The organism is Streptomyces sp. NPDC102283, assembly GCF_044766265.1.
GTDB lineage: Bacteria > Actinomycetota > Actinomycetes > Streptomycetales > Streptomycetaceae > Streptomyces.
Window position 1 is genome coordinate 339,722 of the sequence record NZ_JBIWLQ010000004.1, and the last position, 111,835, is coordinate 451,556.

At 72.2% G+C, this 111,835-nt stretch carries 101 protein-coding genes and 1 tRNA gene (2 of these 102 cut by a window edge); 40 read left to right on the plus strand and 62 right to left on the minus strand.

What is annotated here, in order from left to right:
* From ACIRJT_RS10800 to ACIRJT_RS10810, 3 genes are all read left to right on the plus strand, one after another.
* Positions 1-810, plus strand: the 3' portion of a protein-coding gene (locus ACIRJT_RS10800; protein WP_403907224.1) for an FAD-dependent oxidoreductase. It extends 801 nt beyond the left edge of the window; the window shows 810 of its 1,611 coding nt (coding positions 802-1,611); its start codon lies beyond the left edge, outside the window; the stop codon is at positions 808-810.
* Between the two features lie 148 nt (positions 811-958).
* Positions 959-2,017 carry an LLM class flavin-dependent oxidoreductase gene (locus ACIRJT_RS10805; protein ID WP_403907226.1) on the plus strand — a complete coding sequence of 353 codons (1,059 nt, stop codon included), beginning with the start codon at positions 959-961 and terminating at the stop codon, positions 2,015-2,017.
* A gap of 191 nt (positions 2,018-2,208) precedes the next feature.
* Positions 2,209-3,261, plus strand: a complete 1,053-nt coding sequence (locus tag ACIRJT_RS10810; RefSeq protein WP_403907229.1) for a PAC2 family protein — start codon at positions 2,209-2,211, stop codon at positions 3,259-3,261.
* An 87-nt stretch (positions 3,262-3,348) separates the two neighbouring features.
* On the opposite strand, the gene mshC is transcribed toward ACIRJT_RS10810, so the two are convergent.
* The 4 genes from mshC to ACIRJT_RS10830 all read right to left on the minus strand — a co-directional run bounded on the left by mshC (position 3,349) and on the right by ACIRJT_RS10830 (position 6,887).
* A complete protein-coding gene (gene mshC, locus ACIRJT_RS10815; RefSeq protein ID WP_403907232.1) occupies positions 3,349-4,578 on the minus strand; it encodes a cysteine--1-D-myo-inosityl 2-amino-2-deoxy-alpha-D-glucopyranoside ligase in 1,230 nt (409 codons plus the stop codon).
* A 121-nt stretch (positions 4,579-4,699) separates the two neighbouring features.
* A complete protein-coding gene (locus tag ACIRJT_RS10820) occupies positions 4,700-5,539 on the minus strand; it encodes an SCO1664 family protein (RefSeq protein WP_403907235.1) in 840 nt (279 codons plus the stop codon).
* Positions 5,503-6,093, minus strand: a complete 591-nt coding sequence (locus ACIRJT_RS10825; protein ID WP_360783400.1) for a DUF3090 domain-containing protein — start codon at positions 6,091-6,093, stop codon at positions 5,503-5,505. The genes ACIRJT_RS10820 and ACIRJT_RS10825 overlap by 37 nt, the downstream gene beginning before the upstream one ends.
* 71 nt (positions 6,094-6,164) lie before the next feature.
* Entirely contained in the window at positions 6,165-6,887 is a 723-nt protein-coding gene (locus tag ACIRJT_RS10830) for a histidine phosphatase family protein (protein WP_403907238.1), read from the minus strand.
* 54 nt (positions 6,888-6,941) lie between these two features.
* Here ACIRJT_RS10830 and corA point away from each other — a divergent pair, with 54 nt between their 5' ends.
* Complete coding sequence (gene corA, locus ACIRJT_RS10835) at positions 6,942-7,934, plus strand: magnesium/cobalt transporter CorA (RefSeq protein WP_403907241.1); 993 nt, start codon at positions 6,942-6,944, stop codon at positions 7,932-7,934.
* A 56-nt stretch (positions 7,935-7,990) separates the two neighbouring features.
* Here the strand turns inward: corA and ACIRJT_RS10840 are convergent, their stop codons facing one another.
* A complete protein-coding gene (locus ACIRJT_RS10840; protein ID WP_403907244.1) occupies positions 7,991-8,779 on the minus strand; it encodes a ferritin-like domain-containing protein in 789 nt (262 codons plus the stop codon).
* 225 nt (positions 8,780-9,004) lie between these two features.
* Positions 9,005-10,054, minus strand: coding sequence for an LLM class F420-dependent oxidoreductase (locus tag ACIRJT_RS10845; RefSeq protein WP_403907246.1), 1,050 nt, complete (start codon positions 10,052-10,054; stop codon positions 9,005-9,007).
* Positions 10,055-10,192: 138 nt separating this feature from the next.
* Here ACIRJT_RS10845 and ACIRJT_RS10850 point away from each other — a divergent pair, with 138 nt between their 5' ends.
* Both ACIRJT_RS10850 and ACIRJT_RS10855 read left to right on the plus strand, forming a co-directional pair.
* Positions 10,193-11,176, plus strand: a complete 984-nt coding sequence (locus ACIRJT_RS10850) for an aldo/keto reductase (protein WP_403907249.1) — start codon at positions 10,193-10,195, stop codon at positions 11,174-11,176.
* Positions 11,173-13,497 carry a helix-hairpin-helix domain-containing protein gene (locus ACIRJT_RS10855; protein WP_403907251.1) on the plus strand — a complete coding sequence of 775 codons (2,325 nt, stop codon included), beginning with the start codon at positions 11,173-11,175 and terminating at the stop codon, positions 13,495-13,497. The genes ACIRJT_RS10850 and ACIRJT_RS10855 overlap by 4 nt, the downstream gene beginning before the upstream one ends.
* A 90-nt stretch (positions 13,498-13,587) precedes the next feature.
* On the opposite strand, the gene ACIRJT_RS10860 is transcribed toward ACIRJT_RS10855, so the two are convergent.
* Positions 13,588-14,253: a hypothetical protein gene (locus ACIRJT_RS10860; RefSeq protein ID WP_403907254.1), complete on the minus strand. Its 666-nt coding sequence runs from the start codon at positions 14,251-14,253 to the stop codon at positions 13,588-13,590.
* Between the two features lie 47 nt (positions 14,254-14,300).
* On the opposite strand from ACIRJT_RS10860, the gene ACIRJT_RS10865 reads away from it, so the two are divergent.
* On the plus strand, positions 14,301-14,489 hold the full coding sequence (locus tag ACIRJT_RS10865; protein WP_003970138.1) for a DUF5703 family protein: 189 nt from the start codon (positions 14,301-14,303) through the stop codon (positions 14,487-14,489).
* A gap of 71 nt (positions 14,490-14,560) precedes the next feature.
* Here ACIRJT_RS10865 and ACIRJT_RS10870 read toward each other — a convergent pair whose 3' ends face one another.
* The 3 genes from ACIRJT_RS10870 to ACIRJT_RS10880 all read right to left on the minus strand — a co-directional run bounded on the left by ACIRJT_RS10870 (position 14,561) and on the right by ACIRJT_RS10880 (position 17,234).
* Positions 14,561-15,373: a chaplin family protein gene (locus ACIRJT_RS10870; protein ID WP_403907257.1), complete on the minus strand. Its 813-nt coding sequence runs from the start codon at positions 15,371-15,373 to the stop codon at positions 14,561-14,563.
* Positions 15,374-15,512: 139 nt separating this feature from the next.
* Positions 15,513-15,746, minus strand: coding sequence for a chaplin (locus ACIRJT_RS10875; RefSeq protein ID WP_398616285.1), 234 nt, complete (start codon positions 15,744-15,746; stop codon positions 15,513-15,515).
* A gap of 153 nt (positions 15,747-15,899) precedes the next feature.
* On the minus strand, positions 15,900-17,234 hold the full coding sequence (locus tag ACIRJT_RS10880; protein ID WP_056703072.1) for a M20/M25/M40 family metallo-hydrolase: 1,335 nt from the start codon (positions 17,232-17,234) through the stop codon (positions 15,900-15,902).
* A gap of 183 nt (positions 17,235-17,417) precedes the next feature.
* Between ACIRJT_RS10880 and ACIRJT_RS10885 the strand changes: the two genes are divergently transcribed.
* Positions 17,418-17,505, plus strand: a tRNA-Leu gene (locus tag ACIRJT_RS10885).
* A gap of 61 nt (positions 17,506-17,566) precedes the next feature.
* Positions 17,567-18,505 (plus strand): RluA family pseudouridine synthase, encoded by a 939-nt coding sequence (locus tag ACIRJT_RS10890; RefSeq protein ID WP_403907261.1) that lies wholly within the window; start codon positions 17,567-17,569, stop codon positions 18,503-18,505.
* Positions 18,506-18,517: 12 nt separating this feature from the next.
* Here ACIRJT_RS10890 and ACIRJT_RS10895 read toward each other — a convergent pair whose 3' ends face one another.
* The 3 genes from ACIRJT_RS10895 to ACIRJT_RS10905 all read right to left on the minus strand — a co-directional run bounded on the left by ACIRJT_RS10895 (position 18,518) and on the right by ACIRJT_RS10905 (position 21,004).
* Positions 18,518-19,147, minus strand: coding sequence for an MBL fold metallo-hydrolase (locus ACIRJT_RS10895; RefSeq protein WP_403907264.1), 630 nt, complete (start codon positions 19,145-19,147; stop codon positions 18,518-18,520).
* A complete protein-coding gene (locus tag ACIRJT_RS10900; protein WP_403907267.1) occupies positions 19,147-20,232 on the minus strand; it encodes an S-(hydroxymethyl)mycothiol dehydrogenase in 1,086 nt (361 codons plus the stop codon). The genes ACIRJT_RS10895 and ACIRJT_RS10900 overlap by 1 nt, the downstream gene beginning before the upstream one ends.
* Before the next feature lie 70 nt (positions 20,233-20,302).
* Positions 20,303-21,004 carry a FadR/GntR family transcriptional regulator gene (locus tag ACIRJT_RS10905; RefSeq protein WP_403907270.1) on the minus strand — a complete coding sequence of 234 codons (702 nt, stop codon included), beginning with the start codon at positions 21,002-21,004 and terminating at the stop codon, positions 20,303-20,305.
* 150 nt (positions 21,005-21,154) lie between these two features.
* On the opposite strand from ACIRJT_RS10905, the gene ACIRJT_RS10910 reads away from it, so the two are divergent.
* Positions 21,155-21,664 (plus strand): gluconokinase, encoded by a 510-nt coding sequence (locus ACIRJT_RS10910; RefSeq protein ID WP_403907273.1) that lies wholly within the window; start codon positions 21,155-21,157, stop codon positions 21,662-21,664.
* Positions 21,665-21,675: 11 nt separating this feature from the next.
* A complete protein-coding gene (locus tag ACIRJT_RS10915) occupies positions 21,676-23,073 on the plus strand; it encodes a GntP family permease (RefSeq protein WP_402016750.1) in 1,398 nt (465 codons plus the stop codon).
* 80 nt (positions 23,074-23,153) lie between these two features.
* Here ACIRJT_RS10915 and ACIRJT_RS10920 read toward each other — a convergent pair whose 3' ends face one another.
* Both ACIRJT_RS10920 and ACIRJT_RS10925 read right to left on the minus strand, forming a co-directional pair.
* The gene (locus ACIRJT_RS10920; protein WP_403907276.1) at positions 23,154-24,725 is read right to left on the minus strand and encodes an APC family permease; all 1,572 of its coding nucleotides are present in this window, start codon (positions 24,723-24,725) and stop codon (positions 23,154-23,156) included.
* 58 nt (positions 24,726-24,783) lie between these two features.
* Positions 24,784-25,755: a hypothetical protein gene (locus ACIRJT_RS10925; protein ID WP_403907279.1), complete on the minus strand. Its 972-nt coding sequence runs from the start codon at positions 25,753-25,755 to the stop codon at positions 24,784-24,786.
* 203 nt (positions 25,756-25,958) lie between these two features.
* Between ACIRJT_RS10925 and ACIRJT_RS10930 the strand changes: the two genes are divergently transcribed.
* Positions 25,959-26,384, plus strand: a complete 426-nt coding sequence (locus ACIRJT_RS10930; protein WP_403907281.1) for an ASCH domain-containing protein — start codon at positions 25,959-25,961, stop codon at positions 26,382-26,384.
* A gap of 67 nt (positions 26,385-26,451) precedes the next feature.
* Here the strand turns inward: ACIRJT_RS10930 and ACIRJT_RS10935 are convergent, their stop codons facing one another.
* The gene (locus ACIRJT_RS10935) at positions 26,452-28,107 is read right to left on the minus strand and encodes an FAD-binding dehydrogenase (protein ID WP_403907283.1); all 1,656 of its coding nucleotides are present in this window, start codon (positions 28,105-28,107) and stop codon (positions 26,452-26,454) included.
* Positions 28,108-28,251: 144 nt separating this feature from the next.
* Between ACIRJT_RS10935 and ACIRJT_RS10940 the strand changes: the two genes are divergently transcribed.
* The 3 genes from ACIRJT_RS10940 (at position 28,252) to ACIRJT_RS10950 (ending at position 29,619) form a co-directional block, all read left to right on the plus strand.
* Entirely contained in the window at positions 28,252-28,767 is a 516-nt protein-coding gene (locus ACIRJT_RS10940) for an NUDIX domain-containing protein (protein WP_403907286.1), read from the plus strand.
* Positions 28,768-28,912: 145 nt separating this feature from the next.
* Complete coding sequence (locus tag ACIRJT_RS10945; RefSeq protein ID WP_403907288.1) at positions 28,913-29,308, plus strand: YidH family protein; 396 nt, start codon at positions 28,913-28,915, stop codon at positions 29,306-29,308.
* Complete coding sequence (locus ACIRJT_RS10950) at positions 29,305-29,619, plus strand: DUF202 domain-containing protein (RefSeq protein ID WP_403907290.1); 315 nt, start codon at positions 29,305-29,307, stop codon at positions 29,617-29,619. Before ACIRJT_RS10945 ends, ACIRJT_RS10950 begins: the two co-directional genes overlap by 4 nt.
* A gap of 26 nt (positions 29,620-29,645) precedes the next feature.
* On the opposite strand, the gene ACIRJT_RS10955 is transcribed toward ACIRJT_RS10950, so the two are convergent.
* Positions 29,646-30,581 carry an NADP-dependent oxidoreductase gene (locus ACIRJT_RS10955; RefSeq protein ID WP_403907292.1) on the minus strand — a complete coding sequence of 312 codons (936 nt, stop codon included), beginning with the start codon at positions 30,579-30,581 and terminating at the stop codon, positions 29,646-29,648.
* Positions 30,582-30,646: 65 nt separating this feature from the next.
* On the minus strand, positions 30,647-31,936 hold the full coding sequence (locus ACIRJT_RS10960) for an enolase C-terminal domain-like protein (protein WP_403907294.1): 1,290 nt from the start codon (positions 31,934-31,936) through the stop codon (positions 30,647-30,649).
* A 155-nt stretch (positions 31,937-32,091) separates the two neighbouring features.
* Between ACIRJT_RS10960 and ACIRJT_RS10965 the strand changes: the two genes are divergently transcribed.
* Together ACIRJT_RS10965 and ACIRJT_RS10970 are read left to right on the plus strand one after the other, a co-directional pair.
* Positions 32,092-33,114, plus strand: a complete 1,023-nt coding sequence (locus ACIRJT_RS10965; protein WP_403907297.1) for a phosphotransferase family protein — start codon at positions 32,092-32,094, stop codon at positions 33,112-33,114.
* Positions 33,115-33,119: 5 nt separating this feature from the next.
* A complete protein-coding gene (locus tag ACIRJT_RS10970; RefSeq protein ID WP_403907299.1) occupies positions 33,120-34,334 on the plus strand; it encodes an acyl-CoA dehydrogenase family protein in 1,215 nt (404 codons plus the stop codon).
* A 71-nt stretch (positions 34,335-34,405) separates the two neighbouring features.
* Here the strand turns inward: ACIRJT_RS10970 and ACIRJT_RS10975 are convergent, their stop codons facing one another.
* From ACIRJT_RS10975 to ACIRJT_RS10990, 4 genes are all read right to left on the minus strand, one after another.
* Positions 34,406-35,740: a M28 family metallopeptidase gene (locus tag ACIRJT_RS10975; protein WP_403907302.1), complete on the minus strand. Its 1,335-nt coding sequence runs from the start codon at positions 35,738-35,740 to the stop codon at positions 34,406-34,408.
* 320 nt (positions 35,741-36,060) lie between these two features.
* Complete coding sequence (locus ACIRJT_RS10980) at positions 36,061-36,654, minus strand: TetR/AcrR family transcriptional regulator (RefSeq protein WP_103511748.1); 594 nt, start codon at positions 36,652-36,654, stop codon at positions 36,061-36,063.
* Positions 36,655-36,703: 49 nt separating this feature from the next.
* Entirely contained in the window at positions 36,704-38,401 is a 1,698-nt protein-coding gene (locus tag ACIRJT_RS10985; protein ID WP_403907305.1) for an AMP-binding protein, read from the minus strand.
* Positions 38,398-39,168, minus strand: coding sequence for an SDR family oxidoreductase (locus tag ACIRJT_RS10990; protein ID WP_403907308.1), 771 nt, complete (start codon positions 39,166-39,168; stop codon positions 38,398-38,400). Before ACIRJT_RS10990 ends, ACIRJT_RS10985 begins: the two co-directional genes overlap by 4 nt.
* A 200-nt stretch (positions 39,169-39,368) precedes the next feature.
* On the opposite strand from ACIRJT_RS10990, the gene ACIRJT_RS10995 reads away from it, so the two are divergent.
* Positions 39,369-40,646, plus strand: a complete 1,278-nt coding sequence (locus ACIRJT_RS10995) for an exo-beta-N-acetylmuramidase NamZ domain-containing protein (RefSeq protein WP_403907311.1) — start codon at positions 39,369-39,371, stop codon at positions 40,644-40,646.
* Positions 40,647-40,660: 14 nt separating this feature from the next.
* Here ACIRJT_RS10995 and ACIRJT_RS11000 read toward each other — a convergent pair whose 3' ends face one another.
* Entirely contained in the window at positions 40,661-41,143 is a 483-nt protein-coding gene (locus ACIRJT_RS11000) for a GNAT family N-acetyltransferase (protein WP_403907314.1), read from the minus strand.
* 234 nt (positions 41,144-41,377) lie between these two features.
* On the opposite strand from ACIRJT_RS11000, the gene ACIRJT_RS11005 reads away from it, so the two are divergent.
* Positions 41,378-41,992, plus strand: coding sequence for a hypothetical protein (locus ACIRJT_RS11005; protein WP_403907317.1), 615 nt, complete (start codon positions 41,378-41,380; stop codon positions 41,990-41,992).
* 24 nt (positions 41,993-42,016) lie between these two features.
* Here ACIRJT_RS11005 and soxR read toward each other — a convergent pair whose 3' ends face one another.
* Positions 42,017-42,493, minus strand: a complete 477-nt coding sequence (soxR, locus tag ACIRJT_RS11010) for a redox-sensitive transcriptional activator SoxR (protein WP_361868925.1) — start codon at positions 42,491-42,493, stop codon at positions 42,017-42,019.
* A gap of 113 nt (positions 42,494-42,606) precedes the next feature.
* On the opposite strand from soxR, the gene ACIRJT_RS11015 reads away from it, so the two are divergent.
* On the plus strand, positions 42,607-43,068 hold the full coding sequence (locus ACIRJT_RS11015; protein ID WP_403907320.1) for a MaoC family dehydratase: 462 nt from the start codon (positions 42,607-42,609) through the stop codon (positions 43,066-43,068).
* A 30-nt stretch (positions 43,069-43,098) separates the two neighbouring features.
* On the opposite strand, the gene ACIRJT_RS11020 is transcribed toward ACIRJT_RS11015, so the two are convergent.
* The 3 genes from ACIRJT_RS11020 to ACIRJT_RS11030 form a co-directional block, all read right to left on the minus strand.
* Positions 43,099-43,731: a TetR/AcrR family transcriptional regulator gene (locus ACIRJT_RS11020; protein ID WP_403907322.1), complete on the minus strand. Its 633-nt coding sequence runs from the start codon at positions 43,729-43,731 to the stop codon at positions 43,099-43,101.
* Positions 43,732-43,818: 87 nt separating this feature from the next.
* Entirely contained in the window at positions 43,819-44,109 is a 291-nt protein-coding gene (locus ACIRJT_RS11025; protein WP_030583825.1) for a YiaA/YiaB family inner membrane protein, read from the minus strand.
* 106 nt (positions 44,110-44,215) lie between these two features.
* Entirely contained in the window at positions 44,216-45,367 is a 1,152-nt protein-coding gene (locus ACIRJT_RS11030; RefSeq protein WP_403907511.1) for an acyl-CoA dehydrogenase family protein, read from the minus strand.
* A gap of 91 nt (positions 45,368-45,458) precedes the next feature.
* On the opposite strand from ACIRJT_RS11030, the gene ACIRJT_RS11035 reads away from it, so the two are divergent.
* The 3 genes from ACIRJT_RS11035 to ppk2 all read left to right on the plus strand — a co-directional run bounded on the left by ACIRJT_RS11035 (position 45,459) and on the right by ppk2 (position 48,233).
* Positions 45,459-46,136 carry a TetR/AcrR family transcriptional regulator gene (locus ACIRJT_RS11035; RefSeq protein ID WP_403907325.1) on the plus strand — a complete coding sequence of 226 codons (678 nt, stop codon included), beginning with the start codon at positions 45,459-45,461 and terminating at the stop codon, positions 46,134-46,136.
* A gap of 98 nt (positions 46,137-46,234) precedes the next feature.
* Positions 46,235-47,215: a DMT family transporter gene (locus ACIRJT_RS11040; RefSeq protein WP_403907327.1), complete on the plus strand. Its 981-nt coding sequence runs from the start codon at positions 46,235-46,237 to the stop codon at positions 47,213-47,215.
* On the plus strand, positions 47,184-48,233 hold the full coding sequence (gene ppk2, locus ACIRJT_RS11045; RefSeq protein ID WP_403907330.1) for a polyphosphate kinase 2: 1,050 nt from the start codon (positions 47,184-47,186) through the stop codon (positions 48,231-48,233). The genes ACIRJT_RS11040 and ppk2 overlap by 32 nt, the downstream gene beginning before the upstream one ends.
* 15 nt (positions 48,234-48,248) lie before the next feature.
* Here ppk2 and ACIRJT_RS11050 read toward each other — a convergent pair whose 3' ends face one another.
* Together ACIRJT_RS11050 and ACIRJT_RS11055 are read right to left on the minus strand one after the other, a co-directional pair.
* A complete protein-coding gene (locus ACIRJT_RS11050) occupies positions 48,249-49,337 on the minus strand; it encodes a Zn-dependent alcohol dehydrogenase (RefSeq protein WP_403907333.1) in 1,089 nt (362 codons plus the stop codon).
* A 34-nt stretch (positions 49,338-49,371) separates the two neighbouring features.
* A complete protein-coding gene (locus ACIRJT_RS11055) occupies positions 49,372-50,766 on the minus strand; it encodes an aldehyde dehydrogenase family protein (protein WP_403907335.1) in 1,395 nt (464 codons plus the stop codon).
* Between the two features lie 536 nt (positions 50,767-51,302).
* Between ACIRJT_RS11055 and ACIRJT_RS11060 the strand changes: the two genes are divergently transcribed.
* The gene (locus ACIRJT_RS11060; protein ID WP_403907338.1) at positions 51,303-54,182 is read left to right on the plus strand and encodes a TIR domain-containing protein; all 2,880 of its coding nucleotides are present in this window, start codon (positions 51,303-51,305) and stop codon (positions 54,180-54,182) included.
* A 23-nt stretch (positions 54,183-54,205) separates the two neighbouring features.
* Entirely contained in the window at positions 54,206-54,886 is a 681-nt protein-coding gene (locus tag ACIRJT_RS11065) for a hypothetical protein (RefSeq protein WP_403907341.1), read from the plus strand.
* Between the two features lie 70 nt (positions 54,887-54,956).
* Here ACIRJT_RS11065 and ACIRJT_RS11070 read toward each other — a convergent pair whose 3' ends face one another.
* The 4 genes from ACIRJT_RS11070 to ACIRJT_RS11085 form a co-directional block, all read right to left on the minus strand.
* Positions 54,957-56,288 (minus strand): MFS transporter, encoded by a 1,332-nt coding sequence (locus tag ACIRJT_RS11070; RefSeq protein ID WP_403907344.1) that lies wholly within the window; start codon positions 56,286-56,288, stop codon positions 54,957-54,959.
* Positions 56,288-57,733, minus strand: a complete 1,446-nt coding sequence (locus tag ACIRJT_RS11075) for a CitMHS family transporter (RefSeq protein ID WP_403907346.1) — start codon at positions 57,731-57,733, stop codon at positions 56,288-56,290. The genes ACIRJT_RS11070 and ACIRJT_RS11075 overlap by 1 nt, the downstream gene beginning before the upstream one ends.
* A gap of 135 nt (positions 57,734-57,868) precedes the next feature.
* Positions 57,869-60,052: a molybdopterin oxidoreductase family protein gene (locus tag ACIRJT_RS11080; protein ID WP_403907348.1), complete on the minus strand. Its 2,184-nt coding sequence runs from the start codon at positions 60,050-60,052 to the stop codon at positions 57,869-57,871.
* 227 nt (positions 60,053-60,279) lie between these two features.
* Complete coding sequence (locus ACIRJT_RS11085; RefSeq protein ID WP_403907350.1) at positions 60,280-60,900, minus strand: TetR family transcriptional regulator; 621 nt, start codon at positions 60,898-60,900, stop codon at positions 60,280-60,282.
* A gap of 265 nt (positions 60,901-61,165) precedes the next feature.
* Between ACIRJT_RS11085 and hmgA the strand changes: the two genes are divergently transcribed.
* From hmgA to ACIRJT_RS11105, 4 genes are all read left to right on the plus strand, one after another.
* Complete coding sequence (gene hmgA / locus ACIRJT_RS11090) at positions 61,166-62,485, plus strand: homogentisate 1,2-dioxygenase (RefSeq protein WP_403907352.1); 1,320 nt, start codon at positions 61,166-61,168, stop codon at positions 62,483-62,485.
* A gap of 46 nt (positions 62,486-62,531) precedes the next feature.
* Complete coding sequence (locus ACIRJT_RS11095; RefSeq protein ID WP_403907354.1) at positions 62,532-63,452, plus strand: GntR family transcriptional regulator; 921 nt, start codon at positions 62,532-62,534, stop codon at positions 63,450-63,452.
* A gap of 71 nt (positions 63,453-63,523) precedes the next feature.
* Positions 63,524-64,867 carry a type ISP restriction/modification enzyme gene (locus ACIRJT_RS11100; RefSeq protein ID WP_403907356.1) on the plus strand — a complete coding sequence of 448 codons (1,344 nt, stop codon included), beginning with the start codon at positions 63,524-63,526 and terminating at the stop codon, positions 64,865-64,867.
* A gap of 132 nt (positions 64,868-64,999) precedes the next feature.
* A complete protein-coding gene (locus ACIRJT_RS11105; RefSeq protein ID WP_403907358.1) occupies positions 65,000-66,196 on the plus strand; it encodes a CaiB/BaiF CoA transferase family protein in 1,197 nt (398 codons plus the stop codon).
* Between the two features lie 44 nt (positions 66,197-66,240).
* Here the strand turns inward: ACIRJT_RS11105 and ACIRJT_RS11110 are convergent, their stop codons facing one another.
* Positions 66,241-66,504, minus strand: a complete 264-nt coding sequence (locus ACIRJT_RS11110) for a hypothetical protein (protein WP_003970092.1) — start codon at positions 66,502-66,504, stop codon at positions 66,241-66,243.
* 279 nt (positions 66,505-66,783) lie between these two features.
* On the minus strand, positions 66,784-67,587 hold the full coding sequence (locus ACIRJT_RS11115) for an SGNH/GDSL hydrolase family protein (protein WP_403907360.1): 804 nt from the start codon (positions 67,585-67,587) through the stop codon (positions 66,784-66,786).
* A gap of 236 nt (positions 67,588-67,823) precedes the next feature.
* On the opposite strand from ACIRJT_RS11115, the gene ACIRJT_RS11120 reads away from it, so the two are divergent.
* Entirely contained in the window at positions 67,824-68,918 is a 1,095-nt protein-coding gene (locus ACIRJT_RS11120; protein ID WP_403907363.1) for a DUF5925 domain-containing protein, read from the plus strand.
* 54 nt (positions 68,919-68,972) lie between these two features.
* On the opposite strand, the gene ACIRJT_RS11125 is transcribed toward ACIRJT_RS11120, so the two are convergent.
* Complete coding sequence (locus ACIRJT_RS11125; protein ID WP_403907365.1) at positions 68,973-69,347, minus strand: GntR family transcriptional regulator; 375 nt, start codon at positions 69,345-69,347, stop codon at positions 68,973-68,975.
* A 70-nt stretch (positions 69,348-69,417) separates the two neighbouring features.
* Here ACIRJT_RS11125 and ACIRJT_RS11130 point away from each other — a divergent pair, with 70 nt between their 5' ends.
* Together ACIRJT_RS11130 and ACIRJT_RS11135 are read left to right on the plus strand one after the other, a co-directional pair.
* Positions 69,418-70,335: a GNAT family N-acetyltransferase gene (locus ACIRJT_RS11130; RefSeq protein ID WP_403907367.1), complete on the plus strand. Its 918-nt coding sequence runs from the start codon at positions 69,418-69,420 to the stop codon at positions 70,333-70,335.
* Positions 70,319-70,828, plus strand: a complete 510-nt coding sequence (locus ACIRJT_RS11135; RefSeq protein ID WP_403907369.1) for a DUF402 domain-containing protein — start codon at positions 70,319-70,321, stop codon at positions 70,826-70,828. The genes ACIRJT_RS11130 and ACIRJT_RS11135 overlap by 17 nt, the downstream gene beginning before the upstream one ends.
* 53 nt (positions 70,829-70,881) lie before the next feature.
* Here ACIRJT_RS11135 and ACIRJT_RS11140 read toward each other — a convergent pair whose 3' ends face one another.
* Genes ACIRJT_RS11140 through ACIRJT_RS11155 form a run of 4 tightly spaced genes read right to left on the minus strand, consistent with a single transcriptional unit; the run spans position 70,882 to position 75,507 of the window.
* A complete protein-coding gene (locus tag ACIRJT_RS11140; protein WP_403907371.1) occupies positions 70,882-72,375 on the minus strand; it encodes a trifunctional class I SAM-dependent methyltransferase/NUDIX hydrolase/VOC family protein in 1,494 nt (497 codons plus the stop codon).
* 13 nt (positions 72,376-72,388) lie between these two features.
* Positions 72,389-73,918, minus strand: coding sequence for a tripartite tricarboxylate transporter permease (locus ACIRJT_RS11145; protein WP_403907373.1), 1,530 nt, complete (start codon positions 73,916-73,918; stop codon positions 72,389-72,391).
* Positions 73,919-73,921: 3 nt separating this feature from the next.
* Positions 73,922-74,527, minus strand: coding sequence for a tripartite tricarboxylate transporter TctB family protein (locus tag ACIRJT_RS11150; RefSeq protein WP_403907375.1), 606 nt, complete (start codon positions 74,525-74,527; stop codon positions 73,922-73,924).
* On the minus strand, positions 74,524-75,507 hold the full coding sequence (locus ACIRJT_RS11155; protein WP_371622650.1) for a Bug family tripartite tricarboxylate transporter substrate binding protein: 984 nt from the start codon (positions 75,505-75,507) through the stop codon (positions 74,524-74,526). Before ACIRJT_RS11155 ends, ACIRJT_RS11150 begins: the two co-directional genes overlap by 4 nt.
* Positions 75,508-75,632: 125 nt before the next feature.
* On the opposite strand from ACIRJT_RS11155, the gene ACIRJT_RS11160 reads away from it, so the two are divergent.
* Positions 75,633-76,310 (plus strand): response regulator, encoded by a 678-nt coding sequence (locus tag ACIRJT_RS11160; protein ID WP_403907513.1) that lies wholly within the window; start codon positions 75,633-75,635, stop codon positions 76,308-76,310.
* A 163-nt stretch (positions 76,311-76,473) separates the two neighbouring features.
* Positions 76,474-77,514 carry a lytic polysaccharide monooxygenase gene (locus ACIRJT_RS11165; RefSeq protein ID WP_403907377.1) on the plus strand — a complete coding sequence of 347 codons (1,041 nt, stop codon included), beginning with the start codon at positions 76,474-76,476 and terminating at the stop codon, positions 77,512-77,514.
* Between the two features lie 129 nt (positions 77,515-77,643).
* Here the strand turns inward: ACIRJT_RS11165 and ACIRJT_RS11170 are convergent, their stop codons facing one another.
* From ACIRJT_RS11170 to ACIRJT_RS11180, 3 genes are all read right to left on the minus strand, one after another.
* A complete protein-coding gene (locus tag ACIRJT_RS11170) occupies positions 77,644-78,537 on the minus strand; it encodes an esterase/lipase family protein (protein ID WP_403907379.1) in 894 nt (297 codons plus the stop codon).
* A 226-nt stretch (positions 78,538-78,763) separates the two neighbouring features.
* Entirely contained in the window at positions 78,764-80,287 is a 1,524-nt protein-coding gene (locus ACIRJT_RS11175; RefSeq protein ID WP_403907515.1) for an MFS transporter, read from the minus strand.
* A gap of 303 nt (positions 80,288-80,590) precedes the next feature.
* Positions 80,591-80,944, minus strand: a complete 354-nt coding sequence (locus ACIRJT_RS11180; protein WP_403907381.1) for a winged helix-turn-helix transcriptional regulator — start codon at positions 80,942-80,944, stop codon at positions 80,591-80,593.
* Positions 80,945-81,131: 187 nt separating this feature from the next.
* Between ACIRJT_RS11180 and ACIRJT_RS11185 the strand changes: the two genes are divergently transcribed.
* Together ACIRJT_RS11185 and ACIRJT_RS11190 are read left to right on the plus strand one after the other, a co-directional pair.
* Positions 81,132-82,184: a DUF3533 domain-containing protein gene (locus ACIRJT_RS11185; protein ID WP_403907383.1), complete on the plus strand. Its 1,053-nt coding sequence runs from the start codon at positions 81,132-81,134 to the stop codon at positions 82,182-82,184.
* A 252-nt stretch (positions 82,185-82,436) separates the two neighbouring features.
* Positions 82,437-82,934, plus strand: a complete 498-nt coding sequence (locus ACIRJT_RS11190; protein ID WP_403907385.1) for a phospholipase — start codon at positions 82,437-82,439, stop codon at positions 82,932-82,934.
* Positions 82,935-83,057: 123 nt separating this feature from the next.
* Here the strand turns inward: ACIRJT_RS11190 and ACIRJT_RS11195 are convergent, their stop codons facing one another.
* Positions 83,058-84,236: an alpha-lytic protease prodomain-containing protein gene (locus ACIRJT_RS11195; RefSeq protein ID WP_403907517.1), complete on the minus strand. Its 1,179-nt coding sequence runs from the start codon at positions 84,234-84,236 to the stop codon at positions 83,058-83,060.
* Positions 84,237-84,585: 349 nt separating this feature from the next.
* On the opposite strand from ACIRJT_RS11195, the gene ACIRJT_RS11200 reads away from it, so the two are divergent.
* Positions 84,586-85,497, plus strand: coding sequence for an alpha/beta fold hydrolase (locus ACIRJT_RS11200; RefSeq protein WP_403907387.1), 912 nt, complete (start codon positions 84,586-84,588; stop codon positions 85,495-85,497).
* 18 nt (positions 85,498-85,515) lie between these two features.
* Here the strand turns inward: ACIRJT_RS11200 and fxsT are convergent, their stop codons facing one another.
* The 5 genes from fxsT to ACIRJT_RS11225 all read right to left on the minus strand — a co-directional run bounded on the left by fxsT (position 85,516) and on the right by ACIRJT_RS11225 (position 94,507).
* A complete protein-coding gene (gene fxsT / locus ACIRJT_RS11205; RefSeq protein ID WP_403907389.1) occupies positions 85,516-89,445 on the minus strand; it encodes an FxSxx-COOH system tetratricopeptide repeat protein in 3,930 nt (1,309 codons plus the stop codon).
* Entirely contained in the window at positions 89,442-90,782 is a 1,341-nt protein-coding gene (gene fsxC / locus ACIRJT_RS11210) for an FxsC protein (protein ID WP_403907391.1), read from the minus strand. The genes fxsT and fsxC overlap by 4 nt, the downstream gene beginning before the upstream one ends.
* A gap of 74 nt (positions 90,783-90,856) precedes the next feature.
* Positions 90,857-93,190, minus strand: coding sequence for a radical SAM/SPASM protein FxsBH, inactivated beta-hydroxylase extension form (gene fxsBH / locus ACIRJT_RS11215; protein WP_403907393.1), 2,334 nt, complete (start codon positions 93,188-93,190; stop codon positions 90,857-90,859).
* 30 nt (positions 93,191-93,220) lie between these two features.
* Positions 93,221-93,385, minus strand: a complete 165-nt coding sequence (locus tag ACIRJT_RS11220; RefSeq protein WP_403907395.1) for an FXSXX-COOH protein — start codon at positions 93,383-93,385, stop codon at positions 93,221-93,223.
* Positions 93,386-93,742: 357 nt separating this feature from the next.
* Positions 93,743-94,507 carry a hypothetical protein gene (locus ACIRJT_RS11225; protein WP_403907397.1) on the minus strand — a complete coding sequence of 255 codons (765 nt, stop codon included), beginning with the start codon at positions 94,505-94,507 and terminating at the stop codon, positions 93,743-93,745.
* Between the two features lie 235 nt (positions 94,508-94,742).
* Between ACIRJT_RS11225 and ACIRJT_RS11230 the strand changes: the two genes are divergently transcribed.
* Positions 94,743-95,669, plus strand: a complete 927-nt coding sequence (locus ACIRJT_RS11230; RefSeq protein WP_403907399.1) for a DUF4231 domain-containing protein — start codon at positions 94,743-94,745, stop codon at positions 95,667-95,669.
* Positions 95,670-95,759: 90 nt separating this feature from the next.
* Here the strand turns inward: ACIRJT_RS11230 and ACIRJT_RS11235 are convergent, their stop codons facing one another.
* The 10 genes from ACIRJT_RS11235 to ACIRJT_RS11280 form a co-directional block, all read right to left on the minus strand.
* The gene (locus ACIRJT_RS11235) at positions 95,760-96,239 is read right to left on the minus strand and encodes a hypothetical protein (RefSeq protein ID WP_403907401.1); all 480 of its coding nucleotides are present in this window, start codon (positions 96,237-96,239) and stop codon (positions 95,760-95,762) included.
* Between the two features lie 200 nt (positions 96,240-96,439).
* Positions 96,440-97,339, minus strand: coding sequence for a S1 family peptidase (locus ACIRJT_RS11240; RefSeq protein WP_403907403.1), 900 nt, complete (start codon positions 97,337-97,339; stop codon positions 96,440-96,442).
* Positions 97,340-97,569: 230 nt separating this feature from the next.
* Positions 97,570-98,391, minus strand: coding sequence for a DUF1684 domain-containing protein (locus ACIRJT_RS11245; RefSeq protein WP_403907404.1), 822 nt, complete (start codon positions 98,389-98,391; stop codon positions 97,570-97,572).
* A 4-nt stretch (positions 98,392-98,395) separates the two neighbouring features.
* Entirely contained in the window at positions 98,396-99,676 is a 1,281-nt protein-coding gene (locus ACIRJT_RS11250) for an NtaA/DmoA family FMN-dependent monooxygenase (protein WP_403907519.1), read from the minus strand.
* A gap of 14 nt (positions 99,677-99,690) precedes the next feature.
* Positions 99,691-100,767 (minus strand): LLM class flavin-dependent oxidoreductase, encoded by a 1,077-nt coding sequence (locus ACIRJT_RS11255; RefSeq protein ID WP_403907406.1) that lies wholly within the window; start codon positions 100,765-100,767, stop codon positions 99,691-99,693.
* Between the two features lie 127 nt (positions 100,768-100,894).
* Positions 100,895-101,869 (minus strand): ABC transporter substrate-binding protein, encoded by a 975-nt coding sequence (locus ACIRJT_RS11260; RefSeq protein WP_403907408.1) that lies wholly within the window; start codon positions 101,867-101,869, stop codon positions 100,895-100,897.
* Between the two features lie 40 nt (positions 101,870-101,909).
* The gene (locus ACIRJT_RS11265; RefSeq protein ID WP_403907521.1) at positions 101,910-102,662 is read right to left on the minus strand and encodes an amino acid ABC transporter ATP-binding protein; all 753 of its coding nucleotides are present in this window, start codon (positions 102,660-102,662) and stop codon (positions 101,910-101,912) included.
* Between the two features lie 17 nt (positions 102,663-102,679).
* Complete coding sequence (locus ACIRJT_RS11270; RefSeq protein WP_403907410.1) at positions 102,680-103,597, minus strand: amino acid ABC transporter permease; 918 nt, start codon at positions 103,595-103,597, stop codon at positions 102,680-102,682.
* A 57-nt stretch (positions 103,598-103,654) separates the two neighbouring features.
* Positions 103,655-105,496, minus strand: a complete 1,842-nt coding sequence (locus ACIRJT_RS11275; RefSeq protein ID WP_403907412.1) for an FAD/NAD(P)-binding protein — start codon at positions 105,494-105,496, stop codon at positions 103,655-103,657.
* Positions 105,493-106,359, minus strand: coding sequence for an amino acid ABC transporter permease (locus ACIRJT_RS11280; RefSeq protein WP_403907414.1), 867 nt, complete (start codon positions 106,357-106,359; stop codon positions 105,493-105,495). Before ACIRJT_RS11280 ends, ACIRJT_RS11275 begins: the two co-directional genes overlap by 4 nt.
* 557 nt (positions 106,360-106,916) lie before the next feature.
* On the opposite strand from ACIRJT_RS11280, the gene ACIRJT_RS11285 reads away from it, so the two are divergent.
* Entirely contained in the window at positions 106,917-107,855 is a 939-nt protein-coding gene (locus ACIRJT_RS11285; protein WP_403907416.1) for an ABC transporter substrate-binding protein, read from the plus strand.
* 30 nt (positions 107,856-107,885) lie between these two features.
* Here ACIRJT_RS11285 and ACIRJT_RS11290 read toward each other — a convergent pair whose 3' ends face one another.
* Positions 107,886-109,121 carry a DUF5685 family protein gene (locus tag ACIRJT_RS11290; RefSeq protein WP_403907418.1) on the minus strand — a complete coding sequence of 412 codons (1,236 nt, stop codon included), beginning with the start codon at positions 109,119-109,121 and terminating at the stop codon, positions 107,886-107,888.
* A gap of 308 nt (positions 109,122-109,429) precedes the next feature.
* Here ACIRJT_RS11290 and ACIRJT_RS11295 point away from each other — a divergent pair, with 308 nt between their 5' ends.
* Complete coding sequence (locus tag ACIRJT_RS11295; RefSeq protein WP_403907420.1) at positions 109,430-109,873, plus strand: cell division protein SepF; 444 nt, start codon at positions 109,430-109,432, stop codon at positions 109,871-109,873.
* A gap of 67 nt (positions 109,874-109,940) precedes the next feature.
* On the opposite strand, the gene ACIRJT_RS11300 is transcribed toward ACIRJT_RS11295, so the two are convergent.
* Positions 109,941-111,161 carry an acyl-CoA dehydrogenase family protein gene (locus tag ACIRJT_RS11300; protein WP_403907422.1) on the minus strand — a complete coding sequence of 407 codons (1,221 nt, stop codon included), beginning with the start codon at positions 111,159-111,161 and terminating at the stop codon, positions 109,941-109,943.
* A 102-nt stretch (positions 111,162-111,263) separates the two neighbouring features.
* Positions 111,264-111,835: the end of an MFS transporter gene (locus ACIRJT_RS11305; RefSeq protein WP_403907424.1), read on the minus strand. The gene runs 1,123 nt beyond the window's last position; 572 of the gene's 1,695 nt are visible here — the last part of the coding sequence; its start codon lies off the right edge, out of view — the gene reads right to left on this strand; its stop codon occupies positions 111,264-111,266.

Here is a 111,835-nt window from a genome sequence, read left to right on the forward strand (position 1 = left end):
GCGCACCTGGTCCTCAAGCGGACCCGGCCGTGGCGGGCGGCGCTGGCCACCCCGATCGACAAGTACCGGATCACGTTCGCCCTGCCGTGGGAGGACATGCTGCTGCTCGGCACGACGGACGAGGAGTACGAGGGCGACCCGGCGGACGTCGCGGTGACCGAGGCGGACACCGCGCAGATCCTTGACGAGGCGGCGTTCTCGATCAAGGACCAGCAACTGTCGCGCGATCTGATCACGTACTCCTTCGCGGGTCTGCGGGTGCTGCCCGGCGGTCCCGGTGACACGTCCAAGGCCAAGCGCGAGACGGTCGTCACGGAGGGCCGCGGCGGGATGCTGTCGGTCGCCGGCGGCAAGTGGACGACCTTCCGCCACATCGGCCGCACCGTCATGAACAAGCTGGCCGCCCTGCCGGGGCACCCGCTGACCGAGGACATGGAGCCGATGAACCGGCTGCCGAGGAAGCTGCCGCTGCCCGGCATCGCCAACCCGAACGCGGTGGCGCACCGCCTGCTGATCGACGGCGGGACGCCCGGCCCCCGGATGGCGCCGGACACCGCCCGGCACCTGGCCACGCACTACGGTTCGCTCGCCTTCGACATCGCCCGCCTGGCGAACGAGAGCCCGGAGCTGGCCGAGCGCGTCCACCCGGACGCCCCGGAGATCTGGGCCCAGGTGGCCTACGCCCGGGACCACGAGTGGGCCGAGACGGCGGACGACGTGCTGCGCCGCCGGACCACGCTGACGATCCGGGGCCTGGCGACGGACGACGTCCGCGCCGGCGTCGAGAAGCTGCTGGCCGAGAAGGACTGACCTGTTTCCCCCGTCCCGCGTGGACGGGGGACGGGGGACGGGGGCGGCTTCCCGCGGGAACCGCCCCCGTCGGCGTGCGCGCCCACCCCGGCGCACGCGCCACACTCCCGCCATACGCTCGCAACGTGCCCCGGGGACAGTGGAGTTCATGAGATTCTCCGTGCTCTCCCTGATCGGCCACGAGCCGCACCCGCTCACCGGTGAACTCCGTCCGGCCGCCGACCGGTTCGAGGAGGTGATCGACACGGCAGCGGTGGCGGAGCGGCTCGGCTTCGACGCGTACTCCGTGGGCGAACGGCACGCCGGGGCCTTCCTCTCCTCCAGTCCGAACGTGGTGCTGGGCGCGATCGCGGCCCGTACGAGCACCATCCGGCTGCTCACCGGGGTGACCGTCGTCGCGATCCTCGACCCGGTCCGGGTGGCGGAGGACTTCGCGACGCTCGACCAGATATCCCGGGGCCGGGTCGAACTCGTCGTCGGCAAGGGCGCGGAGGCGGGCCACTTCGACCTGTTCGGGCTCGACGAGGCACGGCAGTGGGACCTCCAGAAGGAGAAGTACGAGCTGCTGCGGCGGCTGTGGAGCGAGGAGGGCGTCGACTGGGAGGGCGAGTTCCGGCCGCCCCTGAAGAACGTGACGACGGTGCCGCGCCCGTACGCGGGCGTGCCGCGCGTCTGGCACGGCTCGGCGACGAGCCTCAACTCCCCCGAGCTGGCGGCCAAGCACGGGGATCCGCTGTTCACGGCCAACGCCATCCAGCCCCGTGAGGCGTACGCGAAGCTCATCGCCCACTACCGGGAGCGGTTCGAGGCGTATGGACACGATCCGGCGGACGCCGAGGTGGCGGCGGGATCGGGCGGACTCCTCATCGCCGACAGCTCGCAGGCGGCCGTCGACCGGTACAAGGAACTGTACGAGGCGCGGGTGCGGCAGACCTTCAAGCCGCATCTGGAGGGCAAGGCCGGCTACAACACGCCGTTCCGCACGATCGAGGAGGCGATCGCGGGCGGCCCGCAGCTGATCGGCAGTCCGCAGCAGATCATCGACAAGGTCCTCGGCTGGCACGAGGTCTACCGCCACGACCTCCAGTCGATCACCGTGGACGGTTTCGGGCTGGACCGGCCGGAGCAGTTGGAGACGCTCCAGCGGTTCGCGGAGGAGATCGCCCCGGTGGTGCGGCGGGAGGCGCCGTCCTCGCCCCGGCGCTGACGCCGAGCCGACTCGCCGGCGTACCGGCGCGGCGGCCGGCCGCCGTGCCGCGAGGGCCATGATGCACCGATCCGCCCGATGATCCACTCCTGGTGGCAGGGTTCACCCGGCCGTGCAGGAGGGCTGCGGTGGGGACCCCCGGAAGCCGTAAGGTTGCTCCGTACGTATGGAGACATCGGAAGGAGGCCCGGGTGATCGAGCTCGAGTCGGTGCCCGAGCTGATCGACCCGGTCATGGTGGCCGCGTTCGAAGGCTGGAACGACGCCGGGGACGCCGCCTCCACAGCGGTCGGTCATCTGGACCGGGAGTGGAAGGGCGAGGTGTTCGCGGCGCTGGACGCCGAGGACTACTACGACTTCCAGGTCAACCGGCCCACGGTGTGGCTGGACGGCGGTACGCGGAAGATCACCTGGCCGACGACGCGGCTGTCCGTGGTGCGCGTGGGCGGGGACAAGCCCCGGGACCTGGTCCTGGTGCGCGGCATCGAACCATCCATGCGCTGGCGGTCGTTCTGCAACGAGATCCTCGGCTTCGCCCATGAGCTGGGCGTCGAAATGGTCGTCATCCTGGGCGCGTTGCTCGGCGACACCCCGCACACCCGGCCGGTGCCGGTGAGCGGGGTCACCTCGGACGCGGACCTGGCCCGGACGATGGACCTGGAGGAGACGCGGTACGAGGGCCCCACGGGCATCGTCGGGGTCCTCCAGGAGGCGTGCACGCACGCCGGGGTGCCCGCGGTCAGCCTGTGGGCGGCGGTCCCGCACTATGTGTCGCAGCCGCCGAACCCGAAGGCGACGCTGGCCCTGCTGAACCGCCTGGAGGACCTGATCGGGCTGCGCATCCCGCTGGGCGAACTGCCCGAGGACGCACGCGCCTGGCAGCTCGGGGTGGACCAGCTGGCCTCGGAGGACAGCGAGGTCGCCGAGTACGTGCAGACGCTGGAGGAGGCGCGGGACACCGCGGAGCTTCCCGAGGCGTCCGGTGAGGCCATCGCCCGGGAGTTCGAGCGCTATCTGCGACGGCGGGACGGTGGCCCCGGGCAGGGGCCGGGCGGCCATGCGACGGAGTCCGGGGACGTGCCCTATCTGCGCGACTCCGCCGGCGGCCGCACCCGCCCGCCGAAGCCGCCACGTCCGGAGACGGGGCGCGGTAAGGCCCCCGACGACAAGGGCGCCAAGGGGCCCGACGCGACGCCGGGGGACGACCTCGGCGAAGGCTCCGGGGACACCTCGGACGAGGACTGACCGCAGGGCGGTGGCGAACAGCGGGGCGCCGCACGGGAGACGATCCCGTGCGGCGCCCCGTTCGTGTGTCCGAAGCCGCGCTCCGTCCTACAGCGCGACCCCCAGCAGGGCGTCGACCGTACGCGAGACGACACCGGGCGCGCCCTCGTCCGTGCCGCCCTCCGCGCCCTGGAGCGCGGCCCAGCGGTCCACGGCCGCGAGCGCCGAAGGACTGTCCAGGTCGTCCGCGAGAGCCTCGCGGACCTCTTCGACCAGCGCGTCGGCGGACGGCCCGTCGGGGCGCGAGACGGCGGCCCGCCAGCGCGCGAGGCGCTCGACGGCGTCGGCCAGCACCTGGTCGGTCCACTCCCAGTCGGAGCGGTAGTGGCGGGAGAGCAGGGCGAGCCGGAGGGCCGCCGGATCCACGCCGTCGCGGCGCAGCGTCGAGACGAAGACCAGGTTGCCGCGCGACTTGGACATCTTCTCGCCGTCCAGGCCGACCATTCCGGCGTGGACGTACGCCTTGGCGAACGGGTGCTCGCCGGTCAGCGCCTGGGCGTGGGAGGCGCCCATCTCGTGGTGCGGGAAGGCGAGGTCGGAGCCGCCGCCCTGGATGTCGAAGCCCATGCCGAGGTGGTCGAGCGCGATGGCGACGCACTCGATGTGCCAGCCCGGGCGGCCCTCGCCCAGGGAGGCCCCGTCCCAGCTCGGCTCGCCCGGGCGGGCGGCCATCCAGAGCATCGGGTCGAGGGGGTTCTTCTTGCCGGGGCGCTCCGGGTCGCCGCCGCGCTCGGCGGAGAGCAGCCGCATCGCCTCGGCGTCGAGGCCGGAGACCTCGCCGAAGTGCGGGTCGACGTCGACGGAGAAGTAGACGTCGCCGTCCAGGTCGTAGGCGGCGCCCGCGTCCCGGAGGCGTTCGACGAGGGGCACGATGCCCGGTATCGCCTCGACCGCTCCGATGTAGTGCCGCGGGGGCAGCATCCGCAGGGCGGTCATGTCCTCGCGGAAGAGCGCCGTCTCGCGCTCCGCGAGCTCGGTCCAGTCCTGACCGTCGCGCACGGCCCGCTCCAGCAGCGGATCGTCCACGTCGGTCACGTTCTGGACGTAGTGGACCTGCCGCTTGGTGTCGAGCCACACGCGCTGAACGAGGTCGAACGCGTTGTAGGTCGCCGCATGACCCATATGGGTCGCGTCGTACGGCGTGATGCCGCAGACATAGATGCGGGCGACGGGACCGGGGTCAAGGGTGATCCGTCCGCCGGTCGCGGTGTCGTGGATCCGAAGGTCGCGGCCCTTGCCAGGCAGGGCGGGGACCTCAGAAGCGGGCCAGGCATGCATGTCATGAGCGTAACCGGACGATGCTTCCGGATACGAACCGGCTCCGGAAACCTGTCCGAAGAGGCCCTCTTGCGTGAAACCTCTGGCAGGCGGTAAAGCCTGGCGCGGGCGCCAGGGGCTTCTACACCGGAGGCCAGGGAATGGGCGGCCACTGGCCGCTCGGCTGCGGGTGCACGGCGCTCCTGACCAGCCCGGCGACCCGCTGCCGCAGGGCCTCCAGCTCGGCCGGTGTGATGAGTTCGGCCATCCGGGTGGCGAGGGCGGTGCCCGGCGCCAGCTCACCGTCGAGGCGGCCCAGCACCGCCAGCGCCTCCTCGGTCAGCGGATCGCCGGCCCAGCCCCAGAGCAGGGTCCGCAGCTTGTCGTCCGCGTTGAAGGTGACGCCGTGGTCGATGCCGAAGAGCCGCCCACCGGGAGCGGGCAGCAGGTGTCCGCCCTTGCGGTCACCATTGTTGATCACCGCGTCCAGGACGGCGAGGCGCCGCAGCCGGGCGTCGTCGGCGTGCACCAGCAGCGCGGTCCTCCCCTCCCCCACGTCCGCGAAGCCCACGGCCTTCCAGCCGTCACCGGGCTCCTCGCCCTCGACGAGCGCCAGCAGCGAGGGCGCGTCCTCCTCGGATGCGGGGCCGTCGATCCACAGCTGGCACATGCCCTGCCCGTACGGCCCCTCCCGCAGCACGGTCGGCGGCACGAGGTCCCAGCCGGTGGCCCGGGAGATCTCGTACGCGGCGACCTCCCGCTGGGCGAGGGTCCCGTCGGGGAAGTCCCACAGCGGCTGCTCCCCGGCGACCGGCTTGTAGGCACAGGTGCGCTCCTCGCCGTCGTACGCCACCGTGCAGTGCAGCACCGCGTTGGACGCACCGCCGACCTGCCCGAGGACGGTGATCGCGCCCTCGGCGAGCAGGGTGAGCAGCTCGGTGTCCGTCAGGCTCCGCGACGGTATCCGTTCTGGCGCGGGCATACGTGTCCTTCCGGATCGAGCGGCAGGCTGCACAGCGGGCACGGCGGGCGGCCGGCGTTGACGACGTCCAGCGCCCGCTTGGCGAAGGCGCGGGCCTGGGCGCCGCTGAGCCGGACGCGGAGCATCGGCGGGCCGTTCTCCTCGTCCTGGAGGAGCTTCTCCTCGGCCTCCGCGAGGTCGTCCTCGGACTCGGCGTCCAGCTCGACGAGGGCCTGCGCCTCGACGATCATGCGCTGTTCCTCGCCGTCCCAGGCAAGGGCCATGGTGCCGACCCGGAACTCCTCCTCGACGGGCACGTCGAGCGGCGCGGTGTCGGAGACGTCGGTGGGGGCCACCGCGGGCACCGGGGAGTTGCCCCCGGTGCGGCGCACGACCTCGTCGAGCAGTTCGTCGATCCGCTCGGCGAGAGCGGTGACCTGGGTCTTCTCCAGGGCGACGCTGGTGACCCGGCCCTGCGAGGACGCCTGCAGGAAAAACGTACGGCGGCCAGGCAACCCGACCGTACCGGCCACGAATCGGTCCGGTGGGTCGTAGAGGAACACCTGACGGGACACGTCCTGCTCCCTTGAGCTTCGATGGTGGTTTGGGCGGCGCTACGGCGCGTCCACCCTACTGCCCGGAGCGATCACGGCGCGCCCGCGCCGCCCCCGACCGTCGCGTCCCCCGCCGCGTCGTCCGCGGGGGACGCGGCGGCGTCCGCCCCGACGGACTGTTCGCGGGGGGCCAGGGAGTCGAGGTCGCCGGTGTCGCCGAGCCTCAGGACGAAGGGGCGCAGCCGGGTGTAGCGGATCGCGGTGACCGAGCAGGGGTCGACGTGGACACGCTGGAAGAGGTCCAGGTGCATGCCCAGCGCGTCGGCGACGAGGGATTTGATGATGTCGCCGTGCGAGCACATGACGTAGGTCGCGTCCTCACCGTGCTCCGCCTCGACCCGGTCGTTCCAGTCGCGTACGGCGTCGACGGCGCGGGCCTGCATCGCGCGCATCGACTCGCCGCCCGGGAAGGCCGCCGCGGAGGGGTGCTGCTGGACGACGGACATCAGCGGCTCGTCGGCCAGTTCGGCCAGCTTCCGTCCCGACCAGTGGCCGTAGTCGCACTCGCTGATGCGGTCCTCGGTGTGCAGGGGCAGGCCGGGGCGGGCGTCGAGGAGCGGCTGGAGCGTCTGCCGGCAGCGCTCCAGGGGGCTGCTGACCGCGAGGACCGGGACCACCGCGGAAAGCCGCGCGGGGAGGGCCGCGGCCTGTTCGGCGCCGCGTTCGTCGAGGGAGACGCCGGGGGTGCGGCCCGCGAGCACTCCGGCGGTGTTGGCGGTGGAGCGTCCGTGGCGTACGAGGATCAGGGTGGGCATACTCGCCAGCGTAGAGGGGCGGCGAAGGTGCGCGGGAGCCGGTCACGAGGAAGAATGCCCGCCGTGATCGTGGACTGTGCCATCTACCGGGACGGGCGCCGCACCGAACGGCCCGACGACTTCTCCGATGCCCTGGACGAGGCGCGGGACTCACATGACGCGTTCCTGTGGATCGGGCTGCACGAGCCGACGGAGGAGGAGTTCGACCTCGTACGGGACGAGTTCGGGCTGCACCCGCTGGCCGTGGAGGACGCTCTGCGGGCGCATCAGCGGCCCAAGCTGGAGGTGTACGACGACTCCTTGTTCGCGGTCCTCAAGCCGATCGTCTACGAGCCCGAGAGCGACACGGTCAGCGCCGACGAGCTGATGGTCTTCATAGGCGACTCGTTCGTGGTGACGGTCCGGCACGGCGAGGGCGCCCCGCTGGCGGCCGTGCGCCGCCGCCTGGAGGCCGAGCCCGAGGTGCTGAAGCACGGCCCGACCGCAGTGCTGTACGCGGTCAGCGACGCGGTGGTGGACCACTACATGGACGTGGCGGGCGAGCTCCAGGTCGACCTGGAGGAGCTGGAGACGCAGGTCTTCGCCCCGAGCGGCGGCGATTCGAAGAACACCGCCGCCCGGATCTACACCTTCAAGCGGCAGGTGCTGGAGTTCCGCCGGGCCGCCGGGCCGCTGACGGGCCCGATGGCCCGGCTCGCGGGGGCGGGCGTGCCGTTCGTTCACGAGCACGCGCAGCCGTTCTTCCGGGACGTGGCCGACCATCTGACGCGCGCCAACGAGCAAGTGGAGGGGTTGGACCGGCTACTTTCGGACATCCTGTCGGCGCATCTGGCCCAGATGGGCGTCCGGCAGAACGACGACATGCGCAAGATCTCCGCCTGGGCGGCCATGGCCGCCGTCCCGACGATGGTCGCGGGCGTCTACGGCATGAACTTCGACCACATGCCGGAGCTGCACTGGGTGTGGACCTATCCGACGGTGGTCGCGTCGATGGGCTGCGCGGTGTTCGGTCTCTACCGGCTGTTCAAGCGGCGCGGCTGGCTCTGAAACGCCCGGCGTCCGCGAGCCGTGTGCGCTCGGACGTATGCGCGAGCCGTCCGCGCTCAGGCGTACTCGCGTTCCGGTGTGGCGGGGCTGCCCAGCGCGTCGCGGCGCCGCGGCATCTCCAGGCTCACCATGCGCCGCCAGCCGACGAGGCGCTCGTACGCGTACACCGCGTGGATGCCCGCGGCGAGAACGGCGGCCTTGGGCCGCGACCAGCCGAGCAGGCGACCCATGTTGGCCATCACGGCGAGGCTGACGTCGCGGTAGACCCGGATCTCGGCCAGGGCGCACTCGCGCATGATCCGCTGGATGGTCCGGCCGTGCCCGGCGCGGGCGAGGCGCAGGAGTTCCTCGTGGCAGTAGGCGAGGTGGTTGTCCTCGTCGTGGGAGATCATCTTCACCGCGCGGCCGACGTCGGGGTGGTCGGCGAAGTACCGGCGCAGCAGCCGCATCTGCTCGGAGGCGCGCTGCTCGGTGACACGGCTGTGGGCCAGATAGGTGATGATGTCGCGCTCGGTGAGCCGCTCCTCGCCGCGCAGCCGGGAGTGCGCGAGGCCGATGCCCTGCTGTTCCAGCAGCATCGTGTAGTCGGTCTCCGGCGGGACCTCGACGGGCGGCAGTCCGCGCTTCTTCAGGAGCGCGTTGAAGATCCGGCCGTGCTTGTCCTCGTCGGCGCCGTGCCGGACGATCCTGGGGGCCAGTTCGCGGCCGCTCTCCGGGACGAGGGCGGCGATACGGGCGTTCTCCCAGCCCCCCTGGGCCTCACCGCTCGCGGCGATGGAACAGAAGAGCCGGTAGGACTCGTCGTTGTCCAGGATCTCCTGAAACAGGGTCTGCGCTGAGAGCATGACGGCCACCTCCGTACCCGTTGCCCGCGGAATCGAGGTCCGCGGAGCAGTAGTGCGCAGGGAGAGTCAAATGCGCCGCGGGGCGGTCGGCAACCGGAGCGGCCGGGGGCGGCGCCCGGCGCGGCGGCGTAACCCTTGGGCGCGCGGCGCGTTGTTCCGGGTGACGGCCGTGGCGGGGAAGACCCCCGAGCCCCCACCACGGCCGTAGTGCTGTCCCGGGATCCGTCAGGCGAGTCCGGAGCGCTCCAGGGCGTCCGTGCCGGCGCGCAGGGCGGTGAGCCGCTCCTCCAGCGTGAAGCCGGCCGGGGCGAGGTTGAGCGTGGTGACCCCGGCGGCGGCGTAGGCCTGCATCCGCTCGGCGATCCGCTCGACGGGGCCGAGCAGCGCGGTCTGGTCGATCAGCTGGTGCGGCACGGACGCGGCGGCCCCCGCCTTGTCCCCGCCGAGGTACTTGTCCTGGATCTCGGCGGCCTCCTTCTCGTATCCCATGCGCTGGGCGAGCTGGTTGTAGAAGTTCTGCTTCCGGCTGCCCATGCCGCCGACGTACAGCGCGGTGTACGGGCGGAACATGTCGGCGAGGCCGGCCACGTCGTCGCCGACGGCGAGCGGCAGGGTCGGGCTGACGTCGAAGCCCTCCATCGTCTTCCCGGCCTTCTCCCGGCCCGCGCGCAGCGGCTGGATCGCGGTCTCCTCCAGGTGCTCGGCGGAGGGGAAGATCAGCAGCGCGCCGTCGGCGATCTCGCCGGTCTGCTCCAGGTTCTTGGGGCCGATCGCGGCGATGTAGAGCGGGATGTGCTCGCGCTGGGGGTGCACGGTGAGCTTGATCGGCTTGCCCGGACCGTCGGGGAGCGGCAGCGTCCAGTGCGCTCCCTCGTACGACACGCGCTCGCGGGTCATCGCCTTGCGGACGATCTCCACGTACTCCCGGGTGCGGGCCAGCGGCCTGTCGAACTTCACGCCGTACCAGCCCTCCGAGACCTGCGGGCCGGAGACGCCGAGGCCGAGGCGGAAACGGCCGCCGGAGAGCGAGTCGAGAGTGGCGGCGGTCATCGCCGTCATGGTGGGCTGGCGGGCCGGGATCTGCATGATCGCGGAGCCGACGTCGATCGACTCGGTCCGGGCCGCGACCCAGGACAGCACGGTCGGGGCGTCGGAGCCGTACGCCTCGGCCGCCCAGCAGACGTCGTAGCCGAGCCGATCGGCCTCCTGCGCGACGGCGAGGTTGTCGCCGTCCATGCCGGCGCCCCAGTAACCGAGATTGATGCCGAGCCGCATAGCCGCTCCCCTTACTGATCAGTAACGTCCCTTCCCGGCGACTCTAGCGCGGCCGGCGGCGATCCGGCAGGCCCACGCGACCTCCCGTTGTCCACAGGCCTGCACCCCGTGGGGTCATGGCCAGTAATCTCAGCGCCCATGGAGCAGAGGCATCTCGGCCGTACCGGCCTTCGCGTGTCCCGGATCGGGCTCGGCACCCTCACCTGGGGCCGGGACACGGACGAGCACGACGCCGCCGACCAGCTCAAGGTCTTCTGGGACGCGGGCGGCACGCTGGTGGACACCGCCGATGTGTACGGGGGCGGCGAGGCCGAATATCTGCTCGGGCGGCTCGTCGGGAGCCTGGTCCCCCGTCAGGATCTGGTCCTCGCCACGAAGGCGGGCAACGTCCCGGACCCCTATCGCCGCTTCAACGGTTCGCGCGGCCACCTCCTGGCCGCGCTGGACGCCTCCCTGGAGCGGCTCGGCACGGATTACGTGGATCTGTGGCAGGTCCACGCCTTCGACCCGGCGACGCCGTTGGAGGAGACCCTCCAGGCGGTGGACCTCGCCGTGTCCTCCGGCCGCGTCCGGTACGCGGGCGTGTCGAACTTCTGCGGCTGGCAGCTGGCGAAGGCCGCCACCTGGCAGCTCGCCGCGCCCGGGGTGCGCACGCGGCTGGCCAGTACGCAGATGGAGTACTCGCTGCTCCAGCGGGGCATCGAGCGCGAGGTGCTGCCCGCCGCGCTGGACCTCGGGATCGGGCTGCTGCCGTCCTCGCCGCTGGGGCGCGGCGTGCTCACCGGTAAGTACCGCGAGGGCACCCCGTCCGGCTCCCGCGGCGCGTCGACACGGCTCGCCCCGTTCGTCGAGCCGTATCTCGACGACGCGGCGGCCCGTATCACCGACGCGGTGGTGACGGCGGCGGACGGACTGGCGACGAGTCCGCTCCAGGTGGCGCTGGCCTGGGTCCGGGACCGGCCCGGGGTGGCCGCGCCGATTCTCGGTGCGCGCAACGCCGGGCAGCTCGCGGAGGCTTTGTCAGTGGAGGCGCTTAGTCTTCCCTACGAGATCTGCCAGGCGCTCGACGATGTGTCGGCGCCCGTGCACCGCTATCCCGACCAGGACTGGAGCACGCTGTGACTGCGCTTCCCGGGGAGACCCCCGGCACCGTCGGCACGGACACACCACAGGACGCCGTGTCCCCGCCGGAGGCCGGTGCCGAAGGCCCCGAGCACGCCGAAGCGCCCGATGGGCCCGATGCGACTGAGGCAGACGAATCGTCCGATGTGCCTGGAGGCGCCGAGCCGTCGGGCGCTCCGACGGAGACGGAGGCGGAGGCCGACACCGAGGGCGATGCGGAGGGCGGGGAGGCCGGGGCCACCGCTGACGCCGCGCCCGCGGAAGCCGCGCCCGCCGCCGAGCTGTCGGAGGCGCAGGCCGAGCTGGCCGCCCAGCGCGAGCTGCGGGAGCGGATCGAGAAGCGCAAGGCGGAGAAGGCCTCGCCCATCGCCGCCGGTACGGGGCTGAGCGGCACGGCAGCCGATCTGCTCGCGGCCGTCCGGGCCGTGGAGAGCGGCGAGAAGGCGGGCACCGCGTTCTTCGACCGGCCCGCCGCGCCCCCGGCCTCCCGGCGCCCCGCACCGGCCGCCGCCCAGCCGTCCCGTGCCCCCGACCCCGCGGCCGCCCCCGCGGCGCAGGCCGCCACGCCGGAGGTCCTGGACGCGGTGCGCTCGGTGCTCACGGAGGGCGGGGCCCCCGAGTCCCTGGCTCGCCCGGCCGTCGCCGCCCTCGGCGAACAGGCGGCCGAGCTGCTGCGCGCCGACCCCTGGCAGCTGCTGGCCGTGCCCGGCGTGCGGCCGGAACAGGCCGACGGCTTCGCACGGGCTCTGCTGGGCGCCGACTGCGGCCCGGACGACGGCCGCAGGACGGCGGCCCTGGTCGGCTGGGTGCTGGAGCGCGCCGCGCTCCAGGGCCACACGGCACTGGACGCCGAGGCCGTACGGGCGGCGCTCGCCGAGCGCGCGGTCGGCGACCCGGAGGCGGCGGTGCGGGACGCCGTCGAGGAGGGCGTCGCGCTGCTCTTCCAGGAGGGCGACGAACCGGCGCCGGAGGACACCGGGGCCGAGGACGGCGAAGCGGACGGGGCGGGCCTGGCGGAGGAGGCCGCCGTGGCCCGGGAGCCGGTCCAGGTGCTGCTGGGCCTGGACCGCTACGCCCTGGCCGAGGAGAGCCTCGCCGATGGCCTGGCCCGGCTGGCCAACGCCTGCGAGAAGGCCGCCGACTGGACGGAGGCGGCCGCCGCGGCCCCCGGCCCGTCTGCCGCCGAGCTGATCCGTACGGCCGCGGCGGCCGGACTGGTCGCGCACAGCGGCGGGGAGGCGGCGCGGGCCGAGCCCGCCGCCCTGATCGCGGCGGCGCGCGGCCTGGGTCTGCGGGCACTGGGCGCCACCCACAGCGAGGACGGCCGCCGGAGGCTCGCGGCGGCCACCGGCGATCCGGACACGGCGGTCACGCTGGCCGGCCTGCTCTCCGGCGCGCAGGGCCCCGGCCGGGACGAGGACGGGGCGCTCGCCCTGGACCTGCTGGTCGTGCTGGACGCCCCGCAGCTGGACGTTGAGGGTGCGGCCGTCCTGGTCGAGGCGCTGGCCGACGGCGCCCGGCTGGTGCTGAGCGGCGATCCGGGCGTGCTGGGCTCCGCGGGCGCCGGGCGGGTGTTCGCCGATGTGCTGGCCTCCCACGCCTGCCCGCAGGTCGTCTCCCGCACCCCGGACCCCGGGCCGATCGGCGAGCTGGTCTCCGGCATCGGCATCGGCGAGCTGCATCAGGTCGACGCCCCGGGCAAGGAAGTGGTGATCGTCCCGGTCCGCGACGCGGGCGAGGCCGTCCACCGCACCGTGCAGCTGGTCGCGGACTCGGTGCCCCGGGCCTTCGGCATCCCCGCCGAGGAGACCCAGGTGATCACCGTGGGCCATGGCGGGGCCGCCGGGACCAGGGCGCTGAACGAGGCGCTGAAGCAGCGGCTCAACCCGGGCCCCGGCCGGTTCGGCGGTTTCGACCCGGGCGACCGCGTCGTCCATGTGCCCGCGCCCGGCCGGGCGGTGCCCGGGGTGGTGCGCTCGGCCGACGCCGAGGGGCTGCGGCTGGACTGCGGAGGCGTCCCCGTCGTCGTACCGCAGGAGCGGGTGGAGTCGTCGGTGCGGCACGGCTGGGCCCTCAGCGCCCATCAGGCGGCCGGGATGCGCTGGCCCGCCGCGGTCGTGGTGCTGCCGGGCGACGCCGCGCAGGGGCTCAACAGACCGTGGGTGTACACCGCGTTCGGCCGCGGCGAGCGGCATCTTTCCGTGGTGCACGGGGTGGACCAGGCGCTCCCGCACGCGGTGGCGCAGGTTCCGGCCCAGGAGCGGACGACACGGCTGCGCGCGTTGCTGGAGGCGCTCCCGACGCCCGACGCCTCGTCCTGAGCGGTCGAGCCGATCCGGACAGCGGTGGGGCCCCGGCGCGCTCGCGCCGGGGCCCCACCGTCACGTCCGGTGCGGGAGGAGGGGGAAGGGTCAGAGGCCGCCCGCCGAAGGCCCGGCGAAGTCCTCGTCCGACTCGTCCTCCTCGTCGAAGACGGCGCTGACGTCGAAGCGGCAGACCACCAGCTCGGGGTCGGCGTCCTCGAACGGGGCACCGAGCCACTCCCCCGGCTCGGGCGGCGCTTCCCCGGCCGAGACCCAGAGGGTGGAGTCGCCCTCCTCCAGACCGAATTCCTTGTGCCGGGAGGCGATCTCGTCCGGTTCGTACTCACCGAAGAGCACGCCGAGCGCGGCGTGGACGCTGGTGCCGACCACCGGGGCGGTGTCCTGTCCGCCGCCCGGACCCGCGTCGAGGTCGGCGAGGCGCTGAGCCTGTGCGAGCAGCCGCGGGGGCTCCACGACCACGTAGTCGCGCCGGATCAGAACGCTGAGCGCACTGGGCTCGGCGGGACCGGCGTAGGGAGGCAGGGAGTCGTCCGCGCCGGGGATCTCGAAGGGGGTGACTTCGTCGTAGCGCTCGTAGAGGAGTTCGTCGTAGACCTCGGCGGCAGCGGCAAGGGCGTTGAACGCGTCGTAGACGGCGGGGTCGTCGTCCCCGGTGCGGCGTTCGACCGCGTCGAGGTGACGGTCGATCGCGGCTTTGACCGCCTCGGCGGCGGCACGTACCTCGGCAGCGGTGGGCTGCGCAGCATCAGACATAGTGCAGACGCTATCCGTACAGGGGCTCTGCCCGCACAATAGATGCGATGCCGGAATACGAATTCGTCGACGTGTACGTGCCGCGCGGGGTCTCCCGCAAGGAAGCGGCCCGACTCCTGACCGACCACGCCGAGTACGGACACTGGGAACTGGACCGCCTGACGCTCCGCAGGGACGGCAGCCGCAGGGTGCGGCTGCGCAGACGGATCATCCGTCAGCTACGGGCCACCTGGTGACGGGAGAGCGGGCCCCGCGGTCGCGGGGCCCGCTCTCCCGTCCGGGCTGTGCCGTGCTGCGCGCGCCCGGATCAGGCGGCGCTGCGCGAGCGGCGGTAGAGAACCGATCCCGCGCCGGCGAGCAGCAGTCCGGCACTGGCCGGGATGAGCAGTTCGAGCCCGCCGCCACCGGTCTGCGCGAGCTGCTCCCCGGGGATGTGCTGGGTCTCGGGAGCGTTCGGCTCGGGCGGCTGGTTGGCCGGCGGGACGACCGGCTTCTCCGGCGTGACCGGGGGCTTCCCCGGCTGCTCGAGCGGCGGGGGCGGAACCTCGGCGTCGTTGGAGCAGCTGTTGCCGAAGACGGGGTTCAGCAGACCGACGACGGTGACGCTGTTCCCGCAGAGGTTCACGGGGATGTCGATCGGCGCCTGGATCAGGTTGCCGGAGAGGATGCCGGGCGAGCCCTGGGCGATCCCCTCGGCCGTGGCGCCGCCGCCCGTGGCGCGGTGACGGCCGGTGCCGGGCGCGGAGTGCCGGTCCGACGCGTCGGAGTGCCCGTCCGAGGCGGTGGTGTCACCGGCCCGGGCGCCGTTTCCGGTGCCGCCCGGGACCGAGCGCTCCTGGGGAGCCGCCGAGCGGTTCCCGGAGTGGTCGGATTCTGCTGATCCGTTTCCGCAGTCGTTGCCGAAGACGGGGTTCAGCAGACCGCCGACACTGATGGAGTTGCCGCAGACGTTGACCGGGACGTCGATCGGGACGCTGACCGAGTTGCCGGACAGCACGCCCGGTGAGCCGGAGGCGGTACCGGCCGCCCCGGAGTCGGCGTGGGCGTATCCGCCACTCAGCGCGAGCACTCCGCCCGCAGCCGCCATGGTGATCAGGCCTTTACGAGTGACCTGTCGCATAGGTTCGTTTCCTGCCTTCTGGCTTCCGAAAGACCCCCGGACATGACCGTGCGGGAGCCGAATGCCGAACGGTCCCGGAGTGCATGGAGTGCACTCCGGGACCGGTCGAACTCAAACCCTTACGGGTTGACGTTCAACGTCAGGCGTTGACGCAGGTGTTGCCGAAGCTCGGGTTCAGCAGACCGATCACGGAGACCGTGTTGCCGCACAGGTTGATCGGCACGTGGACCGGAACCTGGACGACGTTGCCGGAGAGCACGCCGGGGCTGCCGATGGCAGCACCCTGGGCGCCCGCGTCGGCGGAAGCCATGCCCGCACCCGCGAGAACGAGGCCACCCGTAGCAGCCGCAACTGCGACGACCTTCTTGATCATGATTCCTCCTAGTTGGAAAATGCGGTCCCAGCCGCGGACCGCAAACCTTGTAACGAGGAGGATGTGACGGGGCTACGTGTGAACGGCTCGTTTCACTCGTTCGGACATGTCCGCACAGGTGGGCGAATCGACGGTGAATCGGTCGGGGAGCGGTCAGGAGTGGTCGATGAACCGGTCGAGCACCCGCACGCCGAACTGCAGACCGTCGACCGGGACCCGCTCGTCGACGCCGTGGAACATCCCGGCGAAGTCCAGCTCCGGCGGCAGCTTCAGCGGGGCGAAGCCGAACCCCCGGATGCCCAGGTCGTCGAAGGACTTGGCGTCGGTGCCGGCCGAGAGCATGTACGGCACGGCACGGGCGATGGGGTCCTCGGCGACCAGCGCGGTCTGCATGGCGTCGACCAGCGCGCCGTCGAACGTGGTCTCCAGGGCCTTGTCCGCGTGCACGTCCTCGCGCCGGACGTTGGGCCCGAGGATGCGGTCCAGGTCCGCCAGGAACTCTTCCTCGTAGCCGGGCAGGTACCGGCCGTCGACGTGGGCGGTCGCCTGCCCCGGGATGACGTTGACCTTGTAGCCGGCGCCGAGCTGCGTGGGGTTGGCGGTGTTCTGGAGGGAGGCGCCGATGAGCTTGGCGATGCCGCCCAGCTTGGCGAGCGTCTCGTCCATGTTCTCCGGGTCCAGCTCGGTGCCCAGCGCGTCGGAGAGTTCGTCCAGGAAGTGCCGCAGCGTCTTGGTGACCCGCACCGGGAACTTGTGCCGGCCCAGTCGGCCGACCGCCTCGGACAGCTCCGTGATGGCGTTGTCCTTGTGGATCATCGATCCGTGTCCGGCGGTGCCGTCCACGGTCAGCTTCATCCAGTGCATGCCCTTCTGGGCCGTCTCCACCAGATACAGCCGCAGGTTCTCGTTGACGGTGAAGGAGAAGCCGCCGACCTCGCTGATCGCCTCGGTGACGCCCTCGAAGAGCCCGGGGTGGTTGTCGACGAGGTAGCGCGCCCCGTAGGTCCCGCCGGCCTCCTCGTCCGCGAGGAAGGCGAGCACGATGTCGCGCGGGGGCTTGCGGCCGGTCCGCATGCGCTCGCGGACGACCGCGAGGGTCATCGCGTCCATGTCCTTCATGTCGACCGCGCCCCGGCCCCAGACGCAGCCGTCCGCGATCTCCCCGGAGAACGGGTCGTGCGTCCAGTCCGCCGCGTTGGCCGGGACGACGTCGGTATGCCCGTGGATGAGGAGCGCGGGGCGGGAGGGGTCCTCGCCCTCGATCCGGGCGACCGTGGAGGCCCGTCCCTTGTGCGACTCGAAGATCTGCGGCTCCAGGCCGACCTCCGCGAGCTTCTCCGCGACGTACTCGGCCGCGAGCCGCTCACCGGGGCCGGAGTGGTCGCCGTAGTTGCTGGTGTCGATCCGGATCAGGTCACGGCAGAGGTCGACGACCTCCCTCTCGGCGTTGCCACCGGTGACGGCCTTGCCCGTGCTGCTCTCGCTCACGCTGATTCCTTCCGCTGTCGCTGTGGTGCTCCTTCTCATCCTCCCGCGCCCTCGGCCCGCACCCAAGGCCGCGCACCCTCCGTCACGCACCGTTCACAGCCATCGGGGCGTGATCGAGCACCCTCGAATGTTTGCTATGGTTTTCCACGTCGGAACGGGCACGGCCCGCGAGACAGACACCTTGTCCGGGTGGCGGAATGGCAGACGCGCTAGCTTGAGGTGCTAGTGCCCTTTATCGGGCGTGGGGGTTCAAGTCCCCCCTCGGACACCAGCAGGAGCCCCACTTCGGTGGGGCTCTTTTGCGTCACCGGGCGACCACGGAGGGACCGACGATGCGAGGGCGCAGGAAGCCGCCTCCCGCGCCGCTCCCCCAGCGGAGCGGGATCGACGCGGTGCGGGTGCGGTTGCCCGAGGATCCCGAAGGGCTCTGGGGTTGTGTCGGGGACCATCTGGTCGGGCGGTTCGGCGGGGCGATCGGGGCGGCCCGGGTGGCAAGGATGCTGGAGGCCGGGCGGTTCGTGGGGGCCGACGGGGTCGCCGTGCGGGGCGACGAGCCGTATGCCGCGGGGCGGTGTCTCTGGTTCCACCGGGACTTCGCGCCGGAGGAGACGGTGCCGTTCCCGGTCGGCGTCGTTCACCGGGACGATCGGCTCGTCGTCGCCGACAAGCCGCACTTCCTGGCGACCATGCCCCGGGGGCGGCACATCACCGAGACCGCGGTGGCCCGGCTGCGGCGGGAACTGGACCTGCCCACGTTGCAGCCCGCGCACCGGCTGGACCGGCTGACAGCGGGGCTCGTGCTGTTCGTGGTGCGGCCCGAGGACCGGGGCGCGTACCAGACGCTGTTCCGGGACCGACTGGTGCGCAAGGAGTACGAGGCGGTGGCCCCCTACGATCCGGAGCTCGTCCTCCCCCGGACCGTGAGGAGCCGGATCGTGAAGGAGCGCGGGGTGCTCGCCGCCCGTGAGGAGCCGGGCGAGGCGAACAGCGAGAGCCGGGTGGAGCTGGTGGAGCACCGGGGCGGGGTCGGGCGCTACCGGCTGCTGCCCGCTACCGGGCGGACGCATCAGCTGCGGGTCCATATGAACGCGCTGGGGCTGCCGATCGTCCACGATCCGCTGTATCCGGTGGTGGAGGAGGAAGGGGCCGCTGACGCCTTCTCGCGGCCGTTGCAGCTGCTGGCCCGCGTGCTGGAGTTCACCGATCCGGTCGGCGGGGAGCCGCGCCGCTTCGTGAGCGGGCTGCGGCTCTCCGCCTGGCCGAAGGGGTGAGGCGCGCGGCGCTCAGTGGCCGCGCTTGATCCACTCGTCGAGCTGCGGGGCCTCCGCGCCGATGGAGGTGGGGTCTCCGTGGCCGGTGCGGACGGCGGTGTCGCCGGGCAACACGAGCAGCCGGTCCCGGATCGAGTCGATGATCGTCGGGAACGACGAGAAGGACCGGCCGGTGGCGCCGGGGCCGCCCTGGAAGAGGGTGTCGCCGGTGAAGACCGTTCCCAGCTCGGGGGCGTACAGGCAGACCGCGCCGGGGGCGTGGCCCGGGGTGTGGAGAACCTTGAGGGTGGTGCCCGCCACCTCCATCTCCTGGCCGTCGGCCAGGGCGCCGTCGGGGGCCCGGTCCGGGTGGGTCTGCTGCCAGAGCGGCAGATCGTCCGGGTGGAGCAGGATCGGGGCGCCGGTGGCTGCCGCGAGGGCGGGGGCGGCGTCGATGTGGTCGTTGTGCGCGTGGGTGCAGACGATGGCGCGCAGCGTCCGGCCGCCGAGCGCGGCCTCGATGGCGGCGGCGTCGTGGGCGGCGTCGATGACGATCGCCTCGGTGTCGTCGCCGACGATCCAGACGTTGTTGTCGACGTCCCACTCCCCGCCGTCGAGGGCGAAGGTGCCGGAGGTGACCAGGTGGTCGATGCGGGCGGTCATCAGAAGACCACCACCGAGCGGAGGACGTCGCCGTCGTGCATCCGGGCGAAGGCCTGTTCGACGTCGCCCAGGCCGATGGTCTCGGTGACGAAGGCGGCGAGGTCGAGGCGGCCCTGCTGGTGGAGGTCGACGAGCATCGGGAAGTCGCGGGAGGGCAGGCAGTCGCCGTACCAGGAGGACTTGAGCGAGCCGCCGCGGCCGAAGACGTCCAGGAGCGGCAGTTCGAGCTTCATGTCCGGGGTGGGGACGCCGACGAGGACGACCGTTCCGGCGAGGTCGCGGGCGTAGAAGGCCTGCTGGTAGGTCTCCGGGCGGCCGACGGCCTCGATGACGACGTCGGCGCCGTTGCCGTCGGTGAGGGCGCGGATGGCCTCGACCGGGTCGGTGGAACGGGAGTTGACGGTGTGGGTGGCGCCCATCTTCTTCGCCGTCTCCAGCTTGCGGTCGTCGATGTCGACCGCGATGATCTTCGCCGCGCCGGCCAGCCGGGACCCGGCGATCGCCGCGTCGCCGACGCCGCCGCAGCCGATGACGGCGACGGAGTCGCCGCGGCCGACCTGGCCGGTGTTGATGGCGGCGCCGATGCCCGCCATGACACCGCAGCCGAGCAGCCCGGCGACGGCCGGGGAGACCTCGGGGTCGACCTTGGTGCACTGGCCGGAGGCGACGAGGGTCTTCTCGGCGAACGCGCCGATGCCGAGCGCGGGCGACAGCTCCGTGCCGTCGAGCAGGGTCATCTTCTGCTTGGCGTTGTGGGTGTCGAAGCAGTACCAGGGGCGGCCGCGCAGACAGGCGCGGCACTGGCCGCACACGGCACGCCAGTTGAGGACGACGAAGTCGCCGGGGGCGACGTCCGTGACTCCCTCGCCGACCGACTCCACGACGCCCGCGGCCTCGTGGCCGAGGAGGAAGGGGAACTCGTCGTTGATGCCGCCCTGCTTGTAGTGCAGGTCGGTGTGGCAGACGCCGCACGCCTGGATCTTCACGACCGCCTCGCCGGGGCCGGGGTCCGGGATCAGAATCGTCTCGACCCTGACCGGCTCGTTCTTCCCCGGTGCGATGACCGCTTGCACCTGCTGTGCCATAGCCCTGCTCTCCCTGCTCCCGCGCTTCGCGAAGATCGATCGCGGACCACGGTACGCCTTGGGAGACCTCCTACGGAGCGAGGACGTCCAGTTCGTGCAGGGCGCCGACCGCGATCTCCTTGGTGATCCGTTCGGCGGCCTGCGGGTCGCCCTCGCGGACCGCCTCGGCGAGCCGGACGTGCAGGGTGACGGCGGCCGGGTCGGGGTCCTCGAACATCACCTGGTGGTGGGTACGGCCCGCGAGCACCTCGGCGACGACGTCCCCGAGCCGGGCGAACATCTCGTTGCCGGAGGCGTTGAGGACGATCCGGTGGAAGGCGATGTCGTGTTCGAGGTAGCCCTCCAGTTGCTGGCCGCGCGAGGTGGCGACCATGCCGAGGGCGCGTTCGGTGAGCTCGGCGCACTGCTCGGCGGTGGCGTGGCGGGCGGCGAGGCCCGCCGCGACCGGTTCGATCGCGGAGCGCAGCACGGTGAGGGAGCGCAGCTGGCGGGGGCGGTCGGCGCCGGCCAGGCGCCAGCGGATGACCTGGGGGTCGTAGACGTTCCAGGTCTCGGTGGGGCGGACCGTCACACCGACGCGGCGGCGGGATTCGACCAGGTGCATCGATTCCAGGACCCGGACCACTTCGCGGACAACCGTACGGGAGACGTCGAAGCGCTGGGCCAGCTCGTCGGTGCGTAGGACGCTGCCGGGCGGGCACTGGCCGGAGGAGATCTCCAGACCCAGGGTGTCCAGCACATGTGTATGCAGCCCCTGGCTCTGTGTGGTCATGGGTCAAGCCTACGGGGAGACCCCCGGGAACAATAAGTACGACGTTTACGTCACAGACTCTTGAATAAGTCGTACCTAATAGGTTTCAGTAGCGCGACGGACCGATGTCGAAGAAGACAGCGAGACACCTCCATGAACACGGCACCCCCCATGAGCACCGCCCACGTCGTCGTGGTGATGGGCGTAGCAGGAACCGGCAAGACCACGATCGGTCCCCTGCTCGCCGCCGAACTCGGCGTTCCGTACGCCGAGGGCGACGACTTCCATCCGCCGGCGAACATCGCCAAGATGTCGGCCGGCACCCCCCTGGACGACGACGACCGGTGGCCCTGGCTGGACGCCATCGGCGCGTGGGCGCACGGGCGGGCCGGGGCCGGCGGGGTCGTCTCCAGCTCCGCGCTCAAGCGCGTCTACCGGGACCGGCTGCGGGACGGGGCGCCCGACGCCGTCTTCCTGCATCTGACCGGTGACCGGGCGCTGATCGAGGAGCGGATGGCGGACCGCAAGGGCCACTTCATGCCCACCGCGCTGCTCGACTCGCAGTTCGCGACGCTGCAGCCGCTCCAGGCCGACGAGGCCGGGGTGAGCGTCGACGTGTCCGGCACTCCCGAGGAAATCACCCGCCGAGCCGTCGCCGCGCTGCGCCGGCTCGATAGTTAAGGACCATCACCGTGACCAGTCTCAGCGTCGAGATGCTGGCAGCGGAAGCCGCCGAACCGATCACCTCGGCAGGCAACGCTCAGTTGGGCATCGCCGTCCTGGCGGGCATCGCCGTCATCGTTCTCCTCATCACCAAGCTCAAGATGCACGCGTTCCTGGCGCTGACCATCGGTTCGCTGGCGCTCGGCTCCTTCGCGGGAGCCGCCCCGGCCGACACGATCCTCAGCTTCACCGCGGGCCTCGGCTCCACCGTCGCGGGCGTGGGCGTCCTGATCGCGCTCGGCGCGATCCTCGGCAAGCTGCTCGCCGACTCGGGCGGGGCCGACCAGGTCGTCGACACCATCCTCGCGAAGGCCAGCGGCCGGGTCATGCCCTGGGCGATGGTGCTGATCGCCTCGATCATCGGTCTGCCGCTGTTCTTCGAGGTCGGGATCGTGCTGATGATCCCGGTCGTCCTGCTCGTCGCCAAGCGCGGCAACTACTCGCTGATGCGGATCGGCATCCCCGCGCTGGCCGGACTCTCCGTCATGCACGGACTGATCCCGCCGCACCCCGGCCCGCTGGTCGCGATCGACGCCCTGGACGCCAACCTCGGCGTGACGCTGGCGCTCGGCGTGCTGGTCGCCATCCCGACGGTGATCATCGCCGGTCCGGTGTTCTCCCGCTACGCCGCGCGCTGGGTGGACATCAAGCCGCCGGAGAACATGATCCCGCAGCGCCCCTCCGAGGACCTGGACCGCCGTCCGAGCTTCGGCGCGACCCTGGCGACCATCCTGCTGCCGGTCGTCCTGATGCTGCTGAACGCGCTCGTCGAGATCGTGGTCGACAACCCCGAGAACGGTCTCCAGAAGGTCACCGCGGTCATCGGCTCGCCGCTGATCGCCCTGCTCGCGGCCGTCCTCGTCGGGATGTTCACGCTGGGCCGGGCCGCCGGGTTCACCAAGGACCGGCTCGCCGGCACCGTGGAGAAGTCCCTCGCCCCGATCGCCGGAATCCTGCTGATCGTCGGCGCGGGCGGCGGCTTCAAGCAGACGCTGATCGACGCCGGGGTGGGCCAGATGATCCTGGAGTTCTCCGAGAACTGGTCGATCCCGGCCCTGCTGCTCGGCTGGCTGATCGCCGTCGCGATCCGCCTGGCCACCGGCTCGGCCACCGTCGCCACCATCTCGGCCGCCGGTCTGGTCGCCCCGCTGGCCGCCGATATGTCGACCTCGCACGCGGCCCTGCTGGTGCTGGCCGTCGGCGCCGGTTCGCTCTTCTTCAGCCATGTCAACGACGCCGGATTCTGGCTGGTGAAGGAGTACTTCGGCATGGACGTCGGCCAGACCGTGAAGACCTGGTCGGTGATGGAGACGATCATCTCCGTGGTGGCCATGGCCTTCATCCTGCTGCTGTCGCTGCTGCTGTAGCGGGCCCCGTCCTCGTACACACGTCTGCGCCCGACCCCGGACCGCCAGGGGTCGGGCGCAGACATGTGCGTACGGAGGTGTCAGCTGCGGGCCGACTCGCTCTCGGCCGCCTTCTCCAGCTGGAACGCCTCGTTGCCGAGGCCGATGCGGGCGTGCACCTCGGGCTTGACCGAGCGGAGCACCGCCCCGTACACGAGGCCTCCGACGAGCGCGAGGATGATCACGCCCGGCAGCAGCCAGTTGAGGGCCGAGCCGGAGCCGGAGCCGACGAGGACGTCGAAGTCGCGGACGGTGAAGACGGCGATCGACAGGAGCGCGAGGCCGGCGAGCCCGGAGGCGACCAGGCGCGGGGCCTGCGCGCGGCCGGCTCCACGCTTGACGAAGAAGGCGATGACGGCGAAGGAGGCCGCGGCCATCAGCAGGATGACGCCGAGCGCGCCGACGTTGCCCATCCAGGTGAACAGCCGCAGGACGGGCGCGGTGGGGTCACCGACCGGGTTGTCGTCGGTGAACGCGAACGCCAGGATGATCACCACGGAGACGGCGGTCTGGAGCAGGGAGCCGGTGCCGGGGGCGCCGCTCGCCCGGTTGGTGCGGCCGAAGCGGGCGGGCAGCAGGCCCTCGCGGCCCATCGCGAACGCGTAGCGGGCGACGACGTTGTGGAAGCTGAGGAGCGCGGCGAACATCCCGGTGACGAAGAGGATGTGCAGGACGTCGGTGAAGGTGGAGCCGAGCCGCGCCTCGGTGAGGCCGAACAGCATGCCGGGGCCCTCCTTGAGGGAGGTGTCGGCGATGGATCCGGGTCCGGCGGCGACGGTGAGGGCCCAGGAGCTGATCGCCAGGAACAGCGCGGCGTAGCCCACCGCGAGGAACATCACCCGGGACACCACGATCTGCGGGCGGCTGGTCTCCTCCGCGTACACCGGGGCCTGCTCGAAGCCGACGAACGCGGCGATGCAGAAGCAGAGCGCGGTGCCGAGCCCGGCGCCGGTGAGAGTCTCGGGGTTGAAGGCGTGCAGCGACAGGCCCTCCGGGCCGGGCTTGCTCACGGCGGCGATGTCGAAGATCACGACGAGAGCGCACTCGATGACCAGCAGGACGCCGAGCACCTTGGCGTTGAGGTCGATCTTCAGCCAGCCGAGGACGCCGACGACGGCCGCCGCGACCAGGGCCGGGATCCACCACGCCAGCTCGACGTCGAGATACGTGGCGAAGATGCCGGAGACCTCGAAGCCGAGGATTCCGTAGATGCCGACCTGCATCGCGCTGTACGCCACCAGCGCCACGAGCGAGGCGCCGGCGCCGGCGGTCGGGCCGAGCCCCCGGGCGATGTACGCGTAGAAGGCGCCGGCGTTGTGGACGTGCCGGCTCATCTCCGCGTAGCCGACGCTGAACAGCATCAGGACGACACCCAGGATGATGTAGAGCAGCGGCTGGCCTACGATGCCCATCACGCCGAAGACCGTGGGCATCACTCCGGCGACCACCATCAGGGGGGCGCTGGCCGCGACGACCGACAGCAGGAGGCCGGGGGTGCCGAGCCGGTTCGCCCGCAGGGCGCGTTCCTCGCCCTTGTAGGTGTTGATCCCGCCGGTATCGGCCCTCCCTGACGTGGTGCCGGCCTCGCTGATGGATGAACTGCCCCTCGACATGGCGGGATGGGTCCCTTCTTCGTGGTGGGGTGGTGCCTTTCGTGCTTCACGGGGTGCTTCACGGGGTGCCGAGCGCGTAGGCGCGCGCGGCGACGAACGCGGCGTGCGGCTCCCGGCCCGAGTACGACCAGGGCGCGGCGGTGGCGTACGGGCCGATGCGGTGGAAGAGGGCGGCGGCCTCGGCGGGCCGTCCCTCGCAGACCTTGGCGTGCGCCAGGAAGTTCAGGTCGAGGCGGTGGCGCGGGTGGTCCTCGCGCTCCCACTCCAGCCACCAGTCGAAGGCGGCCTTCATCACTTGGCGGGCCCGGCGTCCGGACCAGTGCCCGGAGGCCGCCGGGTCCTCGGACTCGATGCCGGCGGCGACCAGGACGCGGTAGCGCTCGGCGTGGGCGATGACCGGGAGAACGGCCAACGGGGAGTCCGCGGGGGCCAGTTCGGCGGCCCAGGCGGCGAAGTCGTACACCTCGTGGAGAGGGTCGTGGCCGCTGGCGGGGTTGCTCTCGGCCAGCAGGGCGGCCATCACGTGGTGGGCGTGATGGTGGTCGGGATGACGGGAGCGCACCTCCTCGAAGAGCCTGCCGGTCTCGTCCGCCCCGTCGTCGCGGCCCCGGTCCAGGAGGAGCAGTGCGAGCCAGGGGGTGGGGTCGTCGGGGATGAGGCGGGCGGCGGCCAGGCAGGCCTCGCGGGCACGGGCGGCGTCGTTCGCCTTGGCCTTGGGCCGCAGCGCGCGGGCGACCCGGGCGCAGCCGAGAAGGGTGGCGGCGTCGGCGCTCTCGGGTTCGACGAGCAGCCAGTCACCGGCCCAGTCCACGGCGGAGGAGGTCTCGGCGAGGGCCAGGAAGCGGTGTGCGCGGCGGTCCCAGTCCCGTCCGGTGCCCACCAGCAGGGTGCGGGCCTCGGACCATCTGCCCTGGACGAACCGGCCGCGTGCGGCGATGAGTTCATCGTCGTCGAGGGCCGGGTCGAAGACGTGGTCCGAGCGGCCGCCCCGACGACGGGAGCGGCCCAGGGGCGGCGGAGGCGGGGGCATGCCGCGGGCTTCTTTCGATGCGGTGTGCGAGCGGATGATCGCGCACAGCAAAGCGGCAGGCCATGCTCCACGTCAAGGGGCGCTTTGTGTCAACTCTGTTCACTTTTCGGCTACTTGGCTGGAACTCAGCCCGTCGGGTGCGGTGTTCCCACAGCGTGCGGCGGGGTCGGTGGGCGCGGAGTGGCGCCTGACACACTGAGGAGATGGAACCTCGCGAACCTCTCAGCCCCTTCCTTCTCGCCTTTCCCGGGCCGTTGCGCGACCGGTTGGTGGCGGCGGTCCTCTCCGGCGAAAAGGTGTCCACCTCAGGGCTGTTGGCCGAGTACGAACAGGAGCGGGAGGAGCTTCCCCCCGTGGGCGAACGGTCCGCGCTGATCGACTCGGAGGGGCGGGAGGTGGCGGTGCTGGAGCTGACCGACGTACGGGTGCTGCCTCTCGGGGAGGTGGATCTCCAGCATGCGCTCGACGAGGGTGAGGGATATCGGTCGGTGGCCGAATGGCGGGCGGGGCACGAGCGGTTCTGGCACAGCGAGGAGATGCGGGAGGCGCTGGGAAATCCGGGGTTCACGGTGGACGACGGGACGCTGATCGTCGCGGAGCGGTTCCTGGTGGTCGAGCGGTTGGGATGACGTCGGGGCTCCGCCCCGGACCCCACTCCTCGATCGCCGGACGGGATCGAGACACGGGCGGGCCCGCCTACAGGGCCTGCGCCGCCGCCCTCCCCGCCGCCCTGCCGGAGAAGATGCAGCCGCCCAGGAACGTGCCCTCCAGGGATCGGTAGCCGTGGACTCCGCCGCCGCCGAAGCCCGCCGCCTCGCCCGCCGCGTACAGGCCGGGCAGCGGGGTGCCCGCTGCGGTCAGGACGCGGGAGGACAGGTCCGTCTCCAGGCCGCCCAGGGACTTGCGGGTGAGGATGTTGAGGCGGACGGCGATCAGCGGGCCCGCCGCCGGGTCCAGGACGCGGTGCGGCTTCGCGGTGCGGATGAGGCGGTCGCCGAGGTAGGCGCGGGCCCCGTGGACCGCGGTGACCTGGAGGTCCTTGGTGAAGGGGTTGGCGATCTCGCGGTCACGGGCGGTGATCTCGCGGCGCAGGCTCTCCTCGTCGATGAGGTCGTCGCCGGTGACCGCGTTCATGCCCCGGACCAGCGCGCCGAGGTCCTTCTCGACGACGAAGTCGACGCCGTGGTCCATGAACGCCTTGACCGGTGCGGGCACGTCCGCACGGGCCCGGCCGATCACGTCGCGGACCGACTTGCCGGTCAGGTCGGGGTTCTGCTCGGAGCCGGAGAGCGCGAACTCCTTGCCGATGATGCGCCGGTTGAGCACGAACCAGGTGTAGCCGTGGCCGGATCCCATGATGTGTTCGAGGGTGCCGAGCGTGTCGAAGCCGGGGAAGAGCGGGACGGGCAGCCGCTTGCCGCGCGCGTCCAGCCAGAGGGACGAGGGACCGGGCAGGATCCTGATGCCGTGCCTGGCCCAGATCGGGTTCCAGTTCTCGATGCCCTCGGTGTAGTGCCACATCCGGTCGCGGTTGATGTGGTGCGCGCCCGCCTTCTCGGCGATGCCGAGCATCAGCCCGTCCACGTGCGCGGGCACCCCGGAGAGCATCTTCTCGGGGGGTGTGCCCAGGCGCTCGGGCCACTGGGAGCGGACCAGGTCGTGGTTGCCGCCGATGCCGCCGGAGGTGACGATCACCGCCTGGGCCCTCAGCTCGAAGGCGCCCGTGACCTCCCGGCCGCTCGCGGTGCCGCGCCCGGCCGCGCTGGGCTCCAGGATCTCGCCGGTTACCGTGTCGAGCGCCCCCGCGGTACGGGCGAGGCCGGTGACCCGGTGGCGGAACCTCAGCTGGACGAGCCCCTTGGCGACGCCCGCGCGGACCCGGCGCTCGAAGGGGGCGACGACGCCGGGACCGGTGCCCCAGGTGATGTGGAAGCGGGGTACGGAGTTGCCGTGGCCCATCGCGTCGTAGCCGCCGCGTTCCGCCCAGCCGACGACCGGGAAGATGCGCAGCCCCTGCTGGTGCAGCCAGGAGCGCTTCTCGCCGGCGGCGAAGTCGACGTACGCCTCGGCCCACTTCCGCGGCCAGCGGTCCTCGGTCTCCCGGTCGAAGCCCGCCGTGCCGTACCAGTCCTGGAGGGCCAGCTCCCGGCTGTCCTTGATCCGCAGCCGGCGCTGTTCGGGCGAGTCCACGAGGAAGAGGCCGCCGAAGGACCAGTGCGCCTGGCCGCCGATGGACTGCTCGGGCTCCTGGTCGAGGAGGATCACGGAACGGCCGGCGTCGACCAGCTCCGCGGTGGCCACGAGCCCGGCGAGTCCCGCCCCGATCACGATCACATCAGCGTCGTACGCCATGGGTTCCATCCTGTCGGGGTGGCTCGGGGGCGGGCGGGGAAGGTCGGTCCACCCGGTCGGCGAAACGTTCAAGTTACTCGTGCGTCAGATCTTGGATACCCGCCGGGTCCACGTCAACCGTCCGGGTGCTGTTGGATGAAACGCATGACGCCCTCTGACGAGATCCTGGACATCGTCGACGAGAACGACGAGGTCATCGGGCAGGCTCCGCGCGGTGAGGCGACCGCACGGAGGCTGCGGCACCGCTGTGTCTTCATCGAGGCGCGCGACGCCGACGGGCGGGTCTTCGTCCATCGGCGTACGCCCACGAAGCTGGTCTTCCCCTCGCACTACGCCATGTTCGTCGGCGGGGTGGTGGGAGCGGGCGAGTCGTACGACGAGGCGGCACTGCGCGAGGCGGAGGAGGAGCTGGGAGTCTCGGGGCTGCCGCGGCCCGAGCCGCTGTTCCGGTTCCTCTACGCCGACGCGGACACCGGGTACACCTGGTGGTCCGCCGTCTACCGGGTGCGGTGCGAGCTGCCGGTGGCCCCGCAGGTGGAGGAGGTCGCCTGGCACACGTTCCTGGACGACGCGGAGCTGGAGCGGCGGCTCGACGAGTGGCCCTGGGTGCCCGACGGGGTGGAGGCGTACCGGCGGCTGCGGGAGCTCCGGGCTGCCTGACCGGGCTCGGACGCCCGAACGGATCCGCACGCCCCGAACGGATCCGAGAAAGACGGAGCAGGACAGAGCGGGACCGGCCGAGGCCGACCGAGGCCGACGAGGGCCGACCGGGCCCGATCGGTGAGCAGCCTCTAGGGTTCCAGGTGTGGACAAGATCGTGCAGAGCGTACGGCTGTGGTTCGCGCCGCAGCGGATCCGGGACGAGGGGGACACCCCCGACTACCGGTTCTCGCTGGCCAACGAGCGAACGTTCCTCGCCTGGATCCGGACGGCTCTGGCCCTGATCGGCGGAGGTTTCGCCGTCGATCAGTTCCTGCCGGAGCTGGTGTGGGGCGTGCGGGCCGGGCTCGCGCTCGGGCTGCTGGCCGCCGGGGTGCTCTGCGCGTTGCGGGCGGTCAACCACTGGGTGCGGTGCGAGCGGGCGATGCGGCGGGGCGAGGACCTGCCGGTGTCCCGGTTCCCGACGCTGCTGAGTCTGGTGGTCGCCGTCGTCGCCGTGGCGATGGTGGTGGTGGTCCTCTTCGGCTGGGAGGGCGTGTGACGGCGACGGCGGACCGGGATCCCGGGCTGCAGCCCGAGCGGACGCGGCTGGCCTGGCGGCGCACGACACTGTCCGCCACGGTCGTCGCGCTGCTCGCGGTGCGGCAGGCGCTGCACGGCGGGGCGACGCCGGCCGCGCTGATCGCGGTGGCGCTGAGCGCGCTGGCCTGGCTGGGATTCCTCGTGGTGGCCCACCGCCGGATGCTGCGGATGGAGGCAGCGCGGCCGGAGCCGCTCGCCCCGCGCGGGGCACTGGCGGCGACGCTGTGCACGGTGGCGCTGGCGGTGTTCGCGGCGGCGATGCTGTTCTGAGCGCGCGCCCACTCCCGCGGAGGTCCTCAGGCGTCCCAGTCCACCGTCACCACGATCTTGCCGCGGGTCCGCCCCTCCTCGTTGAGCCGGTACGCGTCGGCGGCCTGCGCCAGCGGGAACACCCGGTCCACATGGACGGTGAGGATGCCCCGTTCGGCCAGCTCCGCGACCTGGGCCAGGTCGTCGGCGTCGGGGCGCACGAAGGCGTAGCGGCCGCCGTAGGAGAAGACCTCGCCGTCCGCGATGGAGGCGAGCCGGCCGTCCGGGGCGAGGGTGTCGGCGGATGCGCGCAGCGCGTCGCCGCCCACCGTGTCGAAGGAGGCGTCGAAGCCGTCCGGGACCAGTGCGCGCAGCCGGTCGACGAGGCCCTCGCCGTACTCCACGGGCTCCGCGCCGAGGCTGCGGAGGTGCTCGTGGTTGCGGGGGCTCGCGGTGCCGATCACCCGGCAGCCGGTGTGCCGGGCGATCTGGACGGCGAGCGATCCGACGCCGCCGGCCGCCGCGTGGACCAGGACGGTGTCGCCGTCGCGGATCTTCAGGGTGCGGTGCAGCACCTGGTAGGCGGTCAGCCCGGCCAGCGGCAGGCCCGCGGCCTCCTCGAAGCTCAGGCTCAGGGGCTTGCGGGCGAGGGTGCGCACGGGGGCGGCCACGTACTCGGCGAACGTACCGCGCGAGAGGAAGTCCTCGCGTACGTAGCCGATGACCTCGTCGCCGACCGCGAACTCGTCGACCGCGACGCCCGGTTGCACGACGACCCCGGAGACGTCCCAGCCGGGGATCACCGGGAACACGGCTTCGAGGCCACCCTGGAGGTAGCCCTCGCGGGCCTTCCAGTCGACCGGGTTGACGGCGGCGGCCCGGATCTTCACCAGGACCGTGTCGGGGCCGACCTTGGGGTCGGGCCGCTCGCCGTACTCCATGACGTCGGCGGAGCCGTACGCGCTGTAGCTGATCGCCTTCATCCCTCGACCTTCCGCGCAGGTCGGGGCCGACGCAACTCAGGGGGTACGGCCGGGGCCCGCCGCCCTCACCAGCGCGGTACCGACGGCGTCGTCCACTCCGGGTCGGCTGCGCGCATCGCCGCCGCGTCGTCGCGCTCGCGGTGGGTCTCGTCCGCCAGCCAGCGCCGGTGCAGGGCGGACAGGCGCTCGCGGTCCAGTTCGACGCCGAGGCCGGGGGCGTCGGAGACGGTGAGCCGGCCGCCGGTGAAGGTGTGGCGCTCGGTGATGACGTCCTCCGTCTGCCAGGGGTAGTGGCTGTCGCAGGCGTGTGCGAGGTCCGGCACCGTGGCGGCGACGTGGGTCATCGCGGCGAGGCTGATGCCGAGGTGGGTGTTGGAGTGCATGGAGAGTCCGACGCCGAACGTGCGGCAGATGCCCGCCAGTTCCCGGGTGCGGTGCAGTCCGCCCCAGTAGTGGTGGTCGCTCAGGACGATCTGGACGGCGTCGCGGGCGAAGGCCTCGGGGACCTCGGCGAGGGTGGTGACGCACATGTTGGTGGCGAGCGGGACGTCGGTTCCGGCCGAGACCGCGGCCATGCCGTCCGTGCCGCTGGTGGGGTCCTCCAGGTATTCGAGGACGCCCTTCAGCCGCTCGGCGACGTACAGCGAGGTGGGGACGGACCAGGCGCCGTTCGGGTCCAGGCGCAGCGGACGGCCCGGGAACGCCTCGGCCAGGGCGTGGATCGCGGCGATCTCCCGGTCGGGCTCGAAGACGCCGCCCTTGAGCTTGAAGGAGCCGAAGCCGTAGGTGTCGGCGAAGCGCCGGGCCTGGGCGACGACGCCGGCCGGATCGAGCGCGGCGCCCCAGTCGTCACTCTCGCCGGGGCCGGGGTGGGCGGCCCAGCGGTAGAAGAGGTAGGCGCTGTACTCGACGGTGTCGCGGACCTTGCCGCCGAGCAGCGCGTGCACGGGCAGGCCCCGGGCCTTGCCGAGCGCGTCCAGGCAGGCGACCTCGAAGGCGGAGACGACCGAGAGCCGGATCTTCGCCGCGTTCCTGACTCCGCGCAGTCCCCCGGCGTCGACCCGGTCGTCGGCGCCGCGCGATGCGCCGCACACCTCGTCGGCCAGGGCGAACAGTCCGTTCAGATCTGTGACCGACCGGCCGGGAAGCGCCTCCGCGAGGGAACGCGCTGGCCCCAGGTAGCCGCCGTCTCCGTAGGTCTCCCCCACGCCGGTCGTTCCGCCCCGGGTGACGACCTCCACGATCAGGCGCGGGGTGTACGGCTGGTGGACGCCCTGGGTGTTCAGCAGAGGTGGATCGGACACGAGGATCGGGGTGAGCCGGACGTCTTCGATCACCAGACCATCTGTATTCATACATGAACTGTATTCAGGGACGCGATTCTCCGCCAGAGTCGGGCCGACTTCCGCGCACCCGGATCACGGGAGGGCACTGGACGACATACCGACTGGTCGGCATCATGGTTCCCGATCGTCCAGTCGCCTCGTTCCGCCGCCCGGAGGTACGCACCATGAGCCCAGTCCCCCCACCAGGTCTCGACCCGGAGCTGCTGCGCGGCCATCTCGACCGCGAGCGGCCGGGGCTGGTGAGCGGGCCCCTCGAAGCGCGGCTGATCGAGGGCGGTCGCTCGAACCTGACGTACGTCGTCGGCGACGGGACCGGGCAGTGGGTGGTGCGCAGGCCCCCGCTCGGCCATGTGCTGGCCACCGCGCACGACATGGCGCGCGAACACCGCGTGATCAGCGGCCTGTACCCCACCGCCGTCCCGGTGCCGGAGCCGCTGCTGCTCTGCGAGGACGACAGCGTGATCGGCGCCCCGTTCTACGTGATGGAGTACGTCGAGGGCACCCCGTACCGCACCGCCGAGCAACTCGCCCCGCTGGGCCCCGAGCGCACCCGGGCGGCGGTCCTCGGGCTCGTCGACACCCTGGTCGACCTGCACGGCGTGGACCCGGGGGCGGTGGGGCTCGGGGACTTCGGGCGGCCGGACGGCTTCCTGGACCGGCAGTTGCGGCGCTGGGGCAAGCAGCTGGACGCCTCCCGCAACCGCGATCTGGCGGGCATCGACGAGCTGCACACCTCCCTCGGCCGGGGGCTGCCCTCCTCCCCCGCGCCCACCGTCGTCCACGGCGACTACCGCCTGGACAACGTGCTGCTCGGCTCCGACGACCGGATCAAGGCCGTCCTCGACTGGGAGATGTCGACGCTCGGCGATCCGCTGACCGACCTCGGGCTGCTGGTGATGTACAGCTCCGACCTCGACCTGCCGGAGTCTCCCGTCTCCACCACCAGCGGCGCGGCCGGGCATCCGTCCCCCGCCGAGCTGATCGAGCGCTACGCGGCCCGCTCGGGCCGGGACACCTCCGCCATCTCCTGGTACACCGCGTTCGCGTGGTTCAAGCTCGCCGTGATCCTGGAGGGCATCCACTACCGCTACACCCTCGGCCAGACCGTCGGCGCGGGCTTCGACCGGATCGGCGATCTGGTCCCCGTCTTCATCGAGCACGGCCTCACCACCCTCCAGGAAGGCTGAACCCCATGGACTTCGCATTCGACGCCCGTACCGAGGAGCTGCGGAGCAGGCTGCTCGCGTTCATGGACGAGCACGTGTATCCGGCCGAGGAGGTCGCCGAGGAGCAGCGGGCGCGGCTCGCCTCCCCGTGGGACACCCCGGCGGTGGTGGGCGAGCTGAAGGCCGAGGCGCGGCGGCAGGGACTGTGGAACCTCTTCCTGCCCGACGCCGAGTACGGGGCCGGGCTGACCAACCTCCAGTACGCCCCGCTCGCGGAGATCACCGGACGCTCCCCGCACCTCGCGCCGACCGCGCTGAACTGCGCGGCCCCGGACACCGGGAACATGGAGGTGCTCTTCCAGTTCGCCACCGACGAGCAGAAGAAGCAGTGGCTGGAGCCGCTGCTCGCCGGGGAGATCCGCTCCGCGTTCGCGATGACGGAGCCGGACGTGGCGTCCTCGGACGCGACGAACATCGAGACGCGGATCACCCGGGACGGCGGGGACTACGTCGTCAACGGGCGCAAGTGGTACATCTCCGGGGCGATGAACCCGGACTGCGCGGTCTTCATCGTGATGGGCAAGACCGACCCGGACGGCGCGGACATCCGCCGCCAGCAGTCGATGATCCTGGTGCCGCGCGACGCCCCGGGCCTCGAAGTGCGGCGCGCGATGCGCGTGTACGGGTACGAGGACCACTCGCACGGCGGTCACGCAGAAGTGGTCTTCCACGATGTGCGGGTGCCCGCGGCGAATCTGATCGGTGAGGAGGGCGGCGGCTTCGCCATCGCGCAGGCGCGGTTGGGCCCGGGGCGGATCCACCACTGCATGCGGCTGATCGGGATGGCGGAGCGGGCCATCGAGCTGATGTGCCGGCGGGCGGTGGCACGTACGGCGTTCGGCAAGCCGCTCGCCCAGCAGGGCGTCGTGCAGAACTGGATCGCGGACGCCCGGGTCACGGTGGAGCAGGTGCGGCTGCTGGTGCTGAAGACGGCCTGGCTGATGGACACCGTGGGCAACAGGGGCGCGCACACCGAGATCCAGGCCATCAAGATCGCCACCCCGCGCGCGGTGGTGGACATCCTCGACTCGGCGGTGCAGCTGTACGGCGCGGGCGGGGTGAGCCAGGACTTCCCGCTGGCGGAGCTGTGGGCCTCGGCGCGGACGCTGCGGCTGGCGGACGGGCCGGACGAGGTGCACCAGCGGTCGCTGGCCCGGCGGGAGATCAAGCGGTACGTGTGAGGGACAGCGGTGCGGCCCCCTCCCGAGGTGCTCGTCGGGAGGGGGCCGCGGCCGTAGGCGTACGGCGGGACTCAGAAGGTGAGCTTCCAGCTGTCGATGTAGCCGGTGTCCTGACGGGCGACGTCCTGGACGCGGAGCTTCCAGGAGCCGTTGGCCACCTCGGCGGAGGCGTTGACCGTGTACGTCGTGATGACGTTGTCGGCCGAGTCGCCGCTGCTGGAGTTCTTCAGCCGGTACGCGGTGCCGTCCGGGGCCACCAGGTCGACGACCAGGTCGCCGCGCCAGGTGTGCTTGATGTCGACGCCGACCTGGAGGGCGGCCGGGGCGTTGCCGGTCCGTCCGGTGACCGAGACCGGCGAGGTCACGGCCGCTCCCCCGTCCGGGATGGCGACGTCGGCGATGTTGCTGAACACACCCTCGCCGGTGGGCGGTTCGCCGGCGGCGGAGGACAGGGTCCAGATGGCGTGGGCCGCGGCGTCGCTGTTGCGGTCCAGGGCGGTGTCGTTGATGTTGCTCGTGGTGTCGCAGGACGAGTGGTAGCAGCGGTCGAAGGCCTGCCCCGCGGTCCCGCCCCATTTCTGCGCCTGGGCGGCGGACTTGGTGTAGCCGGCACCGGTGAAGAGTCCGCCGACGGGGACGCCGACGTTCTTGAACGGGGCGTGGTCGGAGCGGCCGTCGCCCTCGGTCTCGATCTCGGTGGGGACGTTCAGGCCCGCGAAGTAGTCCTTGAAGGTCTTCTCGATGACCGGGTCGTCGTCGTAGACGAAGTAGCCGGCGTTGGGCGAGCCGATCATGTCGAAGTTGAGATAGCCGGAGAGCTTGGAACGCTCGGTGGACGGCAGGTTGTTGACGTAGTACTTCGAGCCGATCAGGCCCAGCTCCTCGGCGCCCCACCAGGCGAACCGCAGGTGCTTGTCGGGCTGGTACTGGGCGCGGGAGACGGCGAGGGCGGTCTCCAGGACGCCGGCCGAGCCGGATCCGTTGTCGTTGATCCCGGCACCGGAGGAGACGGAGTCGAGGTGGGCCCCGGCCATCAGGACCTTGTTCGGGTCGCCGCCGGGCCAGTCGGCTATCAGGTTGTAGCCGGTGGCCCCGTTGGAGGTGAACTGCTGGAGCGTGGTGGTGTATCCGGCGGCGTCGAGCTTGGCCTTCACGTAGTCGACGGACGCCTTGTAGCCGGGGCGGCCGTGGGCGCGGTTGCCGCCGTTGTTCGCGGCGATCGTCGAGAGCTGCGTGAGGTGGGCCTTGACGCCTGCCAGGGGAATGTCGGGGGCGGCGACGGCGGCTGTCGGCGACGGCGCTCCGGCGGCCTGGGCTGCCGGGGCTCCGGCGCCGAGGACGGCGGCGAGGGCGACGGCCAGGGCGGCCGCCGGGGATCTGCGCAGGGTGAAACGATTCGGCTTCATTCACGGGCTCCGGATTCCGTTGGGGACTGACGGAACGTGCGGGGGGTCCCCGGCCGCGTGGTGATCCGGCCGGGTCCTGGAGCGTGGGCCGGACAAGCGGCCCGGAGGTGCGCAATGCGTGACCGATGCTCAAGGAAGTGACCGTGCTCCGTCAAGAGCGGAAACCGGACAGGACCGTTCTATTAACGGACAGTGCTGCGCCCGTGAACCCCGGCGCCCCATCGGGAGGCAGGACATACGTCATACATCCAGACTCACCCCGACCGGCGGAGCGGGCCAGTGGGTAGCGCGACCCGTGGGCCGGCGACCCCGTACCGCGCTTACGGCCGCAGGGCCCGCAGCAGCAGGTCCGCGAGGTGGTCGGCGACCTCCTGGCGGCTGAGCGGGCCGTCCGGGCGGTACCAGGTGGAGAGGTGGTGGACCGAGCCGAAGTGGTAGTCGACGACCAGGTCGGCGGGGGTGGCCGAGGAGAACACGCCGCCGCGCTGGCCCTCCTCGATCAGGGCCCGGAAGCGCTCGTGGTAGCGGCGGCGCTCGACGCGCACCTGCTTGTTCTTCTCGGGGCTCAGGTGGTGCATGGAGCGGAAGAAGATCGCCGCGTCGTCCAGGTTGTCGATGGTCGTGACGACCACGTCGGCCGCCGCGTCGCGCAGCCGCTGCTCGACGGGCGCCTCGGCGTCCGCGAAGGCGTCCAGCCGCTCCTGCTGGAGCCGCAGCACCCGGGCGTAGACCTCCTGGAGCAGGTCCTCCTTGGAGCCGAAGTAGTGGTAGAGCGCCCCCTTGGTGACGCCCGCCGCCTCGACGATCTCCTGGACCGAGGTGCGGTCGTACCCGCGCTCGGCGAAGAGCCGGGTGGCGGCGGCCAGCAGCCTCTGAGGGACGGGAGTGCCGTTCTGATCCGTCGCCTTGGCCATGAGCCGCCACCTTCCTTTCGTACCACGCGTGCGCTGTTTCGACGCTGTTCTAACGGGGGGAACGCAGTTCCCGCCTGAGGATCTTCCCACTCGCCGTCTTCGGCAGCTCGGCCAGGATCTCCACCTCGCGCGGATACTTGTACGCGGCGAGCCGTTCCTCGCAGTACGCGCTCAGCTCGCCCGGCTCCACGACGGCCCCCGGACGCAGGCTGACGTACGCCCGGACCGTCTCCCCCCGGTACGCGTCGGGCACGCCCACGACGGCCGCCTCGCGCACCGCCGGGTGGGTGTGGAGGACGTCCTCCACCTCGCGCGGCCACACCTTGAACCCGGCGGCGTTGATCATGTCCTTCTTGCGGTCGACGACGTACAGCCAGCCCGCCGCGTCCATGAAGCCGATGTCGCCGGTGCGAAGCTCGCCGTCCGGGAAGGCGGCGGCCGTGGCCTCGGGGAGGTTCCAGTAGCCGGAGACGACCTGCGGCCCGCGCACCGCGATCTCGCCCTGCTCCCCGAAGGGAACCTCCCTGCCCGTCTCGTCGAGGATCCGTACGAAGGTGTCGGGGCCCGGCACGCCGACGGAGAGGGTGCCCGAGACCGGGTCCACCGGGGCCTCGTGCTCGGGCGGGACCGAGGCGCAGGGGGCGGTGCACTCGGTGAGTCCGTAGCCGTTGCGGATGTACGGGCCGAAGCCCGCGCGGAACTTCTCCACGAGCGCGGGCGGCAGGGGCGCGCCGCCGGAGGAGATCACCCGGAACGAGGCGAAGTGGTCCGGGGTGGCGTCCGGATGCGCGGCCAGCGCCATGAAGGCGGTGGACGGGCCGACGGTGTAGGCGGGGCGGTGGACGGCGAAGGCCTCCAGGACGACGCCCGCCTCGAAGCGGTAGGCCAGGACGAGGGTGCCCGCGTTGGTGACGCAGGCGGCGAACTGGCAGACCATGCCGGTGATGTGGAAGAGCGGAGCGAGCGCGAAGTAGGCGGAGCCCTCGGGGATCGGGTGGCCCGCGCGCTGGCGTTCGGCGTTGACCATGATGTTGCCGTGGGTGTTCAACGCGCCCTTGGGGGTGCCGCTGGTCCCGGAGGTGTAGCTGATCAGTGCCGTGTCGGCGGCGGTGAGCTCCCGGCCTTCCGGGGCCGGGTTCCCGGCGCGGGCCGCGGTGAGCAGGTCGTCGGCGAGGTCGTCCGGGCCGGGCGCCGGGAGCCGTTCGAAGCCGAGGACGCGGGGGTCGTTCACGGTCTGGAGGTCCAGCTCGCAGGCGGTGAGCGCGACGGTGAGGTCCGGGGCCGCCGCCGCGGTGTCCCGCAGATACGCCTCCCACGCCCGGTCCGAGCAGATCAGCGCGGTGACCCCGGCGTCCGCGAGGACGTGGCCGACCTCGCCGGACTTGTACATAGGGTTGAGCGGGACGACGGTCGCGCCCGCCTTCCAGGCACCGAGCAGCGCGAGGACGAAGTGGGGGCTGTTCTGGAGCATGATCGCGACCCGGTCGCCCCGGCGCAGGCCCCGGGCGGCGAGGTGCCCTGCCACCGAGTCGGACAGCCCGTCGGCCTCGCGGTAGCTCAGGCGGCCGTCGAAGTAGGCCAGGGCCGGGTGCCCGGGTGCGCGCCCGACCGCGGCTCGGAAGGCGTGCAGCACGGTCGCGGGCGGGGCGACGGGGGCGCGCTGGGCGTCGCTGAGCAGCGCGAGCCACGGCTGGGCCGCGTAGATCGAGCCGCCGGGGGCCGGGGTGGCCGGGGTCGGGGCACTCATGCCTCGCTCGCCTCCCACTTCTGCTGGAGTCGGTTCATACCGCGCATCCACCGGTCGGGATCGGCGGCGCGGGCCTGGTAGTAGCGACCGACCTCGGGGTGCGGCAGGACCAGGAAGCGGTCGGCGTCCATCGCATCGAACAGCGCGTCGGCGACGGCTTCCGGCTCGACGGCCCCGGGGGCGAGGACCAGCTCGCCGGCCGAACCGGCGGCGGTGAGCATGTCGGTGCGCACGCCCTGCGGGCAGATCGCGTGGACCTTGATCCCGCGGTGGCGGTAGGTGAGCGAGAGCCACTCGGCGAAGGCGACCGCCCCGTGCTTGGTGACGCTGTACGGGGCCGCGCCGATCATCGTCAGCAGCCCGGCGGCGGAGGCGGTGGTGACGAAACGGCCGCTGCCGCGCTCCAGCCAGTCGGGCAGGAGGGCCTTGGCCGCGCGGACGTGGGCCATCACGTTGACGTCCCAGGCGGCGGACCAGACCTCCTCGTCGGCGAACACGTCGCCGGGCGAGGCCAGGCCCGCGTTGGCGCAGTAGACGTCCACCGTGCCGTCCAGCGCCTCCCGGGCCTCGTCCACGATGCCCGAGGCGTCCCCGGCGACGGCGAAGCCGCCGATCTCCTTCGCGAGCGGTTCGATCCGGGCGAGGTCGAGGTCGTTGACGACGACCCGAGCGCCCCCTGCGGCGAACCTGCGGGCCAGAGCGGCGCCGATGCCGCCTCCGGCCCCTGTGACCACTACGCCGGCGTCCTGCACCGTACCCATCGTCATCCCGCCCTTCCTGTCCGGCTGCAACGGCAGACTAACCGGTCGGTATGTGATCCGGGAAGGGTCGGGAGCGGGTCGGGCGGGCCCGTACGGATCTCCGGGACCGGCTGGGGGAATCGGCGCGGTCCAGGTCGTTCCGTGCGGCCCCGGCCCGCGCTAGCGTGCGTGGCCATGACAGTCGGCGCGATCATGGAGGTAGCGGAATGAGCCTGTCCCGACGTGGTGTGCTGGCCGCGGGAGGCGCTGCGGGAGCGCTCGCGGCGACGGCGGGCACCGGTCCCGCCGCGGCGTCGGCCGCCCCCGGAAGCGGCCCCGTTCACGGGCGCGGCCGGGTGCTCACCGGCTTCGACCGGCTGGCGGCCGACGGCTACCGGCTGCTGCGGGGCCAGAAGGTCGGGATCGTCACCAACCCGACCGGCGTCACGGCCGACGTCCGGCACATCGTCGACGTGATGCACCCGGACGCACGGGTGGACCTGACCGCCGTCTTCGGGCCCGAGCACGGATTCCGGGGCACCGCGCAGGCGGGCGGCTCCGAGGGGCGCTACGACGACCCGGCGACCGGGCTGCCCGTCTACGACACGTACCTCAAGAGCGGGCAGCCGCTCGCGGACGTCTTCACGGCCTCGGGCGTGGACACGGTCCTCTTCGACATCCAGGACGCGGGCGCGCGCTTCTACACGTACATCTGGACGCTGTACGACTGCATGGAGGCGGCGGCGCTCGCGGGCAAGCGCCTCGTCGTGCTGGACCGGCCGAACCCGGTGACCGGGCGGGCGGCGCTGGGCCCGGTGCTGGACCCGGCGTTCGGCACGTTCGTCGGCCGCCGGGAGATCGCCCAGGCGCACGGGATGACGGTGGCGGAGCTGGCGCTGTTCTTCAACGCGGAGTTCCTGCACGGGAACCCGGCGCGGCTGGACGTGGTGACGATGTCGGGGTGGCGACGCTCGGACTTCTTCGACGAGACCGGGCTGCCGTGGGTGCCGCAGAGCCCGAACATGCCGACACCCGAGACGGCTCTCGTCTACTCCGGCACCTGCCTCTTCGAGGGCACGAACCTCTCCGAGGGCCGCGGCACCACGCGCCCCTTCGAGCTGCTGGGCGCGGAGGGCGTCGACCACCGCTGGGCGGCCGCCGCGAACGCCCTGGAGCTGCCGGGGGTGGCCTTCCGCGAGGCGTACTTCGCGCCGACCTTCTCCAAGTTCGCGGGGAAGACGGTGGGCGGGGTGCAGGTGCACGTCCGGGACCGGGAGGTCTTCGACCCGGTCCGCACCGGGATCGCCCTGCTGGTGACGGCGAAGCAGACGTGGAGCGGCTTCGCCTGGCGGCCGGACAACTGGATCGACAAGCTCACCGGGAACACCCGCGTCCGCACGATGATCGACGCGGGCGCGGACACCGACACGGTGGTACGCGCGTGGCAGCGGGACCTGTCGGCGTTCCGGGCGAAGCGGCGGAGGTATCTGCGGTACGGAGGGTAGGCCCCCGCGTCCGATCAGGCCGTGAGGTCCAGGTCGCCGAGGTGTTCGCCGTCGTCCGTGAGGCCCCGCTTGCGGTAGCCGAGGCGGAGGTAGAACTCCTCGGGGCCGCCCTCGCCGGGCTTCCAGGTCACGGTCGAGACCGTCCCGCCCCGTCGGCGGATCTCCTCGTTCACCGCCCCCACGGCGAACCGGCCGTAGCCGCGGCCCTGCTCGTCGGCGGCGACGGCGAGCCGCCAGAGCCCGGAGCGGGGCGGGGCGTCCGGCACCTCGGCGTCGAAGTCGAACGGCAGGTCGAAGTAGGCCATCACGAAGCCGACGAGGCGATCGCCGTCGCGGATGAGCCGGGGCCAGGCCAGGTCGGGATGCACATAGGCCTCGGCCAGGGACCGCGCGACGGGGGCGACGAACCGGCGCTGTTCGGGCGCGACTTCCAGCCGACAGGCGGCGAGCACGTTGTCGGGGGTGACCTTTTCCAGGCACGGGCGAGCTGTCGTCATGAGGGAACCCAACCGCAGGGGGCCGTGGTGCCGCCATCGGTTTTCGCCACCCGCGCGAGGACCGCGCGCCCTCGCACCACCCGTCCGCACGCCGCTCCGCTTCCGCCCGCGGCACCCCTCTCCACATGGGGAGTCTCGGCCAATGGACGGATTTCATCTTTCGATGGAGCCGAAACGGGCAGGCGTACGTCCATTCCATGACGTCCATGGACGAGCGACGGAGGTGGCGGTGTCATGGCCGGTTTCCGGAGTCTGGCGAGACAGGTCCGCGATCCGATGGGGGATCTGGCCCTGCGGCGGTATTCGCTGCGCAAGTGTTTGGAGAGGTTCGCCCCGTACGGGCACCGGGCGACCTGGGACCATCTGTGCGCCCGGCACGGGATCGGCCCCGAGGACCGGGCGCCCGATCCGGCGCGCCTGCTGTGCGCGCTGGACGAGCTGGAGGAGGCGCGGGCGGTCTGGCTCGCGTACGAGGCGGGTTTCGCCGAGCGGCGGCGGCGGGAGAAGCATGCGGGGCTGCGGCGGCCCGGCGCGTTCGACGACTGGCACCGCCGCACCTGGGGCGGCCACGGGGTGGCCCGCTGCACCGACCCGGGCATCCACCCCACCGAGCCGCTCGCCGAGGTCCTGCGCCGCCTGATCACCGCTCTGGGAGCCGGCCCCGGCTCCGCCTGCCCGGTCTGCGCGGGCACCGGCATCGAGTGGCGGCAGGAGCGGGGCGAGGAGCCGTGGGCGGGGCCGGTGTGCACGGGCTGCGGGATCGCGGTGCCGCAGCCCGCCCTGACCGACCGCACGCTGGCCAGGGCCAGGCTGCCACGGCACCGGAGGCCGGCCGCGGCGGCGGCGTGAGGCCTCGCGCCGCCACCCCGCGAACTACGCGCGCCGGGGCGGCTTCCGGCGCTCGGGCATCAGACGGGAACCGGTGATCCGCTCCCCGACGACATCGTCGGGGTTGGACAGCACACAGGTCTCCAGCGACAGACAACCGCATCCGATGCAGTCGGCCAGATGGTCGCGCAGCCGGTGCAACTGCCCGATGCGCTCGTCCAGTTCCTTGCGCCAGACCTCGGAGAGGCGGGCCCAGTCCTCGCGGTTGGGCGTGCGCTCCTCGGGCAGTTCGGCAAGCGCCTCCCGGATCGTGGCCAGGGGAATGCCGACGCGCTGGGCCGCCCGCACGAAGGCGACCCGGCGCAGCGCGTCCCGCGAGTAGCGGCGCTGGTTGCCGCTGGTGCGGCTGCTGCTGATCAGGCCTTTGGACTCGTAGAAGTGCAGGGCCGAGACGGCCGCGCCGCTGCGCGCCGAGAGCTGGCCGACCGAGAGTTCGTGGAGTGTCTGTGGGATCTGGGGCACCCCTCGAATCTACTGCCATGTCGTTGACAGGAACGCGCCGCACAACGATGCTGAGCAAGCGCTTAGACATCGCGCCTGATGGTGCGCCGAGCCGGAAGGCAGGAACCGGGAACATGACAGAGCCGAGGATCTTCACGTCCGCACAGGAGCTGCGGGACGGAGTGGGCGAGCAGCTGGGACACAGCGACTGGCTGGAGATCGAGCAGGAGAGGGTCGACCGGTTCGCCGAGGCGACCGGCGACCACCAGTGGATCCACGTGGACCCGGAGCGGGCGAAGGACGGGCCGTTCGGCACGACCATCGCGCACGGCTATCTGACGCTCTCGCTGCTGCCCGCGCTGGTGCCTCAGGTGATGCGGGTCGAGGGCATGAAGATGGGCATCAACTACGGGACCAACAAGGTCCGCTTCCCCTCGACCGTCCCGGTCGGCTCGCGGCTGCGGGCGACGGCGGTGCTCCGCGACGTCGAGGAGACGGGCGGAGGCGTGCAGGTCACGGCGGTCGTCACGGTCGAGCGCGAGGGCAGCGAGAAGCCGGCCTGCGTCGCCGAGTCGGTGTCCCGCTACTACTTCTGAACCCGCCGGGCCGCCGCGGGGAGCGCCGGGCTACTTCTGCGCCTGCCGGGCGCCGACCATCCGCAGGACGAGGCCGGCGTACAGCTCGCCGACCTCGTCGGGGGTGCGACTGCCCCGGGCGTTGAACCAGCGGGCCACGTCGATGCAGAGGGAGAGCACCGCGAGCGCGGTGCCGGGGACGTCGGGGACGTCGAACTCGCCGTCCCGCACCCCTTCGCCGATGATCCGGCGCACCACCGCGTCACTCCGGCGCCGCAGCGCGACGATCTCGGTGCGGTGCTCCTCGCCCAGCGCGTCGAGCTCGTACTGCACGACCCGGGCGGTGGTGTGCCGTTCCGCGTGCCAGCGGACGAAGGAGCGGACGGCCCCGGCGAGCCGTTCGGCGGCCGTGCCGTCCCGGTCCGCCTCGGCGTCGAGCACGTGCAGCGCCCGCTCGTGGCCGATCTTGCTGATCCGGTGAAGCAGCTCTTCCTTGGTCTTGTAGTGGATGTAGAGCGCGGCCGGGCTCATCCCGGCCCGGCCGGCGATGTCACGGGTGGTGGTCGCGTGGTACCCGCGCTCGGCGAAGGCGTCCACGGCTGCGACGAGGAGCCGCCTGGCCGCCTCGGGAGTGACCTCGCCCCACGGCGTGTCCTCGTCGCTCGTCTCCTCCGCCGCACACATCGCCCAGGGCCCCTCTCCGTCAGCAGGACGAACACCATACCCCGAACCTGAGCAAGCGCTTAGGGGTTGCCCGGTCGATCCTGCCCGTCAGAGCTTCTGGAAGGGGTCGTGCTCGGCGAGGATCTTCTCCAGCCGGGCCTGGTCCACCCGGCTGACGATCTGCCCGGCCTCCTGGCGGTCCCTGATCACCTTGGCGAGCGTGAAGCAGGAGGTGACCAGGTAGAGCACGCCGATGGCGAGGAAGCCGCGCACCCAGGCGTCGGCGTCGAGGAAGAAGATACCCAGGGCCACCGCGCCGATCGCCACCATGAAGGAGGCGACGGCCTGGCCGTAGAAGGCGGCGGTGCTCTGCTGCTTGACCGATGTCGTGTCACTCATGGGTTCAGCATCCGCCGACGTGGCGCACGCCACATCCGCGCCCGTACTCAGGCCCGCGCGCGTACTCAGGCCCGTACTCAGACACCCGTACGAATCCGTGCGCCGGTCAGAAGGCGGAGACCCCGGTCAGCGCGCGGCCGATGATCAGCTTCTGGATCTGGCTGGTGCCCTCGTAGAGCGTCATCACGCGGGCGTCCCGCAGCAGCTTGCCGACCGGGTACTCGTCGATGTAGCCGTAGCCGCCGAAGACCTGGAGGGCGTTGTTGGCGCAGCGCACGGCGGCCTCGGAGGCGTACAGCTTGGCCTTGGACGCGGCGGTGGCGAACTCCTGGCCCCGGTCGATCAGGTCGGCGACCCGCCAGGTCAGCAGCCGGGCGGCGTCCACGTCGACGGCGATGTCGCTGAGCAGCTCCTGGACGAGCTGGTGGCGGGCGATGGCCTTGCCGAACTGTTCGCGCTCGCCGGCGTAGCGCACGGCCGCGTCCAGGGCGGCCTGCGCGATGCCCACGCAGCCCGCCGCGACGGACATCCGCCCCTTGGCCAGGGCGGACATGGCGACGGAGAAGCCCTTGCCCTCGGGGCCGAGGAGGGACCCGGCCGGTATCCGGACGTCCTCCAGGACCAGTTCGGCGGTGGCCTGGCCGCGCAGGCCGAGCTTGCCGTGAAGGGTGCGGCGGGTGAGGCCGGGGGTGTCGGCGGGGACGAGGAAGGCGGAGACGCCCCGGTGGCCGGGGGCGTCGTTCGTCCGCGCGAAGAGCAGCACGACATCGGCCCAGGTGCCGTTGGTGATGAACATCTTGGTGCCGTTGACGACGTAGTCACCGCCGTCGCGCACGGCCCTGGTCGCGAGGTTCCCCGCGTCCGATCCGGTGCCGGGCTCGGTGAGGCCGAAGCAGCCGATCGCCTCGCCCGCCGTCAGCCGGGGCAGCCACTGCCGCTTCTGCTCCTCGCTCCCCCAGGACGCGACGGTCTTGGCCACGAGGCCGAGGGACACGGAGACGATGCCGCGCACCGAGGAGTCACCGCGCCCCAGCTCCTCGGTGACCAGGCAGTAGGACAGGTGGTCGCCGCCGGAGCCGCCGTACTCCTCGGGGACGGTCAGGCCGAGGAAGCCGAGGTTCCCGAGCTTCTTCACGATCGACTTGTCGACGTTCTCGGCGCGGTCCCACGCGGCGGCATGGGGGGCGACCTCACGGGCGACGAAATCCTCGGCCAGCTTCCGGACGGCTTCCTGCTCCTCGCTGAGCGCCAGGTCCATCGTGCCCACCCACTGCCTCTCACCGGCGCCGCTCGGGCGCACTTTAATTAGCACTGCTAGTTTCTGGTTCGCAGGCCCTACTATGAGCCGCATGGCCCGACCGCGCAAGCCCCTCCTCAGCAGAGACCGCATCGTGGGGGCGGCGAGCGCGCTCGTGGACTCCGAAGGGCTCGACGCCGTCTCCACGCGCCGGCTGGCGGCCGTCCTGGGGGTCAGCGGGCCCTCGCTCTACAACCACTTCCGCAACAAGGAGGAGATCCTCGACGCCGTCGCCGACGCGGTCTCCGTACAGGTCGATCTGTCGATGTTCGAGGAGTCGGATCCGCGCGACTGGCGCGAGGCCCTGCACGACTGGGCGCTGTCCTACCGGGCCGCCCTCGCCGCGCACCCGCACATCGTCCCGGTCCTCGCCCGGGGCCCCGGGCGGCGCCCGGCGGGGCTGCGGGTCGCCGACGCGGTGTTCGGGGCGATGACCGGCGCGGGCTGGCCGCCCGCCCAGGCCACCCGGATCGGGGCCCTGATGCGCTACTTCATCACCGGTTCCGCGCTGGGCTCCTTCGCCGGGGGATTCGTCGACGACGAGACCGCCTACGACCCCGCCGACTATCCGCACCTCGGCCAGGCCCACCTGCTGGCCGACCACCGCCGCCAGGTCGACGAAGGCGCCTTCGAGACCGGGTTGCGGGCCCTTCTGGACGGGCTGACGATCCAGTACGCCCCGTACGCGCCGCCCACGGGCGAGCGGCTGTCCAGCCCGTCCGGCGCTTGAGGACGGGCTGAGCAGGAGGAGGCCCCGCTGAGGCCGCCGATTGACGGTCCTCGACAATTCGGTGGGGGCCGCGTCGTTCCGGGTCTACGGTCGTGGCCATGACGACGACCCCGACACCCCTTCCGGTCTCCCCGCCGGCCCACCGCTGGCGCGCCACCGCCGCCGCCTGCACCACCGTCGTGCTGTGGGCCTCCGCCTTCGTGTCCATCCGCAGTGCGGGCGAGTCCTACTCCCCCGGCGCGCTCGCCCTCGGGCGGCTGGCGACGGGCGCGCTGGTGCTCGGGGCGATCCTCCTCGTACGGCGGGAGGGGCTGCCCGGGCGCGGCGCCTGGCGCGGAATCATCACCTCCGGAGTGCTGTGGTTCGGGCTGTACATGGTGGCGCTCAACTGGGGCGAGCAGGAGGTCGACGCCGGGACGGCGGCCATGCTGGTGAACATCGGGCCGATCCTGATGGCCCTGATGGGCGCCCGCATGCTCGGCGAGGGGCTGCCGCGCCGCCTGCTGCTGGGGATGGGCATCTCGTTCTCGGGCGCCGTCGTCGTCGGCCTCGCGATGTCCGGGCACGGCGGCTCGTCCGTGCTGGGCGTGGCACTCTGCCTCCTGGCCGCAGTGGTCTACGCGCTGGGTGTGGTCAGCCAGAAGCCGGCGCTCGCCTACGGCTCCTCGCTGCAGATCAACACCTTCGGCTGCGTGATCGGCGCCGTCGCCTGCCTGCCGTTCACCGGGGTGCTGGTCTCCGAGGTGGCCGACGCCCCCATGTCCGCCACGCTGAACATGATCTATCTGGGCGTCTTCCCGACCGCACTGGCCTTCACCACCTGGGGCTACGCCCTGGCCCGGACCACCGCGGGCCGGATGGGCGCCACCACGTACGCGGTCCCGGCGATCGTCGTGCTCATGGCGTGGGTGCTGCTGGACGAGGTGCCGACCCTGCTCGGGGTCCTCGGCGGGCTGCTCTGCCTGGTCGGGGTGGCGGTCTCCCGGAGCCGTCAGCAGACTGGGGCCACACGCGGAAATCCGGCCCGGCCGGTGGAGGGATCCCGTCATGACGAGGAGCGCCAAGCGGAACGGACGTAGCGGGGCCGGAGGCAAAGCACGCGGCGGGGCCCGGGGCGCGGCGGGACGGGACGAGCCCTCCGCCCCCGGGGCGAACGAGCGGGCGGCCCGCCACGGCGGCCCGTATCTGGACGGGTTCGGCGTGGTCGACAGCGGGGACGACGACCCGGTCCTCGTGACGCCCGAGGGCCACGCCCGCGACGCCTGGCGCGAGGACTACCCCTACGACCGCAAGCTGCGCCGCCGCGACTACGACAAGGCCAAGCGGGCGCTCCAGATCGAGCTGCTGAAGCTCCAGCACTGGGTGAAGGAGCGCGACCAGCGGCTGGTGATCCTCTTCGAGGGGCGGGACGCGGCGGGCAAGGGCGGCACGATCAAGCGGTTCACCGAGCACCTCAATCCGCGTGGTGCCCGGGTGGTGGCCCTGGAGAAGCCGACCGAACGCGAGCGCACCCAGTGGTACTTCCAGCGCTACACGGCGCATCTGCCGAGCGCCGGGGAGATCGTGCTGTTCGACCGCTCCTGGTACAACCGGGCCGGGGTCGAGCGGGTGATGGGGTTCTGCACGACCCGTGAGTACCTGGAGTTCATGCACCAGGCGCCGGGCTTCGAGCGGATGCTCGCCCGGGACGGCATCCACCTGGTGAAGTTCTGGTTCTCCGTCTCCCGCGACGAGCAGCGCAACCGGTTCATGATCCGGCAGATCGACCCCGTACGGCAGTGGAAGCTGAGCCCCGTCGACCTGGCGTCGCTGGACAAGTGGGACGCGTACACGGAGGCGAAGGAGCTGATGCTCTTCCACACCGACACGGCGGACGCGCCCTGGACGGTGGTGAAGAGCAACGACAAGAAGCGGGCCCGGCTGGAGGCGATGCGGCATGTGCTGGACCGCTTCGACTACCCCGGCAAGGACCTGGAGGTGGTCGGGAAGCCGGACCCGCTGATCGTGGGCCCGGCCTCCCGGCTGTTCGAGGAGGGCGAGATGGACGCCCGGCTGCTGGGCCCGGTGACGTCGACGTCCCGGACCACGGACCTCTAGGGCCTTCGGCCGGAGCTAGGGACCCTGGAAGACGACCAGCGCCCGGCCGCCCTTGCCCGCGATCATGTTGTCGAAGGCCGTGGGGATGGAGTCCAGGGCGATGTGCTCGGTGACCATCATCGACAGGTCGAAGCGGCCCGCGCGGATGTGGGCGGCGAGGACGGGCAGGTCGCGGGCCGGGTCGCTGTTGCCGTAGACGCAGCCCGTCAGGGTCCTGCCCCAGTGGAAGATCTCCAGGGCGTTGAAGGTGACTTCCTGGTCCTTGCCGCCGATCCCGACGACCGTGGTGCGCCCGCCGCGCCGGGTGGACTCCCAGGCGGCCCGGATGGTCGCGGGCCGGCCGACGCACTCGACGGCCACGTCCGTGCCCTGACCGCCGGTCAGCTTGCGGATCTCGCGCGGGGTGGTGGCGGAGGCGATGACGTAGTCGGTGGCCCCTGCCTGCCGGGCCAGCTCCTCCTTGGCCGGGGAGACGTCGACCGCGATGATCCGGGAGGCGCCCGCGATCCGGGCGGCCTGGAGCACGGCGAGGCCGACGCCGCCGATCCCGAAGACGACGACGCTCTCGCCCTCGCGGACCTCGGCGCTGTGGTGGATCGCCCCGTAGCCGGTCAGGACCGCGCAGCCGAGGAGGGCGGCGTCGATGAGCGGGATGCCGTCGGGGGCGGGGAGCACGCAGTTCGCGGCGACGACGGTCTCCTCCGCGAAGGCCGCGACGTTGAGGCCGGGGTGGAGGTCGGTGCCGTCGGCCGTACGGGCGTGGAGGTTGGCGGTCCCCTTCAGGGCGTCGGCGCAGAGCCACACCTCGCCGATCCCGCAGTGGAAGCAGGCCCCGCAGGAGGGGGCCCAGTTGAGGACCACGCCGTCGCCGGGGGCCACGTGCGTGACCCCTTCGCCGACCGCCAGGACCGTGCCGGCGCCCTCGTGGCCGAGGACGGCGGGCACGGGGACGCGCATGGTGCCGTTGGACAGGGACAGGTCGGAGTGGCAGACGCCGGCGGCGGCGAGGGAGACGCGCACCTGGCCGGGGCCGGGCTCCGGCAGGACGATGTCGGTGATCTCCAGCGGAGCTCCGACGGCGGGCAGTACGGCGGCGCGGACCACGAACAGACTCCTTGTACGGAAGGGGTTACGGGGTTCAGAACTGGAGCGACTTGGTCTGGAGGTACTCCGCCAGACCGTGCGGTCCCAGCTCGCGCCCCACCCCCGACTGCTTGTAGCCGCCGAACGGGGCCAGCGGGTTGAACCGTCCGCCGTTGATGTCGACCTGCCCGGTGTCCATCCGGCGGGCGAAGGCCGCCGCATCCTCGTCGTCGGCTGCCCACACGGCGCCGGCGAGGCCGTACACGGTGTCGTTGGCGATCCGCAGGGCGTCGTCCACGTCCTCGTACCGCAGGATCGAGACCACCGGGCCGAAGATCTCCTCGCGGGCGATCGTCATGTCCGGGGTGACGTCGGCGAAGACGGTGGGGCTGACGTAGTAGCCGGTCTCCAGGGGCGCGTCCGGGCCGCCCGCGACCAGCCGGGCGCCCTCCTCGACGCCCTTGGCGATGTATCCGCGCACCCGGGCCTGCTGCTTGGCGTTGACGAGGGGACCGACCCGCTCGCCTGCCACGTACTTGGTGACGGCGTTGGCCGCGAGCTCCACGGCCTCCTCGTAACGGTCGGCGTCCACCAGCATCCGGGTCCAGGCGCTGCACGTCTGGCCGGAGTTGGTCATCACGTTGGCGATGCCGACGTTGACGGCCTTGGCCAGGTCCGCGCCGGGCAGGATGACGTTGGCGGACTTGCCGCCCAGCTCCAGGGCGACCCGCTTGACGGCGGCTCCGGCGGTGGCGCCGATCTGCCGGCCCACGGCGGTGGAGCCGGTGAACGAGACCAGGTCGACGCCCTCGTGGGCGGCGAGCGCCTGTCCCGCGATCGGTCCGAGGCCGGTGACGAGGTTGAAGACGCCGGGCGGCAGACCGGCAGCCTCGGTGGCCTCCGCGAAGAGCTGGGCGGTGAGCGGGGTGTCCTCGGCGGGTTTGAGGACGACGGTGCAGCCCGCGGCGAGCGCGGGGGCGACCTTGGCGACGATCTGGTGGAGCGGGTAGTTCCAGGGGGTGATCGCGCCGACCACGCCGACCGGCTCCAGCAGTACGGTGGAGTTGCCGATCCGCTCCTCGAAGGCGTGGCGGCCGGCCAGTTCGGCGTACGAGGCGGCGACCAGCACCGGCAGGCCCGCGTGGACCGTCCGGGACAGCGGCAGCGGCGAGCCCAGTTCGGCCGTGATGGTCTCGGCCAGCTCGTCCTTGCGGGCGGTCAGGGCGTCGGCCAGCGCGGTGAGCCGGGCGGCGCGCTCGGCGGGCGGGGTCGCGGCCCAGGCGGGGAAGGCGGCGCGCGCGGCCCGTACCGCCGCGTCGACGTCCTCGGCCGTCCCCGCCGGCACGTGGGCGATGACCTGCTCGTCGGCCGGGTTCACGACCGCGATCGTGTCCTGGCCGGCGGAGGGCCGCCACGCACCGTCGATGTACATCTGGTCATGGGCCTTCATGGCTGTTTCCTCCCGGACGTGCGGTGCGGAGCCGTGCTGTGCGGAGCCGTGCTGAGCGGAGCGCCGGAACGGCGCGGGCGCGGGGCAGCCCGTCGCACCCGCCCAAACTAGCGCCGTTAGTTTTCTGACGCCAGGGAGCTTCCGGAGACGCCCGTCACGCCCGGCCCGCACGCCCCCGGCGCGTGCGCCCCCCGCCCCGACGCCGCGGGCAGTGGGCGGAGACCGTCTGTCTCGATCGCCGGGGTGGCGCTATGTTCTTCGGGCATCACCCGGGAGGAATTCGGCAGGCGGCGCGTGACCGGCGGTCCCGTGCCCGTACGCACGACGGGGGCGGACGAGCGGATGAGCTTATCTTTGGGGCGTCCCGGCACACGGCAGGACCGCCGGTGGCGGCGCGTGGGCGGGTCGGCCGCCCGCTTCGCCGGTGCCGGTGCCTGTGCCGGTGAGGCCGAAGTCCTCGTCGGGCAGGTGCCCGCCCCTCGTGGCCCCGACGTCCGAACCGGGAGGAGCAGCACCACGCCGCCCGGCGAGGACCGTTGGACCGCGCGGTGATCCTCGCGGCGATGCGCGGGGGACGCCTGCGCGGGCATCGTGCGGGCGGCGCCCCTCGCGGCGAGCCGGGCGCATACGACGCGTTCATCTCGTACAGCCACGCCTGGGACAGGGACGTGGCGAAGGCCTTCCAGGACGCGTTGCAGGGTTTCGATCGCCCCTGGTACCGGCCGAGGAGCCTGAGGCTGTTCCGTGACGAGACCCATCTCGCGGCAAGTCCCCACCTGTGGCGGGAGATCGAGCAGGGGCTGGCCCGGTCACGGTGGCTCGTGATCATGGCGAGTCCGTTGGCCGCCGGGTCCCCATGGGTGCGGCGGGAGATCCGCTGGTGGCTCACCCACCGGTCCGCGGACACCTTGCTCATCGGCTGGACCGACGGCACCTTGCTCTGGGACTCCGAACGGGCGGGGTTCGACTGGTCGCACACCAACGCCCTGCCGAAGCAGGAGATGGAGCGGGCGTTCGAGGAGGAGCCCCGTTGGGTGGACCTGCGCTGGCTGCGCAGTCCGGAGCAGGCCAGTACGGCCGACCCCCGGCTGGTCGGATGCGTCGCGGAGTTCTTCGCACCGCTGACGGGCAGGTCCAAGGACGATGTGCTCGGCGACCACGTACGTCGGCGCCGCCAGACCCGCCGTGTGGTGCGGGCCACGCTCGCGGCGCTCACCGTACTGTTCCTCCTGGCCGTCGCCGGCGGGATCACCGCCTACACCCAGCGCAACGAGGCCCGGGCCCAGACCCTGGTCGCACAGTCGAGGCAGCTGGTCGCCGAGGCCTCGTCGATCAGGGACGCCCAGCCGGACCTGGCACGCCAGTTGATGGCGCAGGCATACCGGCTCGCGCCGACGGCCGAGGCGGTCGGCGCGCTCGTCGACAGCTACGCGATTCCCCGGGTCGTCCGCGGCCGCGGACCGGTGCGCGCGGCCGCGTACAGCAGCCGGGGCCTGCTGGCCCTGGCCGACGACGGGCTACGGCTGTTCGACCCCGCGAGCGGAACGCGGCCGGTTTTCACGGAGTCCGTGAAACGCCGGGCGACCGCGCTCGCCTTCAGCCCGGACGGCAGACGGCTGGCTCTCGGCGGTGCGAACGGCACCGTGCGGTTGCTGGACGTGACGGATGCCGACAGCCCGAGGGTCCTGGTGGAGACGGCAGGGGTGAGTGACCGCAGGGAGGTCGCGGTGCTCGTCCTCACCTCCGACGAGCGGCTGATCGCCATGACGTGGAGGACCGGTGCCGTCCTCGACGTCTCGGATCCCGCCCGGCCCAAGCCTCTCGGTCCGTTGCCCGACTATCCGGTAGCGGCAAGTCCGGACGGCACTCTGCTCGTCACCGAGGGACGAGCCGCGGACGGAGGGTACTTGGGACACCTGCGGCTGTGGACCCTGTCCGGCTCCGCCGGGCCGCGCCAGTTCACCACCATCGCCTCGCCCCCTGTCGACAACTCCGCATCCCCGCAGCGCGCGGTGTTCAGCCCCACCGGCCCGCTGCTCGCCATCGCCGCCGAGGACAGCAGGGTGAAGCTCTGGGACGTCGCGGACCCCGCCCGGCCGGTCGCCCGGGCGGACCTGTACACACGGAGCAGGTTCGGCATCTACTCGGTGGCCTTCTCCCCCGACGCGGGGACCCTCGCCACCGGGGACAGCGACGGCACCGTCGCCCTCTGGGACGTGTCCGACCCCTTGCGCCCCCGTTCCGGCGCCCGGTTGAACGGCCACACGAGGACGGTGGGCAGGCTCTCCTTCAGCCCGGACGGGCACACCGTGGCCTCGGCCGACGCCCACGAGACGCTGCTCGACGACAGAGCGGGCCCCCACGCCGTCCGGCTGTGGGCGGTGTCGGGAAGCGAGCGGACCTCCACGTTCACGACCCTGCCGACCGAGGGGGTCTTTCCGCCCTCGTTCGATCCGGACAGCCGCATACTGGCCGCCGGCGGCGAACCCACGACCGTATGGAGCGTGGACGGCGCCGACTCGCCCCGGCTCCTCTCGACGGTGGAGACGGTCAATCCCGGCGGCCAGGCCGCGGCCTTCGGCACGGACGGGCGCACCCTGATCTCCGGCACGCCCCTGAAGGCGTGGGACATGACCGACCCGTCCCGTCCACGGCTCTCGACCCGGGGTGCGGCCCGCGCGGTCGGAGCGAAGAGCCTGGCCGTCAACCCCGTCCTGCCGGTGGCGGCTTCGCGGGGCGGTCCTGGTGACCGGGCGCAGGTGTGGGACATCGGTGACCCGGCCGAACCCGCCCTGCTCGGCGCGTTCGACAGCGCGGACTCCGGTCACCAGGATCTCGCCTTCAGCCCGGACGGTGCGCTGCTGGCGGCGCCGACCCGGACGGGAGGCGTACGGCTCTGGTGGGCAGCCCGGCGGGCCCCGCCCAGGCCGGCGGGTGACCTCCCGATGACGAAGGGCGTGCGCGCGCTGGCATTCGGCCCGCGGGGCCGCAGCCTGCTCGTCGGGGACGAGACGGGAACGATCAGCACCTGGGACGTGTCGCGACCCGGTCATCCGGTGCGCCGGGGGGTCTCCGCCCGGCACACGGACGCCATCTCCGGGCTCGCCTTCCATCCCGACGGGGAACTCGTGGCCACCGCGGGCCTGGACGGCCGTATCCGCCTCTGGGACTTCAGGAACCCGGCCCGGCCCGTCGAAGTGACCACGCTGAGTACCGCTGCCCTGTACCACCACGCGACCGTGGGCTTCAGCCCGGACGGGCGCCTGCTGGCGGTGACCGACGGCTCCGGCACGCGGCTGTGGACGGTGGACCGGACCGGCATCCTGCAGCGGCTGTGCGCCGAGTCCCCACGCATCACCCCCGATCAGTGGGCCCAGTACCTCCCGGACCGGCCCTACGACCCGCCCTGTTCCTGACACGAGACGAGACGGAGAACACTGTGGCAAACGGCTTACGGCGCGTCATCACGCTCACCGCGTTCCTGACGGTCCTACTGACGACCGGCGCGTGCGACGCCTCGGACCCCGCGCCCCGGATCACGCCTTCGACCCGGGGGCCGGACTCTTCGGCCCCCGCCTCGCCGCCGGAATCCCCACGGGAGACCCCCTCGGTCGTCGGACCCGCGCCGGCGGACCTGCGCGACGTGGACTGGTCCGAGATCCCTGTCCCGGGAGAGTTCTGCGGCGTGCCGGGGCTGGTGCGCGTCGACGCCGCGGGCGAGGCCCTGGCCACCTCGCGGACCTGGGGAACGGTCCGCGTCAGGCAGACGCGGAACGTCCTCTACGGCGATTCCGACGGCGACCGCCGCGACGAGGCCGCCGTCTTCGTCGGGTGCGACGACAACGGCCTCACGCAGAACGCGGACATCGCCGTCGCGTACGTGGTGTACGGGCATGCGGGGAAGAACCTCGCCGCTATCGGCTCGATCACCCCGCGCCAGAAGTCCACCACGAACCACACCGCGCTCGCGGGAGTGGAGTTCGCACCGGGCCGGATCGTCGTGAGCGAGAAGTGGTACCGCCCCAACGACGCGCGCTGCTGCCCGAGCGGGGACGCGACCACCGTCTGGACCCGTGAGGGCGACCGGCTGACTCCCGGCGCCCCTCGCGTCACCTCGTGAGGGGGCCCCGCGAGGGAAGCGGTGTGACGCGAGCGGTGTCGGGCGGCGGCGCGCGGGGAGGGCGGAGGGGTCAGGCTTCCGGGCCCTTGAGAGCCTGCCCCGGCCCGGTACGCCCGGTTCGTACGGCGCGCCCGTCAGCGATGCTCCGGTGAGGTTCCGGGGCCGGGGCGGGGGCCGGCGGTGCTGGGGCGGGGGCCGGGGGTGCCGGGGCGGGGTCCGGGCGCCCCTCGCCGCGCAGCCCGAGTCCCGCCGCCCCGATCAGGAACACACCGAGCAGCGCGAACGGGGCCGCCACTCCCACCGCGCCCGCGATCAGCCCGGCAGCGGCGGGGGCGGCGACCTGGCCGAGCCGGTTTCCGGTCAGCCGGAGGGCGAGCGCGGTGGACCGGGCCCGGTCGGGGGCGGCCCGGACCACGGTGGTCATGGACAGCGGCTGGCCGACGCCGAGGCAGAAGCCGAGCACGGCGAGCATGACGGCGAGGACCGGGACGGACACGGGGAGGGCGACGCCCGCGCAGAGAAGTCCGGCGAGCAGGCAGCTGGTGGTCAGCAGGGCCCTGCGACCCAGCAGCCGCAGCAACGGCGACATGACCAGCCGGCAGGTGATCGTGGCGGCGGCGCGCAGACTCAGCAGCAGCCCCACGGTGGCCGGCGCGATGGAGCGGTGTTCGCCGACGACCGGCAGGTAGGCGGTGAGGATGTCGGTTGCGGACAGCACCGCCATGCTGATGAAGATGCCGGCGGGAACGCCCCGCGCGCCCAGGATCGCGCGGACCGGGACCTTGTGGCCGGGCTCGGCACCGGAGCCCTTCGCCCGGCGGTGCTCGATGCGCCAGAGCGAGGTGAGGGCGACGGCGGCGACCGCGGCCGACACGAGGAGGGCCAGCGCGCTCGTACGGCCCAGGGTTCCGCCCTGCCCGGAGATGAGCGCGCCCGCGGCGACCGGGCCGATGAGCTGGCCGAGCGAGGCCCCGATGGTGAAGTGCCCGAAGTTGCGGTCCTGTTCGTCGGGCGCGGACTGCCGGGCCACGATCGACTGCGCGCCGATCACGAAGCACAGGTGGCCGAGGCCCATCACGCCGCTCCAGGCGGCCATCGCGGGCAGCGAGGAGGCGATGCCGCTGAGCGCGCAGCCGCCGGAGACGAGGAGCACGCCGAGCGGCAGCAGGGGCGCGCAGCGGCCGTGGTCGGTGCGGCGGCCGAGCGGCACGGCGACGAACAGCGGGAGCAGGGCGTAGACCCCGGCGATGACGCCGACGGCCGCCTCGTCGGCACCGAGCGCGAGGGCCCGGTAGGAGACGGCGGGCCGCGCCATCGACACCGCCCCCTGCGCGAAGGCGAAGGCGATGACGAGGCGCAGCAGCCAGCCCCTGCCGGGCCCGGTTCGCGGGGTGCGTGTCATCACATGATGCCGAAGAGGACGCCCGCCGCGAGCACCACGAGCGAGGTGAGGACGGCCCACTTGACGGTGAAGCGGGTGTGGTCGCCGAACTCGACCTTCGCCATGCCGACGAGGACGTACACGGCGGGCACGAGCGGCGAGGACATGTGCAGGGCCTGGCCGGCCAGGGAGGCGCGCGCGATCTCCAGCGGCGAGACCCCGTGGGCCGCGCCGGCCTCGGCGAGGACGGGGAGGACGCCGAAGTAGAAGCCGTCGTTGGACATGAAGTAGGTGAGCGGCAGGCTGAGCAGACCGGTGACGATGGCCATGTGCGGGCCCATCGCGTCGGGGACCGCGCCGACGACCCAGTCGGCCATGTTCTCGACCATGCCGGTGCCGGTGAGGACTCCGGTGAAGACGGCGGCGGCGAAGACCATGCCGGAGACGTTGAGGACGTTGTCGGCGTGCGCGGCGATCCGGGCCCGCTGGTCGGGCATGTGGGGGAAGTTGACGGTGAGCGCGAGGGCAGCGCCGAGCAGGAAGAGCACCGGGATCGGCATCAGTTCCATGATCATCGCCGTCAGCAGGGCGGCGGTGAGTCCGGCGTTGAACCAGTAGAGCTTCGGCCGGAGCGTGGGCCGGTTCGGGTCGAGGCCCTGGAACTCGTCGTCGTCCCCGTCCGCGAGGTCGTCCGCGGGGGCGGCGTCGGCGCCGGCCCCCGTACCCGTACCCGTACCGCCCGCCGAGGCGGATGCGCCCTTGCGGAGGCGGTCCTCACCGCCGGTGCCGCCCGCGCCGGTGGACACGGTCTCCGGCTCCGGCTCCCGGGCGAGCGCCTCGTCGAGCGTGAGCGTGCCGAGGCGCTTGCGCTCCCGGAGGCCGAGCACGTACGCCAGCACGAACACGGCGAGCAGCCCCATGGCCAGCGCCGGGATCATCGGCACGAAGATCTCGGAGGCGTCCAGCTTGAGGGCGGTGGCGGCACGGGCGGTGGGGCCGCCCCAGGGGAGGGTGTTCATGACGCCGTTGGCGGTGGCCGCGACGCCGGTCATGACGACCAGGCTCATCTTCAGGCGTTTGTAGAGGGGATACATCGCCGAGACGGTGATCATGAAGGTGGTGGAGCCGTCGCCGTCCAGCGACACGATCGCGGCGAGCACCGCCGTACCGACGACGATGCGCATCGGGTCGGCCTGGCAGAACTTCAGGATGCCCCGGACGATCGGGTCGAACAGGCCGACGTCGATCATCACGCCGAAGTAGACGATGGCGAACATCAGCATGGCCGCGGTGGGCGCGAGGTTGCCGACGCCTTCGATGACGTAGTCGCCGAGCTGCGCTCCCTGTCCTACGGCGACACAGAACAGTGCGGGGATCAGTACCAGCGCCGCGATCGGCGACATCTTCTTCGTCATGATCAGGACCAGGAAGGTCGCGATCATGGCGAAGCCGAGGATTGTCAGCATGGGGGATACCTAACGTTCATCCTTGAACTCCCACCGGTCTCGGCGGTCCGGATGACGTTAGGGGCGCTCTCCCGGCGTTAACAAGATGTTGACGTGTGAGCAATACGAGCAAAACCCCAGGTCAACACGGTGATGCTAAGGAGCGGGGGTCACGGAGACCGGAATGGCGTTCAGTACGGCGGTGCCGGACAGCGGGTCCAGGAGCGTGCCGTCGAGCAGTTGGTTCACGTTCACGCCCGGGTGGGCGGCGGCGACCGTCATACGAGTGCCGGGGCGGCTGTGGCCCCATCCGTGCGGCAGGCTCACCACCCCGCTGCGCACGGTGTCGGTGATCTCGGCGGGGGCCTCGACCCGGCCGCCCGACGACTCGATCCGGGCGGTGGCCCCGTCCACGAGACCGAGGCGGGCCGCGTCGTCGGGGTGGATCTGGAGGGTGCAGACGTTGGACCCGCCGGTGAGCGAGCCCACGTTGTGCATCCAGCTGTTGTTGGAGCGCAGATGGCGGCGGCCGACGAGGACGAGCGGGGCGGGCCGGTCGCCCAGCGCCCGGCGCAGGCGCGGCAGATCGGCGGCGATCGGCTCCGGGAGCAGTTCGATGCGGCCGGAGCGGGTGCGCAGGACCTCCGGGACGCGGGGTTTCAGCGGGCCGAGGTCGATGCCGTGCGGGTGGGCGAGGAGCCGCTCCAGCGTCAGCCCGTACGGGCCGAGGCGCAGCATGAGGTCCAGCCGCCGTTCGGGGCCGTCCTCGCCGGTGAGGCCGGCGGACCTCTCCTTCGGGGCTCCGGCGCGGGTGAGGGCGGTGGTGATGGCCAGGTCGTCGACGGCGGAGGGCGGCGCGCCGTGCGTGCCGCCCACCGCGAGGACGAGCCGGGCGTGGATCTCGCTCTCGTCCATCCGCCCGTCCTCCAGGGGCACGGCGGCGCGGGTGTAGCGGACCTGGTTGTGCACGGCGAAACCGTTGAACGCGAAGTCGAAGTGGGCGCTCTGCGAGGGCGGCGGCGGTGGCAGGACGACATCGGCGTGCCGGGAGGTCTCGTTCAGGTACGGATCGACGCTGACCATGAAGTCGAGCCCGTCGGCGAGGGCGGCATCGAGGCGGTCGCCGTCGGGCGCGGAGAGCACGGGGTTGGCCGCGATGACCAGCAGGGCGCGGATGCGTCCCTCGCCCGGGGTGTCGATCTCCTCGGCGAGGGCGGCGATGGGCAGTTCGCCCTTGGCCTCGGGGTGCCCGGAGACCCGGCTCGCCCAGCGACCGAGCGCGAAGCCCTTGCCCGGGGCGGCGGGCCGTGGGGCGCGGGCGGTCGCGGAGAGCGGGAACAGCGCGCCGCCCGGCCGGTCGAGGTTGCCGGTGAGGATGTTGAGGACGTCCACCAGCCAGCTGGCGAGGGTGCCGTGCTCGACGGTGCAGCTGCCGATGCGCCCGTAGACGGCCGCGGTGGGGGCGGCGGCGAGTTCGCGGGCGATGGCCGTGATGGTCTCCGCGTCCACGTCGCAGGCGGCGGCGACGGCGTCCGGGGTGAAGTCCGCCAGGGCCGCGGCCAGTTCGTCGATCCCTTGCAGGTGGCCGGCGAGCGGACCGGGGTCGGCGAGCTTCTCGTCGATGAGCGTGTGCGCGAGCGCGGCCAGCAGCAGGGCGTCCGCGCCGGGCCGGATCGCGACGTGCCGGTCGGCGAGGCGGGCGGTGCGGGTGCGGCGCGGGTCGATGACGGTGAGGGTGCCGCCGCGCCTGCGCAGGGCCTTGAGCCGGCCGGGGAAGTCCGGTGCGGTGCAGAGGCTGCCGTTGGACTCCAGCGGGTTGGCGCCGATCAGGAGGAGGTGGTCGGTGCGGTCGAGGTCCGGTACGGGGATGGCGTGCGGGTCGCCGAAGAGCAGGCCGCTGGAGACGTGCTTGGGCATCTGGTCCAGGGTGCTCGCGGTGAACACGTTGCGGGTGCGCAGGGCCCCGAGCAGCAGGGGCGGGTAGAGGGAGCCCGCCATCGTGTGCACGTTGGGGTTGCCGAGGACCACGCCGACCGCGTTCGGCCCGTGGGTCTTCGTCAGCTCCGGTATCCGTGCGGCGATCAAGTCGAACGCCTCGCTCCAGGCGGCTTCGCGCAGTTCCCCGTCGTCGCCGCGTACGAGGGGGACGCGCAGCCGGTCGGGGTCGGCGTCGAGCCCGCCGAAGGAGGCCCCCTTGGGGCAGATGAAGCCCCGGCTGAAGATGTCGTCGCGGTCGCCGCGCGCTCCGGTGACGGTGGTCCCCTCGATGGTGAGGGTGAGACCGCACGTGGCCTCGCAGAGGGGGCAGATACGCGGTGCGGTGCGGGTGTCGTGGGACATGGGCCCTCCCCGGGGCGGCGGCGGTGGCAGGACGACATCGACGGCATGGGCCGGGCGGGCGTGGGAGCCCCGGCACGGGCGAGCATACCGACCGGTACGCACGGTGGGGAGATGCTGGGCGGAGGAGAAGGCGATCGGACCTCGGCCGACCGGTGCCACACAAGGTGCACAGACAGGCGGCCGGGCACGCGGAACGGCCGGAGGCTCCCCCGGCCCGGGGCTCGCGTTCAGTCGAGCGTCTGGGCGAGGTAGGACCTGACCAGGGTCCGCGTCTCGGCCACGATGGCGGCGTCCCCCGACGGCTCCATGCGGAAGGCCAGTTGGAGGAGCGCGTCGGCGGCCTCGACGCTCACCAGGATCGCCCGGGACAGCACCTCGTCGGGCCGCCGGCCGAGGTGGCCGGCGAGCAGGACGGCGAGCCGGTCCGCCAGCCGCCGGTTGGCGTCGTCCGCCGCGCCCTCGGCCGGGGACGGCGGCCCGAAGTCGACGAGCGCGAAGCCGGGGATGCTCCGCTTCATCGCGAGGTACTCGTCGAGCACCGCGTCGATGGCGGCGCGCCAGTCGCCGGCCGGAAGGTCCACGAGACGGGCGGCGATGCGGTCGGCGTAGATGTCCAGGTTGCGCAGCGCGAGGGCGTCGACGAGCGCGCGCTTGTTGGGGAAGAACCGGTAGACGGAACCGATGGGCACCTCGGCGCGCTCGGCGACGGCCCGGGTGGTGAGCTGCTCGTAGCCGGTCTCGTCGAGGAGTCCGGCGCAGGAGTCGAGTATCCGGGCCAGCCGGTCGGCACTGCGCTGCTGCACGGGGGCACGGCGGAGGTTCGGGTTGACGTGGGGCACGGGCCCCATGATGCCGTGCCCCCTCGACCCGGCGAACCGCACCCGCCGCCCGACGGAGGCGGCGGCCCGTGCCACCCGGCGGACGGCGGCGGCGCCCGACCGCCGGGAGCACCCTCCCGCACCCGCACCGCACCGCATCGCATCGCATCGCAGGAGACGGGCCACGAATGGCGCGATGTATGCCGTTGACGCGCCCCGCTCCGATTCCTACGGTAGTACATAGGATTCGTCGTCCGACGGATCCTATGGCTTTCTTGGGCAACGGGAGTGCGGGATGAGCGCGATCGACCAGGCGAGGAAGACGGCCGAGGGGCTGACGTATTCCTCGGGCTTCGGCAACGAGCACGGCTCGGAGGCGGTTCCCGGGGCGCTGCCGCACGGCCGCAACTCCCCCCAGCGCGCCCCGCTCGGGCTGTACGCGGAGCAGTTGAGCGGCTCCGCCTTCACCGAGCCGCGCGCGGACAACCGCCGCTCCTGGCTCTACCGGATCCGCCCCTCGGCCGCCCACCCGGCGTTCACCCGGATCGACAACGGCGGCCTGCGCTCGGCTCCCTTCACCGAGACGGCGCCGGACCCGAACCGGCTGCGCTGGAACCCGCTGCCCGACCCCGCGCCCGGCACGGACTTCCTGAGCGGCCTGTGGACGCTCGGCGGCAACGGCGACGCCGCGCAGCGCGCGGGTATGGCGATCCACCTGTACAGCGCCGACTCCTCGATGACGGACCGCGTGTTCAGCGACTCCGACGGCGAGCTGCTGATCGTCCCCGAGCGCGGCGGACTGCTGCTGCGCACCGAACTGGGCCTGCTGCGCGCCGAGCCGGGCCATGTCGCGCTGATCCCGCGCGGGATCCGCTTCCGGGTGGAGCTGCTGGAGGAGACCGCGCGCGGCTACGTCTGCGAGAACTACGGCCGCCCGTTCGCGCTGCCCGATCTCGGCCCGATCGGCGCCAACGGCCTGGCGAACGCCCGGGACTTCCTCGCGCCCGTCGCCGCGTACGAGGACCACGAGGGCCCGGTGGAGGTGGTCAACAAGTTCTGCGGGAACCTCTGGTCGGCGACGTACGACCACTCGCCTCTCGATGTGGTGGCCTGGCACGGCAACCACACCCCGTACGTCTACGACCTGCGCCGGTTCAATGTGATCGGCACGATCAGCTACGACCACCCCGACCCGTCGATCTTCACGGTGCTGACCTCGCCTTCCGACACCCCGGGGCTGGCCGGGGTGGACTTCGTCGTCTTCGCGCCGCGCTGGCTGGTCGGCGAGGACACCTTCCGCCCGCCGTACTTCCACCGCAACGTGATGAGCGAGTACATGGGCCTGATCGACGGGGCGTACGACGCGAAGGCGGACGGCTTCGTCCCGGGCGGCGGCTCCCTGCACAACATGATGTCGGCGCACGGACCGGACCGGGAGACCTTCGACCGGGCGAGCGCGGCGGAACTGAAGCCGCAGAAGATCGACGACGGTCTGGCGTTCATGTTCGAGACCCGCTGGCCGGTCACGGCGACCGCGCAGGCGGCCGCCGCCGAACATCTGCAGCGTGGTTACGACGACGTGTGGCAGGGTCTGAGCCGCAACTTCCGGCCGTAGCCGGCGGAAGGCCGGAGGGGACGGACGGGGACGGGACGGGGACGACGTGACAGAGAGCCAGGAGAGAGCCGGAGCGGAGAGCCGGAGGACCGGCGGCGACACCACGGCCGGGGCCGGGACCGGCGGGAACGCCACCACCGGGGCCGGTGACGACGCGGACGCGACGGCCTCCCCCGCCGGGGCCGACGCGGACGTCCGGGCGGCCCCGGCGCCGCCCCCGCCCGCCTTCGCCCCCGACTCCCTCGTCCTGAACCGGAAGCTGCCGCTCTGGTACCAGGTCTCCCAGTCCCTGCGGGCCTCCATACTGGGCCGCCCCCGGGACGCCTCCGCCCGGCTGCCCACCGAGGAGCAGCTCGCCGCGCACTACGGGGTCAGCGTGCTCACGATGCGCCAGGCGCTCAAGGAGCTGGAGACGGAGGGGCTGATCAGCCGGCACCGGCGGCGCGGCACGTTCATCGAGCCGCGCGCCCGGCGGGTCTCCCCGGTCCGGCTGCTGGGCTCGGTCGACGCGATCGTGGCCCAGCAGTCCGGAGAGGCGACGACCGTTCTCGGCCACGGCCCGACGGCGGTGCCCGGTGATCTCGCCGAGTTCTTCCCGGGCTGCGCCGAGGTGACCTGCTACCGGCGGCTGCGCCGCGACGGGCAGAGCGACGAGCCCACCAACTGGGCGGAGAACGCTGTCCTTCCCGACATCGCCGCCCGGATCGACGTGGCCGACCTTGAACGCTGGCCGATGACCAAGGTCCTGCGCGACGTCGTCGGGGTGAGGATCTCCCGGATCACCGACACGGTGGAGGCGCGGCTCGCCGACCCCGTCACCGCCGAGCTGCTCCAGGTCCCGCTGCTCAGCCCGATCCTGCACTACACGGGCGTGACGTACGACGAGGAGGGGCGCGTGGTGGACGTGGCCCGGATCCGCTACCGGGGCGACCGGTTCTCCTTCTCCGTGACGGTGGAGGCCACCTGACCCCGCCCCACGGGGACGCCGCCCGCCGTTACGATGCGAAAGGGGCACGGCGGACAGGGGAGGACGGGCAGGTGACAGCGCACGGGACAGCGGCGGCCGGCGGCGACGGGACCGCCCGGTCCTCGCCTCCGGAGACACCCCGACCGCCGGAAGGACCCCCCTCGCGGGACGGGCACCTGTCGCCGGACGGGCTCCTGTCGCTGGACGACCTGATGCCGTGGTCCGTACGGCCGCTGCGGACCGGCCGCGCCTGGGTGAGCGGCCCCGACCCCGTGGCGCTCCGGGCCCGCTGGGAACGGCTGGCCGCCGCCGAACCGGCCGATCAGGAAAGGCTGTTCGCGCCCAGCCGTTCCCGTACGCCGCACACCTCGGTCGCGGCCCTGCCCGGCCGGTCCGCCGGAACGGGCCGCTTCGCCCGGACCCCGGGCCCCTGCCCCGACCCCGTACGGATCCTCCACGGCCCCTACGACGAACAGTGGCTGCTCCCCGACCACCGGCTGATCGACGCGGCCCGTCCGGAGCTGTGGCGGGTCGCCGACGGGCGGCAGCTCTTCGCGGTCGAGCACAGCTCCGCCCCCGAGGATTCCGGGCCCGCCCTGTCCGTGACCGCGCTGCTGCCCGACGGGCACTCCCCCGCCGGGCGGCCCGGCCGGATCAGGCCGCTCTACCGCAGGCCCGGCGGCTCGGAACCCAACCTGGCTCCGGGGCTCACGGACCTGCTGCGCGAGCGGCTCGGCGGCGCGGCGGAGCCGGACGCGTTCACCCCGGAGGCGGTGCTGGCCTGGGTCCTGGCCGCCGCCCGGCCCTCCGCCACCGGCCCCCGGGTCCCGTTGCCGGCCGACGCGGAGGTGTGGTCCTCGGGGGTGGCGCTCGGCCGGGAGCTGATGCGACTCCAGTTGCGCGGGGCCCGGGGCGGGGAGCGGCCCCGGTTGCCGGGCGGACGCAGGCCCTATGTGCGGGCAGCGCTCCCGGCCCGTCCCACGGAGCTGGTCCACGAGGCCGGGGACGAGGCGTTGGTCGTCGGCGATGGCCGGATCTCGCCGGTGCCCGCGGCGGCCTGGGAGTTCACGGTGGGCGGGGTGCGGGTGCTGGAGCTCTGGTTCGGGCGCCGGGCGGCGGCGACCGGCCGGGGGCCGGACGGGGTCGCCCCGGACGGTCTGGATGCGGTCGGTGCGCGCGGCTGGCCCCGGGAGTGGACCTCGGAGCTGCTCGAACTCATCACCGTGCTCGCTCTGCTGGACGGCACGGCGGGGCCCCGGACGGAGCTGCGGGCAGCGCTGGAGGCGGGAGAGCTGATCGGGCCCGCCGAGCTGCGCGCCGCCGGGGTGCTGCCGGCGCCGTCCTCGGCACGGCGTCCCGCATCGGTGCTCGGGCACCAGGAGGAGGGCCCGGAAGGGCAGTTCGCGCTGCTGTAGCGACGGGCAGGGGGCGCGCGGGACTGCCGGAGCCGGCGGAGCGGCGGCCGGGAGGTCCGCAGGCCGGCCGCAGGTGGTCCGCGGCGCGGCCGGAGGTGGCACGAGCGGCGCCCAGAGGGTAAGCACGGGGTCATGAACACCTTGCCACTCCCCCTCGACGGCATCACCGTGGTGGCCGTCGAGCAAGCGGTCGCCGCCCCCTTCGCCACCCGGCAGCTCGCCGACCTCGGAGCGAGAGTCATCAAGGTGGAGCGCCCGGACGGCGGCGACTTCGCACGCGCCTACGACACGGCGGCGCGCGGCCTCGCCTCGCACTTCGTGTGGTGCAACCGCGGCAAGGAGTCCCTCGCCGTCGACCTGAAGGATCCGCGCGGCCTCGCGGTGGTCCGTGAACTCGTCGCCGGGGCCGATGTGTTCGTCCAGAACCTGGCCCAGGGGGCGGCGGCCCGGCTCGGCCTCGACGCCGCCTCGCTCTGCGCGGCGCACCCGCGCCTGGTGGCGGTCGACATCTCCGGTTACGGCACGGTGGGACCGTACGCGCACAAGCGGGCCTACGACATGCTCGTGCAGTGCGAGGCCGGCCTGGTCTCGGTGACGGGGACGGCCGAGCAGCCGGTGAAGGCGGGCGTGCCGGCGGCGGACATCGCGGCGGCGATGTACGCGTTCTCCGGGGTGCTCGCGGCGCTGCTGCGACGGGCGAACACCGGGCGGGGCGGCCCGGTGGAGGTCTCCATGCTGGACGCGCTGGCCGAGTGGATGGGCCACCCGCTGCACCAGGGGACGCACGGATCCGCTCCCCCGCCGCGCACCGGTCTCGCGCACTCGGTGATCGCCCCGTACGACGCCTACGCGACGGCCGACGGCGAGCAGGTGCTGCTCTCCGTGCAGAACGACCGGGAGTGGCGGCGACTGGCGGAACAGGTGCTCGGGCGGCCCGAGTTGGCCGACGATCCGGACTTCGCGACGAACGCGGCACGGACCGCGAACCGGGAGCGGACCGATGAGGAGGTGGGCCGGGCGCTGGCGGGCCTGACGGGGCGGGAGGCGCTGGCCGGCCTCGATGCGGCGGGCATCGCCTGTGCGCGGCTGAACACGGTGGCCGATGTGGCGGCGCATCCGCAGCTCGCGGCACGGGACCGGTGGCGGGAGGTGGGCACACCGGTGGGGCCGTTGCGGGCGCTGCTGCCGCCGATCACGCTGCCGGGGAGCGAGGAGGCACGGATGGGTGCCGTACCGGCGCTGGGTGAGCACACCGATGCGCTGCTGCGAGCCCTGGGGATGACGGACGAGCAGACATCGGCGCTGCGCCGGGACGGAGTGATCGCCTGAACCGCCCCGAGCGGCGGGCCGGTCCTGACGGGCGGTGCCGTGGGTCAGCGGCGGCTGCCGAAGAGCGAGCGCCGCAGACGTCGCAGGGGCGCGAAGAGCGACACGCGTGCGCTCCTGCTCCTGCGGGTGTGCGCGGCGTCACGCGAGGTCAGCTCACGCATGAGCAGCGTCGCTTCCGCCGACTCGCGCTGCGGGACGACGGGGCCGCCGAGCACCGCGAGATGGCGGTCGAGGCGCGTACTGGTCGCACCGCTCCCGCATGTGATGGCAGGCACACGCGGCCTGCTTCGCACCGTTATCTGTTCCATGTCACTCCCCACCCGTACGAGGGCACCCGGTCCGGGCAGGTTAACCCTATCGTCCCGCGGTGACACCCGTGTATCCCGGCCACAGGATTACGCACACACATACGGAGGTTGACGCCTCGTTACCGAATTCGCGCGATTCCGGGGTGACTTCGGGCAGTTCGAGCGGTTCGGACGGTTCGCACGGTTCGCAGGTCCTGCCCGGCCGTCCCCCTGCGCGTGCAGCGCGGAGGGACGACGGGGAGGGCGGGACGCTCCGGCCGAAAGCGCCATCCCTCCGGGTCAGAGAGCGGACTTGAGGACGGGAAGATAGCCGCCCGACTGTCCGGCGGCGGTGGGGTGGTAGGACTCGCCGATATTGAGCCAGTTCACGCTGTGCAGCCAGGCGTTGCCCGAGCAGATCTCGTGCCCGGTGAAGGCCGGCCTGACATCGCCGAAGGTGAAGCCGTGGTCCGCGGCCCGCTTGGCGGTGGCCGTGTTGAGGTGGTCGGACGCCCCGTTGATGGCGGAGCGCTCCTTCTCGCTCAGACCGGCGAGGCAGCCGCCGCCGAGCTGGTAGAAGCGCGGGTAGCCGAGGACGACGACCTGCGCGGAGGGGGCCTTGGAGCGGATGGCCGTGTACACGGAGTCGAGCCTGCCGGGCAGGGTGGAGTCGACGTAGGCGCGGGCGGTGGCGACGCGGTTGAGGCAGGTGGCCTCGGACTGCAGGACACAGGTCGTCATGACGTCGGCGAAGCCCGCGTCGTTGCCGCCGATGGAGATCGAGACGAGGTCGGTCGAGGCGTTCAGCCGGCCGAGCTGGCTGCCCGTGACGTCTCCGGTCCGGGCGCCGGAACAGGCGGCGAAGTCGAACGAGGAGGGGGAGTTGGCGGCCGCCCAGAGGGCGGGGTAGGCGCGGCTGCTGCGCTTGCAGCTGGAGCCGTCGTAACCGCCGGCTCCGACACCGGAGGAGTACGAGTCGCCGAGGGCGACGTAGTCGACCGCCGCGGCGGACGAGTCGGCGTTCGCGATCCCGGCACCGGTGAGGGCGAGGGCGGCGCCGAGCAGGAGCGAGGACGAGAACGCCACGAGTCTGGACATTTTCATGGGACCTCCTTGAGCAGCGGGTTTCTGCCTACTCCGTAGTAGCAGCACGCGCACCACACTGGAAGTGTCCATGCCAAAAATAGGCGTGGTGTGCTTCCGTCCGCCCCCGGTCGTTCAACGGGCGCTCCTTGACGCCGTGCTGTCGCTCCGTCGACTGCCGGGCGCGCCGCCGGCCCGGTCCGCGAGCCCGCGAAACCCGGGTGCACGGGGCCACACCGTGCCGGATCATGGGCACCATGCCCGACTCCCCCGAATCCGCTCTGCCGATCCGGCTCACCGTCGACGACAGCGATTCACCGTCCGATGTCGTCGACGCGCTCTTCCTCGGCCGCTTCGCGACGGGCGAGCAGCCGTATGCGCACAGCTCCTCCCTCGATCGGGTCAAGGCCGGGGCGACGCTGCTGCCGCCGGACGCCACGGTGCTGCGGGCCGCCCGCGACGACGACCGCAGCGCCACGCTCGCGGAGGGCGAGGGCTGGACCCTGCTGGCCTCCCGGTGGAACCGGGGCGCGGACGTCACCGTCACCGCGATCAGCGAGGAACTGGCCAGGAGTGTCCTCGACCAGGCCACCGAGGGCGCGCAGGACGAGCAGGAGCCCCAGTCCGACAACGTGACCATGGGCTTCTGGTACGTCTCCCCGCGCCGCGGCCCGTACCGCACCACCCGCCGGATCACCGCCGGAAGCTGGGACGAGGTCCGTCCCAACTACACCGGCCCGGTGGCCGAGGCGATGGGCCGGCTGATGAAAGTGACGCCGGACGACATCGCGGGCCGGCTGCTCCTGCTGCACGGCCCGCCCGGCACCGGCAAGACGTCCGCGCTGCGCACCCTGGCCCGCTCCTGGCGCGACTGGTGCCAGGTCGACTGCGTGCTGGACCCCGAGCGGCTCTTCAACGACGTCGGCTATCTCATGGACATCGCGATCGGCGAGGACGACGGCACGGCCGGGGGGCGGTGGCGGCTGCTGCTCCTGGAGGACTGCGACGAGCTGATCCGCGGCGAGGCCAGGCACACGGCGGGCCAGGCCCTGTCCCGGCTGCTGAACCTGACGGACGGCCTGCTGGGACAGGGCCGCAACGTGCTGGTGGGGGTCACCACCAATGAGGACCTGGAGCGGCTGCACCCCGCGGTCGTGCGCCCCGGCCGCTGTCTGGCCAGGATCGAGGTCGGCCCGTTGACCCGCCAGGAGTCGGTGGCCTGGCTGGGTAGGGACGACGGGGTGAGCCGGGAGGGCAACTCCCTCGCCGAGCTGTACGCGCTGCGCCGGGGCATCGGGCCCGCCTCGGTGCCGAAGCAGGACGCGGGGTCGGACGCCGGGCTGTACCTCTGACCCCGTGCGTCACGGGCAGTACGCCAGTTGCCCCCGTGTGTCACGGGCGGTACGTCAGTCCCCGTACGCCGCGCGCACCGCGTCCTTGGCCAGCGACAGGGCCTGCTGCCGGGTGAGGCCGAGCCGCTCGGCGGTCTCCGCGTACACCTGCGCGGCGGTCGCGGCCCGTTGTTCGGCCGCTCCCCCGGCGGCCGCGACGAAGGTTCCGTTGCGGCCCCGGGTCTCGATCACCCCGTCCGCCTCCAGGGCCCGGTAGGCCTTGGCGACGGTGTTGGCGGCGAGACCCAGCTCCTCGGCGAAGCCGCGTACGGTCGGGAGCCGGTGGCCCACGGGCAGCGCGCCGGAACGGGCCAGTTCGGAGAGCCGGGTGCGCAGTTGCTCGTACGGCGCGATGCCGGAGTCCGGGTCGAGGACGATCTTGTCAGTCACGGGCCGATTCTCCCCCACCTGCGAAAAAAGGGGAGGCGTTCGGGGCGCGGCTGCGCATACGGTCCACCGCATGACTGTGATCGTGCGCGATTTCCGGCCGTCCGACGCGGAGGCGTGGACCCGTGCCCGCCGGGCCTCGGTCCCCTGGATGGTGGCCACCCCCGAACAGGTCGTCCACGATCTGGTCCACGCCCATCCGGACCGGCACTACCGGCTGCTGGTCGCCGAGGAGGACGGCGAGATCATCGCCACGGCGCAGGCGGGCATCGCCCACGACAGCGCGGAGCCGGGGCAGGGGTACTTCACCCCCCAGACGCTTCCCGGCCGGACGAACCGCGGCGCGGGCTCGCTGCTGCTGCGCACGGCGGAGGAGCACCTGGCCGAGGCCGGGGCCACGGTCCTGTACGCGTGGGTCCTGGACAACCCGGAGAGCCTGGAGTTCGCCCGCAAGCGGGGCTACCGGCCCAGCCGCTCCGCGCACTTCCAGCGCCTCGACCTCGCGGGCGGGGCCCTGCCGCCGCGTCAGGAACCGCCGACGGGCGTCGAGCTGCGGCCCGGCTCCGACTTCGCCGACGATCCCCGGCCGCTGTTCGAGGCGGACGCCGAGGTGACGGCCGACGAGCCGGGCGACATCACCTCCGAGCTGGACGACTACGACGACTGGCTGACGAACATCTGGCGGCACCCGGCCTTCGACCAGGGGCTCACCTCGGTGGTGCTGGTCGACGGCGAGGTGGCGGCGTTCAGCGCGGCCACCACCGACGGCGCGCGGACGTATCTGAGCGCCATGACCGGCACCCTGCGCGACTTCCGGGGGCGGGGCCTGGCGAAGCTCGCGAAGAACGACTCGCTGCACCGGGCGCGGGCGGCCGGATACACGGACGCCTACACCTCCAACGACACCGGCAACGGCCCGATGCTGGCCGTCAACCAGTGGTTCGGCTACCAGGTCTGCGCGACGGAGGTCCGCCATGTCCGCACCCTCTGAACCCCGCGCGGGCCGTACGAAGGGCCTGGTCGTCGACCTGTCCAAGGCGGGCCGCACCAAGATCAGGTATCCGGCGGAGCTGGTCCGGGACGACGGCGTCCGCGTCACGGTCCGGGCGCCGTGGGCCGCGCCCGGGGCACGGGACTTCGGCTTCGTCCGGTTCGAGCCGGGCGACGTCCTCACCGAGCACTACTGGCGGGACCGGTGGTTCGCGGTGAAGGAGGTCCGCACCGGGGACGGCCGGCTCAAGGGCTGGTACTGCGACATCACCCGGCCCGCCGTACTCGCGGACGGGGTGCTGGCGGTCGAGGACCTGGACCTGGACCTGTGGGTGTCGGCCGACGGCTCGACGGTCCTGCGGCTGGACGAGGACGAGTTCGCGGCGAGCGGCCTGGCCGGGCGTGATCCGGCGGCGGCCGGGGCGGCGGCCCGGGCCCTGGACGAGCTGGAACGTCTGGCCCGGACGGAGGGGCTGACCGCTCTGCTCGGCTGAACGCCCGTCGGGCGTCGGGCGCGGGGGCCGGCCCGCACGAACCGCCGGGCGGCTCAGGGACGGGGCCGGGAGCCGGCGACGAGCTCCACCTCGTACCCCGCCGGGTCCTCCAGATAGGCGGCGTGATGCCCCTCGCCGCCCGCGTACGGATGGCGGTCGGGGAACAGCAGCCGCCAGCCGTGCGCCGGGGCCCCGGCGACCAGGGCGTCGAGGGCGGCCCGGTCCGCGACGTGGAACGCCAGGTGGTTGAGGCCGGGGCGGCGGCGGTCGTGGCCGCCGGCGGCCAGGTCGGGCGACTGCTCCACCACGACGTACGTGTCACCGCGCCGCCAGCTGCGGCCGTGGGTCCAGCGCTGGTACGGAACATGGCCGAGCCGGCCCAGCAGCCAGCCCCAGCCGCGCTCCGCCTCCGCCAGGTCCGCCACCCACAGCTCGATGTGGTGCACCCGCCCGGTGGTCTCCTCGGCGGCGGGCAGCGGGACGGCCCTGCGGGGGCCACCGGGCACATACGCGATCGGCTCCCCGTCCCGGTGCCAGTGGATCATGAAGTGCTCGCCCGCCCGGTATCCGTCCAGACCCGCGCGGCAGTAGGCGACCATGTCGTCCGGCGGGGCGGCCAGCGGGAACCAGTCCAGCTCGGAGCACTTCTCCGGCTCCGCGTTGCGCGGCGGGCGGGCCGGGTCGTGCTCCGCGACGAAGAACCAGCCCATGCGCGCCCCGCCGCCGGGGCCCCGGTGCTGCATCACGAGGGCCACCTTCAGCTCCTCGGGCTCCAGGTCGAGGCCGATCTCCTCGGCGGCCTCCCGGACCATCGCCTCGCGGACGTCCTCGCCGTCCTCCGCGTGGCCGGAGGGCATGTGGAGCAGTCCGTCCGCGTACCCCGTGCCGGAGCGGCGGGCCAGCAGGACGTCCGGGCCGCGCCGCAGGATCAGATGGACGTCGACGACCTCGGTGTGCCGGTGCGGCGGCATCGCGCGGGCGACCAGCGCATAGCGCTCGTCGTCGACCTCCTTGCCCCACAACCGGGAGTCGGGGGCCAGGTCCTCGTGGTGGATGCGCTCCGTGTGCGCGGAGAGCAGGGCGGTGAGCGCGGCGGCGGACAGGCCGGCGCCGCCCCACACCCCCTCGACGAGGACGAGCCGCCCGCCCGGCTTCAGCAGGCCGAACCAGTGAGCCAGGGCCGCCGCCGGGTCGGGCAGCAGCCAGACGACGTGCCGGGCCACGACGACGTCGAACACCCGCTCCCCGACCGGGGGCCGGGCGGCGTCCCCGACGAGGACCTCCGCGCCGGTCCCGGCGAGCTTGGCGCGGGCCCGGTCGGCCATGCGGGGCGAGCGGTCGACGGCGGTGACGCGGTGGCCCTGGCCCGCGGCGAGCAGGGAGAGGCTGCCGGTGCCGCACCCCAGGTCCAGCACCTCGGCGCGGGTGCCGGGCAGCCAGCTCTCCAGCCGCCCGGCCCAGGCGTCGCGCACCGCGGGGTCGAGGAGCCCGTGGTCGGGCTCCTCGTCGAAGGATCCGGCAGCCGCGTCCCAGTCGATCGTGGTCATGGAGCCGATGCTCTCAGCCGCCACCGACAGTGCGGGACTCCTCCTCCGTTTTCCGGCCACCGCGCCGCCGCAGGACGAGGCGGCTGATCAGCGGCCACGCCACGATCAGCACCACGATCGCGTAGACCGTGACGGAGAACGGGGTGTTGACCAGTCCGGACACACTCCCGTCGCTGATCTGGAGCGCCCGGCGCAACTGCTGTTCGGCGGCCGGGCCGAGGATCACCCCGATGACGGCGGGCAGCACCGGCAGCCCGTAGCGCCGCATTCCGAACCCGATCAGCCCGATGATCAGGAGGATCACCAGGTCGAGGGGCTCGCCGCCGACCGCGTACGCGCCGACCGCGGCGAAGAAGAGGATGCCCGCGTACAGATAGGGGCGCGGGATCCGCAGGAGCTTCGCCCAGACGGGGGCGAGCGGCAGGTTGAGGGCGAGCAGCAGCACCATGCCGACGAAGAGCGAGGCGATGAGGCCCCAGACCAGCTCCGGTTCGCGTTCGAACAGCAGGGGGCCGGGCTGGATTCCGTACTGCTGGAAGGCTGCCAGCATCACGGCGGCGACGGCGGTCGTGGGCAGTCCGAGCGTGAGCATCGAGACGAGCGTTCCGGCGGCGGAGGCGGAGGCGGCGGCCTCGGGTCCGGCGACGCCCTCGATGGCCCCCTTGCCGAACTGGTCGCGGTGCTTGGAGAGCCGCTTCTCGGTGACGTAACTGAGGAAGGTGGGGATCTCCGCGCCGCCCGCCGGGATCGCCCCGAAGGGGAAGCCGATGACGGGACCGCGCAGCCAGGGCTTCCAGGTGCGCTTCAGGTCGGCGCGGCCGAGCCACGGTCTGCCGACGGGGATCGGCTTCCCGGTGGAGCGGCGCAGGTGGGCGGCGACCCAGAGCGCTTCGCCGATCGCGAAGAGTCCGACCGCGACGATGACGACGTCGACGCCGTCGGCCAGTTGGAGCGAGCCGAAGGTGAGGCGCTGCTGGCCGGTCATCTGGTCGAGGCCGACCAGTCCGATGGTGAGGCCGATGAGGAGCGAGGCGATGCCGCGGATGCGGGAGGCGCCGAGGACGGAGGTGACGGCGATGAAGGCCAGCACCATGATGGCGAAGTAGTCGGGGGCTCCGATGCCGATGGCGAGGGAGGCGACGGTCGGGGCGAGGACGACCAGCAGGATCGTACCGATCATGCCGCCCGCGAAGTGACCGATCGCGGCGGCGGCGAGCGCCTGGGCGCCGCGTCCGCCCTTCGCCATCGGGTTGCCCTCGATCGCGGCGACCACGGCCGCGCTCTCCCCGGGGGTGTTGAGGAGGATCGAGGTGGTGGAGCCGCCGAACATCGCGCCGTAGTAGATCCCGGCGAACATGATGAACGCGCCGGTCGGATCGAGTCCGTACGTCACCGGGAGCAGCAGCGCCACGGCCATCGCCGGGCCGATGCCGGGGAGCACGCCGATCGCGGTGCCGAGCAGCACGCCGATCGCGGCCCAGAGCAGGTTCATCGGGGTGAGCGCGGTACCGAAGCCGTCGATGAGGGAGTTGAGGGAATCCATCGGTCAGAGCACCCCCATCAGCGGGCCGCCCGGAAGGGGGACACCGAGCAGGTTGTCGAAGACGAAGTAGGTGGCGAGGGAGATGCCGGCCGCGATGAGCGGGTCCCGGCCGTGGTGCCGGCTGCCGAGCGCGTAGGCGGAGCCCCAGAAGAGCAGCGCCCCGGCGATCGGGAAGCCCAGGGGGCCGATCAGGACGGCGGCGCCGAGGAAGACCCCGGTGAGCAGGAGGACGGTGCGCCAGTCGGCCGGTTCGTCGAGGTCGACGTCCTCGCCGCCCTCCGCCTCGCCGCGTCCGCCGCGCAGGACGTCGCCGGCGAGCAGGACGGAGATGAGGAGGAACAGTCCGCCGATGACGAAGGGGACCGTCCGGGGGCCGACGGGACCGCGCTGGGCGATGTCGACGCTCATGGTGAACGCGTCGGTGAGAACGAGCACGCCGAGCGCGAACAGCAGCACGCAGACGCCGAGTTCGGAGTGCTCGCGCAGCCAGGCGCGGGTGGCGTTCGGCTCGTGCGCGGCTGCGGCGCCCGGCTGCGCCGCGGAACCGGGAGGTCCGGTGGGTCCAGTGGGTTCGGTGGGTCCGGTGGGTTCGGTGGGTCCGGTGGTCACAGCCCCAGCTCCTTGAGAACGGTGGCGACACGCTGGTTCTGCTCGTCGAGGAAGTCGCCGAAGGGTTCGCCGATGAGGAGGGCGTCGTCCCAGCCGTTCTTCTTCATCGACTCCTTCCACTGCTTCGTGCCGTGGAGTTCCCGGATCAGGCCGGTGAGCTTGTCGCGCTCGGCCGGCGAGAGGCCGGGCGGGGCGACGATGCCGCGCCAGTTGGTGAACTCGGTGTCGAGTCCGGCTTCGCGCAGGGTGGGGGCGTCGAGGCCCGGCACCCGCTTCGGGCCGGTCACGGCGAGCAGGCGCAGCTCGCCCGCCTCGATCTGGTCGCGGTACTCGCCGAGGCCGGAGACCCCGAAGCCGACCTTGTCACCGAGGATCGAGGCGAGGAGTTCGCCGCCGCCGTCGAACGGGACGTAGTTGACCGTCCTCGGGGCGATGCCGGCCGCCTGCGCCATGAGCATCGGGGCGAGGTGGTCCGGGCCGCCGGGCGAGGAACCGCCGCCGACCGGGACGCGGGCCGGGTCCTTCTTCCAGGCGGCGAGCAGGTCGGCGATGGTCCGGTATGGGGAGTCCTTGGAGACGACGACGATGTCCGGCTCCTCGGTGAGCCGGGCGATCGGGGTGGTGTCGGCGAGCGTGCTCGGGGACTTGTTGGTGTGGACGGCTCCGACGACGCCGAGCCCCATGGAGAGCGCCAGCTTGCCGTTGCCGTGTTCGCCGACGAGCCGGCTCAGGCCGACCGTTCCGCCGGCGCCCGGCAGGTTGAACACCTCGATGTTGTGGGTGAGTTCGGCGTCCTCGGCGTTCTTGGCCAGGGTGCGCGCGGTGATGTCGTAGCCGCCGCCGGGTGTGTTGGGGACCATGAAGCGGAGCCCGGGAATCTGGGTGCCGGTGTCGGAACCGTCACCGGTGGACAGCAGGGGTGGTCCTACCACCACCAGCAACGTGGCCCCCAAAAGGGCGAGGAGAGTGCGCAGTCGCACGGGTTCCGCCTTTCAACTGTGAAGTGGCCCACATGTTGCCTGCGCGTTAAGAAGCTGTCTCTCTTCCGGTATCAACGGACGTTGTGGTCATTGCGGTCGACGCCTAGCGTGGCGGCGTGACAACTGTGCTGGTGGTGGACGACGACTTCATGGTCGCGAAACTGCACAGCCGCTATGTGTCCGCCATGGACGGCTTCGCGGTCGTCGGGGTGGCGCACAACGGTGCCGACGCCTTGCGGGCGGCCGAGCGGCTGCGCCCCGATCTGGTGCTGCTGGACATCTATCTGCCCGATATGGACGGGATCGGAGTGCTGCGTGCCCTGCGGGCGGCGGAGGAGCTGGACGCCTCGCGCCCCAGCGTGGACGCTCTGTTCATCACGGCGGCCCGGGATGCGGGGGTGATCCGGGCGGCGCTGCGGGCAGGGGCCCTGCACTATCTGATCAAGCCGTTCAACCGGTCCGCGCTCCAGGAGCAGCTGCGCCACGTCGCCTCGCTGCGCACTCGCCTGGACAAGCTGGGAGAGGCCCGCCAGGAGGACGTCGACCAGATCTTCGGCACCCGCCCGCCCGGCTCGCGCGAGCTGCCGAAGGGCCTGGCCGCCCCCACGGCCGACCTGGTGGAACGCACCCTGCGCGACCACCCCGAGGGCCTGTCCGCGTCGGAGTGCGCCGAGGTGGGCGCGCTGTCCCGGGTGAGCGCGCGCCGCTACCTGGAGCACTTCACCGCGACGGGCCGGGCCGAGGTGACCCTGCGCTACGGAGGCACGGGGCGGCCGGAGCGGCGGTACCGGTGGACGGGGTGAGGTGGCACGTCCCGGCCCTCCACCTGAGCGCCCACTTAGCGGCGCCTTAAAGCGACCATAAGGATCGTCACCACCCCCTCCCATCAGGCGTTTTCGACCTTCCGAGCGGCTAGCTTGCTGATCGCCACCCTCACAGCCGTGCCGTCTCGAAGGAGATCCGTCCATGACCGCTCGTCGCAAGGCAGCCGGTGTCCTCGCCCTCGGTCTGGCCCCGCTCGCACTGACCGGGCTGGCCTCCGCCCCGGCCGTCGCGCACGGTTCGCTCACCGACCCGGTGAGCCGGGTGTCCGCGTGCTTCGCGGAGGGGCCGGAGAGCCCGACGTCGGCGGCGTGCCGGGCGGCGGTCGTGGCGGGCGGAACGCAGGCGCTGTACGACTGGAACGGGGTGAACATCGCCAACGCGGCGGGCAAGCACCGTGAGTTGATCCCGGACGGCAAGCTGTGCAGCGCGGCCAACGACAAGTTCAAGGGCCTGGACCTCCCGCGCGCCGACTGGCCGGCCACCGCGATGTCGGCGGGCGAGCACACCTTCCGGTTCCGCGCGACGGCCCCGCACCGGGGGTCGTTCGAGCTCTACCTCACCAAGCCCGGATACGACCCCACGAAGGCGCTGGCCTGGTCGGACCTGGAGGCGAAGCCCTTCGCCCAGGCCACCGACCCGACACTGGAGAACGGTTCGTACGTCTTCGACGGGACGGTCCCCGACCGCTCGGGCCGACAGCTCGTCTACACCGTCTGGCAGCGCTCCGACTCCCCCGAGGCGTTCTACGCCTGCTCCGACGTGACGTTCGGCGGCGGGACGCGGGACGGCGGGGCGGAGAAGGAGGAAGGGCAGCAGGGTTCCGGTGGTGACTCCGGCGCCGAGGCCCCGACGTCGGCCCCCTCCGCGCCGTCCGAGGACGCCATCGCCGAGGGTTCCGAGAAGTCGTCGGTCGAGCACGACGGCCACGGGGACGACGACGCGAACACCGGGGCGAAGGTCACCGCCGCCGCCCCGGCCGCGCCGGAGGAGAAGGCCGAGGGCAACGCGCCGGAGGCCAACGCGGCGGGCGCCGAGGAGGTGCTGGCCGAGACGGGCGGCTCCAGCAGCAGCACCTACCTGGCCATCGGGGGTGCCGGGGTGCTCGCAGCCGGTGCGGCCGTGCTGTTCGCCACGCAGCGCCGGCGGGCCGCCGCCGCCGCCGCGGGGCGCCACAGCCGCTGACCGTCGCAGCACCCCTCTCATACCCCTGCCGCGCCCCTCCGGGACGTCGGGCGCGGCAGGAAGTGACGGGCCGGGGCCCGCCGTCCGCCCCATCGGACGCCGCGCCCCGGCCCGTCTTCACGTGCCAGGTCAGCCGATGACCGAGCCGCAGGTGGTCGGGGTGGCACGTGCCGGGTCGAGGGCGTTGGCCACTTCGTGGAAGGCGATGCGGTCGACGGTCCCGATCGCCACGTGCTCGGAGAGGTCGAGCGGGCACAGGTCCTGGAGCAGCACGTTGCGTACGTTCGGCCCGTCCAGGTACTGCGTGCGGTACGGGGTCACGACCTGGTCGTACTTGGTCGCGATGACGGTGTAGCGCACGCCGGGGACGGTGTCGCCGCCCGCCGTGAGCTTGGTGATGAAGGGCGATCCCGCGATCTGGTCGGCGAGTCCGGGGGTCGTGTCGCTGATGAACTTCTCGACGCCGGGGAAGTGCGGCAGCAGCTTGGTGAGGCCGAGCAGCGTGGTGCCGTGGTTGTCCGGGGCGATGCCGACGAGGGCGTTGACCTTGCCGGCGCCGCCGAGGAACTTCAGGTAGTAGTTCGGCATCATGCCGCCCTGGGAGTGACCGACGAGGTCGGCCTTCGGGGCTCCGGTGGCGTCGAGGACCTTGTCGACGAACACGTCGAGCTGTTCCGCGGACTCGTCGATGGGTCCGAGGCCGTGGAAGAACGGCACGCCGGGGAGCCGGCCGTAGTCGAGGGAGAAGACGCAGTAACCCCGGTTGACCAGGTAGGGGGCGAGGACCAGCCAGTTGTCGATCGAGTTCCCGAAGGTTCCGTGGACCAGGACGACGGGGCGGGGATGGGCTGCGGAGGGCTTGCAGGAGTAGTCGTTCCAGCCACGCGAAGTGGCCTCGGCGGCGGCCGGGGTGGCCGCGGTCGCGGTCGCCGTGGGGGCGACGAGGACGGTGAGGGCGAGGAGCAGGGCGGCGAGCAGACTGCGCGTGCGGGGAACGCGCGCAGCACGGATCCAGGGCAGCATCGTGTGGTCTCCTTGCGGCTCAAGGGGGGTGCGATGGCGGTGCGCCCTGTGGCCCGGACCACAAGCTTTACGTGCTCATGCCAAATTACGCACGAGTAAGGTGGCGAGGGAAGTTACGCGTCGGTAAAAACTGGCGGGCGGCGGTACCCGCTCGCTCCCGGCCCCCGACGCGGCCGGCCATCCGCCTCCCCCGCCGGGGGCGACCCATGGCCGGCCGGATGCTTTCCTACCGCTTCGCCCCTTCCCGCTCCACCCCTTCCCGCTTCACCCCTCCCTGCTTCACCCCTTCGCGGTCCGCGCTCCCGCCGTCGCGCCCCACCTTCCGGAGCAGCAACGTGGCGGTGACGGCCAGTGCGAGCATGACCGGGACGGCTCCCATCGCGATCCACGCGAGACCCTGGGCGAAGGAGTCCCGTGCCGCGGCGACGAGTTGGGCTCCCGTCCCCGCGGGCAGTCGGCCCGCGGCGTCGAGGGCCGCGGGCAGGTTGTCGGTGGCCGTTTCGCGGGCGGAGGCCGGTACGCCGTCCGGTACCGAGCCCGTCATCCGGCTGTGGTACGCGACGTTCAGTACGCTGCCGAGGACCGCGATGCCGAGGGCGCCGCCCAGTTCCTGGGTCGTCTCCCCCACCGCGGCCGCCGAGCCCGCCTGCTCGGGCGGCGCGGCGTCGACGATCATCCCGATCCCGAGGGACGAGACCGGCATCAGGCCGGCGAACAGCAAGGACGCGGCCGTCACGACGGTCCCGATCCCGGAGTCGCTGTCCACCTGCGCGAGCACGGTGAAGCCGATGGCGGCGATCGTGAGACCGGCGCCGAAGACGTACCCCTTGCCCACCTGGTCCGCGACGCCCTGGGCGACGAACATCGCGAGTGTTCCGCTGACCACCATCGGCAGGCTCCACACCGCCGACTCCAGCGGCTCCATGCCCAGCACCATCTGGATGTACTGGGAGACGAGGAACTGACTGCCCAGCATGAACACCACGGTCAGGGTCAGTGTTCCGAGGGAGACGCTGAAGCCGCGGTTCGCGAAGAGCTTCATGTCGAGCAGCGGGGCGGTGAGCCGACGCTGCCGCACGACGAAGAGGGCGCCGATCACGAGGCCTGCCGCCAGGGACAGCAGCGGCAGCAGGGCGACACCCTCCTCGGCGAACCCCTTCACGCCGAAGACGACCAGCAGGATGGCGGCCAGCGACATCGCGGCGCTGGTCAGGTCGAGCCGGCCCGCATCCGGGTCGCGGACCTCCGGAAGCACCAGCGGGCCCGCGACCAGCAGGAACACCATGACCGGCACGGCCACGAGGAAGACCGAGCCCCACCAGAAGGCCTCCAGCAGCACGCCACCGACCAGCGGCCCGACCGCACCGCCCAGCATGAAGCTCGTCATCCATACCGTGATGGCGAAGCCGCGCTGCCCGGCGTCCTGGAACATGGCGCTGATCAGCGACAGCGTCGACGGGCCCAGCACCGCGCCGGCGAGGCCGAGAAGGGCGCGGGCCGCGATCAGGGTCTCCGCGGTGGGCGCGTAGGCGGCGAGCACCGAGGCGCAGCCGAACGCGACAGCCCCGATCAGCAGCATGCGGCGTCGGCCGATGCGGTCGCCGAGCGTGCCCATGGTGATCATCGCGCCCGCGATGACGAATCCGTAGACGTCGGTGATCCAGAGCAGTTGCGCCCCGGAGGGCTCCAGATCCCGGCTGAGGGTCGGCAGCGCCAGATGGAGCACGCTCATGTCCATGATCACGAGCATCGCCGGCAGCGCCAGCGCCACCAGCCCGATCCACTCGCGCACCCCTGCGCGCGGCGCGGTTTCCGTGTCCACCACAATCTCCCTTCCGGGCCGCCCGGCCCGACGGGCTTACCTTAGGTTTTGGGCTTTCGATAGGTAAGGGCTTACCTGCCGGTCAGCCCCGGACCGGGTCGATAGCGCGCAGGCCGGACCGCCGGACCGGGGAAATATTCGACACGGGAACTCGACGCAGGAGCTCGACACGGGGACTCGACACAGAAAGGCGCCCCGCTCCAGAGAGCGGGGCGCCGACGAACAGCAGGGTCACATCACCTCGTCGTGGCGCTCGCGCGCGGCGACGATGTCTCCGATCCGATGCGTGATCCACTCGACCAGGCCGCCCAGCGTCAGTGCCAGCTCCCGCCCCAGAGGGGTGAGCGAATAGGTCACCTGGGGCGGCACCGTGGGCTCGACCTCACGGTCGATCAGCCCGTCCCGCACGAACACCCGCAGATTCTGGGACAGCATCTTCTCGCTGATGCCGCCGATCCTGTCCCGCAGCACGTAGAAGCGCATCGGCCCCTCCTGCAACGAGGCCAGGATCAGCACGCCCCAGCGGCTGCTGACATGATTCAGCACCGTGCGGGCCGGGCAGTCCGCCGTGAAGACGTCACTCATCGCGCCGGCTTTCCCATCCTTGACCTCCGAGCTCACATCCACGCCTAAAACTTACCGCAGGCCATGACCTTACGAAAGGAAAGCCCGGAGGCCGGCCGCCCCCGGCGCTACGCCACCCGCCCCCGGCATTACGCCGTTCGGCCCTGCCCCGCCTGCGCGCACGCCGCCCCGCCCGGACCGTGGGGGCATGACATTCGTCGACGAGGTGAAGAACGCCGTCACCCCACGGGCCGCTCTGCTCGTGATCGGTGTGCTCGGACTCCAACTGTTGTTCATCGCGTCCTACGTCGGAGCACTGCACAAGCCGAAGCCGACAGATGTCGCCTTCGGGGTGGTGGCCCCGCGGCAGCTGTCCCAGCAGCTCGTCGACCGGCTGGACGGACTGCCCGGCGGACCGCTCGACCCCCGTACGGTGAGCAGCGCGGCCGAGGCCCGCGAACAGATCATGAACCGCGACATCGACGGCGCCCTGATCGTCTCGCCGGAAGGCCGCACCGACACCCTGCTGGTCGCCTCCGGCGGCGGGACCGTGCTGTCCGGGGCGCTGGAGCGGATCCTCACCCAGGTCGAGGCATCCCAGCAGCGGACCGTACGGACCGTGGACGTGGCCCCGGCCTCACCCGAGGACTTCGACGGGCTCTCGTCCTTCTACCTGGTGGTCGGCTGGTGCGTGGGGGGCTATCTCTGCGCCTCGATCCTGGCGATCAGCGCGGGCTCCAAGCCCGCCAACCAACAGCGCGCGGTGATCCGGACGGCGGTCATGGCGCTGTACGCGATCGCGGGCGGCATCGGCGGAGCGATCATCATCGGCCCGATCCTCGGCGCACTGCCGGGCAGCTTCTGGGGGCTGTCCGGCCTGGGCGCGCTGGTGGTCTTCGCGGTCGGCACGACCACGCTCGCGCTTCAGGCCCTCACCGGCATCGTCGGCATCGGCCTGGCCGTCCTCATCGTCGTCATCGCGGGCAACCCGAGCGCGGGCGGCGCCTTTCCGCTGCCGATGCTCCCGGACTTCTGGCGGGCGATCGGCCCGGCCCTTCCTCCGGGCGCGGGCACCTGGACGGCCCGCTCGATCGCCTACTTCCGGGGCAACGCGGTCACCGGGCCACTGCTGGTGCTCTCGGCCTGGGCGGTCGTCGGCACGGCGCTGACCCTGCTGCTGTCGAGGCGGCACCGGTCGGGCCGGGACGACGACCACGGTACGGAGACGGCGCGCGCGGCGGGCGGATCGACGGCCGCCTGACGCCCGCTCCACCCCGCCGGCTCCCACCCGCCCTGCCCACCCCGCTCCCGCTCCCGCTCCCGCTCCCGTTCGGTGAAACGTTCATGGGGCCGCCTCAATGGCGGCCCCATCTGACGTGCGCCCCAATTCTTGGTGTCCGGTCAGCGCGACACCTAGTCATGACAGGTGCATGGCGACATGCTGGAGCGGCCTCGTACCACCCGACGAGAAGCACGACCAGGACCACTCCTTCCACCCCCACGGAGGTCGCTCATGCGTCGTCGATTCACGCTTCCGCTCGCCGCGGTCGCCCTGTCACTCCCGCTCGGCCTGATCACCGCCGCTTCCGCCTCGGCCGCTCCCGCGGACAAACCCCAGGTGCTCAGCTCCTGGACCCAGACCAGCGCCTCCAGTCACAACGCCTGGAAGGCCGCCCGCAACAACCAGGGCGCCTGGTCCGCGTACGGCTTCGACTGGTCGACGGACTACTGCAGCAGCTCCCCCGACAACCCGTTCGGCTTCCCCTTCCAGACCTCCTGCGCCCGCCATGACTTCGGCTACCGGAACTACAAGGCCGCCGGTACGTTCTCCGCCAACAAGGCACGCATCGACTCCGCCTTCTACGAGGACCTCAAGCGCGTGTGCGCCGGCTACTCGGGCGCGACGAGGACCTCGTGCAACGGCACGGCCTGGACCTACTACCAGGCGGTGAGCGTCTTCGGCGTCTCGCCGGCCAAGGCCGACTCCGCCCATCTGTCCAAGGCCGCCTGACCGCCCGACCGCCCGACCGCCCGCAAGCGGCTCCCGCTCCACCCCGCACGGCACCAGAGGGAGAGGCCCCCGGCGTACCGGGGGCCTCTCCGTGTCGCTGCGGCGCGGTGGTGCGGTGGTACGTCAGCCGATCTCGGCGCCGTAGGCGGCCAGCGCCTCCGGTACCGGCTGGAAGAAGGTCGTACCGCCCGAGGAGCAGTCGCCGCTGCCGCCCGAGGTCAGCCCGAGCGCGGTGTCGCCCGCGAAGAGGGCGCCGCCGCTGTCGCCGGGCTCGGCGCAGACCGTCGTCTGGATGAGGCCGTTGACGATGTCGCCGTTGCCGTAGTTGACCGTGGCGTCCAGCGCGGTGACCTCACCGTCGTGCACCTGGGTGGTGGAGCCGCTGCGGGTGACCGCCTGGCCGACCGTCGCGTCGCCCGCCCGGGTGATCGCCCGGGTCGAGCCGTCGTAGAGGTTCACCTCGCTCGGGTGCGCGGTGTCCGAGGTGTACTTGACCAGGCCGTAGTCGTTCTCCGGGAAGCTGGAGCCCTCGTTCGCCCCGATCTCCGAGCCGCCCTGGGTGTCCGACCAGCTGGTGACCGACTCGGTGCAGTGGCCGGCGGTCAGGAAGTACGGCTCGCCGCCCTTGACCACGTTGAAGCCGAGCGAGCAGCGGGAGCCGGAGCCCCAGATCGCGTCGCCGCCCGCGATCAGCGGCGTGAACTCGCCCGCCGTCCGGTTGAGTTCGGCCGTGCCGCCGAGCCCCTCGACCACGGTCGAGAGCTTCTTCCAGGCCGCGCCGTCGACCGTGCTGTCGGCGGTGACGAGGACCTTGTTGCTCACCGGGTCGACCGCCCAGGAGGTGCCCGGGATCGTCGCCTTCTCGGTGAGGGCCCCCCGGGCCGACTTCAGCTCGGCGAGGGAGTTCTCCACGATTCTGGCCTTGCCGCCCGCCTGGCGGACCTGCTCGGCGCCGGCCTCGTCGACGACGTTCACGACGAGGGTCTTCGCCGTGGTGTCGTAGTACGAGCCTGCCGCGTCCGCGCCCAGGTCACGGTCCAGGGCGGTGGCCAGCTTTCCGGCCGCGTCCGCGCTGAGCGTCTTGGCCGCGAACGCCGGCACATCGTCACTGGCGTTCGCAGTCTGGAACGTGAATCCCGCTGCGACGAGGGCGACGACGGCCGAGCCGGCCAGCGTCGCGCGCTTCCTGGATATGCGTCGATGCTTCAACTTCGACCTCCTGTGGGGCCGCGCACGGAGCAAGTGGGGTGCCCGTACACGGAGGATGGGGCGCCCACTATTCCGAGACGGCGATACGCACACAAGGTCGACTTCCAGACGTGCACACGACAGCGACGCTTCGCGCGCGAGGCGTTCACCTGCCCCGGGTCGTGCCACGTCGGTTCCGATCGCGAACACCCGGTGCAACCACAGATGGCCCCTGGGTGAGGACTAGTCCTGTCCGGTATTCGCCGTAGCTGGTCCGGATGGTGTGCCCACCCGTCCGGATGTCGGCGGCAATCGTCCACCGGCGGCCTCCCCGTACCTTCACCATTCCTTCCTGCCGCCCAACGGTCCCGGTAACGCCTCTGATGGGTCATCATCGAAAGGGCAGCACACGCCGGGCACACCGTGCCCGGGCCGGCCGGGTGACCGAGCGGAGGAGGAACGGGTGCGCAACCGGGTGCTCGCGGCGGACGGGCGGCATCTGATGGTGGAGCGGATGGGCGACCCGCGGGGAAGACCGGTCTTCCTCCTCCACGGGACTCCCGGCAGCAGGCTCGGACCCGCTCCCCGCGGCATGGTGCTGTACCAGCGCCATACGCGGTTGATCACCTACGACCGCCCCGGATACGGCGGCAGCGACCGGCACGAGGGCCGCCGGATCAAGGACGTCGTCGAGGACGTCCGGGCCATCGCCGACTCTCTGGGGCTGGACCGGTTCGCCGTGGTGGGCCGCTCCGGCGGGGCCCCGCACGCCCTGGCCTGCGCGGCGCTGATGCCGGAACGGATCACCCGGACCGCGGCTCTGGTCAGTCTCGCGCCCCCGGACGCGGCCGGTCTCGACTGGTTCGACGGGATGACCGCGTCCAACGTGCTCGCGTACTCCACGGCGGCCGACGACCCCGACGGCCTGGCGCGGTCCTTCATCATGCGCTCCGCGCAGATCCGGCGGGACCCGGTCAGGCTTCTGGACGACCTGCGCCGGGAGCTGACCGACTCCGACCGGGTGGTGGTCAACGACGCGGGCATCCGCTCCATGCTGCTGCGCAACTACAGCGAGGGGCTGCGCACCTCGGCGTACGGCTGGATCGACGACGCCATCGCGTTCTGCAGCCCCTGGGGGTTCGATCCCGGCCGGATCACCGGCAAGGTCCTCCTCTGGCACGGGGTGAAGGACGTCTTCTCCCCGGTCGGTCACTCCCGTTGGCTGGCCGGGCAGATACCGGGCGCCACCGCCGTACTGGAACCGGCGGCGGCCCACTTCGACGCGTTCCCCATGCTTCCCCGCATCCTCGACTGGCTGCTCGACGAGCGGGAGCACCCGGACGGGGCCATGCGGGCCGCCGTGCCGGGAGGGTGAGCCCTCCCGGCCGGACGGTCACACCGACATCGGTTCCAGCTCCCGCCTAAACCGTTGCTCGGTCCGTGCTATCCGGACCAGCGGGTGGTCGTCGCCCAGCTGGCGCGACAGCTCGACGACGATCTCCGCCCGCAACTGCGCCGCCTGGTCCTCCCGGCCCATGGCATCGAGCGTGACCGCCATGTTCGAGGTCATGGACAGGGTCTCCGGATGGTGCGCCCCGAGCGCCTCGCGCAACTGCCCGGACAGCCGCAGTTCGGTCTCCAGCACGATGTCCAGCTCTCCCCGGTCCGCTGTCGCGCTGGCCAGGTTCATCACACAGAACAGGGTGTTGGGGTGCTCCCGGCCGAAGGTGTCCCTCATCGAGGCGACGACCAGCTTCAGCACCCGCTCCGCCGCTTCCGGCTCCCCGGCGCCCGTCAGATAGACGCCCAGGTTGTTCTGTGCCGCCAGGGTGTACGGGTGCTTCTCCCCCGGCACCTTCATGTACTGGTCGACGACCTCCTGGGCCGTGTCCCTCGCCTCGGCGCTCTCGCCCGCCGCGAACAGGTCCGCGGCGAGGTTGAGGTCACAGGCCAGTGAATCGGGGTTGGCGGTGGTGTACTTCGCCCGGTAGCGGGCGCGGGTCGCCACCGTGAGCCGGCGGGCGTCCTCCAGCCGGCCCGCCCTGCGCAAGGACACCGCGAGGCTCTTCGCGGCGCTCAGCGTGGCGGGGAAGCTGCGGCCCATCGTCGCCTTGAAGCTGTTGTACGTCGTGCTGAGCAGCCCCACCGAGTCCTCGTACCGTCCGACCTCCCGCAGGTCGCGGGCGAGGTTCATGGCGGAGGACAGGCTGTAGGGGTGTTCCGGTCCGAGCACCTGGGAGCGCAGGTCGTAGACGTCCTGGTCGATCTCCCGGGCGCGGGCGTACTGGCCGACGCTGCGCAGGTTCAGGGCCAGGTTGTTGGCGGCGGCCAGGGTCCGGGGGTGGGAGTCGTGGAAGATCTGGCCGAACCCCTCGTGGGCCTCCGTCGCCATCTCGATCGCCCGGGCGTAGTCCCCCAGCAGACCCAGGTCGATGGCCAGACTGCTGGTGGTCATGTACGTGTGCGGGTGCTCGGGTCCCAGCACCGCCCGCTGCCGTTCCAGGGTGAACTCGTCCAGCTCCTTCGCCTCCACGTAACGCCCGCGGGTGCGCAGGATGTTGGAGAGGTGGAAGCAGAGGTAGAGGTACTGCAGGTCGCGCTCCCCCAGCTTCTCCTTCCAGATCTCCCGCAGCTCCTCGCCCAGCGCCCCCGCGGTCCTGACGTCACCGCGCTTCCAGAGGTAGCGGACCCGGTCGATCAAGAGCCTGCGGGTCTCCGGTTCCTTGCAGTTGCGGGCGTCGGAGGGGCCGAGGTGCGGCCAGATCGTCGCGAAGCGCGGCCAGGTCTCCGGGTTGTCGATCGGCTCGTCGTCGTCGGGCCGGGCGCCGGCGAGGATGCGGTGCACGACGTGCCGGGCCTCGCGCTGCTCCTCCTCGCTGAGCTGCGCCTTGATGACGGCCTGGACGAGGCGGTGGACCTGGATGGAGTTGGAGACCTGGTCGACCTTGGCGAGGGCGAACCGGCCGATCTCCCGGATGACCCGGCCGAGCACCAGCTTCTCCTGGAGCGAGGAGTCGTACGGCTTCAGCGCGTCGATCATCTCCTTGCTGTAGAGGAGGTTCGCGGAGATCGGTTCCGGGGCGAAGAAGGCGCACAGCTGGAGCAGCCGCACGGCGGCGGGCGAGCGTTCCTTGAGCCGGGCGATGGAGATGTTCCAGGTCGCGGCGACCGGTTCCGGATAGCCGGCCGGCTGGTTGAGGGCGAGGACCTGGGTCGCCTGCCGGGCGAGCTGTTCGAGGTAGGCGCCGATGGGGGTGGCGGTCTCCGCGATCCAGGCCGCCGCCTGCTCCACGGCGAGCGGCAGGTCGCCCACGGCCGTCGCCACCTGGTCGGCGTCCTCGTCGCTGAGCCCCGGCGCCCGGCGCTGGAGGTGCTCGATCGACTCCTCGCGCAGGAAGACGTCCACGGGCAGCGCGTCGCCGTGCTGGGACCAGCTCTGGTTGCGGGAGGTCACCAGGATGTGGCCCGAGCCGCCCTGCGGGAAGTAGCGGCGCAGCTGCTCGGGGTCGTCGGCGTTGTCGAAGACCAGCAGCCAGCGGTCCGAGGGCACGCCGCGCCGCAGCAGGTCGACGGCCTCCTGGGAGGCGGCGGCCATGTCGTCGCCGCCCTGGGCGCCGAGCCGGACGGCGAGTTCGGCGAGCGAGGCGACCACGTCGTCCGGCTGCTCGGACGATATCCACCAGACCAGGTCGTAGTCGGCCATGAAACGGTGCACGTACTCCAGGGCCACCTGGGTCTTGCCGACGCCGCCGAGTCCGTACAGGGTCTGCGGCTGCGGCAGGACCACGGCCAGGCCGCCGCCGAGCTGGTCGCGCATCCGCTCCAGGACGAGCGAGCGGCCGGTGAAGCCGGGGTTGCGGGGCGGCGCGTTCCAGATCCTCGGCACGGTACCGGGGAAGCGGGGACCCGGCGAGAACCCGTCCGCCGCCTGCACCGGGCGGTCCAGGGCCCGCATCACGGCGGTGGTGGCGTGCACCTCGTCCAGCCGGAAGAGGTCGACCGGGTTGCGGTCGATGTACGGGGCGCTCAGCCGTACGTCCCCGACCCGCAGGGGGACCAGTCGGCTGCGGCCGCTGCCGACGGCCTCCGCGGCGGTCCGTTCCCACAGCTCCACCGCGCGCTGGGACTTCAGATAGGCGCTGGAGAGCAGCACCACGGTGCGGGCGGCGCTCGCGGCGGTGGTGGCTTCGTCGGGGGAGCGTTCGGCGGAGACGTCGCGCGGAACCACCCGGAAGCCGGCCCGGGAGAGAATCGATTCGAGCCAGTCGGCCCACATCCGGTTCTCCGCCACATAGCTGAGGAAGAGATCGGCGGGCAGGGCGGGCCTGCGCCGGGTGAAGGCGTCGCGGATCCGCAGCCGGACCTCTTCGCCGATCGGGGGCATCGAGGTGATCTCCCGGTCGGTGATGACCGCGGTGAGCCGTTCGAAGGCGGAGAGCAGCGAGTTGGTGAGCCCGGCCTCGTCGCCGAAGGTGGCGAGCGTCTCCTCGTAGGCGTAGTAGGGCCGGTAGGGGATCTCGACCGCGCCCCAGTAGGCGGTGAGTTCGTCGCCGGACAGGTCGCGCGGCAGCCGGTCGAACTTCAGCCGGGCCAGCGCCCGACCGGCGTCCGCCTTCTCCTTCTCGCCCTCGTCGATGCGCATCGGGACGGGGTAGAGGGCGATGGGGCGACCGGTGTTGCGCTCGGCGATCTGGCGGGCGACGGAGGCCGCGCCGTCGATGGACTGGTCGCTGAGGGTGAAGCAGTCGACGAGCACGTCCGGCAGGTGGATGGTGCAGATGTCGGCGATGTCGCTGAGGCCGGTCCGGCTGTCGATGAGGACGTAGTCGTAGTTGGCCTTCATGTCGTCGCGCAGCGCGTCGAAGAAGTGGCCGCCGCCGAACCGGTCGTAGAAGTTGTCCCAGTCGAAGGTGGAGACGGTCGCGGAGTATTCGCGGTTCTGCCGTCCGGCGGAGACGAAGTCGAGCGTGCCGCCCTGCGGGAACTCCCAGCCGAGCGACTCCGGGGTCAGCGACACGGCGTGCGGCTGGATGCGGGCGTAGTCGCGGTGCCAGTCCTCGGCGCGCTGGGCTGGGCTGGTCGCGGCCCACGCGTACTCGGTGATCAGGTCGATCACGCCGGTGGTGGCGCCGAGGGTGGCCGGGTCGAGGAAGGGGTGGAAGAACCGGTGCAGCCCGGGGGCCTCCAGGTCCCAGTCGACGGCCAGCACCCGCTTGCCGTTGGCCGCGAGGATCCAGGCGGTGTTGGCGAGCGCCATGGTGCGCCCGGTACCGCCCTTGTACGAGTAGAAGGTGACGATGCGCCCGTCACGACCGGCACTCATAGGTCCTCCGCTTCCGTCGCAGGGTCGTGCGGGTCGGGGATGTAGCTCGTGCTGCCCATGGGACCGGTGAGCCGGGTCCGCTCGCCGGAGCCGCCGCCGGATCCGGGAGGGTAGGCCTTGGCGTGCTTGAGGTACTGCTGGGCGGCCACCTCGACCACCTGGGGCAGGAGTTGGCCGAACGCCTCCATGGTGGGCACTCCCTTCGCCGCGGCGCGGCACAGGGCCCGGCCCTGGCCCATCTTGACCGGCATGGTCGCTTCGAGCGTCTCGGTGAGCTCGCTCTCCGCCGCTCTGCTCTGGTGGTCGTCGCGGCTCCACGGCACGACCATGGTCACCCAGGGCCGGTTCTCGGCGTCGAAGGCGGCGAGCCTGCGGCGGTGGTCCTCGTCCCTGAGGGCCCAGCGGTCGACGAGCAGGATCTCGGGGGTGCTGGGCGGGGTCTTGCCGTCGTGCCGGTCCTCGTCGAACGAGGTGATGTGGGCCTGGTAGTTGAGCGAGCGGACCAGTTCCTCCGCCACATAGGCCAGCGGGCGCGCGGCGGCCGGGTAGTAGGGGTTCCAGTCCTGGGGGTGATCGCCGTAGTGGTCGCTGTTGCGGCCCTCGGGCAGATCGTGGCGGGTGGGTGCCGCGATGGTGATCTGCATCGGCCGGGGTGCGCCGACTCCGCTGCTGGGGGAGCCGAAGGCGCTGGGTGCGAGGCGGTAGTCGACGGGGCGGCCGGTGTCGATGCGGACCGAGTCGGCGACGCTGACGATGCGTTTGGCCAGTTCGTAGACGGCCCGTTCGTATTCCTCGGCGAAGAGTCTGAGCTTGATCAGGCCGTAGAGGCCGTCGCTGACGTACCGTTCCCCGAAGTCACGGTGGTTGAACTGCAACCGCTCGGCGGAGCCGGGCAGTTGGCTCGGCGGCACCGGTACCCAGAGGGCCGGGACGATGGCCTCGGCGGGCTGGTTGGAGCGGGCGCGGTGGTGGATGGCGCGCTGTTCGAAGGCGTGCCACTCCTTGCCGCACATCTCGCTGGCGAAGTAGCGCGGCGAGAACAGCGGGACGAAGACCCGGCAGGTGGCGAGGACGTCGCCGAGCCGTTCCGACCAGCCCTCACCGGAACGTATCTCCCGGTCCATGAAGCCCGCGGGCGCTCCGGCGGGTAAGTCGGTCATGGCCATCACATGGCCGCAGAGGTCCTGGAAAAGCCGTTCGACCCACATATCGGGGTCCGTGCCGCCGCCGTATCCCGGCGTGTGGGCGTAACTCAGAAAGAAATACGGCCGATGGCCCACCGCTCGCTGTTGCGTCGATGCGTGCACACGACCCCCGTCCTGTGTGAGCACTCGCATCCCGGAAGGAGGAAGGGAGTGGAAGCGAACTCATCATTCCGGAGCGGACCGCTTTCCACCCCCCTGCCGTTCGGTCATTCGAACGTCACTTTTTGGTCAGATGCAAGGACGTTCGGCGCCTGACCGGACGCCGGGAAGCTCCTGTCGCGATTCTTCTCGGTCGCACTCCGTGTTCCGCTGATCTCCTTGCGGACAGCGGAGATCAGCTGTTTACCGTCGACCGTCACCTCCGCCGCGTCTTCGATCTTGTCGAGAGCTTCCGGAACACCCGTGAGGAAGCGCGGGTCGTAAAGCCCGAGCCCCGCCCGTTCGAATGTCTCGGCCAGCAGTCGGGAGAACGTCACGTGTTCGTTCCCCCAAGGCGTTCGATGTTCCCAGGTACCGTCCAAGGCGTAAAGATCCGTCACTTCACCGAGCGCCCGCAGTTTCGCCCGGCGGAATCCGCTCAGCAGGCCGAGTGCCAGCTCGTGCGCCTCCGCCGACGGCCCGACGCCGAGCGCGCCGGGTCCGTGGCGCCCCGGCTCGCCCGCGCCGCCGGCCAGCGGGGTCACCGTGGTGAGCGTCCGGGCCGCCTCGGCGGCCTGGTCGGGGACGGCGTCGGCGAGCAACGCCCAGGCCTCGGCGATCCGGTGCGCCCAGCCCTCGGACCGCTCCGCCGGGAGGCGGTCGGCCGCCGGAATGTCGAAGCAGTCGCGGAAGGGATCGAGGTCGTCCAGCAGGAGTCCGGGGGCCGGCGGCTGCCGCAGGACGCGCACGGGACGCCAGTGCGGGCCCTCGGGGGCCTCGCGCGCGATGCGCAGCTCCGCGCCGGGCGGGGCCTCCTGGCGGCGGACGAGGAATCCGTCGCCCCCGGCCCGCACCACCGCCGTTCCCCGCTCCCCCGGGGCGCCGAGGACCACGGTGCCGAGGGTGGGCAGGTGCAGGATTCCGTCCCGGTACGCCACGGGCACGGGCAGGTCGAGTCCGGCACGGACGGCGGCGGCGGCCACGGTGGCGCCGAGCCGTTCGGCGGCGGGTCCCGTCATGCCGCGGCCCGCCTCGGCGTCCTCCAGGGCGCCGAGCAGCCAGGTGCGGGTGTAGGGGTGGGCGAGCACCGCGTCGAGCGCCTCGGCGCCCGGGGGGGCCGCCTCCACCGTCGCCGCGAGCCGCCAGGCCTCGTCCCAGAGGTCTCCGCCCCGCCCGTCGAGGGTGTCGTGGAGAACCGCGAGCAGGGTGCGCGTCAGGTCCTGGTGGGCGGCGAGCAGTTCGTCCGGCGCCCGGACGGCGGGCGACCCGGTGGCCGCGGCCGTACGCTCCTCGACGCCCCGGACCAGGGCGGCGAGGTCGGCGCAGTAGACCGACGGGTTGTCGAACCCGCCGGCCTGGCCGCCGTCGGTGCGGTAGCGGTGGGTGTAGAGCCCGCCGCCGCACGAGCGCACGACGGGGCAGCGACGGCACGTCTCGCTGACGCCGGCCAGCCCGAGCTGCCGCGCCCGGACGCCGGGGTGGGCCGCGACCTCGTCGAAGGTGTTGCGGAAGACGTCGAACCCGGTGGCGGCGGCGCCCTCGTAGGCGCTCTTGAGCGAGTCGACCTGTTCCAGCGTCCCGTCGGTCTCGATGACGACGAGGTCGGTGGGGGCCAGGCCGAGGGACTCGGTGAGGCTGGGGCCGCCGGTGAGGCTGGAGAGCACCGAGGCGAACATCCGGACGGGCATGGGACGGCCCCGGTCCGTCCAGCGGTCGAAGACCGCCAGGAGCCACTCGGCGTACGCGGTGGGCGAGCCGTCCGGCCGCGGGGGCGGTTCGTCCCAGGTGGCGTGCGGCAGCAGGAAGTCGACGAGCGGGGGTTCGAGCGCGGCGAGAGCGTCGTGCACGGCCATCGGGTCGTTGTGGATGTCGACCGTGCACAGCAGGCCGAGGTCCAGATGGCGGTAGCGCTGCTCGCGGAGCAGCTCGACCGCTCGCATCACCATCGGGTGGCTGCTGCGCCCGTTGGCGAACAGGCGGTGGCGGTCGTTGGCCGCGCGGTCGCCGTCGAGCGAGATCCCGACCCGGACGTGGAACTCGTCGAACAGGTCGAGGTAACGGGGGCTGAGCTGGACGCCGTTGGTGTGGATCCTGAGGTCCAGCTCAGCGATGCCGTTCAGAGCCGAGCCGAGCTCCTCGCAGACCCGTCGTAGTCGCGCGGGCCCCGCCAGGAGCGGTTCCCCGCCGTGCAGGATCACTGTGACGGAGGGAATCGCATGAGTCGTCGCATGCTCGGCCAGGCGCCGGGCGGTCCAGGAAATCGCCTCGTCGGAGATGGTCTTCGGGCGGGTCGACCAGCTCTGATCTGCATGTTCGTAGACATAGCAGTGGTCACAGGCGAGATCGCATCTGCTGTGCACTTTCAGAATGAATTCGCGGAAGGGGACCAGGGGTCCTGTCATTCCTTCATTCTAGCCACTCCTGACGCCTGCTCAGAGAGCCGAACTGAAAGTGGAAATCCGGGTCGACCGGGCCGTTGCCGCACCGGAGACGCGGCTGAGCTTCCTGACGGCCTCGGCGCTGTGGACGTCGGTCGCCGCGAGGGTTGCGCGGGTCTTCGCAGGGGCGAAGTCGGGGGTGGTTCCGTAGGTCTTCACGGCCGTCCTAGGGGGATCCTGAAGGGGTCTGTTTCCGGACATTGAAACGCCGCCGGATTCCGTGTCATCACACGGCCCGGCACGCGAACTTTACTACCGCGGGGACCCCTCCACATGCCGGCGGAGAGCCTTCATCACCTGTGTTGCAGAAATTGAAACACGCCTTCCGTCCAGCCGCTCGGGTGAGCGGGGAAACCGCCTCGCGACCGGCGGGCCGGAGAGCCGGCTTCCCCGCCGCCGGCCGGTGCTGGTGGGAGGCTTCCCGCCATCGGCGGGACCGCCCACAAACGCGCCGCGCACGCGACTCGTGATCCTCCTGCCACGCCTCGCGCCGGGAGGCTCCGACGGTGCGGCCGTTCACTCGTTCACCGGTTCCTCGCCGGGGATGTTGTGTCCGGCACGGGCGCCGCTCACACAGTCCAGGACGCGTTCGTGGCTGTCACCCACGACGTCCGTGACCCGCACCCGGATGTGGAGCACGTCGACCAGCTCGACGCACCGCTGCGAGAACACCCCGACCGGCACCGTGTCGTAGTTCCCCGTGCCGACCAGCGGAAAGCCCGCCCCGAAGGCGATGAGCTGGTAGTCCCGCCCCACCGAGAGACCGGCCGCCGCCAGGGTGGACACGACGTCCGGGACCGCGACCCAGGGCGCGGTCGCCCCGCCGGACCCGCCGCGCAGCACCACGCGGCACTCCCAGCTCTCGACGACGGCGACGTGCTGACCGCCGTTCAGTATCCCCACCCGCCAGGCGGGCTCCCCCTCGGCGAGCAGCCCCTTGCGCCAGGAGCCGCGCGAGCCGAGGCAGGGATGGACCGTGCGGGCGTACTGCGCCCTGGCCAGGACGGCGCCGACCGCCACGGCAAGCAGGCTCCCGAGCGCCTCCGTGTCCAGCAGTTGCAGGCGCCAGGGCCAGTCGTCCCGGGAGCCCGGCGCGATATTGGCCCGCACGGCCTCCCACACCAGGATCAGGATCAGGATCGCGAGCAGCGCCAGTGGAGCGGTGAAGAGCAGCGGGCTGCGGCGGATCCGGCGCTGGCCGTGCTGGAGCGACACACCGTCGTCCACCCCTGCGCGCCGGTCCCCCTCGATGGCCACTCCCTCGCCCGGAGGTGATCGCATCCGCCCGGGAGGGGCGGCAACTCACCTGCTGGACAGTCCAGTTGGCCAACCTTGCCACAGCCGCGCCGGCTGGGGAAGGACGCCCGCGGGGAAGTGGCCGAACCGCGTCGTGGCGGCCCCCCGGGGAGCCGGGACGCTCTTGTCGCCTCCGCCCCTCCCCCTTACTCTCGTGGCCCCGGGCGGGGCAGGCGCCACGACCGGCCGGGTCATACGACAACTGCAGACGGAGGCGTCCATGACGGCGTTGCCTGAGCCGCTGAGATCCATGGTCTTCAGGAACGATGACCTGCCGGCGCTGTTCCATCACACGGACGCGGTCGCCGTGGCCCGCCAGCGCGAGGCCGTGAACACCACCCGGGCGCAGCTCGCGCTGCTCGTGGCGGGCACGGTGCCCGCGGCGCTGCCCTGGCACACCGAGGACGGTCCGGCGGCCCGCGCCCTGTACGGCGCCGCGGTCCTGGCCTACCTGGGCGTGCTCTTCGCCACCTTCCTCGCCTCCCACCGCAAAGCAAAGTCGCACTGGCAACTGAACCGCTCCGCAGCCGAGTTCATCAAGTCCAACTGCTGGCGCTACGCGGTGCACGGCGCGCCGTTCGACAGTGCGTCCGAGCACCCGGAGGCGCTGTTCGCCAATCGCCTGGAGGACGGTCTCCAGGAGTTGCGGAAAGTGGGCTGGGCCGACCCGCGGGAGGAGCTGCCGGATTCCGGCGGCCTCATCACGGAGTCCATGCGCGCGTTACGGAACAAGGCCTACACGGTCCGCAAGGAGACGTATGTACGGGACCGGCTCATCGAACAGCGGCGCTGGTACCGCAGACGTCAGCAGGCTTCCCGGCGCGGGGCGATCCTGTGGTCGGGCGCCATCGTCGCGCTGACGCTCCCGGCGCTGGCGCTGAGCCTGTTCCAGACCTTCGGAGTGGGGCGCTCGTTCGGTCTGACCGGGGCGTTCTCCGCGGCGGCGGCGGCCTGTCTCACCTGGAACGAGATGCGCCGGCACCATCCGCTGATCTCGGCGCACTCGCTGGTGGAGAAGGACCTGGAGTCGATGCAGGCCGCCATGGAGACCACCCTCACCGAGCGGCACTGGCCGGCGGCGGTGTTCGAGACCGAGCGGATCGTGTCGCCCGAGCACACCGACTGGCTGGTCAGGCACCGCGTGTGAGTCGGGGGCGCCGCGCGGGGGCAAAAGCGCCCCTCCCGTACGGCCCGGTGGGCGTCCTCCCGTACGGACCCGTTCGGTGGACGCATCCGGTCAGCCGCGCAGCACTCCGTCGCGCCAGATCACGGTGACGGGGCGGCCCAGGGCGCGGGCGTACGTCACGATGTCGCCCGTGCCGCCGAGGCCCCGCGCCGGGAGGCCGTCCCAGACCGCGAGCAGCCGGTCGCAGTGGTCGGCGATGTAGGCGCCCGCCGCGTAGTACGCCTCGTCGGTGGAGTGCGGGAAGTCGAGCCGGACCTCCTGCGCCGCGCGCCCCTTGAGCGTCCGGTAGCGGGCGAGGTCGAGGGCGTTCTCGAAGGAGTCCTCGTAGTCGCCGCTGGGGATCACGGCGGTCAGTTCGGCGCCGCAGGCGAGGGCGAGGTCGGCGAAGAGCTGGTCGGCGCCGACCGCCAGGCTGGAGAGCGCGTGCGTCGCGCCGTCGAGTCCGCACAGGGCGGCCCGCAGCCCCGCGAGCACATGGGCCTCGGCCTCGGCGGGGATGGAGCGGTGACCGGTCACTCCGATGCGATTCACGGACCTGCTACCCCCTATGCCAGCGGAGCAGGGCCGGGAGCGCGCCCGCCCCCGTCGCCCCGCCCCCGTCGCCCCGTAGCGGCGACCCGTCGTGGCGACATCCTCTCAAGAGCTCCCCGGCGAACGGGAGCCCCCGTCCGGAATTCCGGACGGGGGCACGTATGTACGGACTGTTCCGTAACCGACCGGTGTGGGACCGGTCAGTACACGCTGACGCCGTACGCGCTCAGCGCCTCGGTGACCGGCTGGAAGAAGGTCGTTCCGCCGGAGGAGCAGTTGCCGCTGCCGCCGGAGGTGAGACCGATCGCCCGGGTGCCGGAGTAGAGCGGGCCGCCGGAGTCGCCGGGCTCGGCGCACACGTTGGTGCGGATCATGCCGTAGACGACGTCGCCGCCCCCGTAGTTGACGGTGGCGTTGAGTCCGGTGACCGAACCGCTGTGGGTGCCGGTGGTGGAGCCGCGGCGGGTGACGGCCATGCCGTTGGTGGCGTTGGCGGCGCTGGTGATGTCCTGGCCGCCGACGGTGCCGTCCTTGGGGATGGTGGTGTTGGTGTAGCGCACGATGCCGTAGTCGTTGTTCGGGAAGCTCGACCCGGAGGTCGTGCCGAGCACGGTGGTACGGGCCGAGTTCGCCCACCAGGTGGTCGCGCCGTCCGTGCAGTGGCCGGCGGTCAGGAAGTAGTAGGTGCTGCCGCTGCGGACGTTGAAGCCGAGGGAGCAGCGTCCGGTGCTGGAGTAGATCGCGTCGCCGCCGGAGATCAGCTTGGTGAACTTGCCCGGCGTGCGCTCGATGCGCAGCGCGTCGGCGTTGGCTCCCGCCGACTTCTTGATCTGGTTGATCTCCGCCTTCGAGACCGTGCTGTCGACGGTGACGACGAGGCGCTTGGACTGCGGGTCGATGTTCCAGGCGGTGCCCGCGATGTCGGCGCCGAGCACGGCGTCGCTCGCCGCGGTCAGCTGGTTGGCACTGAACGTCCGGGGGGTTTCGGCGTTCGCGGTGGGGATGGCCATCGCCGCGACGGCGGCGAGCCCCGCGAGTACGGCCGTGGTACGGACGCGTCTCGCCGCGGTCGAGCGGTTACTGGTGCGCTTGATCCTCACGTCGGGTTCCTCCGAGGGGAATCGGGGGCCCTCCTGTGGGGTGGCGGGCCCGTGAGGCGCAGTCGGGGGCCTGTCCGGATTCCGGAGTTGCCGTGCCCCTGACAATCGCTGACCGGAGTATCGAGGGGTCCGGACAGGGGGCGCAAGCATGCCTTTCGGCCACGCGGGTCACACACGCATCCGGCCCCGGAAGCCGTGGGGCCGCCGGGGCCGGATGGACCTCTCGGGGGTCAGGCGTCGATCCGGTTCCGCTCCCCCGCCGGGACCGCCACCGAGAGCGTGTTGCCCGGGGGCGGGAAGGGGCAGATGAAGTGATCGGCGAAGGCGCACGGCGGCAGCAGCGCGCGGTTGAGGTCGACGCTCACGCTGCCGTCGGCGGCGGGCGCGGCGGGCCGCAGGAAACGGAAGCGGTAGCTGCCGTTCCCGCTGGTCGCGTCGGCGAAGACGGCCCACAGCGACCCGTCGGGTTCGACCGCGACCTGGAGCGTGTGCTCGTCGCCGTCGACCGTGAAGGCGATCTCCCCGCCGAGCCCGAGACCCCGCTCGATCCCGTCCGCGTTGACCACCTGTACGGTCCGGTCCCCGCCATAGGGACGGAAGGTCCCCGACAGTGCCCAGCGGGGGTCGTACGGGGTGGCCTCGATGGTCGAGAAGGCGTGCCGGGCCGGTGATCCCGGGTCGAAGTCCCGTACCGCCCACAGCCCCTCGCGGCGGAGCACCACCAGCCGCCGCTCCCCCTGCGCCACCCGGGAGTCGTCGATCGGTCCGCGGTCCGCGCCGAGCCGGACCTCGCCGGTCAGCGGCTTGCCGTCGACGACGAGGCCGTCCTCGGCGGCGGCCGTGAGGACCACCTCGTCGCCCCTCTCGCGCCAGCGCCCCGGGACGGCCGGAATTCGCCCTTCCGGGTAGTCGGAGAGCCAGTGGGTTCCGGTCAGGGAGAGAGGGCCGTACGGGGCGGCGACGGCGACGACGCGCCCTTCGTGCCACCGCTGCCAGTCCTGTGCGGCGTCCGGCCCGCCGCCCTGCTCCTGCTGCTGTGCGTCCGTGCTCATACGGTCAACCTTTCCATACCGGCTCCGGGAGGCCGAGGTGCGACCGCAGCGTGGAGCCGGCGTATTCGGAGCGGAATGCTCCGCTCTCCTGGAGGAGGGGGACGACCCGGTCGACGAAGTCGTCCAGGCCGCTCGGGGTGAGATGGGGGACGAGGATGAAACCGTCGGCGGCCCGTTCGTCGACGAACGCGGTCAATTCCGCCGCGACGGTCCGGGGCGAGCCGATGAACGACTGCCGGGTGGTCGTCTCGATGACCGTCTGCCGCAGGGACAGCCCCTTGGCCTCGGAGATCGCGCGCCAGCGGGCGACGATCGCGAAGGGGTCGCCGTGCCGGACCCGGCCCTGGGTGATCTCGGAGTCGGGGACGGGGTCGATGTCGGGGAGCGGCCCGTCGGGGTCGTACGCGGAGAGGTCGGTGCCCCAGATCTGCTCGGCGGTGAGGATCGCGTTCTGCGGCGAGACCTGCTGCCGGCGGATCTCGGCGGCGCGCTCCTGGGCCTCGGCGTCGGTGTCGCCGGTCACCACGGTGACGCCCGGCATGATCTTCAGGTCGCCGGGCTCCCTGCCGTACGCCGCGAGCCTGGCCTTGACGTCGGCGTAGAAGGCACGGCCCGCCTCCAGGGTGCCGTGCCGGGTGAAGATGACGTCGGCGGCACCGGCGGCGAACTCCCGGCCCTCGTCGGAGTCCCCGGCCTGGATGACCACCGGGTGGCCCTGCGGCGAGCGCGGGACGGTGAACTCCCCGGAGATCGCGAACTGCGGCCCCTCGTGGGCGAAGGGCCGTGACGTGCCCTCGGGCGTCCAGGAGTCCCACAGCTCGCGGGCGGTGGCGACGAACTCGGCGGCCCGGGTGTACCGGTCGGCCCGGTCCAGATAGCCGCCCCGGCGGAAGTTCTCCCCGGTGAAGGCGTCGGACGAGGTCACCACGTTCCAGGCGGCCCGGCCCGCGCTGAGGTGGTCGAGGGTGGCGAGCCGCCGGGCGAGTTCGTAGGGCTCGTTGAAGGTGGCGTTGACGGTGGCGGCGAGGCCGAGCCGGTCGGTGACGGCGGCCAACGCGTTCAGGACGGTCAGCGACTCGGGCCGGCCGACCACGTCGAGGTCGTGGACGCGGCCGTTGTGCTCGCGCAGCCGCAGCCCCTCGGCGAGGAAGAAGAAGTCGAACTTCCCGCGCTCGGCCGTCCTCGCCAACTGCTCGAAGGAGGAGAAGTCGATCTGGCTGCGGGAGCGGGGATCGGCCCACACGGTGGTGTTGTTGACGCCGGGAAAATGGGCGGCGAGGTGCATCTCACGGGGCACGGTCAGACCCCCTTCGCGACGGTCCTGGCGGCGGCGTAGCGGCTCACGGGACGCGCGAGCCCCAGGTGTTCGCGCAGGGTGCCGCCGGGATGGAAGGTGCGGAAGAGACTGCGGTGCTGGAGGAGGGCCACGGTGCCGTTGACGATCCTTTCGAGGTCGCGTTCGGGAGTGATGGGCGTCAGGTGGAAGCCGTCGGCCGCTCCCGCCCGGTGCCACTGGGCGATGAGGTCGGCGAGGTCGACCGGGCCGCCCCGGAAGTAGGTGCCGCGCCCGGCGAGCCGCGGCCCGCTCTCCAGACCGGGTTCCGGCGCGGTCTCCATGTCGCCGAGGTCGACGGTGAGGGCGACCAGGACCCGCAGCGCCCCGGGGTCGCGCCCGTGGGCGGCGGCCTTGGCCCGCACCTCGTCGCGGACGGCGGCCGCCTGCTCGGGGGTGGTGGCCCGGATGTGGACGACGTCCGCGTGCCGGGCGGCCGCCTCGCGGGCCGGGCCGGTGGTGGCGTCGATGACGGTGACGGGACGGCCCTGCGGCGGGCGCGGCACGATGGCGGGGCCCCGTACCGAGAAGGCGGAGCCCTCGAAGTCGACGTAGTGCAGCTTGTCCCGGTCGATGAAGCGGCCGGTGGCGGTGTCGCGGATCTCGGCGTCGTCCTCCCAGCTGTCCCACAGCCGCCCGGAGACGTCGGCCACTTCCCCGGCCTCCTGCCACAGGGCGGCGGGCGGCGCCGCGGGGCGTCTGCCGAAGAGCCGTGCCTCCGCCTCGGTGGTGGAGACGTCCGCACTCCAGCCGGCGCGGCCCCGGCTCACCCAGTCCAGGGTGGCGACGGCCGAGGAGACGTGGAAGGGCTCGGTGTGGGTGGTGGTGACGGTCGGGACGAGGCCGATGCGGTCGGTGGCGGGCGCGACGCGGGCGAGGACGGCGAGCGCGTCGAGTCCGGGGCGGGCGAACGAGTCGCCGAGCGTGACGTAGTCGAGCGCGCCGTCCTCGGCGAGCCGGGCGAGCCGGAGATAGTGCCCGGCGTCGTAGTGCGGCGGGCCGCCGATCTCGGCGGCCAGGTGGAGGGATGTACGTGCGGACATGCGGGGACCTCTCGGGTCGACGGTCGGTCGGGGCTGCGCGAGGCCTTTCACCGTTGCCCCCGCCGCTCGCCGGCCGCACGCCGGACGGGGCGCGCGGCCGGGGTGGCGGGCCCGGTGGGCCCCGGCGTCAGCTCTTCGTCTTCGGCAGGCCGGGCGGGTTGATCTCCGACTTCTCCACGGCCTCGCCGCTGAGCCCCCAGCGCCCCAGGACCTTGGCGTACGAGCCGTCCTCGACGATGTGGTCGATCGCGGCGGCGTACGCCTCGACCAGGCCGCTGCCCTTCTTGGTGGTGGCGGCGATCTTGCCCTGGAGGCCGCCGCCGGCTCCGGAGATCTGTCCGGCGATCTCGCTCTGGCCGGACGTCGCCACGTGGTAGGCGGCGGACGGGCTCGGGCCGAGGTGGGCGTCGATGCGGCCCGACTGGAGGGGCAGGTAGTAGTCGTTCTCCTTCTGGAAGTACTTGATCTCCACGGGCTCGCGCCCGGCCTTGACGTTCTCCTCGCTCCACTCGACGAGGATCTTCTCCTGGTTGGTGCCGGAGGAGACCGAGATCGTCTTGCCGGCGACGTCGGCGGGGCCCTTCACCTTCCAGCCGGAGCCCTTCTTCGCCTCGAAGGCGATGTTGTCGAGCCGGTAGGTGGCGAAGTCGTACTTCTCCTTGCGCTCCTCGGTCACGGTGACGTTGGAGAGGACCCCGTCGAACTTGGAGCTGTCGAGGCCGACGAAGAGGTTCTCCCAGGAGACCTGCTCGAACTCCGGCTTCAGGCCGAGGGTGTCGGCGACGAGGGTGGCGATGTCGATCTCGGAGCCGATCCGGGTCCTGTCGTCGGTGGCGTAGAAGCCGAGCGGCGGCACGGCGTCCGCGCTGGCCCCGAACCTCAGCGTGCCGCGCTCGCGGATCGCCTCGGGGACGAGGGCGGCGACGGTGTCCACCTTCTTGCCTCTGAGGCGGTCCTGGTCGGGGCTGGTGTTGAGACCGGTGTCCTTCTTGTCCTTGGACGCCGCCACGTCGGCGGAGACGTCGGGGTCGCCGCAGGCGGTGAGCAGTCCGATGGCGGTGAGCGTGGCGAGGGCGGCGGTGATGCTGCGGCGGATGGACACCTGCGTACTCCTTGCGGATGAGGGATGCATGAGGGTCAAGTCAGAGAACCTTGGAGAGGAACGCTCGGGTGCGCTCCTGGGTGGGGCGGTCCAGCAGGTCGGCGGGCGGGCCCTGCTCGACGATGCGGCCCTCGTCCATGAAGACGACAGTGTCGGCGACCTCGCGGGCGAAGCCGATCTCATGGGTGACGACGATCATCGTGGTGCCGCCGTGCGCCAGGTCCTTGATGACGTCGAGGACCTCTCCGACGAGCTCCGGGTCCAGTGCGGACGTCGGCTCGTCGAAGAGCAGGAGCTTGGGCTCCAGCGCCAGGGCGCGGGCGATGGCGACGCGCTGCTGCTGGCCGCCGGAGAGCTGTCCGGGGTAGGCCGCCGCCTTTTCGGCGAGCCCGACCCGCTCCAGCAGCTTCTCCGCCGCGGCGACGGCCTCCTTGCGGGGGCGGCGCAGCGCGGAGACGGGCGCCTCGATGATGTTCTCCAGCACGGTGAGGTGCGGGAAGAGGTTGAAGTTCTGGAAGACGAAGCCGATCTTGGTGCGCTGGCGCAGTACCTCGCGCTCGCGCAGCTCGTAGAGCTTGTTGCCGTCCCTGCGGTAGCCGACCAGGGTGCCGTCCACGCTGATCCAGCCCTGGTCGACCTTCTCCAGGTGGTTGATGGTGCGCAGCAGGGTGGACTTGCCGGAGCCGGAGGGGCCGAGGATGACGGTGACCTCGCCGGGCCGCACCAAAAGGTCAATGCCGCGCAGCACTTCCAGGGAGCCGAAGTTCTTGTGCACGGAGCGGATTTCGACCATGGCATCGCTGGGTGCGCTCATCGCACGGCCCCCTTGGCGTAGTGACGTTCGACGTAGTGCTGGACGATCGAGAGGGCGGTGGTCAGGAGGATGTACCAGGCGGTGGCGACCATCAGCAGCGGGACGACCCGGCCGCTGCGGCCGTAGACGACCTGGACCTGGTAGAAGAGTTCGCCGATCGCCATGACGGAGACGATCGAGGTGCCCTTGAACAGCGAGATGATCTCGTTGGCCGCGTTGGGCAGGATGGAGCGCATCGCCTGCGGGAGCACGATCCGTCGCAGCTGCCGGAGCTTGGGGATGCCGAGGGCTGCCGCCGCCTCCAACTGGCCTCCGCCGACGGCCAGTACGCCACCGCGCACGATCTCCGCCGCGTACGCCGCCTGGTGCAGCGCGAGGCCCAGGACGGCAGCGCTGACCGCGCCGACCAGATTCATCGTGTCGAAGGTGAAGAGGCCCGGCCCGAACGGGATGCCGAACTGCAACTCCTTGTAGAGATAGGCGAGGTTGAACCAGAACAGCAGTTGCACGATGAGCGGGATCGAGCGGAACGCCCAGATGTAGCCGTACGCGACCGTCCTCAGGAACGGGCTGGCCGACAGCCGCATGAACGCCAGCACGATGCCGAGCGCGAAGCCGAGGACCGTGCCGTAGAAGGTCAGTTGGAGGGTGAGCCAGACCGCCTTGAGGATGACCGGTGCGGAGAAGAACTGCGCGAAGACGTCCCACTCCCAGCCGGGGTTGGTGACCAGCCCGTTGATGAACTGGGCGACCAGGACGGCGGTCACGGCGACGGCGACCCAGCGCCAGGGGTGGCGGGCCGGGACGACCGTCAGCTCTCCGTAGTCGGTGCCGGGTTCGGCGACTTTCAAAGCGGGTGGACCGTCGGGGGTCCCGGCGGGTGGATCGATGGGTGGATCGCTGGTCAGCGACATGAGTGGAGTCCTTGGGCACGGAGGCGGCGGTGGTACGGGAAGGGTGCGGGCGGCCGGTCAGGAGGCGAGGCGGCCGCGACAGGAGAGGTCGCGCAGGAACATGAGCGCGGCGCGCGCGGCGGCGTCGTTCTGCCGGAAGGCGGGGCCGCCGGTACGGGGCCGGGTGAACGCGCCGCTGCTGCGGGCGGTGGTGAACGGGCCCAGCGCGAAGCGGCGCGGGTGCGGGCGGCCCCCACGGTCCAGCACCCGGCCGTCGGCCGGGTCCACGGAGAGCAGGCCGGTGTCGGTGACGGCCGCCCCGTCGTCGCGCAGGGAGCGCAGCAGGGGGCTCGCGGTGTGCTGGAGCGAGGGGTCGGGGAGGCGGGCCTCGGCCAGGGCGCGGGCCTCGGTGTACGCACCGGGGACGGTGGTGCCGGTGGCCCGGAAGACCCCGTGTTCCTCGTCGGTCTCCACGGTCAGGCCGGCCCCGAGGAAGCGGACGACGCCGGCCCGGGAGAGGGCCAGGAGTTGGTGGAGGCGCGGGCCCGGCGGTCCGGAGGCCAGGTAGCTGAAGAACCCGTGCCACCAGTCGCCGATGTCGCCGATCCGCACGAGCTGGGCGTAGGCGGAGAGCAGTCCGAGGAAGACCGCGAGATCCTCGCTGTGCCCCGGGTCGTGACGGCGGGCCAGGTCGGCGGCGACGTAGGCGCGCAGCGCTTCCTGGAGAGCCTCGGGCGATGCGTGGCGGACGCCTTCCAGGGGCCGGTCCAGGGCATGCAGGTCGAGCCGGTCGGCGGGGTCGGGCACGGCCTCGGCGACGATCCCGGCCAGTTCGGGGCTGCCCGGGTCGGCGGCGGCGTACTTCTCGGCGAAGACCTCGTGGGCCAGGGCGGTGCGCTCGGGGTGGGCGGTGAACAGCCGGTGGTAGTGGGCGTGGCCCAGCTCCTTGGCGACCGCCGGCCAGACATCGCGGCGGAAGTCGAGGGGCCCGGGCCTGCTCAGCAGCTCCTCGGTCCACGCCTGCCCCGCGTGGAGCGGCAGCGGCGGGCGTTCGCCGGTCCAGCCGTAGCCGATCTTCGCGTGGTACGGGACGCCGCGCCGCGATCCGACGTACAGCACGGGTTCACGGCCCGACGGCAGGTAGACCCCGTTCTCGTGGCGTCCGCCGCGCCCTTCGGTGAGCAGGACCATCAGATCGATGAAGGCGAGTCCGAAGCCCCGGACGATGACCGGCGCCCCGGGGCTCAGGGCGTCGAGATCGCTGTCGGCGGTGAAGTCGGGCGGCAGGTGGACCAGGTCGTGCCGACGGGCGAAGGCGCCGAGCCGCTCCTGCTCGGAATCCCGTTCGGCGTCGAGGTGGCCCACGGTCAGGACGACGAGATCGGCGGACAGGGGTTCGGCGCGGCCCTGGAGCCGGACGCGCTGGCGGCCGCCGCGCGGCCCGGTGACGGCGAGGGCGGTGGTGCGGTGCTCGTGCACGGTGATGCCGGGCGGCAGAGCGGCCAGGGCGCGGTCGTAGGTCCAGCGCAGATAGGCGCTCTGGAGGCGCCGGGTGGGGAAGTCCGCTCCGGCGAGGCCGTGTATCTCGGCCAGGACGGCGGGATCCGCGTCCGGGACGACCCGGCCCGCGCGGACGTCCTCGGCCCAGGCGTCCAGGGCCGGGCCCGCCACGACGGGCCCGGCCAGCTCCACCGTCTCGTCGGTGAACATGGTGACGTCCTCGGCCATGGAGTTCATCCACAGCAGCGGCGACTGGTCGGGCCGCCAGATCCGCCCGCCGCCCGCCGGGTAGGGGTCGACCAGATGGATGTCCAGGCGCTGGTTCCCGTACAGCTCACCGGCGTTGGCGGCGATGCGCTCGATGACGCCGGTGCCGCGGGGGCCGCCGCCGATCACCACGACGCTGGGTGCGGAGGTCATCGCGCACCCGCTGTGCCACGGGCGTAGTACCGCTCCACATAGCGCTGGCCGATGCTCAGCAGCGTGGTGACGATCGCGTACCAGAGCGTGGCGACGAGCAGCAGCGGGATGACCTGGTAGGTGCGGTGGTAGACGAGCTGGACGGAGTACAGCAGGTCCTGCACGGCGATGATGCTGACGATGGAGGTGCCCTTGAGCGTGCCGATCAGCATGTTTCCGGCCGGCGGCACGATGGACCGCATCGCCTGCGGCAGCACGATGCGCCGGAACCGCCGCCAGGGGCCGAGCCCGAGGGACTGGGCTGCCTCCACCTGGCCGCGCTCGACGGAGAGGATCCCGCCGCGCACCACCTCGGCGGCGTACGCGGCCTCGTGGAGGGTCAGTCCGATGACGGCGATGGTGACCGGGCCGAGGAGGGTGACCGTGGAGACGCCGAGGATCTGCGGGTACAGGGCGCCGATGTTGAACCAGAACAGCAGCTGGACCAGGATCGGGGTGGACCGGAACAGCCAGACGTATCCCCAACCGACCGCCTGGAGAACGGGGTTGCCGGAGAGGCGCAGGACCGCGAGGACCGCTCCCAGCACGAAGCCGAGCACCACGACCACCGCGGTGAGCCAGAGGGTGAGCCAGAGTCCGCGCAGGACGGGGACGGTGGCGAAGTAGGAGAGCACGACGTCCCACTGGAAGGCGTCGTTGCGGATGACCGAGTTCAGCGCCAGCGCGAGCAGCACGAGGACGGCGACAGCCGCTGTCCAGCGGCCTGTTCGGCGTACGGGAACGATGCGCGGGACCGCGTCGGCGTCGTCCTTGACGAGCGGCCGGGAGGAGGGAGGGGGCAGCGAGACGGTCTGCGGGGGCATGCGGGAGCTCCGTGGATGCTCAGATCGAACACGGGGCGTGCCTTCACACCGGAAACCACACATGGGCCGGGCCCCTCAGCGCCGGTCCGCCTCCGAGATAAGCGGCGTGCGACGGGAGTTGTCAAGCCTGTCCACACTGTGAGCCGTACATCTCACCTCGGTTGACGCGCACTCGGATGCCTGTTCAACTTGGCCCATGCATCCGCAGCAGTGGCTGGTCACCCGCTCCCACATCGACTTCGGTCGCGTGTGGTCCTCTTCCTGTTGAGCTGACCCTCTGCTGTCCGGTTCCACCCGCTCACGCCTGTTCTTCCGGCGTTCGAGCCCCGTTCCCCGTGTGACTTCACCTCCACCACACCGCGTCGCCCTCCCCTCGCTCCGCTGAACGCTTCTGTCGCCGCTCTTCTGTTCTGTCGCCACTCTTCTGTCGCGTTTCCCTGTCGCCGCTTTCCTGTCGCCACGCCACTCCTCGCTCGCCCCCTCCGTGCCGCCGCGGCCCGTGCCGCCGCGCCCCGGGGGTGGTCGGCCTCCCCTGACGAACCCGGAGAAGCACCGCCATGTCCCGATCCCGGCATACCGCCCTGTTCACCCTGATCACCGTGGCCGCGCTGACGCTCACCGCCTGCGCGGAGCCGACCGACACGTCGGGCGGCGGATCCGACAAGGGCGCCTCCAAGGGGAAGACCCCGACGACGGATGTCGTCTCGAAGGTCCGCAAGGACGAGGCCGCGGCGAAGCTGCTGCCCGCCGGGGTCCGCGAGGCGGGCACCCTGCGGATCGCCTCGTCCGTCGGCACCCCGCCCGGGGCGTTCTACGAGGAGGACGGCTCCACCCCGGCCGGCGCGGACATCGACTTCGCGGACGCGGCGGCCCGGGTGCTGGGGCTGGAACTGAAGCGCGAGGTGGCGTCGTTCGAGGCGATCCTGCCGGCGCTCGGCAGCGGTAAGTACGACCTGGGCACGGGGAACTTCGGCGTCACCGACGAACGCCGCAGGACCATCGACTTCGTCACCTACATCAACGACGGGCAGGGCTTCGCGGTCCGCGAGGACAGCGAGCTGAAGAAGGTCACCGACCTCACCCAGCTGTGCGGGCTGGACGTGGCCACCGGGGCGGGCACCACCTTCGAGGTGACGCTCCAGGAGAATCTGCCCCGGTGCGCGGAGGCGGGCAGGAAGCCGTACAACGTCAAGACCTACGCCGACCAGGCGGCCGTCTGGATCTCGCTCCAGCAGAACCGCACCGATGTGGTGATGTCCACCATCAACGGGCTGCGCTACGCGGTGAGCCAGCAGGAGGGCCTGCGCTTCCTCAACGAGTTCAAGCGGCTCGACGTGGGCTTCGCCTTCAAGAAGGGCACCCCGCTGGCCCCCGCCTTCCAGGCCGCCGTCAACCGGCTCAAGGAGGACGGGACCTACGACCGGATCCTGAAGAAGTGGGGCACCTCCGAGTCCGCGATCGAGACGTCCGAGATCTCGCCGCCCGAGCTGAAGTGACCTGACACCGGTCCGGCTGCGCCCGGCCGCTCAGCAGTCGCAGCCGCAGGAGTCCCCGCAACAGCAGCAGCCCTCGCCGCACTGGCCGCAGCAGTCGCAGGCCTCGCAGCAGTCGCCGCAGCTCTGGCACGGCGACTGCCGCTGCTCCCGGCTCCAGGGGTCCTCGAAGCTGCCGCAGCACATCTGGCAGGTGCAGGCGAGCCCGGCCCAGACCAGGCATCCGGCGATCAGCCCGCGCCGCTCGCGGGGCGGGCGCGGCGGAGGCGGGGCGGCCGGGCCGCCGGGCGGCGGACCGTAGGGGTGGCCGGGGGTCGGTCCGTACGGGTTTCCGGGCGGCGGGCCGAAGGAGCGGTCGGGCAGCACCAGCCCCTGGTGCTCCTGGTGCCCCTGGCCCTCCTGGTGCGAGCAGGACGACGTGCCGAAGGCCCGGTCGACCGAGCGCCGCAGCTCATGGGCGAGCAGGACGTGGACGAGCGTGCCGTCGGTGAACTCCGCCTCCCGCAGCGCGAGCCGCACACCGTGCAGCGCGTCGTCGCAGAGCCGGCGCGCCTCGGAGAGCGGGGTGCCGGTGGCGGTGAGCGGGTTCCAGGCGCCCGACGCGGCGTCGGCCTCCCGGTCCTCCACGGCGTCCAGGAGATGGGCGAGCCGCCCGAAGAGCCGGCCGGCCTCCGCGAGCGGCGCGGCGTTCTGCGGCTTCCCGGCGAGGTGCGCGGTGTGCGCGAAGGCGGCGGCGGTGGCGGTCTCGGTCGGTTCGGTGACCGTCAGCAGCGGGGTGCCGGGCCCGGCGAGCGTCTCGATCCCGGTCTGCCGGTCGACCGCGTCGACCAGGAGGGCGGTGTCGAAGCCGAGGGCCGCCCCGGTCCGCGCCCCCGCCCGGTCCCACCCGGCGGCCACCCGGCGCGCGGCGGCGGCGACCGGGCGGCGGGCCAACAGCCCGTCCCGGTCGGCGACGTGGTCCCGGACCTTGGCCGAGGCCAGAACGAGCGAGACGGCCGCGGCGAGCCGCGCCCCTTCCCCCATGGCGACCGGGGCGGTGCGCATGGCGCGCAGCGGGCAGGGACCGGCGGTACGCCGGCCTTCGGGCGTGCGCCCCACCTGAGCCTCCGTCAGGACGGAGACGATCAGGCCGTCATAGTTCGTGACGATACGGGCGAACTGTCCGTGATCCGCCCTCAGGGCCAGGCACAGACCGCAGAGATGGGCCATCCACTCGACCCTGAGGCCTTCGGAGAGCCGATGGGTACAGGGCCTGACTATTCCGAACACGACGATCCCCCGTGAGCCGTTCAACCGGTGCGCGACGCTCGCGCACCGGAGCGTCGTGCATCGTATCGAGTGACCCGTTCACCCGTACGTCCCCCGGATCACCCGTACGGCCGGAGCATCATATTTTCCTTCTACAAGCCCCCTTACGGGGTACGAACCCTGACGAATCGCCACATCTTCTGCACCAGTAACGTCACGAATCGCCTGCGGGCCGACTATCCACTTGGCGCGGTATCCGCATCATGGACGACCATAGGGATACGAAAGAGATGCGGAACACCAAGGAACCGCGGTGAGAGGAGGCGTCCATGGGATCGGTGCGCAAGGCGAGTGCCTGGCTGGGCCTCGTAGAGGACAACGACGAGCGGTACTACGACGACGAGTACGCCGAGGGTACGGAGACCGGTACGGGCAACCAGGCCTGGGTCACCGACCCGCGGGTGCAGGTGGCCGCGGAGACGGCCGAGGAGCAGGACCGCCGGATCGCGACGGTGACCCCGGACAGCTTCCGGGACGCACGTGCCATCGGTGAGCTGTTCCGGGACGGCGTCCCGGTGATCGTCAACCTCACGGCCATGGACCCCGCCGACGCCAAGCGCGTGGTGGACTTCGCCGCCGGGCTGATCTTCGGTCTGCGCGGCTCGATCGACCGGGTGGCCACCCGGGTCTTCCTGCTGTCCCCCGCCGACACCCAGGTGCTCGCGGGCGAAGCCGCCGGCCGCAAGGCCAACGGCTTCTTCAACCAGAGCTGAGCAGGGCGCTCGCCGGAAAGATCCGGTCAACGCATCCGGCCGGCGCGCGCGGACCGGCGCGTCCCGTTCACCGGAAGGCGTCGAGGCCGGTGAGCGCCTTGCCCAGTACCAGCTGGTGCATCTCCACGGTTCCCTCGTAGGTGAGCACCGACTCCAGATTCGTGGCGTGCCGCATCACCGGATACTCCAGCGAGATCCCGTTGGCCCCGAGGATCGTGCGCGAGGTGCGGCAGATCTCGATCGCCTCCCGCACGTTGTTCAGCTTGCCGAAGCTGACCTGCTCCGGCCGGAGCCTGCCCGCGTCCATGCGGCGGCCCAGGTGGTGGGCGAGCAGGATGCCCTTGTGCAGCTCCAGGGCCATGTCCGCCAGCTTGGCCTGGGTGAGCTGGAAGCCGCCGATCGGCCGCCCGAACTGCTCCCGGCTCCTCGCGTAGTCGAGGGCCGACTCGAAGCTGGCCCGCGCCGCACCCATGGCGCCCCAGACGATGCCGTAGCGCGCGTGGCTCAGACAGCTGAGCGGGCCGCGCAGCCCGCTCGCGTCCGGAAGCACCGCGTCGGCGGGCAGCCGCACCTCGTCCATGACCAGCTCGCTGGTGACCGAGGCGCGCAGCGACCACTTGTGCCGGATCTCCGGGGCCGAGAAGCCGGGGGCGTCGGTCGGCACGACGAATCCCCGGATGCCCCGCCCGTCCTCGCCCTCGTCGGTCTGCGCCCAGACGACGGCGACTTCGGCGACCGAGCCGTTGGTGATCCACATCTTGCGGCCGGTGAGGATCCAGTCCTCGCCGTCGCGCTTGGCATAGGTCCGCATCCCGGCCGGGTCGGAGCCGTGGTCGGGCTCGGTCAGGCCGAAGCAGCCGATGATCTCGCCGGACGCCATGCCGGGCAGCCACCGCTGCTTCTGCTCCTCGGAGCCGAAGCGGTGGATCGCGTACATGGCGAGCGACCCCTGTACGGAGACGAGTGAGCGGATCCCGGAGTCGGCGGCCTCCAGCTCCAGGCAGGCGAGGCCGTACTGGACGGCGCTCGCCCCGGCGCAGCCGTACCCGTCCAGTGACATGCCGAGCGCGCCCAGCGCGCCGAGCTCGCGGGCCAGCTCCCTGATTCCGGGCAGCTCGCCCTTCTCGTACCACTCGGCGATGTGCGGCAGGACGCGGTCGGTGGCCCAGGTGCGGACGGTGTCGCGGATCGCGAGGTCGTCGGGGCCGAGCAGGTCGTCGATGCCGAGGGGATCCGACGCGTCGAACGGCGGGAGTTTCGACGGCTTCGCGGACTCGGTGCTGGACATGAGGATGCCTCCGGCGGCTCGCACGGTGCTCGGAGGGACCGGGAGACGCCCGCCCTCCGAAAACTAGCAGTGGTAGTCAGGGCGTCGTGCTGACGTTACGGCTCAGTGTGCCGCTCGTCCAGAGCCGGTCGCCTCGGCCGGCTCGCGGCGCGCGGGCACCATCGGGCGTGGGGCCGGGCGGCCCGTCCCGGCCGGCCGGACGGCGCCGAGGACCCGGTGCTCGTCCGCCTCGCCCGGGCGGCACGTCTCCTCCGGCGGACACTCCATGGCCTTCGGCAGTCGCAGGGCGGCCAGCGCCCCGAGCAGCAGCAGGCCCGCGCTGACGAACAGGGTGGTGTGGAGTCCGCCGATGAAGGCGTGCCGAGCCGTGGAGCGCAGCAGGTCGCCCATCGGGCCGCCCAGCTGCGCGGCCACCTGATAGGCCTCGCCGAGCGAATGGGAGGCCTCCGCCCCGGCGCGGGCGGGGACGCCCTTCTCCCGCAGACCGGCGAGGCCGGGGGCGTAGGCCGCGTTCATGACACTGCCGAGCAGGGCGATGCCGAGGCCCGCGCCCAGTTGGTAGGAGGTCTCGCCTATGGCCGCCGCGCCGCCCGCCCGCTCCGGAGGGGCGTCGCTGAGCATCGACTCGTACGCCCCGAAGAGCGTGGTCTGCAGCCCGAAGCCGAGCAGGACGA

Bases quoted from the DNA above. Each gene is read 5' to 3' on its own strand.
- ACIRJT_RS11295 (WP_403907420.1), top strand. From the start codon at position 109,430: ATGGGATCGGTGCGCAAGGCGAGTGCCTGGCTGGGCCTCGTAGAGGAC.
- ACIRJT_RS10840 (WP_403907244.1), bottom strand. From the start codon at position 8,779: ATGCTCTCAGCGCAGACCCTGTTTCAGGAGATCCTGGACAACGACGAG.
- ACIRJT_RS10850 (WP_403907249.1), top strand. From the start codon at position 10,193: ATGGAGCAGAGGCATCTCGGCCGTACCGGCCTTCGCGTGTCCCGGATC.
- ACIRJT_RS11000 (WP_403907314.1), bottom strand. From the start codon at position 41,143: ATGACGACAGCTCGCCCGTGCCTGGAAAAGGTCACCCCCGACAACGTG.
- hmgA (WP_403907352.1), top strand. From the start codon at position 61,166: ATGAGCGCGATCGACCAGGCGAGGAAGACGGCCGAGGGGCTGACGTAT.
- ACIRJT_RS11225 (WP_403907397.1), bottom strand. From the start codon at position 94,507: ATGCGATCACCTCCGGGCGAGGGAGTGGCCATCGAGGGGGACCGGCGC.
- ACIRJT_RS11145 (WP_403907373.1), bottom strand. From the start codon at position 73,918: ATGGATTCCCTCAACTCCCTCATCGACGGCTTCGGTACCGCGCTCACC.
- corA (WP_403907241.1), top strand. From the start codon at position 6,942: ATGCCCGCCGTGATCGTGGACTGTGCCATCTACCGGGACGGGCGCCGC.
- ACIRJT_RS11170 (WP_403907379.1), bottom strand. From the start codon at position 78,537: ATGCTGCCCTGGATCCGTGCTGCGCGCGTTCCCCGCACGCGCAGTCTG.
- ACIRJT_RS11185 (WP_403907383.1), top strand. From the start codon at position 81,132: ATGACATTCGTCGACGAGGTGAAGAACGCCGTCACCCCACGGGCCGCT.
- ACIRJT_RS11040 (WP_403907327.1), top strand. From the start codon at position 46,235: ATGACGACGACCCCGACACCCCTTCCGGTCTCCCCGCCGGCCCACCGC.
- ACIRJT_RS11250 (WP_403907519.1), bottom strand. From the start codon at position 99,676: ATGCACCTCGCCGCCCATTTTCCCGGCGTCAACAACACCACCGTGTGG.
- ACIRJT_RS10870 (WP_403907257.1), bottom strand. From the start codon at position 15,373: ATGCGACAGGTCACTCGTAAAGGCCTGATCACCATGGCGGCTGCGGGC.
- ACIRJT_RS10900 (WP_403907267.1), bottom strand. From the start codon at position 20,232: ATGGCACAGCAGGTGCAAGCGGTCATCGCACCGGGGAAGAACGAGCCG.
- ACIRJT_RS10970 (WP_403907299.1), top strand. From the start codon at position 33,120: ATGGACTTCGCATTCGACGCCCGTACCGAGGAGCTGCGGAGCAGGCTG.
- ACIRJT_RS11070 (WP_403907344.1), bottom strand. From the start codon at position 56,288: ATGACACGCACCCCGCGAACCGGGCCCGGCAGGGGCTGGCTGCTGCGC.
- ACIRJT_RS10955 (WP_403907292.1), bottom strand. From the start codon at position 30,581: ATGAAGGCGATCAGCTACAGCGCGTACGGCTCCGCCGACGTCATGGAG.
- ACIRJT_RS11075 (WP_403907346.1), bottom strand. From the start codon at position 57,733: ATGCTGACAATCCTCGGCTTCGCCATGATCGCGACCTTCCTGGTCCTG.
- ACIRJT_RS11270 (WP_403907410.1), bottom strand. From the start codon at position 103,597: ATGTCGCTGACCAGCGATCCACCCATCGATCCACCCGCCGGGACCCCC.
- ACIRJT_RS10990 (WP_403907308.1), bottom strand. From the start codon at position 39,168: ATGACGATGGGTACGGTGCAGGACGCCGGCGTAGTGGTCACAGGGGCC.
- ACIRJT_RS10865 (WP_003970138.1), top strand. From the start codon at position 14,301: ATGCCGGAATACGAATTCGTCGACGTGTACGTGCCGCGCGGGGTCTCC.
- ACIRJT_RS10890 (WP_403907261.1), top strand. From the start codon at position 17,567: ATGCGAGGGCGCAGGAAGCCGCCTCCCGCGCCGCTCCCCCAGCGGAGC.
- ACIRJT_RS10845 (WP_403907246.1), bottom strand. From the start codon at position 10,054: ATGCGGCTCGGCATCAATCTCGGTTACTGGGGCGCCGGCATGGACGGC.
- ACIRJT_RS11245 (WP_403907404.1), bottom strand. From the start codon at position 98,391: ATGAGCACGGACGCACAGCAGCAGGAGCAGGGCGGCGGGCCGGACGCC.
- ACIRJT_RS11085 (WP_403907350.1), bottom strand. From the start codon at position 60,900: ATGGGGCCCGTGCCCCACGTCAACCCGAACCTCCGCCGTGCCCCCGTG.
- ACIRJT_RS11015 (WP_403907320.1), top strand. From the start codon at position 42,607: ATGACAGAGCCGAGGATCTTCACGTCCGCACAGGAGCTGCGGGACGGA.
- ACIRJT_RS11135 (WP_403907369.1), top strand. From the start codon at position 70,319: ATGTCCGCACCCTCTGAACCCCGCGCGGGCCGTACGAAGGGCCTGGTC.
- ACIRJT_RS10995 (WP_403907311.1), top strand. From the start codon at position 39,369: ATGAGCCTGTCCCGACGTGGTGTGCTGGCCGCGGGAGGCGCTGCGGGA.
- ACIRJT_RS10830 (WP_403907238.1), bottom strand. From the start codon at position 6,887: ATGCCCACCCTGATCCTCGTACGCCACGGACGCTCCACCGCCAACACC.
- ACIRJT_RS11165 (WP_403907377.1), top strand. From the start codon at position 76,474: ATGACCGCTCGTCGCAAGGCAGCCGGTGTCCTCGCCCTCGGTCTGGCC.
- ACIRJT_RS11115 (WP_403907360.1), bottom strand. From the start codon at position 67,587: ATGAAAATGTCCAGACTCGTGGCGTTCTCGTCCTCGCTCCTGCTCGGC.
- ACIRJT_RS10905 (WP_403907270.1), bottom strand. From the start codon at position 21,004: ATGACCACACAGAGCCAGGGGCTGCATACACATGTGCTGGACACCCTG.
- mshC (WP_403907232.1), bottom strand. From the start codon at position 4,578: ATGCATGCCTGGCCCGCTTCTGAGGTCCCCGCCCTGCCTGGCAAGGGC.
- ACIRJT_RS11230 (WP_403907399.1), top strand. From the start codon at position 94,743: ATGACGGCGTTGCCTGAGCCGCTGAGATCCATGGTCTTCAGGAACGAT.
- fxsBH (WP_403907393.1), bottom strand. From the start codon at position 93,190: ATGACAGGACCCCTGGTCCCCTTCCGCGAATTCATTCTGAAAGTGCAC.
- ACIRJT_RS10985 (WP_403907305.1), bottom strand. From the start codon at position 38,401: ATGAGTGCCCCGACCCCGGCCACCCCGGCCCCCGGCGGCTCGATCTAC.
- ACIRJT_RS10925 (WP_403907279.1), bottom strand. From the start codon at position 25,755: ATGCCCCCGCCTCCGCCGCCCCTGGGCCGCTCCCGTCGTCGGGGCGGC.
- ACIRJT_RS11300 (WP_403907422.1), bottom strand. From the start codon at position 111,161: ATGTCCAGCACCGAGTCCGCGAAGCCGTCGAAACTCCCGCCGTTCGAC.
- ACIRJT_RS11035 (WP_403907325.1), top strand. From the start codon at position 45,459: ATGGCCCGACCGCGCAAGCCCCTCCTCAGCAGAGACCGCATCGTGGGG.
- ACIRJT_RS10805 (WP_403907226.1), top strand. From the start codon at position 959: ATGAGATTCTCCGTGCTCTCCCTGATCGGCCACGAGCCGCACCCGCTC.
- ACIRJT_RS11130 (WP_403907367.1), top strand. From the start codon at position 69,418: ATGACTGTGATCGTGCGCGATTTCCGGCCGTCCGACGCGGAGGCGTGG.
- ACIRJT_RS11280 (WP_403907414.1), bottom strand. From the start codon at position 106,359: ATGCCCCCGCAGACCGTCTCGCTGCCCCCTCCCTCCTCCCGGCCGCTC.
- ACIRJT_RS11275 (WP_403907412.1), bottom strand. From the start codon at position 105,496: ATGACCTCCGCACCCAGCGTCGTGGTGATCGGCGGCGGCCCCCGCGGC.
- ACIRJT_RS11110 (WP_003970092.1), bottom strand. From the start codon at position 66,504: ATGGAACAGATAACGGTGCGAAGCAGGCCGCGTGTGCCTGCCATCACA.
- ACIRJT_RS11175 (WP_403907515.1), bottom strand. From the start codon at position 80,287: ATGCTCGTGATCATGGACATGAGCGTGCTCCATCTGGCGCTGCCGACC.
- ACIRJT_RS10875 (WP_398616285.1), bottom strand. From the start codon at position 15,746: ATGATCAAGAAGGTCGTCGCAGTTGCGGCTGCTACGGGTGGCCTCGTT.
- ACIRJT_RS10975 (WP_403907302.1), bottom strand. From the start codon at position 35,740: ATGAAGCCGAATCGTTTCACCCTGCGCAGATCCCCGGCGGCCGCCCTG.
- ACIRJT_RS10895 (WP_403907264.1), bottom strand. From the start codon at position 19,147: ATGACCGCCCGCATCGACCACCTGGTCACCTCCGGCACCTTCGCCCTC.
- fsxC (WP_403907391.1), bottom strand. From the start codon at position 90,782: ATGCGAGTGCTCACACAGGACGGGGGTCGTGTGCACGCATCGACGCAA.
- ACIRJT_RS11255 (WP_403907406.1), bottom strand. From the start codon at position 100,767: ATGTCCGCACGTACATCCCTCCACCTGGCCGCCGAGATCGGCGGCCCG.
- ACIRJT_RS10910 (WP_403907273.1), top strand. From the start codon at position 21,155: ATGAGCACCGCCCACGTCGTCGTGGTGATGGGCGTAGCAGGAACCGGC.
- ACIRJT_RS10930 (WP_403907281.1), top strand. From the start codon at position 25,959: ATGGAACCTCGCGAACCTCTCAGCCCCTTCCTTCTCGCCTTTCCCGGG.
- ACIRJT_RS11180 (WP_403907381.1), bottom strand. From the start codon at position 80,944: ATGAGTGACGTCTTCACGGCGGACTGCCCGGCCCGCACGGTGCTGAAT.
- ACIRJT_RS11190 (WP_403907385.1), top strand. From the start codon at position 82,437: ATGCGTCGTCGATTCACGCTTCCGCTCGCCGCGGTCGCCCTGTCACTC.
- ACIRJT_RS10920 (WP_403907276.1), bottom strand. From the start codon at position 24,725: ATGTCGAGGGGCAGTTCATCCATCAGCGAGGCCGGCACCACGTCAGGG.
- ACIRJT_RS10980 (WP_103511748.1), bottom strand. From the start codon at position 36,654: ATGGCCAAGGCGACGGATCAGAACGGCACTCCCGTCCCTCAGAGGCTG.
- ACIRJT_RS10940 (WP_403907286.1), top strand. From the start codon at position 28,252: ATGACGCCCTCTGACGAGATCCTGGACATCGTCGACGAGAACGACGAG.
- ACIRJT_RS10860 (WP_403907254.1), bottom strand. From the start codon at position 14,253: ATGTCTGATGCTGCGCAGCCCACCGCTGCCGAGGTACGTGCCGCCGCC.
- ACIRJT_RS11105 (WP_403907358.1), top strand. From the start codon at position 65,000: ATGAACACCTTGCCACTCCCCCTCGACGGCATCACCGTGGTGGCCGTC.
- ACIRJT_RS11030 (WP_403907511.1), bottom strand. From the start codon at position 45,367: ATGGACCTGGCGCTCAGCGAGGAGCAGGAAGCCGTCCGGAAGCTGGCC.
- ACIRJT_RS10965 (WP_403907297.1), top strand. From the start codon at position 32,092: ATGAGCCCAGTCCCCCCACCAGGTCTCGACCCGGAGCTGCTGCGCGGC.
- ACIRJT_RS11265 (WP_403907521.1), bottom strand. From the start codon at position 102,662: ATGGTCGAAATCCGCTCCGTGCACAAGAACTTCGGCTCCCTGGAAGTG.
- ACIRJT_RS10960 (WP_403907294.1), bottom strand. From the start codon at position 31,936: ATGAATACAGATGGTCTGGTGATCGAAGACGTCCGGCTCACCCCGATC.
- ACIRJT_RS10820 (WP_403907235.1), bottom strand. From the start codon at position 5,539: ATGCCCGCGCCAGAACGGATACCGTCGCGGAGCCTGACGGACACCGAG.
- ACIRJT_RS11025 (WP_030583825.1), bottom strand. From the start codon at position 44,109: ATGAGTGACACGACATCGGTCAAGCAGCAGAGCACCGCCGCCTTCTAC.
- ACIRJT_RS11055 (WP_403907335.1), bottom strand. From the start codon at position 50,766: ATGAAGGCCCATGACCAGATGTACATCGACGGTGCGTGGCGGCCCTCC.
- ACIRJT_RS11285 (WP_403907416.1), top strand. From the start codon at position 106,917: ATGTCCCGATCCCGGCATACCGCCCTGTTCACCCTGATCACCGTGGCC.
- ACIRJT_RS11140 (WP_403907371.1), bottom strand. From the start codon at position 72,375: ATGACCACGATCGACTGGGACGCGGCTGCCGGATCCTTCGACGAGGAG.
- fxsT (WP_403907389.1), bottom strand. From the start codon at position 89,445: ATGAGTGCCGGTCGTGACGGGCGCATCGTCACCTTCTACTCGTACAAG.
- ACIRJT_RS10935 (WP_403907283.1), bottom strand. From the start codon at position 28,107: ATGGCGTACGACGCTGATGTGATCGTGATCGGGGCGGGACTCGCCGGG.
- ACIRJT_RS11080 (WP_403907348.1), bottom strand. From the start codon at position 60,052: ATGTCCCACGACACCCGCACCGCACCGCGTATCTGCCCCCTCTGCGAG.
- ACIRJT_RS11120 (WP_403907363.1), top strand. From the start codon at position 67,824: ATGCCCGACTCCCCCGAATCCGCTCTGCCGATCCGGCTCACCGTCGAC.
- ACIRJT_RS11020 (WP_403907322.1), bottom strand. From the start codon at position 43,731: ATGTGTGCGGCGGAGGAGACGAGCGACGAGGACACGCCGTGGGGCGAG.
- ACIRJT_RS11005 (WP_403907317.1), top strand. From the start codon at position 41,378: ATGGCCGGTTTCCGGAGTCTGGCGAGACAGGTCCGCGATCCGATGGGG.
- ppk2 (WP_403907330.1), top strand. From the start codon at position 47,184: ATGACGAGGAGCGCCAAGCGGAACGGACGTAGCGGGGCCGGAGGCAAA.